Source organism: Streptacidiphilus jeojiense (genome assembly GCF_000719095.1).
Classification (GTDB): Bacteria; Actinomycetota; Actinomycetes; order Streptomycetales; family Streptomycetaceae; genus Streptacidiphilus; species Streptacidiphilus jeojiensis.
Genome location: NZ_JOEH01000003.1, coordinates 1 through 115,343 on the forward strand (window position 1 = coordinate 1; position 115,343 = coordinate 115,343).

At 72.4% G+C, this 115,343-nt stretch carries 87 protein-coding genes, 1 tRNA gene and 1 pseudogene; 47 read left to right on the plus strand and 42 right to left on the minus strand.

Translation table 11 applies throughout. The annotated features are described in order from the left end of the window. Positions 1 to 200: 200 nt before the first annotated feature. Together fsxC and fxsT (IF29_RS0103680) are read left to right on the plus strand one after the other, a co-directional pair. Positions 201 to 1,397, plus strand: a complete 1,197-nt coding sequence (gene fsxC, locus IF29_RS0103675; RefSeq protein WP_030249443.1) for an FxsC protein — start codon at positions 201 to 203, stop codon at positions 1,395 to 1,397. Next, entirely contained in the window at positions 1,394 to 5,413 is a 4,020-nt protein-coding gene (fxsT, locus tag IF29_RS0103680; RefSeq protein ID WP_037594283.1) for an FxSxx-COOH system tetratricopeptide repeat protein, read from the plus strand. The genes fsxC and fxsT (IF29_RS0103680) overlap by 4 nt, the downstream gene beginning before the upstream one ends. On the opposite strand, the gene IF29_RS0103685 is transcribed toward fxsT (IF29_RS0103680), so the two are convergent. Next, positions 5,382 to 6,335, minus strand: coding sequence for an alpha/beta fold hydrolase (locus IF29_RS0103685; RefSeq protein WP_232242010.1), 954 nt, complete (start codon positions 6,333 to 6,335; stop codon positions 5,382 to 5,384). The genes fxsT (IF29_RS0103680) and IF29_RS0103685 overlap by 32 nt on opposite strands. Before the next feature lie 458 nt (positions 6,336 to 6,793). Here IF29_RS0103685 and IF29_RS0103695 point away from each other — a divergent pair, with 458 nt between their 5' ends. The 4 genes from IF29_RS0103695 to fxsT (IF29_RS0103710) all read left to right on the plus strand — a co-directional run bounded on the left by IF29_RS0103695 (position 6,794) and on the right by fxsT (IF29_RS0103710) (position 15,477). After that, complete coding sequence (locus tag IF29_RS0103695) at positions 6,794 to 9,217, plus strand: FxsB family cyclophane-forming radical SAM/SPASM peptide maturase (RefSeq protein ID WP_232242011.1); 2,424 nt, start codon at positions 6,794 to 6,796, stop codon at positions 9,215 to 9,217. A gap of 65 nt (positions 9,218 to 9,282) precedes the next feature. Then, on the plus strand, positions 9,283 to 10,191 hold the full coding sequence (locus IF29_RS0103700) for an AAC(3) family N-acetyltransferase (protein ID WP_063757421.1): 909 nt from the start codon (positions 9,283 to 9,285) through the stop codon (positions 10,189 to 10,191). Next, entirely contained in the window at positions 10,086 to 11,489 is a 1,404-nt protein-coding gene (locus tag IF29_RS0103705) for a TIR-like protein FxsC (RefSeq protein WP_084713483.1), read from the plus strand. Before IF29_RS0103700 ends, IF29_RS0103705 begins: the two co-directional genes overlap by 106 nt. Positions 11,490 to 11,538: 49 nt before the next feature. After that, positions 11,539 to 15,477 (plus strand): FxSxx-COOH system tetratricopeptide repeat protein, encoded by a 3,939-nt coding sequence (fxsT, locus tag IF29_RS0103710; RefSeq protein WP_030249457.1) that lies wholly within the window; start codon positions 11,539 to 11,541, stop codon positions 15,475 to 15,477. Between the two features lie 29 nt (positions 15,478 to 15,506). Here the strand turns inward: fxsT (IF29_RS0103710) and IF29_RS0103715 are convergent, their stop codons facing one another. From IF29_RS0103715 to IF29_RS0103725, 3 genes are all read right to left on the minus strand, one after another. Next, complete coding sequence (locus IF29_RS0103715; protein ID WP_030249461.1) at positions 15,507 to 16,421, minus strand: DUF4231 domain-containing protein; 915 nt, start codon at positions 16,419 to 16,421, stop codon at positions 15,507 to 15,509. 70 nt (positions 16,422 to 16,491) lie between these two features. Beyond that, positions 16,492 to 17,409, minus strand: coding sequence for a DUF4231 domain-containing protein (locus tag IF29_RS0103720; RefSeq protein WP_198037274.1), 918 nt, complete (start codon positions 17,407 to 17,409; stop codon positions 16,492 to 16,494). A gap of 111 nt (positions 17,410 to 17,520) precedes the next feature. Further along, positions 17,521 to 18,309, minus strand: coding sequence for a DeoR/GlpR family DNA-binding transcription regulator (locus IF29_RS0103725; RefSeq protein WP_030249467.1), 789 nt, complete (start codon positions 18,307 to 18,309; stop codon positions 17,521 to 17,523). A 436-nt stretch (positions 18,310 to 18,745) separates the two neighbouring features. Here IF29_RS0103725 and IF29_RS0103730 point away from each other — a divergent pair, with 436 nt between their 5' ends. Continuing rightward, positions 18,746 to 20,152 (plus strand): PAS domain-containing protein, encoded by a 1,407-nt coding sequence (locus tag IF29_RS0103730; protein ID WP_030249470.1) that lies wholly within the window; start codon positions 18,746 to 18,748, stop codon positions 20,150 to 20,152. Between the two features lie 23 nt (positions 20,153 to 20,175). Here IF29_RS0103730 and IF29_RS0103735 read toward each other — a convergent pair whose 3' ends face one another. Continuing rightward, positions 20,176 to 20,925: a sugar isomerase domain-containing protein gene (locus IF29_RS0103735; RefSeq protein ID WP_030249472.1), complete on the minus strand. Its 750-nt coding sequence runs from the start codon at positions 20,923 to 20,925 to the stop codon at positions 20,176 to 20,178. Between the two features lie 162 nt (positions 20,926 to 21,087). Here IF29_RS0103735 and IF29_RS0103740 point away from each other — a divergent pair, with 162 nt between their 5' ends. Continuing rightward, positions 21,088 to 21,780: an iron-dependent transcriptional repressor DtxR gene (locus IF29_RS0103740; RefSeq protein WP_030249474.1), complete on the plus strand. Its 693-nt coding sequence runs from the start codon at positions 21,088 to 21,090 to the stop codon at positions 21,778 to 21,780. Between the two features lie 402 nt (positions 21,781 to 22,182). Here the strand turns inward: IF29_RS0103740 and IF29_RS0103745 are convergent, their stop codons facing one another. Then, complete coding sequence (locus IF29_RS0103745; RefSeq protein ID WP_051724893.1) at positions 22,183 to 22,824, minus strand: bifunctional DNA primase/polymerase; 642 nt, start codon at positions 22,822 to 22,824, stop codon at positions 22,183 to 22,185. A gap of 431 nt (positions 22,825 to 23,255) precedes the next feature. Between IF29_RS0103745 and IF29_RS0103750 the strand changes: the two genes are divergently transcribed. Continuing rightward, entirely contained in the window at positions 23,256 to 24,635 is a 1,380-nt protein-coding gene (locus tag IF29_RS0103750) for an NsdA family TPR-like regulatory protein (protein WP_030249481.1), read from the plus strand. 186 nt (positions 24,636 to 24,821) lie between these two features. Beyond that, on the plus strand, positions 24,822 to 25,949 hold the full coding sequence (locus IF29_RS43185) for a hypothetical protein (RefSeq protein ID WP_051724853.1): 1,128 nt from the start codon (positions 24,822 to 24,824) through the stop codon (positions 25,947 to 25,949). Positions 25,950 to 25,992: 43 nt separating this feature from the next. Here the strand turns inward: IF29_RS43185 and IF29_RS0103760 are convergent, their stop codons facing one another. After that, complete coding sequence (locus IF29_RS0103760) at positions 25,993 to 27,228, minus strand: ABC transporter substrate-binding protein (RefSeq protein ID WP_037594286.1); 1,236 nt, start codon at positions 27,226 to 27,228, stop codon at positions 25,993 to 25,995. A gap of 220 nt (positions 27,229 to 27,448) precedes the next feature. Between IF29_RS0103760 and IF29_RS0103765 the strand changes: the two genes are divergently transcribed. Continuing rightward, entirely contained in the window at positions 27,449 to 27,898 is a 450-nt protein-coding gene (locus IF29_RS0103765) for an SCO4402 family protein (protein ID WP_030249488.1), read from the plus strand. A 100-nt stretch (positions 27,899 to 27,998) separates the two neighbouring features. Continuing rightward, a complete protein-coding gene (gene purU, locus IF29_RS0103770) occupies positions 27,999 to 28,868 on the plus strand; it encodes a formyltetrahydrofolate deformylase (RefSeq protein ID WP_030249491.1) in 870 nt (289 codons plus the stop codon). Positions 28,869 to 28,883: 15 nt separating this feature from the next. Here the strand turns inward: purU and IF29_RS0103775 are convergent, their stop codons facing one another. Together IF29_RS0103775 and IF29_RS0103780 are read right to left on the minus strand one after the other, a co-directional pair. Further along, positions 28,884 to 30,038, minus strand: a complete 1,155-nt coding sequence (locus tag IF29_RS0103775; RefSeq protein ID WP_030249494.1) for an anti-sigma factor family protein — start codon at positions 30,036 to 30,038, stop codon at positions 28,884 to 28,886. Continuing rightward, entirely contained in the window at positions 30,035 to 30,607 is a 573-nt protein-coding gene (locus IF29_RS0103780; protein WP_030249496.1) for a sigma-70 family RNA polymerase sigma factor, read from the minus strand. The genes IF29_RS0103775 and IF29_RS0103780 overlap by 4 nt, the downstream gene beginning before the upstream one ends. A 313-nt stretch (positions 30,608 to 30,920) precedes the next feature. On the opposite strand from IF29_RS0103780, the gene IF29_RS0103785 reads away from it, so the two are divergent. Both IF29_RS0103785 and IF29_RS0103790 read left to right on the plus strand, forming a co-directional pair. After that, a complete protein-coding gene (locus IF29_RS0103785; RefSeq protein WP_051724854.1) occupies positions 30,921 to 31,352 on the plus strand; it encodes an STAS domain-containing protein in 432 nt (143 codons plus the stop codon). A 47-nt stretch (positions 31,353 to 31,399) separates the two neighbouring features. Next, positions 31,400 to 33,640 (plus strand): bifunctional glycosyltransferase/CDP-glycerol:glycerophosphate glycerophosphotransferase, encoded by a 2,241-nt coding sequence (locus tag IF29_RS0103790; RefSeq protein WP_051724855.1) that lies wholly within the window; start codon positions 31,400 to 31,402, stop codon positions 33,638 to 33,640. A gap of 19 nt (positions 33,641 to 33,659) precedes the next feature. Here IF29_RS0103790 and IF29_RS0103795 read toward each other — a convergent pair whose 3' ends face one another. The 3 genes from IF29_RS0103795 to IF29_RS0103805 all read right to left on the minus strand — a co-directional run bounded on the left by IF29_RS0103795 (position 33,660) and on the right by IF29_RS0103805 (position 37,465). Further along, complete coding sequence (locus IF29_RS0103795; protein WP_030249502.1) at positions 33,660 to 34,763, minus strand: alpha/beta hydrolase; 1,104 nt, start codon at positions 34,761 to 34,763, stop codon at positions 33,660 to 33,662. Positions 34,764 to 35,035: 272 nt separating this feature from the next. Continuing rightward, positions 35,036 to 36,673 (minus strand): class I adenylate-forming enzyme family protein, encoded by a 1,638-nt coding sequence (locus IF29_RS0103800; RefSeq protein WP_030249504.1) that lies wholly within the window; start codon positions 36,671 to 36,673, stop codon positions 35,036 to 35,038. A 99-nt stretch (positions 36,674 to 36,772) separates the two neighbouring features. Beyond that, complete coding sequence (locus IF29_RS0103805; RefSeq protein WP_051724856.1) at positions 36,773 to 37,465, minus strand: cysteine hydrolase family protein; 693 nt, start codon at positions 37,463 to 37,465, stop codon at positions 36,773 to 36,775. A gap of 179 nt (positions 37,466 to 37,644) precedes the next feature. Between IF29_RS0103805 and IF29_RS0103810 the strand changes: the two genes are divergently transcribed. The 5 genes from IF29_RS0103810 to IF29_RS0103830 all read left to right on the plus strand — a co-directional run bounded on the left by IF29_RS0103810 (position 37,645) and on the right by IF29_RS0103830 (position 43,028). Next, complete coding sequence (locus IF29_RS0103810; RefSeq protein WP_037594339.1) at positions 37,645 to 38,838, plus strand: amidohydrolase family protein; 1,194 nt, start codon at positions 37,645 to 37,647, stop codon at positions 38,836 to 38,838. Next, entirely contained in the window at positions 38,838 to 40,034 is a 1,197-nt protein-coding gene (locus IF29_RS0103815) for an acyl-CoA dehydrogenase family protein (RefSeq protein ID WP_030249510.1), read from the plus strand. Before IF29_RS0103810 ends, IF29_RS0103815 begins: the two co-directional genes overlap by 1 nt. Continuing rightward, positions 40,034 to 41,080 carry an acyl-CoA dehydrogenase family protein gene (locus IF29_RS0103820; protein WP_030249512.1) on the plus strand — a complete coding sequence of 349 codons (1,047 nt, stop codon included), beginning with the start codon at positions 40,034 to 40,036 and terminating at the stop codon, positions 41,078 to 41,080. Before IF29_RS0103815 ends, IF29_RS0103820 begins: the two co-directional genes overlap by 1 nt. Positions 41,081 to 41,403: 323 nt before the next feature. Next, entirely contained in the window at positions 41,404 to 41,880 is a 477-nt protein-coding gene (locus IF29_RS0103825; RefSeq protein WP_051724858.1) for an ATP-binding protein, read from the plus strand. A 29-nt stretch (positions 41,881 to 41,909) separates the two neighbouring features. Next, complete coding sequence (locus IF29_RS0103830; RefSeq protein ID WP_030249517.1) at positions 41,910 to 43,028, plus strand: SGNH/GDSL hydrolase family protein; 1,119 nt, start codon at positions 41,910 to 41,912, stop codon at positions 43,026 to 43,028. A 426-nt stretch (positions 43,029 to 43,454) separates the two neighbouring features. On the opposite strand, the gene IF29_RS0103835 is transcribed toward IF29_RS0103830, so the two are convergent. After that, positions 43,455 to 44,390, minus strand: a complete 936-nt coding sequence (locus IF29_RS0103835) for a cyclase family protein (RefSeq protein ID WP_030249520.1) — start codon at positions 44,388 to 44,390, stop codon at positions 43,455 to 43,457. A 125-nt stretch (positions 44,391 to 44,515) separates the two neighbouring features. Between IF29_RS0103835 and IF29_RS0103840 the strand changes: the two genes are divergently transcribed. Genes IF29_RS0103840 through IF29_RS0103855 form a run of 4 tightly spaced genes read left to right on the plus strand, consistent with a single transcriptional unit; the run spans position 44,516 to position 49,306 of the window. Beyond that, entirely contained in the window at positions 44,516 to 45,439 is a 924-nt protein-coding gene (locus tag IF29_RS0103840; RefSeq protein ID WP_030249522.1) for an SDR family oxidoreductase, read from the plus strand. Between the two features lie 17 nt (positions 45,440 to 45,456). Then, positions 45,457 to 46,692 carry an acyl-CoA dehydrogenase family protein gene (locus tag IF29_RS0103845; RefSeq protein ID WP_030249525.1) on the plus strand — a complete coding sequence of 412 codons (1,236 nt, stop codon included), beginning with the start codon at positions 45,457 to 45,459 and terminating at the stop codon, positions 46,690 to 46,692. Further along, the gene (locus IF29_RS0103850) at positions 46,689 to 48,206 is read left to right on the plus strand and encodes an aldehyde dehydrogenase family protein (protein WP_051724859.1); all 1,518 of its coding nucleotides are present in this window, start codon (positions 46,689 to 46,691) and stop codon (positions 48,204 to 48,206) included. Before IF29_RS0103845 ends, IF29_RS0103850 begins: the two co-directional genes overlap by 4 nt. 23 nt (positions 48,207 to 48,229) lie before the next feature. Next, positions 48,230 to 49,306, plus strand: coding sequence for an alcohol dehydrogenase catalytic domain-containing protein (locus IF29_RS0103855; RefSeq protein WP_030249529.1), 1,077 nt, complete (start codon positions 48,230 to 48,232; stop codon positions 49,304 to 49,306). An 88-nt stretch (positions 49,307 to 49,394) separates the two neighbouring features. Here the strand turns inward: IF29_RS0103855 and IF29_RS0103860 are convergent, their stop codons facing one another. Next, on the minus strand, positions 49,395 to 50,372 hold the full coding sequence (locus IF29_RS0103860; protein WP_030249531.1) for a GlxA family transcriptional regulator: 978 nt from the start codon (positions 50,370 to 50,372) through the stop codon (positions 49,395 to 49,397). 89 nt (positions 50,373 to 50,461) lie between these two features. On the opposite strand from IF29_RS0103860, the gene IF29_RS0103865 reads away from it, so the two are divergent. Then, positions 50,462 to 51,802, plus strand: coding sequence for an MFS transporter (locus IF29_RS0103865; RefSeq protein WP_030249534.1), 1,341 nt, complete (start codon positions 50,462 to 50,464; stop codon positions 51,800 to 51,802). On the opposite strand, the gene IF29_RS0103870 is transcribed toward IF29_RS0103865, so the two are convergent. Continuing rightward, the gene (locus IF29_RS0103870) at positions 51,792 to 52,406 is read right to left on the minus strand and encodes a flavin reductase family protein (protein ID WP_084713543.1); all 615 of its coding nucleotides are present in this window, start codon (positions 52,404 to 52,406) and stop codon (positions 51,792 to 51,794) included. The two genes, IF29_RS0103865 and IF29_RS0103870, sit on opposite strands and share 11 nt — an antisense overlap. Before the next feature lie 186 nt (positions 52,407 to 52,592). On the opposite strand from IF29_RS0103870, the gene IF29_RS0103875 reads away from it, so the two are divergent. Then, entirely contained in the window at positions 52,593 to 53,372 is a 780-nt protein-coding gene (locus IF29_RS0103875; protein ID WP_030249541.1) for a hypothetical protein, read from the plus strand. 61 nt (positions 53,373 to 53,433) lie between these two features. Here the strand turns inward: IF29_RS0103875 and IF29_RS0103880 are convergent, their stop codons facing one another. Together IF29_RS0103880 and IF29_RS0103885 are read right to left on the minus strand one after the other, a co-directional pair. After that, positions 53,434 to 54,225 (minus strand): enoyl-CoA hydratase/isomerase family protein, encoded by a 792-nt coding sequence (locus IF29_RS0103880; RefSeq protein ID WP_157623579.1) that lies wholly within the window; start codon positions 54,223 to 54,225, stop codon positions 53,434 to 53,436. Continuing rightward, the gene (locus tag IF29_RS0103885; RefSeq protein WP_030249547.1) at positions 54,222 to 56,375 is read right to left on the minus strand and encodes an acetate--CoA ligase family protein; all 2,154 of its coding nucleotides are present in this window, start codon (positions 56,373 to 56,375) and stop codon (positions 54,222 to 54,224) included. Before IF29_RS0103885 ends, IF29_RS0103880 begins: the two co-directional genes overlap by 4 nt. A gap of 154 nt (positions 56,376 to 56,529) precedes the next feature. Here IF29_RS0103885 and IF29_RS0103890 point away from each other — a divergent pair, with 154 nt between their 5' ends. The 4 genes from IF29_RS0103890 to IF29_RS0103905 all read left to right on the plus strand — a co-directional run bounded on the left by IF29_RS0103890 (position 56,530) and on the right by IF29_RS0103905 (position 60,049). Continuing rightward, a complete protein-coding gene (locus IF29_RS0103890; RefSeq protein WP_037594289.1) occupies positions 56,530 to 56,958 on the plus strand; it encodes a Zn-ribbon domain-containing OB-fold protein in 429 nt (142 codons plus the stop codon). 245 nt (positions 56,959 to 57,203) lie between these two features. After that, the gene (locus IF29_RS48900; RefSeq protein WP_198037276.1) at positions 57,204 to 58,415 is read left to right on the plus strand and encodes a hypothetical protein; all 1,212 of its coding nucleotides are present in this window, start codon (positions 57,204 to 57,206) and stop codon (positions 58,413 to 58,415) included. Between the two features lie 118 nt (positions 58,416 to 58,533). After that, on the plus strand, positions 58,534 to 59,469 hold the full coding sequence (locus tag IF29_RS0103900; protein WP_030249555.1) for a beta-ketoacyl-ACP synthase III: 936 nt from the start codon (positions 58,534 to 58,536) through the stop codon (positions 59,467 to 59,469). An 82-nt stretch (positions 59,470 to 59,551) separates the two neighbouring features. Further along, positions 59,552 to 60,049: an FBP domain-containing protein gene (locus IF29_RS0103905; protein WP_030249558.1), complete on the plus strand. Its 498-nt coding sequence runs from the start codon at positions 59,552 to 59,554 to the stop codon at positions 60,047 to 60,049. Between the two features lie 25 nt (positions 60,050 to 60,074). Here IF29_RS0103905 and IF29_RS0103910 read toward each other — a convergent pair whose 3' ends face one another. After that, positions 60,075 to 61,289: a thiolase C-terminal domain-containing protein gene (locus IF29_RS0103910; RefSeq protein ID WP_030249560.1), complete on the minus strand. Its 1,215-nt coding sequence runs from the start codon at positions 61,287 to 61,289 to the stop codon at positions 60,075 to 60,077. Between the two features lie 129 nt (positions 61,290 to 61,418). On the opposite strand from IF29_RS0103910, the gene IF29_RS0103915 reads away from it, so the two are divergent. Then, positions 61,419 to 62,705 carry an acyl-CoA dehydrogenase family protein gene (locus IF29_RS0103915; protein ID WP_051724860.1) on the plus strand — a complete coding sequence of 429 codons (1,287 nt, stop codon included), beginning with the start codon at positions 61,419 to 61,421 and terminating at the stop codon, positions 62,703 to 62,705. A 1-nt stretch (position 62,706) separates the two neighbouring features. Further along, positions 62,707 to 63,249: a nitroreductase family deazaflavin-dependent oxidoreductase gene (locus IF29_RS0103920; RefSeq protein WP_084713491.1), complete on the plus strand. Its 543-nt coding sequence runs from the start codon at positions 62,707 to 62,709 to the stop codon at positions 63,247 to 63,249. Between the two features lie 188 nt (positions 63,250 to 63,437). Here the strand turns inward: IF29_RS0103920 and IF29_RS0103925 are convergent, their stop codons facing one another. Continuing rightward, a complete protein-coding gene (locus tag IF29_RS0103925) occupies positions 63,438 to 64,085 on the minus strand; it encodes a TetR family transcriptional regulator (RefSeq protein WP_030249568.1) in 648 nt (215 codons plus the stop codon). Between the two features lie 58 nt (positions 64,086 to 64,143). Next, positions 64,144 to 65,532 carry an SAM-dependent methyltransferase gene (locus IF29_RS0103930; RefSeq protein WP_232242022.1) on the minus strand — a complete coding sequence of 463 codons (1,389 nt, stop codon included), beginning with the start codon at positions 65,530 to 65,532 and terminating at the stop codon, positions 64,144 to 64,146. Between the two features lie 389 nt (positions 65,533 to 65,921). Here IF29_RS0103930 and IF29_RS0103935 point away from each other — a divergent pair, with 389 nt between their 5' ends. After that, positions 65,922 to 68,465: an outer membrane protein assembly factor BamB family protein gene (locus tag IF29_RS0103935; RefSeq protein ID WP_030249575.1), complete on the plus strand. Its 2,544-nt coding sequence runs from the start codon at positions 65,922 to 65,924 to the stop codon at positions 68,463 to 68,465. 94 nt (positions 68,466 to 68,559) lie between these two features. On the opposite strand, the gene galE is transcribed toward IF29_RS0103935, so the two are convergent. The 3 genes from galE to IF29_RS0103950 all read right to left on the minus strand — a co-directional run bounded on the left by galE (position 68,560) and on the right by IF29_RS0103950 (position 71,254). After that, positions 68,560 to 69,528 carry a UDP-glucose 4-epimerase GalE gene (gene galE, locus IF29_RS0103940; RefSeq protein WP_030249577.1) on the minus strand — a complete coding sequence of 323 codons (969 nt, stop codon included), beginning with the start codon at positions 69,526 to 69,528 and terminating at the stop codon, positions 68,560 to 68,562. A 43-nt stretch (positions 69,529 to 69,571) separates the two neighbouring features. Then, positions 69,572 to 70,021, minus strand: coding sequence for a Zn-ribbon domain-containing OB-fold protein (locus IF29_RS0103945; RefSeq protein ID WP_051724894.1), 450 nt, complete (start codon positions 70,019 to 70,021; stop codon positions 69,572 to 69,574). A gap of 90 nt (positions 70,022 to 70,111) precedes the next feature. Further along, positions 70,112 to 71,254 (minus strand): lipid-transfer protein, encoded by a 1,143-nt coding sequence (locus IF29_RS0103950; RefSeq protein ID WP_030249583.1) that lies wholly within the window; start codon positions 71,252 to 71,254, stop codon positions 70,112 to 70,114. A gap of 176 nt (positions 71,255 to 71,430) precedes the next feature. Between IF29_RS0103950 and IF29_RS0103955 the strand changes: the two genes are divergently transcribed. The 5 genes from IF29_RS0103955 (at position 71,431) to IF29_RS0103975 (ending at position 78,324) form a co-directional block, all read left to right on the plus strand. Further along, positions 71,431 to 73,062, plus strand: coding sequence for a FadD3 family acyl-CoA ligase (locus tag IF29_RS0103955; protein ID WP_030249585.1), 1,632 nt, complete (start codon positions 71,431 to 71,433; stop codon positions 73,060 to 73,062). A gap of 85 nt (positions 73,063 to 73,147) precedes the next feature. After that, positions 73,148 to 74,422: a bifunctional glycosyltransferase family 2/GtrA family protein gene (locus tag IF29_RS0103960; protein ID WP_084713495.1), complete on the plus strand. Its 1,275-nt coding sequence runs from the start codon at positions 73,148 to 73,150 to the stop codon at positions 74,420 to 74,422. After that, positions 74,422 to 76,680, plus strand: a complete 2,259-nt coding sequence (locus IF29_RS0103965) for an ArnT family glycosyltransferase (protein WP_084713497.1) — start codon at positions 74,422 to 74,424, stop codon at positions 76,678 to 76,680. Before IF29_RS0103960 ends, IF29_RS0103965 begins: the two co-directional genes overlap by 1 nt. A gap of 428 nt (positions 76,681 to 77,108) precedes the next feature. Continuing rightward, entirely contained in the window at positions 77,109 to 78,080 is a 972-nt protein-coding gene (locus IF29_RS0103970) for a sigma-70 family RNA polymerase sigma factor (protein WP_030249595.1), read from the plus strand. A gap of 22 nt (positions 78,081 to 78,102) precedes the next feature. Then, complete coding sequence (locus IF29_RS0103975; RefSeq protein WP_037594291.1) at positions 78,103 to 78,324, plus strand: hypothetical protein; 222 nt, start codon at positions 78,103 to 78,105, stop codon at positions 78,322 to 78,324. 78 nt (positions 78,325 to 78,402) lie between these two features. On the opposite strand, the gene mscL is transcribed toward IF29_RS0103975, so the two are convergent. From mscL to IF29_RS0104050, 15 genes are all read right to left on the minus strand, one after another. Further along, positions 78,403 to 78,798, minus strand: coding sequence for a large conductance mechanosensitive channel protein MscL (gene mscL / locus IF29_RS0103980; RefSeq protein ID WP_051724896.1), 396 nt, complete (start codon positions 78,796 to 78,798; stop codon positions 78,403 to 78,405). A gap of 243 nt (positions 78,799 to 79,041) precedes the next feature. Next, positions 79,042 to 79,542, minus strand: a complete 501-nt coding sequence (locus IF29_RS43190) for a hypothetical protein (protein WP_157623581.1) — start codon at positions 79,540 to 79,542, stop codon at positions 79,042 to 79,044. 179 nt (positions 79,543 to 79,721) lie between these two features. After that, positions 79,722 to 80,576, minus strand: coding sequence for an S-methyl-5'-thioadenosine phosphorylase (locus tag IF29_RS0103990; protein WP_030249605.1), 855 nt, complete (start codon positions 80,574 to 80,576; stop codon positions 79,722 to 79,724). A gap of 71 nt (positions 80,577 to 80,647) precedes the next feature. Continuing rightward, positions 80,648 to 82,666 (minus strand): hypothetical protein, encoded by a 2,019-nt coding sequence (locus IF29_RS0103995; RefSeq protein ID WP_157623585.1) that lies wholly within the window; start codon positions 82,664 to 82,666, stop codon positions 80,648 to 80,650. A 6-nt stretch (positions 82,667 to 82,672) separates the two neighbouring features. Next, on the minus strand, positions 82,673 to 84,691 hold the full coding sequence (locus IF29_RS0104000) for a protein kinase family protein (protein ID WP_084713499.1): 2,019 nt from the start codon (positions 84,689 to 84,691) through the stop codon (positions 82,673 to 82,675). Then, positions 84,688 to 87,375 carry a hypothetical protein gene (locus IF29_RS0104005; protein WP_037594293.1) on the minus strand — a complete coding sequence of 896 codons (2,688 nt, stop codon included), beginning with the start codon at positions 87,373 to 87,375 and terminating at the stop codon, positions 84,688 to 84,690. Before IF29_RS0104005 ends, IF29_RS0104000 begins: the two co-directional genes overlap by 4 nt. Before the next feature lie 13 nt (positions 87,376 to 87,388). Then, on the minus strand, positions 87,389 to 90,823 hold the full coding sequence (locus IF29_RS0104010) for a tubulin-like doman-containing protein (RefSeq protein WP_063757422.1): 3,435 nt from the start codon (positions 90,821 to 90,823) through the stop codon (positions 87,389 to 87,391). Between the two features lie 87 nt (positions 90,824 to 90,910). Continuing rightward, entirely contained in the window at positions 90,911 to 93,187 is a 2,277-nt protein-coding gene (locus tag IF29_RS0104015; protein WP_051724862.1) for a vWA domain-containing protein, read from the minus strand. 94 nt (positions 93,188 to 93,281) lie between these two features. Then, entirely contained in the window at positions 93,282 to 93,782 is a 501-nt protein-coding gene (locus IF29_RS41570) for a Pycsar system effector family protein (RefSeq protein WP_037594295.1), read from the minus strand. Further along, positions 93,779 to 94,861, minus strand: a complete 1,083-nt coding sequence (locus IF29_RS0104025; RefSeq protein WP_037594297.1) for a hypothetical protein — start codon at positions 94,859 to 94,861, stop codon at positions 93,779 to 93,781. The genes IF29_RS41570 and IF29_RS0104025 overlap by 4 nt, the downstream gene beginning before the upstream one ends. Further along, positions 94,858 to 97,563, minus strand: a complete 2,706-nt coding sequence (locus tag IF29_RS0104030; protein ID WP_157623587.1) for a hypothetical protein — start codon at positions 97,561 to 97,563, stop codon at positions 94,858 to 94,860. Before IF29_RS0104030 ends, IF29_RS0104025 begins: the two co-directional genes overlap by 4 nt. After that, the gene (locus IF29_RS0104035) at positions 97,556 to 98,368 is read right to left on the minus strand and encodes a hypothetical protein (protein ID WP_051724864.1); all 813 of its coding nucleotides are present in this window, start codon (positions 98,366 to 98,368) and stop codon (positions 97,556 to 97,558) included. Before IF29_RS0104035 ends, IF29_RS0104030 begins: the two co-directional genes overlap by 8 nt. A 101-nt stretch (positions 98,369 to 98,469) precedes the next feature. After that, positions 98,470 to 99,228, minus strand: a complete 759-nt coding sequence (locus IF29_RS0104040; protein WP_030249629.1) for a Crp/Fnr family transcriptional regulator — start codon at positions 99,226 to 99,228, stop codon at positions 98,470 to 98,472. A gap of 132 nt (positions 99,229 to 99,360) precedes the next feature. Beyond that, on the minus strand, positions 99,361 to 99,696 hold the full coding sequence (locus IF29_RS0104045; protein WP_030249632.1) for an FmdB family zinc ribbon protein: 336 nt from the start codon (positions 99,694 to 99,696) through the stop codon (positions 99,361 to 99,363). Between the two features lie 132 nt (positions 99,697 to 99,828). Further along, on the minus strand, positions 99,829 to 101,322 hold the full coding sequence (locus tag IF29_RS0104050; RefSeq protein ID WP_030249635.1) for a potassium/proton antiporter: 1,494 nt from the start codon (positions 101,320 to 101,322) through the stop codon (positions 99,829 to 99,831). Positions 101,323 to 101,546: 224 nt separating this feature from the next. Here IF29_RS0104050 and IF29_RS0104055 point away from each other — a divergent pair, with 224 nt between their 5' ends. After that, positions 101,547 to 104,366 (plus strand): penicillin acylase family protein, encoded by a 2,820-nt coding sequence (locus IF29_RS0104055; RefSeq protein WP_030249637.1) that lies wholly within the window; start codon positions 101,547 to 101,549, stop codon positions 104,364 to 104,366. A 32-nt stretch (positions 104,367 to 104,398) separates the two neighbouring features. Here IF29_RS0104055 and IF29_RS0104060 read toward each other — a convergent pair whose 3' ends face one another. Next, complete coding sequence (locus tag IF29_RS0104060) at positions 104,399 to 104,983, minus strand: 5-formyltetrahydrofolate cyclo-ligase (protein ID WP_030249640.1); 585 nt, start codon at positions 104,981 to 104,983, stop codon at positions 104,399 to 104,401. Between the two features lie 75 nt (positions 104,984 to 105,058). On the opposite strand from IF29_RS0104060, the gene IF29_RS0104065 reads away from it, so the two are divergent. The 9 genes from IF29_RS0104065 to IF29_RS0104105 all read left to right on the plus strand — a co-directional run bounded on the left by IF29_RS0104065 (position 105,059) and on the right by IF29_RS0104105 (position 112,005). Further along, positions 105,059 to 106,015: a GGDEF domain-containing protein gene (locus IF29_RS0104065; RefSeq protein ID WP_051724865.1), complete on the plus strand. Its 957-nt coding sequence runs from the start codon at positions 105,059 to 105,061 to the stop codon at positions 106,013 to 106,015. 57 nt (positions 106,016 to 106,072) lie between these two features. Further along, on the plus strand, positions 106,073 to 107,026 hold the full coding sequence (locus IF29_RS0104070; protein WP_030249644.1) for a UTP--glucose-1-phosphate uridylyltransferase: 954 nt from the start codon (positions 106,073 to 106,075) through the stop codon (positions 107,024 to 107,026). A gap of 80 nt (positions 107,027 to 107,106) precedes the next feature. Then, entirely contained in the window at positions 107,107 to 108,489 is a 1,383-nt protein-coding gene (glp, locus tag IF29_RS0104075) for a molybdotransferase-like divisome protein Glp (protein WP_037594300.1), read from the plus strand. Between the two features lie 61 nt (positions 108,490 to 108,550). Continuing rightward, positions 108,551 to 109,057, plus strand: a complete 507-nt coding sequence (gene moaC, locus IF29_RS0104080; RefSeq protein WP_030249649.1) for a cyclic pyranopterin monophosphate synthase MoaC — start codon at positions 108,551 to 108,553, stop codon at positions 109,055 to 109,057. Continuing rightward, positions 109,054 to 109,578 (plus strand): MogA/MoaB family molybdenum cofactor biosynthesis protein, encoded by a 525-nt coding sequence (locus IF29_RS0104085; RefSeq protein WP_051724866.1) that lies wholly within the window; start codon positions 109,054 to 109,056, stop codon positions 109,576 to 109,578. Before moaC ends, IF29_RS0104085 begins: the two co-directional genes overlap by 4 nt. Beyond that, entirely contained in the window at positions 109,575 to 110,198 is a 624-nt protein-coding gene (locus IF29_RS0104090; RefSeq protein ID WP_037594360.1) for a GNAT family N-acetyltransferase, read from the plus strand. Before IF29_RS0104085 ends, IF29_RS0104090 begins: the two co-directional genes overlap by 4 nt. A 140-nt stretch (positions 110,199 to 110,338) precedes the next feature. Beyond that, a complete protein-coding gene (sepX, locus tag IF29_RS0104095) occupies positions 110,339 to 111,478 on the plus strand; it encodes a divisome protein SepX/GlpR (protein WP_030249654.1) in 1,140 nt (379 codons plus the stop codon). Between the two features lie 70 nt (positions 111,479 to 111,548). After that, positions 111,549 to 111,625 (plus strand) — tRNA-Ala (locus IF29_RS0104100). 23 nt (positions 111,626 to 111,648) lie between these two features. Further along, positions 111,649 to 112,005 carry a hypothetical protein gene (locus IF29_RS0104105; protein ID WP_157623588.1) on the plus strand — a complete coding sequence of 119 codons (357 nt, stop codon included), beginning with the start codon at positions 111,649 to 111,651 and terminating at the stop codon, positions 112,003 to 112,005. Between the two features lie 243 nt (positions 112,006 to 112,248). Here IF29_RS0104105 and IF29_RS48905 read toward each other — a convergent pair. From IF29_RS48905 to IF29_RS0104125, 3 genes and pseudogenes are all read right to left on the minus strand, one after another. After that, a pseudogene (locus IF29_RS48905) lies at positions 112,249 to 113,340 on the minus strand (recombinase family protein); the annotation flags it as partial. A gap of 124 nt (positions 113,341 to 113,464) precedes the next feature. Next, positions 113,465 to 114,190, minus strand: a complete 726-nt coding sequence (locus tag IF29_RS0104120) for a replication-relaxation family protein (RefSeq protein WP_051724867.1) — start codon at positions 114,188 to 114,190, stop codon at positions 113,465 to 113,467. A 32-nt stretch (positions 114,191 to 114,222) separates the two neighbouring features. Next, positions 114,223 to 114,957, minus strand: coding sequence for an IS5/IS1182 family transposase (locus IF29_RS0104125; RefSeq protein ID WP_030249665.1), 735 nt, complete (start codon positions 114,955 to 114,957; stop codon positions 114,223 to 114,225). Positions 114,958 to 115,343 lie beyond the last annotated feature (386 nt).

Below are 115,343 nucleotides of genomic sequence, written 5' to 3' on the forward strand. Positions count from 1 at the left end.
GGATTCGTACCACCAGGTGGTGAACCAGCTGGCGCGGCGTGTCAGCGACCTTCTGATGTACACGACGGTGGAACCCGGCAGAATGGTGGATGTGGAGACCGCCCCCAGCGCCTTCCACCAGTCCAAGCCCAACTGGGACGGTGTCACCTTCTTGCAGTCCAAAGCGGCGGGCTAGCTCTGACGGAGGGAAGGACGGTGGGATGAGCGGGTCTGCGAGGGAGTGGGAGTATCCGAAGTACTTCCTGAGTTACGCGCATCCGCGGGGCTCCTTCCAGGGCGATCCCTGGGTGGCGGAGTTCCACGCCGACCTCAACCGGGCCCTGGCCGAGCGTCCTTCCCGGCCGGCGGGCAAGGTCACCGGATACCTGGACGGACCCGGGGAGAACGACCAGCTGCGGCGGGCCCGGCGCAGCGAGGCGCTGGCCCGGAGCAAGGCCCTGGTCGTCCTCTGCTCCCCGGAGTACTTCCAGGACGCCGAGTGCCACAACGAGTGGCTCGCCTTCCACAAGCGGCTTTCCCCGGACGGGAGTTCGGACGCCGCTGTGATCACCGTGCTGTGGGAGCGGCTCTGGAGCAGTGCACCCGACGGGGTCGCCCTCGACGAGCAGGACCTGCGCTTACAGTTCGGCGAGAACGGACTGCGGCACCAGTTGGCGCAGCGTCGGGCCCAGTACCTGGTCGGAGTGCGGAGCGTGGCCGAGGCCATAGTGCACGCGGTGGAGAAGATCGACCTGGCTCCGGGCGCGGAAACGGGCCTGTCGCGCGAACCCCAGCCCTGGCCCGACCATCCGGCGGTGCGGAGCCTGCGCATCCTGGTGCTGGCCAGGACCACCGGCGAGAGCCTGCCGCCCGGCTGCGACCCCGCGGACTACAGCGAGCTCCCCGAGCTGTGGCAGCCCTACCGTGAGGAGGGCGCAAGGCCGTTGGCCGAGCTCGCCGCCGCGGTGGCCAGGGACAGCAATGTGCACGTGCGCTCGGTCGAGGACTTCGAGCGGGCCAGCCGGAGGGCCGCCGGCACCGTCGAGGACGTCGAACTCGTCCCGCAACTGCTGCTGCTGGACCGCTGGGCGCTGCAGAACGACACCATGCTGCGGCATCTGCTGGGGTACAACCAGCAGCGCCGGCGTCCGGTGGCGGTGATGGTCCCCTGGGTGCCCAGGTCCGACAGCATTCCCCGCCGGTCCAAACAGGAGATCGAGCAGCTCAGGTTGCTGACCTGGGACACCCTCAACGTCGCACTGGGGCAGCCCACGCCGGGCTACGAGCACCTGCGCGGCGGCATCCCCGACGCGGCCACGTTCGCCGCACTGGTGCCGGTCGCCCTGCGCCAGGCACGCAATGCCTTCATCCAGCTCCATGCCCTCCGTTCGTCCACATCCCAGAAGGGTCCGCAATGAACGCCGTCAGTCCGAGGAGTGCTCCGGAGGACCGCCAGGGGCGGGTCGTCACCTTCTACTCCTACAAGGGCGGCACCGGCCGGACCATGACCATGGCCAATGTCGCGTGGATCCTGGCCGCCAACGGCAAGAAGGTACTCACCGTGGACTGGGACCTGGAGGCCCCGGGCCTGTCCCGGTTCTTCCACCCGTTCCTCAACGAGGAGGCCCTCGCCACCACGGGCGGTGTCGTCAACATGGTGAACGACTACCTGGAGCGGTCCCTGGACAACCCCTCGGACGCAGCCGCCCGGTTGAGCGGCCACGCCGCGGTGCAGCAGCAGGCGATCAAGCTGAACTGGAACTTCCCCGACGGGGGCAGGATCGACTTCATCTCCGCGGGCAAGCAGAACAACGACTACGGGTCCATTCTCGACGGCCTCAACTGGGACCAGTTCTACGAGCGCTACTACGGCGGGGTGTTCCTCGACGCGCTGCGCGAGGAGATGGTCAGGAGCTACGACTACGCCTTCATCGACAGCCGTACCGGGCTCAGCGACACCTCCAGCATCTGCACCCAGCAGCTCCCGGACGACGTGGTGGTGTGCTTCACCCTCAGCGACCAGAGCATCAGGGGGGCCGCCCTGGTTGCCCGGCACATCCAGACCCGGGGCGTCATCGGCCACAGCACGGATCCCATCAGAATCCTTCCGGTGCCCATGCGCATCGACGAGGGCGAGAAGGACCGTGCCGAGCGCGGTCGGGCGGAGGCGCGCAGCAAGTTCGAAGGTCTGCCCAAGGCGCTCTACACCGTCAAGGACGACCAGTACTGGGGCTCCATCGAGATCCCCTACAAGCCCTACTACGCCTACGAGGAGATCCTGGCGGTCTTCGGCGACCAGACCGGCATCCCCAACACCGTGCTCGGCGCGTGCGAGCGGCTGACCCGCGAACTGACCAGGGGTGAGGTCTCCGCCCTGCCGCCCATGGCGGAGCCGCTGCGGCTGGCCACCGTCGCCAAGTTCGACCGCAAGCCGATCGGCGGCGGGGAGGACACCCGGTTCCACCTCTGGTACGCGGTGGAGGACCAGATGTGGCTCGACTGGACGAGCTACCTGCTGGAGGCAGCCGGCTACCGCTTCGCCGCCTCCCGCATCGACTCCGACGCGCCCGACGAGGCGAAGGGGGCGGCCAACGGCGGTTCGCCGGACCCCCTGGTGACCGTGCCGCTGCTCACGGTGCGCTTTCTCCAGGCGGCCAGGGCCAGTGAGTTCTGGGGCCCGGTCTCCAGCAGCAGCCTGGCCCTGACCCGGCCGCGGACGCTCGGCCTGCGCCTGGGTTCGGTCCCGCCGGGCGCGCCGAGCGGTCACAGCTTCCCGCTCGACCTGACCTCCCCGGCGCTGACTCCGGTCGTGGCGGCAGAACAGCTGATCAAGTACTTCGGCGGCGACGAGGCCGCCGTCCAGGCGGCCAGGACCGCCCTCGACGCGCCGGACGCCCCGCGCTACCCGGGCATCCGTCCCGAGTTCGTCGCCCTCCAGAGCCGCAACAGCGACTTCACCGGCCGTGCCAAGGAGCTGGCCGAGCTGCGGCGGACCCTCACCGGGCGGTCCGCCCAGGAGCCGACCAGTGGGACCCAGGCACTGCACGGCCTCGGCGGGGTGGGCAAGTCCCAGCTCGCCCGTGAGTACGCCTACCGCTTCATGTCGGACTACGACCTGGTCTGGTGGGTGCCGTCCGAGCAGACCTCCTCCATCACGACCGAGCTGGCGGCGATCGCCGACCGTCTCGGCATCCGCGGAACCCTCGGTGAGGCCGACGCCGCGATCCTGGTCAAGGACACCCTGGCCGCCGGAACGCGCATCGGCAGATGGCTGCTGATCTTCGACAACGCCGAGGACCCGGAGACTCTCACCGAGTTCCTGCCGGGCGGGGACGGCCATGTCATCATCACCTCCCGGAAACAGGTGTGGAGCCAGGAGGCGTCCGAGCTGGAGGTGGACGTCTTCACCCGGCAGGAGAGCGTCTCCCACCTGGAGCGCCGTGTCCCGGAGATGTCCGACACGGAGGCGGCCCAGCTGGCCGAGGAGCTGGGGGACCTGCCGCTCGCGGTCGAGCAGGCGGCAGCCTTCCTGCGGTTGAGCGGCATGCCCGTGGAGACCTACATGGACCTGCTCAAGCAGCACCCGGCGGACATCTTCGACCAGGCTCCGCTCGCGGCGGACTACCCCGTCCCGATCAGGACCACCTTCGCGGTGTCCCTGAACACCCTGGAGAAGGAGTGGCCGTCCGCCCGCCGGCTGATGCAGATGTCCGTCTTCCTGGGGCCCGAGCCGTTCTCGCAGAAGTTGCTGCACCGCAATCCGGCGATGCTGACCGCCCTCGCGGTGCAGGACCCGCGGGTACGCAAGGGCGGGGCGTCGGTGCTCGGCGGGATCAGCCGGGCGATCCGAAGCCTCTCGCTGGCCAAGGTGGACGGCAGGCGCGGCACCATCCAGGTGCACCGGGTGCTCCAGGCGCTGCTCCGGGCCCAGATGACCGAGGACGAGCGCGAGCAGATCCAGCGCGAGGTGCAGCTGGTGCTCGCCGAGTGCAGGCCACTGGACGGCGAGGTGGAGGACCCGGAGAACCGGCCGGACTTCGAACTCATCCGACCCCACCTCGCGGCCTGCGGGGCTGAGGAGTCGGAGATCTCCGAGGTGCGGCAGCTGATGATCGATCTGGTCCGGCTGCACTGGCGCAACGGCGACTACACCCTCGCCAAGAGCGAGGGGGAGCGGCTGGACGCGTTGTGGTGCTCCACCCTGGGCCCGGAGCATCCGCAGACCCTCGCCCTGCGCACCATCAGGGCCAACGTCCTGCGCGACCAGGGGCGTTACCGGGAGTCCCTGGAACTGGACCAGCGGACCTGGGAGCAGCAGTCCACCCTGCTGGGCGAGGACGACCTGAGCACCCTGGCCACCGCCCGCGGCCTGGCCGGCGGCCTGCGGGCGCTGGGCCGCTACCAGGAGGCGCTGGACCGCGACCTGCTCACCCACGCCAGCCTGGTCGAGCAGTTCCTGGAGGAGGACCGCCAGGTTCTGAACCTCACTCACAACCTGGCCATCGACTACCGGCTCCTCGGTGACGCCAAGAGCGCCCAGCAGTACGACGAGCGCACCGAGCGCCTGCGCCGGCAGGGGCTGGGACCGGACCACGCCCGGACCCTGGCATCCCAGCTCTACCTGGCCCGGGACAAGCGGGACGGCGGCGAGCTGAGGGACGCGGCAGCGGACCTGGAACGGCTCCACGAGGCGTTCCGTCGGCTCCAGGGCGACGACTCACCCGACACCCTGCGCGCCGCCAAGAGCCTCGCCGTGTCCCTGCGCGTGCTGGGTCAGTACGAGCGGGCCGCGGCCCTCACCGATGACACCCTGGCACGGTTCGTGGAGCGCTACGGCGAGGACGGCCCCGATACTCTTCAGTGCGCCCTGAACAAGGCGGCGGACGACTGGAGCCTCGGCCGTCCGGGGGACGCGCTGCGCCGGGCGCAGGACGTCTGGCAGCGCTACCGTCGCCTTCTCGGCGACGACCACCCCAATTCGCTGGCCTGCAGTGACAATGTGTCCGTCTACCTCCGGACGCCGGGAGCCAGCCGCCAGGACCGCCGACGTGCCGCCGGTCTGGGGGAGACCGCCACCACCCGGCTGACGGAGTTGCTGGGCGCGAGCCATCCCTTCACCCTGTGCGCTGAGGTGAACTGGGCCAATGCCCGGGCCGAGCTGGAGGAGCTGGCGGCGGCGGAGGCCAGCGAACGGTCCTGCCTGTCCCGGCTCGCCGTCCACCTGGGTGAGGACCACCCGGACACCCTCGCCTGCCGGTCCAACCTGGCGGTGACCCTCAAGGCCCTGGGCCGCACCGTGGAGGCACAGCGCCTGCACGACGAAGCGGTCGAGGCGTTCAACCACGACCGCAACTTCGGTGAGACCCACCCCGACACGGTCAGTGCCGAGGGGTGGGAACGGATCAATCACATCCTGGAACTCCAGGCTTGGTGAGCAGGCTCAACACGTCGGGCAGGCGCGCGATGGCGTCGAAGTGGGCCGCCCCCGGCTCCATTCCCAGTTCGGAGCCGGGGAGGTGCTCGTGCAGCCAGGAGGAGTGGCTGACCGGTGAGAAGACGTCGTCGGTGCCGTGCCACAGCAGGACCCTGGAGGTGATCTCGGAGAGCCGGAAGCCCCAGTCGTCGACGAAGGCGAGCGCGTCGTCGATCCACCCGTCGCCGTCCTGGCGCAGGGCCTCCCGGTAGCTGTCCTTGAGTATCCGGCGGATGCCGGCGTCGGCGATCACCTGGAGATCGGCTGCCCGCACCTCGGCCAGGAGTTGCGTGATCAGTTCCTCGGGAGCCTTGTGGATGGCCCTGGCGCGCTTCCGGAGGCTCTCGGTGAGGGCCTCCAGACCCTCCATCGCTCGGCCGTACTCCTCCCGGTTCCCCGGGCCCATGCCCTCGAACCAGGAGTCACGCATGCCGTCGTCGCCGATCCGGGGGGCCAGGCTGACCAGGGCCGCGGTACCGATCACCCGGTCTCCGAGCTTGGCGGCGCAGGCAAGCGCGTGCGGGCCGCCGCCGGAGCGTCCGACGACGGCGAAGCGATCCACGTCCAGTTGGTTGGCGATGGCTTCCACATCTTCGGCCGCGTCGACGACACGACGCCCCAGGTGCCGGTCGGACCAGCCGTACCCGGGCCGGTCGTAGGCGATCAGCCTGATTCCCTGGCGGTAGAGCACGCCGTCGCGGGGGGCCACGCCGATCCTGCTGCCGGGGGTGCCGTGCAGCACGAAGACGGCGGTGCCGTTCTTCTTGCCCCACTCCTTCACGCACAGCTGTCGACCGTTCTTGGCACTCACCATGCGGGCGTCAGGGGGAGGGGAGAGCGGGGTGGAGAGCGCTGCCGGCTTCTCCGCGAGATGCTGCGGCATCAGTCGCCGACCTCCCAGCCGAGCTCGCGTCCCGGGCTGTGCCTGTGGCGCATGAAGTCACCCGTCATGCCGTCAGCCTTCAGCACTAACCCACGAAACACGAGCTCACCCCTCCGTTTTCACACGATTGGATCAAGGAGGGCACTCTCGTGCGATGCGACAGCGTGTCATGCCGGCCCCCAGCCCCCTGGGTCGCACTAGCGACGTGGACGTGATAATACGTCACATGAGCCCCAGAGAAAGGGTTCTGGCACATAATTACCTACCGAGCCCTCCCTGGCGACAGTGGGGCTTTCAGTATGGCCACGGTTGACGGGGCCGCGAAACCTGCTTGGACGAGTTTCGCCTTCTTTGGCCGAAGTAGCGCCCTCTTCCGGTACACCCTCTGGCGGGTTCGGACCGGATCCCCAATCATGGGTGTGCAGACCCGATCGAACAGGTCACCGCAGACCTGACGGGTGCTCCATCTCCGCCACACCAGGGATGTCGAGTTGGTGCCCTTCCGGCAGTTCGTCCTCAAGCTCCACAGCCGATGTGACCTCGCCTGCGACCACTGTTACGTCTACGAGCACGAGGACACGCAGTGGCGGGGCCGACCCATGGCCTCGCCCAGGCGGGTACTGGAGCAGACCGCCGTGAGGATCGCCGAGCACGCTGCCGCGCACCGGCTGTCGAGCGTCCGGGTCGTGCTGCACGGCGGTGAACCATTACTCGCCGGTCCGGAGACGATCGGATTCGCGGCGGAACAGCTCAGGGCCGCGCTGCCCGATTCGTGCGGGCTCGACCTGCGCATCCACACCAACGGGGTGCTGCTCGACCGGCGCTTCTGCGACCTCTTCCTGGAACACGACATCAGGGTCGGCATCTCCCTCGACGGGGACAGGGCGGCGAACGACCTGCACCGGCGCTACGCCGACGGGCGCAGCAGCCACAGCAAGGTCCTCAGTGCTGTCGCGCTGCTGCAGGAGCCCGGGTACCGGCGCCTCTTCGCCGGCATCCTGTGCACCATCGACGTACGCAACGACCCTCTGGCGGTGTACGAGGCGCTGACGGCACTCGACCCCCCGGGGATCGACTTCCTGCTCCCCCATGCGACCTGGGTGCACCCCCCGCTGCGGCCCGACGGCCCGGAGAGCACTCCCTACGCCGCCTGGCTCGGCGCGATCTACGAGCGCTGGGAGGCCGAGGGACGGCCGGTGCCGGTGCGCACCTTCGATTCGGTCCTGAGGACCCTGCACGGACTGAGCAGCCTGACCGAGAACCTCGGGCTGGAACCCGCCGACCTCGTGGTGATCGAGACGGACGGCACCCTGGAGCAGGCGGACTCGCTGCGCACCGCCTTCGACGGGGCGGCGGGGACCGGGTTCAACGTCTTCGACCACGACCTCGACCGGGCGGCACGGCACCCGGGCATGATCGACCGTCAGCTGGGCCTGGCCGGCCTCTGCGCCACCTGCCGGTCCTGTCCGGTGGTCAGCTCCTGCGGAGGCGGCCTCTACGCGCACCGGTACCGGGAGGAGAACGGCTTCGAGAATCCCTCGGTCTTCTGCGGAGACCTCAAGGAGTTCATCACCATGGTCGCGGCACGTGGAGAGGGGACGGATCCCGCGCGGACGGAGCCGACCGCCGGCACCGGACTGACGGACCGGCAGTGGGACGAACTGGCGGCCGGGCACGGCGGCACCGAGGCCGTGCGGGTCCTGGTCGGCCAGCAGTTGGAGATCGACCGCACCCTGCTGGCCCACGTCGCGACCTCGGCCTCCGCACCCTCGGCCTCGACCTCGGCCTCGTGGCGGCTGCTGACGGAGTTCGACGTCCAGGTGCCCGACGCGTGCGACCAGGTCATGTCCCACCCCTACAACCGCACCTGGGCGACGGGGCGGTGGCAGCGCGGCGACGGCGGTGACAGCGGCGACGGGCTGGCGGAGTCGGCCGCAGCGGTCGCCCTGCGCGCCGGGTCCGAGGCGGAGGTGCGGGTCCCGCTGCGTGGCGGCGTACTGAGGCTTCCGGGCCTCGGACGGTTGCTGGTCGACGGGGACGCGGCCTTCGTATCGGTGCGGTCGTGCGAGGACGGGTTCACGGCCACGACCGACTCCGGGGCGACGGTCCGCATCGCCTGGGCACAGCAGGACCCGCGCTGGCAGCCGACGCGCACGGTGGCTGCCGACGCCGACTGGACCGTCCGTCTGGAGGACACCGACCCCTGTCGGGACGCCCACGGACATCCGGTGTCCGCGCGCCTCGGTCCGGAGGAGTTCGCCGCCTGGGAACGCGACCTGACCAGCGCCTGGGCGCTCATCAAGCGCATACTGCCGGGATACGCCGAGGGCATCGCCGCCGGCCTCTCGGTGATCACCCCGTTGCAGCGGCCCTCCGGGCGCCGTGACATCAGCTCGTCCGCGCGAAGCGCCTTCGGGGCGGTGGGCATCGCCCGGCCTGCGACTGCGGACACCCTGGCACTGCTGCTGGTCCATGAGTTCCAGCACGTGAAGCTCGGTGCGGTGCTGGACCTCGACGACCTCATCGACGGGAACGACGCCCGGGCGTTCCACGCGCCGTGGCGGGAGGACCCGCGTCCGTTGGAGGGTCTGCTCCAGGGGACGTACGCCCATGTCGCCGTGACGGAGTACTGGCGCGCCCGCTGGCAGGACCTGCGGGGCCGGCACGGTTTCGGCACGGCGGCCGACCGTGCCCAGGACGAGTTCGCACGTTGTCTGGCCGACACCGCCCAGGCACTCGGGTCCCTGTCCGCATCGGGGTCGCTGACCGGGCTCGGCGGCCGCTTCGTCGCCGGCATGGAAGCCACCCTGAGGCCTTGGCTGGACGAACTCGACAGCGATGACGGCGACAGCGCCCGGCCGGTTGCCTCCCACGTAAGGTGATAGGCCGACGGCAGCTTGTCGACGACCTGGGCCGCATCGGTGTCCGTCCGGGCGGAGTGCTTTTCGTGCAGGCCTCGCTCCGCAGCATCGGCCAGGTCCGCGGCGGTGTCCGCACCGTCGTGGACGCGCTGCTGGAGGCCGTCGGCCCGATGGGCACGCTGGTGGTCTACACAGCCACCCCGGAGAACTCGCTGAGCTCTCCGGCGTACCTGGCGGACACCGCGGGAATGGTCCTGAGAAGCCAGAAGATCGCCTATCGGCGCGCCATGGAGCCCTTCGACATCGACCGCACCCCCAGCTCGCGGAGGACGGTCGGCATCGTCTCGGAGGCCGTCCGGACCACCCCGGGCGCACTGCGCAGCGCGCACCCGCAGACCTCCTTCGCGGCCATGGGGCCCAGGGCGGCGGAGATCGTGGCCGACCACCGGTTGGACTGCCACCTCGGTGAGGACTCCCCCGTGGGCCGGCTCTACGAGATGCAGGCCCAGGGACTGCTGCTCGGGGTGACCGACCGGACGTTCACCCCGTACCACCTCGCCGAGTACTACCCGCCGAACCCGCCGGTGCGGGTGCACGCCGCACTGGTCAGCACCGAGCACCGCCTGCGCTGCTGGAAGCTCTTCAACGCCGTTGACCTGGACGACGGGCACTTCCCGGAGATGGGGGAGCGGATCCGCAGAGAGGTCCCTTTCGGGGAGGGGCAGGTCGGTGCGGCCGACAGCCTGTTGGTTCCGCTGGTCCCGGCGGTGGACGCGGCCCGCCGCTGGATCATGGAGCGCTACCTCGCCGACCGGATGACGCCCCCCGCCTACGGCATCATCCGCAGGCTCCACACCTGCTGCATGCCGCCCGAACTCTGGTCCGAATCATGCACTTTCACCACCGTGGAGCGCGACAGCGGGGAGTTGCGTACCCTTTCCCTGAAGGAGTTCATGACGACACGTCAGGCTCTGTTGAGTGGGGGTGCCCGTTGAGTGTCCGCGGCGGGTGGGGTGAGGACACGCCTCGGCCCTTCTTCTTCCTGAGCTACGCACACACCCCGGCCAGCAGCCAGGTCGGAGGAGACCCCAACCACTGGGTGCACCGCCTGTTCAATGACCTGTGCGCAGCCGTCATGGAACTGACGGACCTCCCGGAGGGCGAGCCGCCCGGCTTCATGGACCGGGGAATGAACGTCGGCGAGAGATGGGCCGAGCGGATCGGTGAAGCCCTGGCGCACTGTCGGGTGTTCGTCCCGCTCTACTCTTCCCGGTACTTCCAGAGCGTCGCCTGCGGCCAGGAGTGGCAGGCCTTCTCCTCGCGCCCGGTCTACCGGATACCCGGCACACTGGGCCCTGCCACCGGCATCGTGCCGGTGCTGTGGGTCCCCGGCCGGCAGCACGACCTGCCCCTCGCGGCAAGCCAACTGCAGTTCAACCACAGCGAGTTCGGCGAGGATTATCTGCGAGAGGGTCTCTACGCCCTGCTGAAGCTCAACTACTTCCGCGACGCGTACCAGCTCGCGGTGCACCGGCTGGCGCAGCGCATCGTGCAGATGGCCGAGCAGACGATGATCCCGGTAGGTCAGGAGCTGGACTTCCAGTCCCGGCCCAGCGCCTTCGAGAAGCCCGTTCCCGCGCGCCGGCTGCGGATAGCGGTGCTTGCCTGCGACTCGACCCGGCTGCCGGAGGGCCGCTCTTCGGCAGCGTACGGCGAGAGCCAGCTGGACTGGCAGCCCTACCGTTCGGAGTCCAGCCGCCCGCTGGTGCTGCACGCCGATCAGGCGGCCCGGCAGTTGGGCTTCCACCCGAGCATCCACGAGTTCGAGGAGGAGGCCGGTGCGGTGCTGAACGCGGAGAAGCCGACCGCTCCCGGCCTGCTGCTGCTGGACCGGTTCGCACTGCTCGATCCGGCTCGGCTGGAGTTGGTCAAGGCCTTCGACCGGTGCAGCCCGGCCTGGATCAGCCTGATGGAGCCCTGGGATCCGGATGACCCCGAGTGCCAGGCGGCGGACGAGAGCCTGCACAACGCCGCAGAGGAGGCGCTGAGGCACTGGCGGCGGGACAGCAGACCGAGCTTGCGCGGCGGATCCGACGGGCTTCCGACCCTGGACTGTTTCGAGGCGGAGGTACCCGAGGCCATCCATCGGGCCATCCTCGGCTTCGCCGGGCGCGGCGGACCCTCACCGCCACCGGGCGGCTACTTCGGCGGTTCCGGCCGCTCCACCCTGCGCGCCGGGACCTTGCCGGACCGTGACGGGGCGACGACGACCGACCGCAGGCTACTGCACTGACAGCACCGCGCCACCGACAGCAGTGAACGAGATCCGGCGGAGGGAACCCATGACCAGCGAGTACCAGGTGGAGGATCGGGGCGGCCGCATCATCACCTTCTACTCCTACAAGGGCGGGACCGGGCGCACCATGGCGCTGGCCAACACCGCCTGGATCCTGGCTGCCAACGGGTATCGGGTGCTGACGGTGGACTGGGACCTGGAGGCGCCCGGACTGGCGCACTTCTTCCGGCCCTTCCTGGACCAGGACGATCTCGCGGCCACCACGGGAGTGATCGACCTGATCATGGACTACCGGGATGAGGCCCTTCGGGAGCAATTCCACGAGGACGGCTGGCACCGGGAGTTCGCGACGGTCCGGCGGCATGCGACCTCGTTGAACTGGTCCATGTTCCAGGAGGGGGGGCGGTTGGACCTACTGCCGGCCGGTCAGGTGCGCAGCGACTACGCGGCGACCGTCGCCGCCATCAACTGGGACCACTTCTACGCCGAGTTGGACGGCAGCAAGTTCTTCCAGGCGATGCGTACCGACATGCGTGCCCACTACGACTACGTCCTGATCGACAGCCGGACCGGACTGTCGGACATCGCCGACATCTGCACCGTGGAGATGCCCGACGACCTGGTGGTCTGCTTCACCCTCAGCGACCAGAGCATCGAGGGCGCCTCGGCCATCGCCCGCACCATCAACGAGCGCTACCGCAGCAGGGGCATCCGGATCCTGCCCGTCCCGATGCGGGTGGACGACTTCGAGAAGGTCAAGGCGGACGCCGGCCGGGCGCTGGCCCGGCAGCGCTTCGGCGGACTGCCCGAGGACATGAACGAGGCCCAGCTCGCCCAGTACTGGGGCGCGGTGGAGATCCCGTACCGGCCCTTCTACGCCTACGAGGAGATCCTGGCCGGCTTCGGGGATCAGCCGGGCTCGCCGACTTCGATGCTCTCCGCCTGCGAGCGGCTGACGGCGGCGCTGACCCGGGACCAGGTGGTGGGCCTGCCGCCGATGCCGGAGGACGTACGGCTGCGCTACGCCGACTCCTTCACCCGGCGCCGTCCGGCGATAAGGGAGGACATCTTCCTGTCCTACGCGCCCGAGGACCGGATGTGGGCGGACTGGATCGAGGCGCTGCTGACCCGCGCCGGGCTGCGGGTGCTGCCCAGGGAGGTGGGCGCCGACCCCAGGGCCGAGGCCGAGCGCGGGATGGACGCCGCGGCCCGCACCCTGGTGGTGCTGTCCCCGGCGTACGTGCGCTCGCCACAGGCGCATGCGGTGTGGAACTCGGTGGCCGACTTCGACCCGGCCGGCGTCCGGCGCGAGCTGATCCCGGTGCGGGTCGGCGACGTCCGCCTCACCGCTCCGTTCAACAACCGCAACCAGGTGGACGTGCTGCGCCTGGACGAGGCCCAGGCGGCGTCGGAGCTGTTGCGTGCCCTGCGCCGAGGCGAGCAGGACGTGCACAAGCTGCTGGTCACCGGCGGGCCCAGGTTCCCCGGCACCCGTCCGGCGATCTGGAACGTCAAGCCGCGCAACCCGGCCTTCACCGGCCGGTCGGCGATCCTGGACAGGCTGCGGGACCAGCTGCGCGGCGGCAACCCCGCCGTGGTGCTGCCGACACCGACCACGCTCTACGGCCTCGGCGGCGTCGGGAAGACCCAGGTGGCGCTGGAGTACGCGCACCGCTTCATGGCCGACTACGACCTGGTCTGGTGGGTCGACGCGGAGCAGCCCGACCAGGTGATGCTGTCCCTGGCCGAACTCGCCGTCAAACTCGACCTGCGTCCCGGCGACAACGCGGCCGAGGCGGCCGAGGCGGCCAGGGAGGCACTGTGGCAGAGCAGCAAGGTGGGACGCTGGCTGCTGATCTTCGACAACGCCGACCGGCCCTCGGAGATCGCCGGATTCCTGCCGGGCGGCCCCGGACACGTCCTGATCACCTCACGCAACCAGGCCTGGACCGGCCAGGCCGAACCGCTGCCGGTGGACGTCTTCACGCGCCAGGAGAGCGTCGAGCACCTGCGCCGACGCAACACCGGGATGTCCCGGGCGGACGCCGACCGGGTCGCCGAGGCGGTCGGGGACCTCCCGCTGGCCGTGGAGATCGCCGCCGCCTGGTTGGAGACCACCGGGACGCCGGTCAGCTCGTACATCGCCGAGCTCCAGGGGGAGGCGGTCAGGGCGCTGACGACCACTCAGCAGGAGGTCCCGGACTACCCCCGGCGGTTCAGCGCCACCTGGAACGTCTCCATCGCCAGGCTCCGCGAGCAGTCCCCGGCCGCGAACCGGCTGCTCCAACTGTGCGCGTACTTCTCCGCCGAGCCCATCGCGATCAGCCTGATCTACAACGACCAGATGATGCGCTCGCTGGTCGCGCTGGATCCGGATCTGCAGGAGAGCGTGATGCTGGGCAAGGTGGTCCAGGCGATCACCCGGTACGGGCTCGCCAAGGTCGACTCCAACAGCCGGACCTTCCAGATGCACCGGATGGTGCAGGCGGTGATCCGCTCCGAGCTGACCACCGAGCAGCAGGAGACGACCATGCACGAGGTGCACCAGATCCTGGCCGGCGCCCGCCCCGGGTCGCTGGACATCGACGACTGGGCGAGCTGGCCCGACTTCGAGCGGATCTGGCCGCACCTCGGCCCCTCGCTGGCCCAGGACTGCGACGAGTCGGAGGTCCGCCAGCTGCTCATCGACCGCGTCCGCTACCTGTGGAAGCGCGGCGAGCTGGAGGTGGCCCAGGAGCTGGGCCACCGGCTGGAGGACGCCTGGACCGCCAAGCACGGCCCCGACGACCGGCAGACCCTGCTGCTGCGGTTCCAACTGGCCAACGTGGTCCGCTCGCAGGGCCGTTTCGGGGAGGCCCTGGAACTGGACCAGAGCACCTGGGACCGGCAGCGCCGGCTGCTCGGGCCGGACCACCTGCACTCGCTGATGACGGCCGGCAGCCTGGCGGGCGACCTGCGGGCGCTGGGCCGTTTCAGGGAGGCCATGGAGCTGGACATGGAGACCTACGCCAAGCTCAGGGACACCTACGGGGAGCTGAGCAACCGCACCCTGCTGACAGCCAACAACCTCGCCCTGGACTACCGCTTCACCGGTGACTACGAGGCCGCCCGCCAGTTGGACCAGGAGACCTACGACAAGCGCGACGCGGTGCTCGGTTCCACCCACCAGGACACCCTGGCCAGCAAGGCGGCGCTGGCCGAGGACCTGCGGGCGCTCGGCGACTACGAGGGCTCGGTGCAGCTGCTGGAGGAGTTCCAGGAGGCGTACCGGGAGGTGCCGGTCACCGACCTGCCCAAGCTGCGCTACGCCAAGAGCTATGCGGTGGCGCTGCGCAGGGTCGGCCGACTGGGCGAGGCCAGGCAGCTCACCAGGGACACCTACGGCCAGTACCTGGAGCGCTACGGCGCCGTCGCCCCCGACACCCTGGCCTGCGCGCTCAACCTGGCGGCGGACTACTCGGCGGCCGGGGACAAGGAGGCCGCCAGGGACTTCGCCGCCGAAGTGCACCAGGGCTACCGGGAGTCACTGGGCAGCGAGCACCCGTATACCCTGGCCTGCGCCAACAACGTGGGCATATACCTCCGTGACAGCGGTCAGCTGGCCGAGGCCACGGCGCTGGGCGAGTCCACGCTGGCCTCCATGCAGCGGGTGCTCGGCCCCGAGCACCCGTTCACCCTCTCGGTCATGGTCAACCTCGCCAACTGCTACGGCGACATCGGGGACCTGGACCGGGCCGAGGACCTGGGCCGCACCGCGCTGCGCGGGCTGGTCCACCGGTACGGGTCGCGCCACCCCGACGTGGTGGTGTGCGAGGGCAACCTGGCCGTCACCCTGCGTGACTCCGGCCGTCGGGCCGAGGCCGTGGAACTGCGTGGCCGGGTGGTCGACGAGTTGATCCGGCAGTTCGGGGAGGAGCACCCGATGACCCGCAATGCAAGGGGCTGGAAGCGCAACGGACACGACCTGGAGCTCCAGCCGGTGTAGCCGAGCCCGTTGCCGCCGGCACCGTAGGGTCACACCCGGTGCTGGCTGCGCGCCCGCCAGACGATGTGCTCGCGGGAGATGGCGTCCTCGGCCTCCCTGGCCAGGAGGGACCACTCGGCCTCGGCGCCCGGGCTGTCCGGGTCGAGGCGGCTCAGCCGGATGTCGATGCCGTCCAGCTCCCGGGCGGCGAGGCGGTAGGAGGCGCCCAGCGGGCGGTACTGCTTCAGCTGGATCCAGGCCGTCGTGGCGGCGGCGCAGGCGGAGACCATGCCCAGGGCCCGCAGTTGGGGCAGGGCGGTGGCCTCCAGGGCGGCGATGAGCATGCCGGCGGCGAAGACCGCGGCCATCCCCACGCCCCAGAGCTGGACCTTCTGGTCGCAGTCGTCGGCGCGGGCCAGGTACCAGACCCGCTGGGCCCGTACCCGCTCCGAGAGGTAGAGCTCGCGGCGCCGGCGCAGCGATTCGCCGCGGTGGAACCGCATCTCGGCGTTGATCTGCGAGTCGGGGCCCGGCGCCGGGCCGTCGCCGAAGGTGAAGGGGATGTCCCTGACCATCGCGTCGAACCGCTTGATCGCGTCCGCGTCCTCGGCGGGGCCGTCGAAGGGCTGGGCGCGGACCACGAACTTCCAGGTCAGCGCCTTGACCGACTCGGCCGCCGAACGGCCCTCGTACCACTGCTCCTGCGGGGCCCGGCGGTGCAGCCGCAGCGCGGTGCCCGCGGCGCCGGCGAAGCAGGCGATCGAGATCAGCGGCACGACGTTGATGCCGCTGATCCGGTGCTCGGGCAGCGCCCCGAAGAGGGCGGCCAGGATGGTCAGTCCCAACTGCCAGCGGTACCAGTGCAGGGCGAAGTCCTGGCCCCGGAGCGAGGCCAGGTCGGCAGCCCAGAACGGGTCCGGAAGCAGTTCCGCCTCACGGTTGCGCGGTGGGTCCTGATTCGGCATCCATGTCCCCCTAGGCTTTCCATCAGTCTGCCCAGTGGACCCGCTGCCGTACAGAACGCGAACATGTGCTTCAGACTCTCCGGTCGCGCCTGGCCCGCCAGATGGTGTGCTCCCGGGAGACCGCGTCCTCGGCGTCGCTGGAGAGCCGGGCCCAGACCGCCTCGGCGTGCTGGGCGGTGAGGTCGAGCCGGCTCAACTGGGCTTCGATGAGGTCGAGTTCACTGGCCGCCAGGCGGTAGGCGGCGGCCAGCGGGCGGAACTGCTTGAGCTGGATCCAGGCGGTGACCGCGGCGGCGATGGTGGTGCACACCCCGAGCAGGTGCAGGTCGAGGATGCCCAGGAACTGGGTCAGCGCCACCACCACGGCCAGGATGATGGTGCCGGTGGAGACCAACTGCCAGGTGGTGGTGGCGTTCTCGCAGCGTTCGGCCCGGGACAGGTACCAGACCCGCTGGGCCCTGATCCGCTCCTGGAGGTAGAGGTCGCGGCGCACGCTCAGCGGGGTCTGCCGCAGCCGGTGCATCTCGTCGGTGATCATCGGCTTGGCGCCGGGCGGGATCACCGGGCTCTTCTGGAACGCCGCGAAGACCTCGCTCATCTGCTCCAGGTAGGCGTTGTCGGAGTCCAGCGACTCGCCCTCGCCGGCGAACGGCCAGGCCCGCACCACGTACTTCCAGACCAGGGTCTTCACCGACTCGGCGGCGGCGCGGCCCTCGTACCAGAGCGACTGCGGCTTCTCGTGGCCCAGCCGCCACCAGAAGTAGCCGGCCCCGGCGAAGAACGCGGCGGAGACGGCCTGGAACCAGTTGAGGTGGTTGTGCCGGACATCGGTGATCCCGGCCAGCGCGGCCAGCACCAGCATGAGTATCTGGCCCCGGTACCAGCGGATGGAGCGTTCCTGGCCCTGCAGCGACGCCTGGTCGGCCGTCCAGAAGGGCTCGGGGAGCAGTTGCCGCTCCCGGTGGCCAGGTGGATCCTTGTGGACCATCGACATCCCCCTTGTCTCGACCGTCCTCGCCAGTGTGACGGTGCCCAGGGGTGCGGCACAGCACACGTATCCGCCGAAGTTTCGATACGCCTGGCGGGAGTTGACCGACGGTCAGGCCCGGATGACCTGCACACCGGCCTGCTGGAACGGCTTGATCTGCTCGTCGCTCGCGCCGGAGTCGGTGACCAGGACGTCCACGGCGTCGATCCCGCAGATCCGGGCGAAGGCGCGGCGGCCGACCTTGCTGCTGTCGGCGACCACCACCACCCGCCGGGCCCGCTCCACCAGCAGCTTGTTGACGCCGGCCTCGGCCTCGTTGCGGGCGCTGGCGCCGTCCTGGGCGTCGATGCCGTTGACGCCCAGGACGGTCAGGTCCAGCGTCAGTCCGGCCAGTACCGGGGTGGCCAGCGGGCCGACCAGTTCGTAGGAGCGCGCCCTGGCCACGCCGCCGGTGAGGACGACCTTCACCTCCGGCCTGATGGTCAGCTCGTGCGCGATGTTCAGGGCGTTGGTCACCAGGGTCACCGCCTCGGTGTCGGCCGGCAGCGCCAGCGGGACCAGCCGCAGCGCGATCGCCCTGGCCGTCTCGGTGGTGGTGGTGCCGCCGTTGATCCCGACCATGGTGCCGAGCTCCACCAGGGCGGCGGCAGCGACGGCGATCCGCAGCTTCTCCTCGGCGTGGCTGGCCGCCTTGTAGCGCAGCGGCAGCTCGTAGGTGATCCCGCTGACCTTGGCCCCGCCCCGGGTGCGCACCAGCAGCTGCTGCTGGTCCAGCTCGTCGAAGTCGCGGCGGATGGTCGCCGGGGAGACGTCGAGGTGCTGTGCGGCCTGCTCCACCGAGAGCTGCTCGGAGCGGCCGAGGAGCTCCAGCAGGGCGGTGCGTCGGGCGTGCTTGTCCATACCTGCCATTCAAGCCCATCGTGCGGGCATGGGAACGGCCCCTGGGCCTGCTCCTGTCCCCTCGAGGAGGTGACAGGCGCCGGAGGACGGCCGGCGGGCCCAGGGGCCGGGTGACTGCTCTGGATTGCCCCGCCGCCCTTACGCGCACAGCGGGTAAGGGCTGCTAGGAAGCAGCCACCTCACGAGTCCCGGAAGTACTCATACTTTCGGATCACCTCCTTTCAGTGTGCCGACACTGTAGGCACGCTCCCGCGGCGGCGGCAACGGCATTATTTCGGCGGTCCCTGCACCGGCGCCCCGCCGCCGGCCCCCAATAGCGCGAATCCTCCCGGTCGGGGGACATTTGGCGGAAACCTGTGTACACGGCGGGACAGGCGAGTTGAATGGCTTCGCCCAACGGATCGATCGAAGCCCGGTGGGGGAGGCGCCTCTCATCATGAACATTCCCGCCCAAGGCCCGGCGGCCCCGCCGCTGGACGCCGATGCCAGGCTGCTGTCGGCCCTGCTGGACGGCATGGAGGTCGGCCTCGCCGCGATGGACCGCGACGGCGTGCTGACGCACTGGAACCGCGAGGCCGCCAGGCTGCTCGGCTGGACCGCCCAGGAGGCCGTCGGCCGGGTCGGCCTGGAGGGCTGGGCGCTGCGCCCGGGGGACTCCGACGCCGTCCGCGCGCAGCTGCTCGGCGTGGCCGGAACGCCCCGGGTGCACGAGTTCGCGCTGCTCACCCGGGACGGCCGCCGGGTGCTGGTCCGTGCCCAGGCGCACCGGGTCACCGCCCCGGACAGCCGCCCGCTCGGCCTGTACTTCGCCTTCTCCGAGGCCGGCACCCAGGTCGAGCTGGAGCGCTCGCTGGCCCTGGCCGAGGCGATGATGGACGAGGCGCCGACCGGGGTGGTCCTGGTCGACGCCGATCTGCGCCCCGCCGCGGTGGGCGAGTCCGCGGCCCGCTGGCTGGACTGCGACCGCAACGCGCTGCTCGGCCACCCGCTCGGTGAGGTGCTGGGCGACGGCGTCCAGGAGCTGGAGGCCGCGCTGCAGCACGTCCTCGCCACCGGGAAGCCGCTCAGCGGCGTCAAGCTGTGGGCCGCGCTGCGCACCGACCCGTCCCGGCGCCGCTGCTGGCGCAGCGAGTTCGTCCGGCTCGGCTCCCCGCTCGGGGAGGAGCCGGTGCCGCTGGGCGTGGCCTGGTTCTTCGAGGACGTCACCCTGCACGAGCAGGCCGAGCAGGAGGGGACGGTGCTGCGGTTCCGGGCCACCCAGCTGCGCCGGGCCGGGCAGGCGGCGGCGGAGTGCGAGGACCCGATGGAGGGCGCCGTCGGCTACCTGGACTTCGTCCTGGCCGGGTTCGCCGACTACGCGCTGCTGGACGTGCTGGCGCCGGCGGACACCGCTGCCACCGGTGCGGGCGGCACGGCCGACTCCGCCCCCGGCGGGGACCTGGTGCGCGCCGCGGTCTCCCCGGTCGGCGCGCCGGCCCAGGCGGCCGCCCTGGAGCCGACCGGCATCCCGGCCCGCTACGGCGAGGTCCACCCGGCGGTCCGGGCGCTGGAGCGGGCCGGAACGGTGATCGTCTCCGACTCGGGCGCGCCCACCGTGCCCACCACCCCGTCCCAGGGGCCCGGTCCGGTGCTGGACTGGGCCCTGCTGCGGCGCTGGCCGGCCGGCACCGTGCACGGTTTGTGCACGGCGCTGCGCAGCCGCGGCCGCACCGTCGGCGTGATCACCTTCCTGCGCGGCTCCGGGCGCCAGCGCTTCGACCGCGCCGACACCGCCTACGCCGAGGACATCGCGGCCAGGGTCGCGGCGGCGGTGGACCTGGCCGGGACGCCGCAGAAGGTGTAGCGGGCTGAGAAGGTGTAGCCGGCTCAGAAGGTGTAGAAGACCCGGTCCCGGTGCTCCGCCATCAGCTTGGCGTTCCAGTCCATCCCGCCGTCGACGTTGCCCGAGCGGAACAGCGGCGGGGTCAGGCCCTGGGCGGCCAGCTTGCCCACCGCCACCGCCACCACGGCCTGCATCAGCGCGATGGTGGTGATGCTGGAGACCGGCCCGAAGGTGGTGTCGGCCCCTTCGGCGGTGAGCTCGCCGTCACCCACCGCGATCTTGTTGTCCAGGACGATGTCGCACTCGTCCTTGAGGTAGTGGCCCGAGGGGTGCCGCGAGGAGACCGCCTGCGGATAGGCCAGCGATGTGACTCCGATCACAGTCAGCCCGCGCTCCCGGGCGTGCGCGGCCAGCTCCACCGGCATCACCTGCCGCCCGGACAGCGAGATCACGAACAGCAGGTCGCCGGGCCGGGCCGGACCCGCGTCCAGGGTGGTGGTGGCCAGCCCGGCCACCCGCTCCAGCGAGCTGCCCAGATGCGCCGGCACCACGTTCACCCCGGTGACCCCGGGTACGTCCAGCAGGTTCATCAGCACCAGGCCACCGGCCCGGTAGACCACGTCCTGCGCCGCGAGCGAGGAGTGCCCGGCGCCGAAGGTGAAGATCCGGCCGCCGTCCCGCACCGTGTCGGCCAGCACCTGCGCGGCTCGCTCGATGCCCGCCGCCTCCTCGTCCCTGACCCGCTGCAGCAGGGAGACGGCGGCGTCGAAGTACTGCCCGGCAAGATCGCTCATCGGGTCTGTGCTCCCTTTCGTGGGGGTCATCCGCTGGCACGTTGACGCCTCCGCCGGTGCCCTGTCAACAGCCACCGGACGGACGCACAACGGGTTTGTCGGTGGGATGCGTCAGAATTGGTCTGCGACGACGCTGGACGACGAGGAACGGAGCCCGCGGCGATGAGCGGTCACCTGATCGATACGACTGAGATGTACCTGCGCACCATCTTCGAACTCGAGGAGGAGGGCGTCGTCCCCATGCGCGCCCGGATCGCGGAGCGCCTGGAGCAGAGCGGCCCCACCGTGAGCCAGACGGTGGCGCGGATGGAGCGGGACGGCCTGCTGGAGGTCGCCGACGACCGCCATCTGGAGCTGACCGAGGGCGGCCGGCAGCTGGCGACGCGGGTGATGCGCAAGCACCGCATCGCCGAGTGCCTGCTGGTGGACGTCATCGGGCTGGAGTGGGAGCAGGTCCACGCCGAGGCCTGCCGCTGGGAGCACGTGATGAGCGAGGCGGTGGAGCGCCGGGTGCTGGAGCTGCTGCGGCACCCCACCCAGTCGCCGTACGGCAACCCGATCCCGGGACTGGAGGAGCTGGGCGAGGTCCCGGCGGACGAGTCGGCACTGGAGACGCTGGTCACCCTGGACCTGCTGGCCCCGGGGTCCGAGGGCAAGAGCGTGGTGGTCCGCCGGATCGGCGAGCCGATCCAGACCGACGCGCAGCTGATGTACACCCTGCGCCGGGCCGGGGTGCAGCCGGGAGCGGTGGTCAGCGTGACCGACGCGCCCGGTGGGGTGCTGGTCAGCAGTGGCGGCGAGGCCGCGGAGCTGGACAAGGAGATCGCCGCCCACGTGTTCGTGGTCCGCGCCTGAGGCACCGGACACCGCCTGTACAGGACGGAAGGACCCGGCTCTTTCCCCGAGCGCCGGGTCCTTCCGTTCCCCCCGTCTCCCCCGCCGTTTCCCCCCGCCCGGCTTCCCCTCCGGGCTCCCCCTCGTGCCCCCGCACTCGCGGCCTCTCCTGCGGCGGCTCCTTCCGGACGGTTGATCCTTACGACCCCATTCCTCCCCTCGGCAGCAATCCGCAATCCTTGAGCGCTGTCACTCGAAAGTGGGGCTTTTTCACCCGCATGCATGGGTAGGGATGACATTCCGTCAGAAACTGTCGGGAATCCGGAGCGAACGGGCGCAGAGCTGTGCCCCCGCGGCCCGGAGGTGTCGGGGCCGGTCGGGGGCACAGGGGGATGCCGGGCTGCGGCTGACGGTCGCTCAGGATCAGGAGACCGGCGACGACAACGGCGCCTCTCGGCCGCATGCGTAGGCGATGGGGTTGATCAGCTCGGTGGCTTCGGGCAGCCAGCGGTTCAGGGTGGTGGGCTCCCTGGCCCACTGGGCGAAGCCGAAGGTGCCCACCCGGGTCGGCGGGGCCACGATCCAGTCGCCCTCGCCGTGGCCCATCAGGTCCAGCCTGCCCGGCCCCCAGCCGAGCCTGCGCAGCAGTTCCGGGAGCTTGGGCAGCGAACCGGGCAGCACCAGGAAGACCAGCCGCCGGCCGCGGCCCGCGGTCCCCGCCCCGCCGCCGGGGACGGCCAGGACCGGGCCCAGCTGCAGGCCCATCCGCTCCATCCGGGCCAGTGCCAGGCAGCCGGCGATCTCGGGCACGTCGATGGCGTCGAAGGCGCGGCCGGTCGGCAGCAGCACCGAGGCCAGCGGGTTGTCCGTCCACCAGCGCCGGACCACGCCGGGGCCGGCGCTGGCCTTGCGGGCCCAGTCGCGGGTGGTCGGGTGCGCGCCGGGGGCGGGACAGCCGGGGTCGCCGCAGGAGCAGCGCAGCGGGCCGTCGTCCTCGATCAGCCAGCTCCCGGCGGCGACCTCCCAGTGCCGCTCCTCCGCGTAGCGGACGGCTGCCTCGATCAGCGGGTCACGGCCGGTGTCCTGACGGGGGGTGCGGTCCTGATGGACGGCGGCGTCGTGACGGACGGCGTCGTGATCGATGGAGTTCGGCCGAGTGGCTCCCAGGGTGTCTTCCACGCCGTGCACAACTTGCGAGGACGGAGCGGGTTACGGGCGTTGCCACGAAAGTGGATCTGCGTCCTCCGGCGGGCGGGGGCGCGTCGGTGCACGGACGGGGCGCACAGGGGGCCCCGGGGCCGCCAACGGGTATCCCCTCGGGGAGACCTCTGGCTACCCTGGACGGAATGTCTCAATTGCCGTGCTGCGGCGAGCTTCTGACGGCGTCGTGCCGTCAATGCAGGGGATTGACGCCCGGACAGGCTTCACATGCCCCTTTGCGGGGAATGCTGATGACCTGTCGGGGTGACCATCACGCTCGAGGGGGAGGCACGTCCATGGCCGCCAGACCACTGGTCGCACGACAGCCCAACGAACGCCTCCAGGCGTTGATCCAGGAGGCGGGCTGCTCGAACGCCGGGCTGGCCCGGAGGGTGAACCTCTGCGGTGCCGAACACGCGCTCGACCTCCGCTACGACAAGACCTCGGTGGCCCGTTGGCTGCGCGGCCAGCAGCCGCGCGGGCAGGCTCCCGCGGTGATCGCCGAGGCCATCGGCCGCAAGCTCGGACGGTCCGTCACGGTCGAGGAGATCGGCATGGCGGACGGCCGCAACCTCTCCTCCAGCATCGGGCTGCACTTCTCGGCCACCCTGTCCGGAGCCGTCGAACAGGTCTGCGAGCTGTGGCGCAGCGACGTCGGCCGCCGCGACTTCCTGATCGGGACCTCGGTCGCCGCCTCGGCCCTGGTGGAGCCCAGCCGGGACTGGCTGATCACCCGCCCCGACGAGCAGGTGGCCCGCAACGGCGGCCCCCGGGTGGGCCTGGCGGACGTCGAGGCGGTGCGGGCGACCACCGAGATGCTGGTGGAACTGGACCACCGGTTCGGCAGCGGGCACGTCCGCCCGGTGGTGGTGCACTACCTCAACAGCGTGGTCTCCGGCCTGCTCTCCGGCTCCTACCGGGAGGAGACCGGGCGGGCGCTGTTCGCCGCGGTGGCCCGACTCACCGAGCTGGCCGGCTACATGGCCATCGACACCGGGCAGCCCGGCCTGGCCCAGCGGTACTACATCCAGGCGCTGCGGCTGGCCCAGGCGGCCGGGGACCGCGCCTACGGGGGCTACGTCCTGGCGGCCTCGATGAGCCATCTCGCGGCCACCCTGGGCAACCCCCGGGAGATCTCCCAACTCGCCCGCGCCGCACAGGAGGGCGCGCGCGGCGCGGCCACGCCCACCGCGATGGCGATGTTCTACGTCGCCGAGGCCCGCGGGCACGCGCTGCTCGGCGACGCCCGCTCCTGCGAGGCGGTGGCCGCGCGCGCGGCCGAGGCGATGGAGCACAGCCGCCCGGAGGAGGACCCGGCCTGGATCGGCCACTTCGACGGCGCCTACCTGGCCGACGAACTCGCGCACTGCCACCGGGACCTGGAGCAGCCTCGGCAGTCCGCCCGGAAGGCCGAGGAGGCGCTGCGCGGCCATCCGGAGACGCGGGTGCGCCGCCGCGCGGTGGACCTGGTGCTGCTGGCCACGGCGCAGTTGCAGCTGAAGGACGTGGAGCAGGCGTGCGAAACCGGCGCGCGCGCCGTGGACTTGCTCTCCGGGCTGCGTTCGGCGCGCGGCGCCGAGTACCTCGACGACTTCCGGCGCAGGCTGGAACCCTTCCGCGAGCAGCGCGTGGTACGGGAGTTCCAGGCGCGGTCGTTGGCGGAGGCCGCGGCCTGAGCGGCTGGTGCGAAGCCGGGGTGCCGTCAATACAGGAGGGTTCATAGCCACTCTTCCGGGCGAACCGGTAGCGTGGGGCTGTTCATGGCGCCGTCGTAGCAGCAGAGGTGTCCTGAGTCGGCCAGTGGTCCCGCCCCGGTGCCGGGGGCAGAGCAGCCCGCGCACCGGGCGAAGTGAGGAAGCGCGTTGAATCTCCGTCGCCCCAGCAACGACGAGCTGACCCCCGAGGACCTGTTCAGGCCCGAACCGGCCGGCGGCCCGGCGGGTGGTCGGCAGCCGGGGGCACCCATGCCGGGCGAGATCATCCGGTCCTCGCCGGACGGCCTGCCGTGGAACGCCCCGACCCAGGCACAGCCGGAGGGGCACCCGGAGTACTACGGCGAGCAGGCGTACGGGGAGCCCGGCTACGGCGAGGTCGGCTACGGGGAGCCCGGCTACGGCGGTGAGCCCGGCTACGGTCCTGCGGCCCAGCAGGCCGCTCCGGGGCAGGAGGCGTCGACGCAGTTCCTGCCGCCGTTCCCGCCGGCGCCGCAGCCGCAGCAGCCCTCCTACGGCAACGGCTACCAGCAGCCCGCCCAGCAGCAGGGCTACCCGCCGGCCCAGGGGTACGACCAGGGCGGCTACGCCACCCAGGCCCACCCGCAGGCCCAGGGCTACGGCCAGGGCGGCGGCTACGACGACCGTCCGGCCCGCCGCTTCAGCACCCGCACCATCGGCATCGCCGTGGTGGCCGGCTGCGCGGTCGTGGGCATCGTGGTGGCCGCCGCGTTGGCCGGCGGCGGCTCGCCCAAGGGTGCGACCGCGGCCGGCAGCACCGCCTCCACGGCCGCCAGTTCCGCGGCGAGCGGCAGCACCTCCGCGTCGGCGGCGATGACCCAGGCCAAGGCCATGTCCGACCTGCTGGCCACCGCCTCGCACAGCCGTGCGGCGGTGATCAGCGCGGTGAACGACATCACCCACTGCCAGAACCTGGACCAGGCCAAGGAGAACCTCACCACCGCGGCGGGGCTGCGCAAGCAGCTGGTCGACCAGCTGGGCAGCATGCAGACGGACCAGCTGAAGGACGGAGCCGCGCTGGTCGCAGCGCTGCAGCAGGGCTGGAAGGCCTCGGAGAGCGCCGACAGCCACTACGCCTCCTGGGCCGCCGAGTCCAAGGGCAGCTGCGCCAAGGACAACAAGCCCAGGAACGGCGGTCGCAACGCGGCCGACGCCGCCAGCGGCACGGCGAGCGCGGCCAAGGCGAAGGCGTCCCGACTGTGGAACGCCATCGCCGCGGACACCGGACTGCCGAAGCTGTCGGCGACCCAGCTCTGAGCCGGCCCGGAGCCCGCCCGCTCCGAGCCGGCCACCCGCCGCGCTACTGCTTCAGCAGCAGCGTCCGCACGTCCTGCAGCCCCGACGTGCTCTCGGCGAGCTGCCCCTTCTGCACGCTCAGGAAGGTCACCTTGGTGTTCACCAGCCGGGGTGCGGCGGCCAGCGGAAGCTGGTCGCCCATTCCCCAGGACAGCGGCGGGGTCTGGCCGCCGGTGTCGATCGGCCCGCTGGAGTCCAGGGCGATCCGCACCGACTTGGCGTCCACCGGCCCGGTCATCCCGGAGACCACCTTGCGCAGCACCTCGTAGGCGATCCAGGTGGTCTCCTCGCCCGGGTCGGCCGTGTTGATCCGGTTGTCGGTGAAGGCGTAGGCCTTGACCAGGGTGTGCAGCGAGTTCCAGACCGGGCTGCTGTCCGGCGGGTACCAGCCGGTGGCGAGCAGGGACTGCAGCGGGCCGCCGGCACCGCCGGTGGAGTCCACCAGGGACTGCTGGACGCTGCCGATGACCGAGGAGAGCTGGGTGTGCCGGGGGGCCTGCAGCCGGTAGTCGTCGAAGAAGGTCGCCGTGGAGGCGGGGTCCAGGGCGGTGGTGACGCAGTTGCCCGGCTGGTCGTCGCCGATGGCCTGCACCGCCGCCTTGGCGTAGCCGCTGAGCCCGGAGTCGACCGGGACGTCCACGGTGGTCACCTGGCCGGTGGAGAGTCCGGCCCTGAGGGAGCCCAGCATGGTGTCCCCGAGCTGGCTCTGCGGGCGGACCACGGCGACCCGGTGGCAGCCGGCCCTGACCAGCTGCTCGCCGTTCCCGGCCAGCAGGGTCCGGTAGCCGCCGTTGACGGGGTAGGAGTAGATCGCGCTGAACTCCTCAGCGGACAGCCCGAACCCGCCGAGGTAGGGGATGTCGGCCGCCTCCAGCAGCGGCATGAAGTCGCCGCCGAACTGGCTGTAGGAGCCGACCACCGCCACCGCCCCCTCAGCGACCGCCTGGTTGGCGCAGGCCACGGCGCCGGCGCTGGTGTTGTGCTCGTCGCAGGTCAGCACCTTGAGCTTGCGCCCGCCGATCCCGCCGGTGGCGTTGAAGTCCTTGGCTATCGCGGTGGCCAGTGCCGGCATCCCGGCCTGGCTGCCCACGGTGCCCTCCTCGGGGGCCCAGGTCATCACCGTGACCGTGTCGTGCTCGGAGGCGTCGGCGTTGCCGCCGCAGCCCGCCAGGCCACCCAGGAGCAGGGCCGTGCCCGCGACCGCTGCGACGGTGCGGCTCGATCGTGCGGTGGACCTCATGGCACGCCGTTCCCTCCCTGGGGGGCGGGCTCCGGTCGGCCCGCCACGTAGCTCGGGGGAAAGCCTCGGGGCGGCTGGGGACAGTGGTGCGGCGCTCCGGGGAACGCCGGGCCAACGCCGTGGGAACAGCCGTGGCAATGGGAACGTAGGATCGATTCTCATGCAGGGTTCGCAGCGCAGTTCCGAAAAGCCTTCTCGAACGACCCCTCGCTCGGGGAGCATGGGCGCCATGCCGCTCACTGACATCCCCTGGTGGCGCTGGCGGGCCCGGGTCCGCTCAGCCCTGCACATGCTCGGAGACCCCGCGTTCCAGCAGGAATGCTGGGCCACCGGCCGGGAGGGCTACGGCGACGTCACCGACGCCGTGTACCGCCTGGTCGAGGACACCTGGCTGGACCGCTGGTCCGCGGAGAAGTACGTCGGGACGATCGTCCGGGACTCGGCCGAGGCCGCCCTGGTCGACACCGCCGTGCTGCGGGTGCTGCGGATCATGCACCAGGTCGGCCCGGACGCCCCCTCCGCCGCGTACCTGGCGCACCACGGCTGGCCCGAGGCGGTCCGCGCGTGCCACGACGCCCACGTCCGGCTGACCCTGAACGACGGCGAGGACCCGAACCTCCCGCCCCGCTCGCTGGAGGTGCTGTCCATCCTGACCCGCGTCGTCGCCTGAGGGCCGTCGCCTGAGGGCCGTCGGGTGAGACGGGTCGTCGGGCGCCGGGCGGTCTGTGGCACGCTGTCTGCTCAGCAGTCCGCACGAAAGGCAGTCTCCGGTGTCCCAGCAGCAGCCCGGCACGGGCCAGTACGTACTGACCCTCTCCTGCCCGGACAAGCAGGGCATCGTGCACGCGGTGTCCAGCTACCTCTTCCTCACCGGCTGCAACATCGTGGACAGCCAGCAGTTCGGCGACGGCACCAGCGGGCTGTTCTTCATGCGGGTGCACTTCTCCGCCGAGGCCCCGGTGACCCTGGAGAAGCTGCGGGCCAGCTTCGCCGCCACCGGCGACGCCTTCCGGATGGACTGGCAGATCCACCCCTCCGCCGAGCGCGCCCGGGTGCTGCTGCTGGTCAGCAAGTTCGGCCACTGCCTCAACGACCTGCTGTTCCGGGCGAGCACCGGGGCGCTTCCGGTGGACGTGGTCGGGGTGGTGTCCAACCACACCGACTTTGAGGACCTGGCCGCCTCCTACGGGGTCCCGTTCCACCACATCCCGGTGACCGCCGCGACCAAGTCCGAGGCCGAGGCGGCGCTGCTGGCGCTGGTCGACGCCGAGCAGGTGGACCTGGTGGTGCTGGCCCGCTACATGCAGGTGCTCTCGGACGACCTGTGCAAGGCCCTGACCGGGCGGGCGATCAACATCCACCACTCGTTCCTGCCGAGCTTCAAGGGCGCCAAGCCCTACCACCAGGCGCACGCCCGGGGCGTGAAGCTGATCGGCGCCACCGCGCACTATGTGACGGCCGAGCTGGACGAGGGCCCGATCATCGAGCAGGAGGTGGTCCGGGTCAGCCATGACGTCACCCCCGAGCAACTGGTCGCGCTGGGCCGGGACGCCGAGTGCCAGGCGCTGGCCCGCGCGGTGAAGTGGCACGCCGAGCACCGCGTCCTGCTCAATGGCAGCCGCACCGTCGTCTTCGCCTGACGCCCGGGGCGGGCCTCAGGGCCGGGAGAGCAGCGGAGCGGCGTGCAGCAGGTCGCGCGCCGCGCTGCGGTCGCCGGTGATGCCGTGGGGTGTCCGGTCCGGGTCGCGGTGCGCCGCGCACAGGAAGCAGAACTCGACGCCGTCGATGGCGACGGTGGCCACCGGTTCGGTGTCGGCCGGCAGCGGCGGGGCGTCCGGAGCCGGGACGTCCAGCGGCACCAGCCACTCGCTCTCGCCGCGGCCCTCGATGATCAGCTTCACCGCCCGGGCACCCCGCGGATCGCCGTAGGACGAGTCCTGCCGGCCGGTCGGCGTGGCCGCCGCACCGGTCGCGCGCAGCGCGGCCAGGGCATGCGGCAGCAGCCGGGTCGCCAGCCCGACCATGGCCCGGATGTGCACCCCGCGCGGCGGTCCGTACGGCCAGCCCACCGCCTCGGCGATGTCCTCGGCGTGGACCCAGCACTCGAAGGCGCGGTCCACGAAGGCGTCCCGCAGCGGGAGCCGGAACGCGCCGTAGTCCACCAGCAGGTCCCCGGCCGGCGTGGCCCGTCCGGCCGCCTCGGCCAGCGCGGCGGTCTCCACCAGGGCCCGGGTCTGCTCGCGCCAGAAGGCCCGGACGGACTCGGGACCGCGGCGCCGCTGCAACGCGGTCAGCCGTTCGGTGCGCTCCACCAGGTCGATGCCGCCGTCGGGGGAGGGCACCGGGTCGGTCAGGCCCAGGGCCCGGGAGACCACGCCGTCCACGGCGGCGAGGTGGCAGAGCACCTCGGCCGGACGCCTCTGCTCGGTACCGCCGTGCCAGGGCAGCTCCGCGCGCTCCAGCCAGTCGAGTTCGCCGAGGTCGCGCAGCAGCGCGTCCAACCGGGCCGTCTCGGCGACGAAGGCGCCCGCGTACTCGGGGACGCCGACCTCGGCCGGGCGCCGGGCCAGCGCCCGGGACAGCACCTGGGTGCGCAGGCTGGGCGCCGGATCCAGCGGTTCGTCGGCGGAGAGCCAGCCCGCGGCGTCCCGCAGCCGTCCGGCCTCCTCGGTGCAGCTCGGGCAGCCGGCCAGGTGCTGTTGGACCTGGGCGGCCTCCTCGGCCGGGCAGGCGTCCAGCGCCCAGGCGCCGAGCAGCCCGCGCAGGGTGTCGTGGTCGGGCGGCCCGCCCGGACGTATCGGGGCGCTCATGAGGTGTGCTCCGTGGAGAGGGCGGTGGCCAGGAGTTGGAGGCCGAGCCGCATCCGGTGCTTGGCGGTGGCCGCGCTGATGCCGAGCTCGCGCGCCGCCTGCTGGTAGGTGCGGCCGCCGAAGTAGGTGAGCACCAGGGTCTCCCTGAGCGCCTGCGGGAGCGAGGTCACCACGTGCTGGACCCGGGCCGCCGTCGCCTCGGCGAGGACCTGCTCCTCCATGCTGGAGGACTCCGGCGGGGCCGCCGGGTCCTCCTTGCCGTTCCCCGAGCCGGCCGCCGGCGCCTGGTCCCGGCGCAGCCGCTCGACGGCGCGGCGGTGGGTGAAGGTACCGATCCAGGACCGCATCGAGCCCTGGGCCGGGTCGAAGTCGGCAGGATGCTCCCAGACATGGGCGAAGACGTCCCTGACCACTTGCTCGGCGGCCTCGGAGTCGTCCAGGACGCGGTTGGCCAGTCCGAGCACCAGCGGGGCGAACTGGTCGTAGAGCTCACCCAGTGCGGACTCCTCGCCCCTGGCGAGGCGCCGCTGGATCTGGCGGTCCCACCGGATGGGGGCCGATGTCGCCATGGGCACCACCCTTCCTCGGGCCCCGGGGAGTTCGGAGTGCCCCTGCTCGGAATGTCCCTGCTTCGAACCTAGCGCTGCCGACCGCGGTGGCAGGCTGCTTCGTGGAAAGTGCCGCGCCGCCGACCGTTTCGGATCGGACCGTTTCGGATCGTAACCCTGTACGGACTGTGATCCGGACTGTCGTCCGCCGTCGGCTCCCGATAGCCTGATGCTTCGTCAAGGACACTCGGTGACCGTTTTTCCCGGACTTTTGTCCCCTGTCGCCACCTCCGTCCCATCCACCGCCCCAACGACCCGAGAATCGCGGCACAGCGTGAGCACACTGACAGTGACAGCCGAGGCACTCGACAACTGGACCCTGCTGCGCGTGGCCGGAGAGATCGACCTGGCCACCGGGGCGGTGGTGCGCGACCAGGTGCACGACGCCGTCGCCGCCGGGCAGCGCCGGATCCTGCTGGACCTCAGCGAGGTCCGCTTCTGCGACTCCACCGGCGTCGGCGTGCTGATCGCCGCCCGCCGGCTGCTGCGCTCCTGCTCCGGGGAGCTGCGGCTGGTGCTGCCGGCCGCCCGGGACAACCGCGGCAGCAGTAACTCCTACAACAGTGAGGTGCACCGGGTGTTCAACGCCCTGGGGATCCGCCGGCTCTTCGACATCCACCCCGACCTGGTCTCGGCCAGCGGTCCGGCCAGTTGTCCGGTCGGGAGCGGGGGCCGGTCCGAGGTTTCTTCCAGGGTCGCCGAGTAGTCTCGGAGGGCTCGACCCCGGACCGGACCTGGAGTGAGAACCAACACGTGAACGCGCCCGCCACCGCTGTCTCCCTCTCCGTCGTGCTGCCGGTGTACCGGGTCGCCGACTACCTGCCGCGCTGCCTGGACTCCGTGCTCGCCGCCGACCTCCCCGGGCTGCAGGTCATCGCGGTCGACGACTGCTCGCCCGACCGCAGCGGCGCGATCCTGGACGAGTACGCCGCCCGCGACCCCCGGCTCACCGTGCTGCACCTGGACGCCAACCGCGGCCTCGGCGGCGCCCGCGAGGCCGGCCTGGAGCAGGCGACCGGCGACTACGTCTGGTTCGTGGACAGCGACGACTGGCTGGCCGAGGGCGCGGTGCAGGCGGTCGTCGAGCGGCTGGCCGCGGACAGCCCGGACGTCCTGGTCACCGGCTTCGCCCGGGTCTACGCCGACGGCGGCGTGGAGCCCGACACCTGGCGCGGGGCGATGGCGGACGCCCCGGCCACGCTCACCCTGGCCGAGCGCCCGGCGCTGCTGAACATGATCCTCTCGGCCTGGAACAAGGTGGTCCGCCGCGACTTCCTGCGCGGCCTGGACGTCCGCTTCGGCGACGGCTTCTACGAGGACCTCTCGGTCACCTACCCGCTGCTGCTGGCCGCCGAGCGGATCAGCCTGCTCCCGCAGGAGCTCTACTTCTACCGGCGCGAGCGCGAGGGCGCGATCACCAACACCGCCTCGCCGCGGCACGCCGAGGTGTTCGCCCAGTACGACGCGGTCTTCGCGTTCCTGGACCGCCACCCGGAGATCCCCGCCGGGCTGCGCCGGCTGGTCTTCGACCGCACCGTGAAGCAGGCGGTGACCCTGCTGGACACCCCGGGCCTGGTCCCGGACGGACTGCGGGCGGAATTCTTCCACCGCGCCTCGGCGCACTTCCGCCGGTACCGCCCCGAGGGCTACGGCTACCCCGGCGGGCTGCGCGGGGTCCAGTACCGGCTGGTCGACCGCGACGCCTGGGGCGCGTACCAGCGGCTGCGCCCGCTGCAGACGCTTCCGCGCACCGTCCGCCGGGGCGTGCGCCGCGGGGCCCGGCGGGGACTGCCGATGGCCCGCCGGGCCGTGCGCAGCACCGCCAGGCGCACCCTGGCCACGGCCTACCGCCGGCTCCCGCTGGACGAGAACCTGGCCGTCTACGCCGCCTACTGGTACCGCGGCTACGCCTGCAACCCGGCCGCGATCTACCAGAAGGCCCGCGAACTGGCCCCCGACGTACGCGGGGTGTGGGTGGTGCAGACCAGGGCGCAGGGCGCGGCGATGCCCCCGGACGTGCCCTGGGTGCTGGAGAACACCCCGGCCTACCTCAAGCTGATGGCCACCGCGAAGTACCTGGTCAACAATGTCAACTTCCCGCACACCCAGGCCAAGCGGCCCGGTTCGGTGCACATCCAGACCCAGCACGGCACCCCGCTGAAGTACCTCGGCCTGGACCTGCGGGACCGCCCCGAGGCCGCCGCCGGGATGGACTTCGACCGGCTGCTGGAGCACGTGGCCCGCTGGGACTACCTGGTCTCGCCCAACCCGCACTCCACCGACGCCTTCGGTCGCGCCTACCCGGGCGGCTACCAGGTGCTGGAGACCGGCTACCCGCGCAACGACCGGCTGGTCGGGGCCACCCCCGAGGAGGTCGCCGCGATCCGGGAGGGCCTCGGCATCCCGGCCGGCAGCACCGCGGTGCTCTACGCGCCCACCCACCGGGAGCAGCACTCGGAGTACGTCTCGGCGCTGGACCTGGAGGCGCTGGCGACCGCGCTCGGACCCGGTCACACGCTGCTGGTGCGCACCCACTACTTCTACGCCCGGCCGGACGGCGCCGACCCGGCCGGCGGCGCGGACGGGAGCGGGGCCGGGCGGGCCGGGATCCTGGACGTGTCCGGGCACTCCTCGGTGGAGGACCTCTACCTGGCCGCCGACGTCCTGGTCACCGACTACTCCTCGGTGATGTTCGACTACGCGGTGCTGGACCGCCCGATGGTGGTCTTCGCCCCGGACTGGGACGACTACCAGCGCATCCGCGGGGTGTACTTCGACCTGATGGAGCAGCCGCCCGGCCTGGTCACCACCACCCAGGAGGAACTGACCGCGGTCCTGGCCGACCGCTCGGCGAGCGGCTTCGCCGGCGCCGGTGCGGCCAAGCTGCGCGCGGCGTTCCGGGAGCGCTTCTGCCCCTGGGACGACGGCGGCGCCGCCGAACGCGTGGTCCGTGCGGTACTGCCGGTCGCCCCGGGGGCCGGGGCCCAGGACTGACGGATGGTCAGTTCTCCGGTCAGCGTCCGGTGATCTGCTTCGACATCCAGGTCAGCATCGGAGTCATCTCCTTGATGAAGGTCCTGGTGTCGTGGTCACCGCTGGAGAGGGTCAGCACCTGGCTGGTCCCCGGCTTGTGCAGGGCCCTGATCAGCGCCCTGGCGTCCTCGACGGTCGTGCCGTCGGTCCGCACCCCCTGGGCCATCAGCACGATGTCGGGCTGCTGCTTGGCCTTCTCCAGCAGCAGCAGCGGGTTGTTGGCGGCGGCCAGCGCGGGGTCCTTGAGCACCACGGCGGCGTCCGGGGCGTTGTAGCCGGACATGCTCACCCCGGCGTGGAAGACCTGCGGGTACTTCACCGTGAGGTTGGCCGCGCAGTAGCCGCCGGCCGAGTAGCCGGCGATGCCCCAGTTCTTCGGGTTCCCGGACACCCGGAAGTTGTGCTTCATCAGCGCCGGGACGTCCTTGGCCAGCCAGGTCGCGGTCTGGTAGCTCCCGGGCAGGTTGGCGCAGCCGGAGTCCCTGCTGCCGCCGAACATGTTGATCTTCGCCGAGACCAGGATCATCGGCTTGACCTTGCCCTCGCTCATCAGCGTCCGCATCGCCGAGTCCGCGTGCATGCTGCCGAACCAGGCCTTGGGTGTGCCGGGGGTGCCCGGCAGCAGTTCCAGCACCGGGAAGTCGGTGTGCGCGTACGCCGGCTCGTTGTACTGCGGGGGCAGCCACACGTAGATGTCGCCCTTGATCCGTGACTCGGGGCCGACCGCGTCCGCCGAGAGCACGTCGCTGTTGTACTTGCCGAAACTGAGCTTCTGCGCCGAGACGTCGCTCGCCCCGGACGCGCCCCTGCCGTCGCCGCTCCCGCCGGAGGCCGTCAGCTGCACGCTGGCGTCCTGGCCGAACAGCGAGCCCCAGGTGTCGTAGAACGGTCCCATCCGGTTGTTCACGAAGACCAGGACCATGAGCACGGCGGTGAACTGGCTGAAGACGATCAGGCCGACCCTCGCGGTGGTCTTCACCGGGGCCGGCCCCGGTATCCGGTTCCAGACCAGCACCAGGACCACCACGGTCAGTACGACCAGGAGGATGGTGACGACGAAGAACGGCGTACCTGTGAGACTCATCGCTGACCTTTCCGGATTCTCCCGCCGTCGTCGGCAGGGGCCGAGGGGCCCCGCTGGACGGAATCCGCAGGTGAAGACGCACGGCAAGGCCATCAGGTTGCTTGCAGGGGTCTTCTTCGCAGCCACATGGCGATTCCGGGACGCGAGCTTGCCTTGAGCCTACCTGGATGCCCGCTGTGAGCCTCATACCGTCGGATGACCTTCGTCCCGGACATCCGGCGGGGTAGCGGGGAGTACGTCCTCCGGGAAGTCCCGGATGGACAGGCGCAGGATCAGCCCTGCGGGTCCTGCCAGGGGAGGGCCGAGAACAGGTCGCGCAGTTGGTGCTTGAGCACCTTCCGCAGCGTCTCGTTGCGCGGGAGCGCGTCCACGACCTCCAGTTGTTCCGGGATCTTCTGGGCCATCAGTCCGGCCGAGCGCAGCCGTTCGGCGACCTCCGCCAGCGTCGGCGGCCGCACCCCGGGCCGGCGCTCGACCACCGCGCAGACCCGCTCGCCGCGCACCGGGTCGGGCAGTCCGATCACCGCGACGGCGCCCACCCGCGGGTCCTGGTAGAGCAGGTCCTCGATCTCCTTGGCCGAGATGTTTTCACCCTTGCGGATGATGATGTCCTTGAGCCGTCCGGTGAGCACCACATGTCCGTCGTCCCGGACACGGCCCAGGTCGCCGGTGCGGAGCCAGGGGCCGGCGGAGTCGACAACGGCGAAGCTCTCCTCGGTGAGGGCCGGATCGGTGTAGCCGCGGCAGACCATCGGCCCGCGCAGCCACACCTCCCCCTCCTCGCCGATCACGGCCTCGTCGCCGTCCCTGCGGACCACCCGCACCTCGCAGCCGGTGACCGGGTGGCCCTCGGTGTTGGCGAGCTGCTCCGGGGTGTCGGTGGGGGAGCCCATGCAGATCGCCGGCACCTCGGTCATCCCGTAGCCGTGCGCCAGCACGCAGCCCATCTCCTCCAGCACCTCCCGGTACATCTCCGGCGGGCGCGGCGCGCCGCCGCCGGAGATGATCCGCAGGTCGGCCAGCAGCCGTTCGCCGGGCGGAAGTCTGCGCTGCTCGGCGAGGAAGGCGGCGTAGAACGCGGTGCTGCCGCCGGCCATGGTGACGTGGTTGCGCCGGTAGGCGGGGAGCGCCTCGGGCAGTGCGAAGACCTCCACCAGCAGCGCGGGGAATCCGTGCACCAGCATGGTGACCAGGTAGTCGGGGCCGCCGATGTGGGCGTAGGGGAAGGCGATCGAACCGACGTCGGCGGGGCTCATGCCGAGTGCGTCGGCGAGTCCGGAGCCGCCCGCGATCAGGGTGCGGTCGGTGTGCTTGGCGCCCTTGGGGGCCGAGGTGATGCCGGAGGTGTAGTAGATCCAGCGGACCGGAGCCCGCTCGTCGGAGAGGTCGGTCCGGGGCGCGGCCGGCAGTGCGGCCGGATCGCCGAGCGGGAGGTCGGACTCGGCGTAGGCGGTGACCACGCGCGGCGGTTGCGGCAGCGCGCTGCCGGTCTTCTCGGCGAAGGCGGTGTAGTCGAAGCCGCGCCAGCTGCCGGGGGTCAGGTACAGCTCGGGGCGGGCCTCCTGGAGGATCTGCGCCACCTCGGCGCCCCGGTAGATGGCGATGATCGGCGTCTGCACGGCGCCGAGCCGGGCCAGCGCCAGCGAGACCAGCACCGTCTCGACGCGGGTGGGCAGCTGCCAGGCGACCGGTGTGCCCTCGCCGACGCCGTACTCGGCGTGCAGCCCGGCGGCGACCCGCAGCGCCCGGTCGCGGACCTCGCGGAAGCTGAGCACCCGGTCGGTCCCGGCCTGCGCGTCGACCTCCTGGATCAGCATCGGGGCGTCCGGCGTCGCGGCGACCCGCCGCTCCAGCAGGTCCCAGAGGGTCCTGGCCTCGGCGACGCTGCCGGGCGTGGCGTTGCTGGGCATGGGGACCTCCCGTGGGACTGACCGACTACCTGACGAGCGGACCACCCAACTGACTGACCGTCAGATGTGTGACGAGGCTAACCGCGGCGGCGCGGCCCCTCAAGCCCTAGGCCCAGAGAGGACCTGAGGGGCGATCGGGGAGCCGGACGACCAGCGGGCGACGACCGTGTCCGTGTCGGTCAGGCTCGCCACCAGTGCCAGGGTGTGCGTCAGCACCGCCTCGGCGTACTCGGGAGGGGTGCCCGCCACCGCGTCGCGGACCAGCACCACCTGGAAGCCCGCGTCCACCGCGCCGAACGCCAGCTCCAGCAGTGCGACATTGACCGAGACCCCGACGCAGACCAGGGTCCGCGCGCCCAGGTTGCGCAGCACCGAGGCCAGTCCGGTGTCCTGGAACGGGCCGAGGCCGTGCAGCCGGGGGAGCACCAGGTCCCGCTCCGGGTCGGCGCCGATACCGGGGTGCAGTCCGGCGGCCTCGCTGCCGGGGGTGAGCGCCGCGCCCGGCTGCGCCGTGGCCACCCGCGCCGCAGCCGCGAACAGCCGCGCATTGGCGTTGGCGCCCAGCCCGTCCGGCCGGCGCACCGCCGTGCAGTGCAGCACCGGGACCCCGGCCGCGTGCGCGGCCCCGACCAGTGACCGGACCTGCCCGACCAGCCCGCCCTTCTCGGCGGCCGCCGCGAGCTCGGGGAAGACGGCGTGGTCCCCCAGTACCCCGTTCTGGCATTCGCAGGTCACCAGCGCGGTGCGGGCCGGGTCCAGCAGACGTTCCAAGCGCTCCCTGGCATCCGCCATGCCCGGCCCCGCCTCTCACTCCGTCGGGCGCTTGCCGCCCGAACCCTGGCTCACTAGTCTGAATCTGACGGAGCGTCAGGTAAAGGGTCCGGGCAGCCGGACCTCGGAGGGAGACCCCCATGGACCACCCCGAGTCGCAGCCGGGCCTTGACGTGGTGACGACCGTGGCCGACGTGCCGATGGTGGTCAGCGTCGACGACCATGTGATCGAACCCGCGCACCTCTTCGAGACCTGGCTGCCCGCCAAGTACCGCGACCGCGGCCCCAAACCGCTGCGGGCCGGAATCGGCGAACTCGCCTACGTGGGCGGCAAGTACCGGATCAGCATGGACCCGGACGGCCCGCCCACCGACTGGTGGATCTACGAGGACCTGCAGTTCCCGTACAAGCGGAACATCGCCGCCGTCGGCTTCGACCGCGACGAGATGACCCTGGAGGGCATCACCCGCGAGGAGATGCGCCGGGGCTGCTGGGACCCCAAGGCCCGGATCGACGACATGGAGAACAACCATGTCGAGGCCTCGCTCTGCTTCCCCACCTTCCCCCGCTTCTGCGGCCAGACCTTCGCCGAGGCCCACGACAAGGAGGTGGCGCTGGCCTGCGTCCGCGCCTACAACGACTGGATGGTGGACGAGTGGTGCGGTGACAGCGGCGGCCGGCTGATCCCGCTCTGCCTGATCCCGCTCTGGGACGTGCAGCTGGCCGTCGCCGAGATCCGCCGCAACGCCGCGCGCGGCGTACGGGCCGTCTGCTTCAGCGAGATCCCCACCTACCTGGGCCTGCCCTCGATCCACTCCGGCTACTGGGACCCCTTCTTCGCCGAGTGCGAGGCGACCGGGACGGTCGTCTGCATGCACATCGGCTCCTCCTCGCAGATGCCCGCAGCCTCCCCGGACGCCCCGCCGGCCGTCCAGGCCACGCTGAGCTTCAACAACGCCATGGCCTCGATGACGGACTACCTCTTCTCCGGCGTCCTGGTCCGCTTCCCGGCGCTGAAGCTCGCCTACAGCGAGGGCCAGATGGGCTGGATCCCCTACGCCCTGGAGCGCGCCGACGACGTCTGGCGCGAGCACCGGGCCTGGGGCGGCGTGCGCGACCTGATCCCGGAGCCGCCGTCGACGTACTACTACCGCCAGATCTACGCCTGCTTCTTCCGCGACAAGCACGGGATCGCCTCGCTGGACACGGTGGGCGTCGACAACGTGACCTTCGAGACCGACTACCCCCACGTCGACTCGACCTGGCCCGACACCGCGGCGGTCGCCCTGGACCATGTGCGCGGACTGCCGAAGGACGTGGTCTACAAGATCATGCGGGGGAACGCGATCCGGATGCTGGGGCTGGGGCTGGACGGGGCGGGCGGGGTGGCCTGATGGACCTCCAGGACACCCCCGCCGAGGCGGAGTTCCGCCGCGGGCTCCGGGACTGGCTCGGGAAGGTGCTGCCTGACGTCCCGTCACCGCCCGATCCGCTGGACTGGCCGGCCCGGCGGGTCCACGACACGGCCTGGCAGCGGCGGTTGTACGACGCCGGGTACGCGGGGGTGCACTGGCCCCGGGAGGCGGGGGGCCAGGGTGCGACCCCGGCCGAGTACCTGATCTTCCTGGAGGAGACCGAGCGGGCCGGGGCCCCGTACGTGGGGGCGAACTTCGTCGGGCTGCTGCACGCCGGGCCGACCATCGCCGCCGAGGGGACGCCCGAGCAGCGCCGTCGCTGGCTGCCGGGGATCCTCAGCGGTGCCGAGGTGTGGTGCCAGGGCTTCAGCGAGCCGGGCGCGGGCTCGGACCTGGCGGCCCTGCGGACCAGGGCGGTCCGCGACGGCGACGACTACGTGGTGACCGGCAGCAAGCTGTGGACCTCGCACGCCGAAGTGGCGGACTGGTGCGAACTGCTGGTCCGTACGGACGCCACCGCGCCCAGGCACCGGGGCATCAGCTGGCTGGTGCTGCCGATGGACGCCCCGGGGGTGACCGTCCGTCCGCTGCGGACCCTGATCGGGACCACGGAGTTCGCCGAGCTGTTCCTGGACGAGGTGCGGGTGCCGGTGGCGAACCGGGTCGGCGCGGAGAACGACGGCTGGCGGGTGACCATGGTGACGCTGTCGTTCGAACGGGGCACCGCCTTCGCCGGCGAGGTGGTGGCCTGCCGCAGGGCGCTGGCGGAACTGGCCGGGCTGGCCCGGCGGAACGGCGCCTGGGAGGACTCCGGCCTGCGGCGCTCGCTCGGCGTCCTGTCGGCGCGGTTCGGCGCGCTGTGGCGGCTGGTGCAGTGGAACGTGTCCGAGGCGCAGGGCGGCGGGGTGCCCGGGCCCGGGGCGTCCGTCTTCAAGCTGTGCTTCTCGGAGGCGCGGCAGGAGTTGTACGACCTCGCGGCTGCGGTTCTCGGCTCCGGAGCGCTGGTGCTGGCGGACGGAGCGGACGGAGCGGACGGAGCGGACGGAGCGGGCGACGACTGGACGGCGCAGCGGCTGCAGGGCCTCTCCTACACCATCGCCGCGGGCACCTCGCAGATCCAGCGGAACATCGTGGCCCAACGGGTGCTCGGGCTGCCCAAACCCGGGAGGGCCTGATGGACTTTCGGCTGACGGACGACCAGATCGCCCTGCAGACCGGGCTCCGCGAGCTGCTGGAGGGCAGGTTCGGGCCCGAGCGGCTGCGTGCCGCCGTTGCCGGGGCGGGGAGCGGGGCGGATGACGACGGGCTCCCGCTGTGGTCCGAGCTCTCCGACGCCGGGCTGTTCTCGCTGCGGAAGCCGGAGCGATCGGGACAGCGGGAAGGCGGCCTCGGTCTGGGCCTCGCCGAGGCGGTGCTGGCGTTCGAGGAGGTCGGACGGGCCCTGGTGCCCGGCCCGTTGGTGGCGACCGAGCTCGCCACCGTGCACGCCTCGCTCCCGCCGCACCGGGCCGCGGGCCTGTGCCGGAGGCAGCCCGCCGGGCGCGGCCCGCTGCTGGTGGAGCGGCTGCCCGCGCTCGCCGTGCTGCTGCTGCCGGACACCCTCACCGGCGAGGTGCGTTCGCTGAGCCCCTCCGCTCTCCGGGCCCGTGGCAGGCGCGGGGTGGATCCGTTGACGCCGCTGTGGGAGGTCCAAGGGCCGGTGCCGGACGGGGAACCGCTGCCGGGCGTCGACGCCGGACGGCTCTGGGCGGAGGGGACGTTGCTGACCGCGGCACTCCAGGTGGGTCTGGCGGGCCGGGCGGTCGCCACGGCCGTCGGCTACGCGAAGCAGCGTGAGCAGTTCGGCCAACCGATCGGAGCGTTCCAGGCGGTCCAGCACCTCTGCGCGGACATGCTGGCGCGGACTGAGCCGGCCCGGGCGGCGGTGCGGGCGGCCGCCGTGGGCGCGGACGCCGGGGTGCCGACGGCGGAGTTGTCCGTCGAGATCGCGGGGGCGAAGCTGCTCGCGGACCAGGCGGCGGTGCGCGGCGCCCGTGACTGCCTGCAAGTGCACGGAGGCATGGGTTTCACCTGGGAGGCGGACGTCCATCTGCTGCTGAAGCGGGCCTGGGTGTACGAGGGATCCTTCGCCAGGACGCCGGAGAGCGCGGAAGTGCTGGCCGAGGGCCTGTCCGTGGCAGGTCTCGGTCATGGTGCCGGCCACGGCGTCGGACACTTGTAGGAAGGGTGGTATCTCCGGGAACGTCCGCCGGTCTCCCAGGAATTCGGCGCGTTTCGGTTACGCTCCGGAGTGTGCGGACGGATCGATGTGCTGGGCCTGCTGAGCGGCCATGCCGCGTCCAGAACGTCCTGAACATCCAGGGTTGGGGACCAGCAGGGGCAGTATGCACCGCTGGACGGTCCCAATGTTGGAATATGCCCGAAGCGCTTGCTGGAATCGGTGCAGGCAAATCATCCTGGATCAGATGCGCATCGGTGCGCCGCCCGGGGAGCCGGACGGTTCCAGGGGCGCGACTGATCCCGCTAGTACGGGTGGTGTGAGCGGTGCAGGTGCTTCAGGTGCAGATCGCCGTCGAGGCGGATCCGGCCGAGGTCGGACGGGCTCGCAGGTGGACCAGATCACGGCTGACCGGATGCGGCTTCGACCCGGACGCAGCGCTGGCGGAGGCGCTGGTACTGGTGGTGTCCGAGCTGGTCACCAACGCCGTGGTGCACACCGGGAATCCGGCCGTGCTGTGCCTCCAGTTCCCGGTCGGCGGGGACGAGGCCGACCGGCGCCCGGTCCGGGTCGAGGTCGCCGACGCCAGCGAGCGTCCGCCCCGTCCCCGGCACGCCCCGGGTGAGGCGACCAACGGCCGCGGCCTGGAACTGGTGGAGAACCTCTGCGACCGTTGGGGTTGGTTCCCGGACGGCGGGGGCAAGCGGGTGTGGTGCGAGATCGAGCGCGAGCCCCGGGAGTGCGGGCCGCCGGCGCTGGACGCCGAGACCCTGCTGACGCTGCAACAACTGCTGGTCGGCTGACCGACCTGAGGATCGGGGGACAGTCGGCGGTGGGATCCGACACGGCGGGGGCGACCCGGTCCTTCTGGGCGGCACCTAGGGTGGCCGCGGCCCTGGAGGGCGTCATCGACCTGGAGCACGGTCCTGACGGATCGTGGTTCATGCCGTGGCGGCTGCCGGTGGCGGACCTGGAACTGCACCACCCCGCGCTGGTGCTGCCCGCGATGAGCGCCTGCGGGGGCAGGATCAGGGTGCGCACGGAGGCCCGCGCACTTCGGCTGGACGCCGAGACGGTGCGGCTGGACGGTGGCCCGGACCTGCCAGGCGTCTGCGACCTGCTGATCGGGACCTCCCTCGGTGCCGACGCCGCCCCGGCCCCCGGCGGCGACCGGTGGCGGCGGGCCGATCTCGGCGAGCACGGCGCGGTGTTCGCGGACCTGCCGCCGGGGGACAAACTGCTGGAGCTCTGGCTGCCGAGTCTGGCCCCGGTCCGGGTACGCGGGCTGCGGACCCTCGACGGCCTGCCGCTGCTCCCGGCCGGGCCGGACCGCAGGCCCCGGTGGACGGTCTACGGCAGCAGCATCACCCACGGCTTCGCCCTTCCGCCCGCCTCGCCGGCGAGCACCTGGCCCGCCGTCGCCGGACGGCTGCTGGGGCGGAACGTCACCAATCTGGGCTTCGGCGGGGCCTGCCTGCTCGATCCGCTGGTGGCCCGGATGATCGGCGAGCGGACAACTGAGCACATCACCCTGGAAATCGGGATAAACATCCACAACACCGCCGGTCTGCGCGAGCGCACCCTGGCTCCGTCGCTCCATGGATTCCTGGCCACAATCCGGTCGCACCAGCCCCGGGTTCCGGTCACCGTCCTCGGCCCGGTGCACGGTGGGGAGCGTGAGGACTCGGTGGTCGCCTGCCGCCGGAACGCGGACGGAAGCGGCATGGAGGTGGCGGGGGATCTGACACTGCGTCAGATGAGGCGGATTTTCGAAGACACCGTGGAGGTCCTGAAAAGGCGCGGTGACAGGGCTCTGACCTGGATGGATGGCCGAGAACTGTTCAGCGGGGAGGACGCCGCGGCGGGCGGTCTTTCGGACGGACTCCATCCGGATGTGCGCTCCCAGGGGCTGATGGGGGAGCGCTATGCGGCGCTCGAAGGCGCCCGCTGAGGCATGCGGACGCGGGTGTGCGGGTCGCGCGCCGGGGGCGTGCAGGGGGAGTGAAGTGCCGAAACGGCCAGTCGATCAGTCGTCCGAAAGCGTACGCAACCAATCCGAATTGCGGACAACCCATTGACGTGACGTATTCACCTGATCACTCTTGGGTTGAGCAATTCGTTGCGAGGGGACGTCGAGGGCACCGGTGACAGCAGTCGCATCCGGCTGTCCTTGGCGAGTGCGAATTGTGTCGGCGCTGGTCAGGGCCAATGCGTCGAGGCTGGGTGGCGAGACTCCGTATCGTGCTCGAGGCGAGTACGGCGTCTCGCCACCCATTCGTTCGCCCGGCGCTCCGCGGATCCGGCAGCGGTCTGGACCGCCCGGCTCCGGGTGTCACCCGAGCCGCTTGTCGGTTGAACCGATGAGCTGCCAACCGAGTTACCGAATGGCCACCGGCGCGACCGGCGCTCCCACCGCGCCCGTGAACGGCTCCGGCGGTGCCGCCAGCAGGAACTCGTGCCTCCCGTCGTCGGCGCACTCCTGCGCCAACTGCTCCAGGTTCCAGTTCTGACCCTGCATCATCCCCATCTCCACCAGGTCCAGCGCGTGCACCGGGAGGTAGAGGCCGTCCACCTCGGGCGGGAAGATCTCGAAGGTCAGGGTGTCGTTGGCGACCGCGGCGACGTCCCTGGCGTGGAACCACTCGGGGGTGCGCAGCGAGAGGCCGGGGGAGGGGAAGGCGTAGGAGTCGCGGTCGCCGCCCAGGTAGAGCTGGATCTGCCCGGTGCGGACCAGGACGATGTCCCCCGCCCGCACAGTGGTCCTGGCCAGTGCCTCGGCGGCCTCCAGGTCCTCGGGGGTGACCGCGTGGCCGCCGGCCAGCCGGTCCACGCCCCGGGCGCGGGCGACGTCCAGCAGCACGCCGCGGCCGACCACCGGCGGGGCCTTCTCCACGCCGCTGTACTCGGCGCCCTCCTGGGCCGTGATGGTGCTCGCGGCGCGGTTGTTGTAGATCCGGCCGCCGTGGCTGACATGGCCCAGGCCGTCCCAGTGGGTGCCGGCCTGCAGGCCCATGGTCACCACGTCGTCGCTGGTGGCGATGGCGCCCGGCTCGAACATCTCCCAGTTGAGCGCGACCATGGTGTGCAGCGGGTTGACCCGGCCCTGGATCATGCCGGTCTGCACGCCGTACTGCTGCAACGGCAGGGCGAGCGGGACCCGGTGTCCGCTGCGCACCGTGGCCGCGGCCGCCCGGACCGTCTCCGGGGTGATCAGGTTGAGCGTGCCGATCTCGTCGGCGGCGCCCCAGCGGCCCCAGTTGTTGACGCGCTTGGCGATGTCGCGGAACTCGTCGAAGTCGGTGAGTGCGGGCATGTGCGGCCTCCCCTTGCCGTGTGATTCTGCTGCTACCAATTCTGACGACCTGTCAGGACTGTTGCGCGGCGCGATCCGGTACCTAGAATCTAACGGTCCGTCAGATTCTTGAGGAGGGCTGCGACGTGGGCGAGTTCCTGCACGGCAAGGTGGTGGCGGTGACCGGCGCCGGGCGCGGCATCGGACGTGCGGTCGCCCTGGCCTGCGCGGCGGAGGGCGCCAGGGTCGTGGTGAACGACTACGGGGTCGGCATCGAGGGCGGCGACCCGACCAGCGAGGTCGCCGACGGAGTGGTGAAGGAGATCCAGGTGGCCGGGGGCGAGGCGGTCGCGGTCGCCGACGACGTGTCCACCATGGCCGGCGGCGAGCGGGTGGTCCGGGTCGCCGTGGACACCTGGGGCCGGCTGGACGGGGCGGTGTGCGTCGCCGGGATCTTGCGCGAACGGATGCTCTTCAACATGTCCGAGGAGGAGTGGGACCCGGTGCTGGCCACCCACCTCAAGGGCACCTTCACCGTGTTCCGGGCCGCCTCCGCACTGATGCGACGTCAGGGCGGCGGCAGGCTCGTCGGGTTCACCAGCGGCAACCACACCGGCAGCGTCAGCCAGGCCAACTACAGCGCCGCCAAGGGCGGCATCATCTCGCTGGTCCGCAGCGCCGCGCTCGGCCTGCACAAGTACGGGGTCACCGCCAACTGCGTGGCGCCGGTGGCCAGGACCCGGATGTCCGCCAACGTCCCGATGGAGCTCAAGGAGATCGGGGAGCCCGAGGACGTCGCCGCGCTGGTCGTCTACCTGCTCTCCGACCAGGCCGCCGACATCACCGGGCAGGTCTACACCGTCGCCGGACCCAAGATCGCGGTCTGGGCGCAGCCGCGCGAACTGCGCTCCGTGCACGCGGGGGGAGCCGGGGCCGACGGGATCTCCTGGACCCCGCAGCGCATCGCCGATGTGCTCCCCGGCGCGGTCGGCACCGACCCGATGCCGATGCTGGCCCAGCTGGAGGCCATGGCCAGGGCCGCGGCCGCGAACCAGCGCCCCAACGCCTGAGAGGCGCGCAGCCACCCATGGACTTCTCCTTCAGCGCCGCCGACGAGGCCTTCCGGGCCCGGGCCCGCGGCTGGCTCGCCGAACGCCTCGACGACGCCGGCCCCTTCGCCGATCTGCGCACCGCCCAGGGCTTCGACCCGGACCGCCGCCGCGCCTGGGAGCGGGAACTCGGCAGCGGGGGCTGGATCGGCCTCGGCTGGCCCGCCGAACCCGCGTCGGCCGGGTCCGAGTCCGAGGCCGAGGCCGCGTCGGAGCCCGGGTCCGAGCCCGAGGTGACCCCGCTCTCCCGGCAGGTCGTCTGGTCCGAGGAGTACGCCCGCGCCGCAGGACCGGCCCCGCTGGGCATCGTCGGCGAGCAACTGCTCGCCCCCACCCTGATCCGGCACGGCACCGACGACCAGCGCAGACGCTTCCTGCCGCCGATCGCGAGCGGCGAGGAGATCTGGTGCCAGGGCTACAGCGAACCCGGCGCCGGCTCCGACCTGGCCGCCGTCCGCACCACCGGAACCCGTTCCCCGGACGGGAGTTGGCGGGTCACCGGCCAGAAGACCTGGACCTCGCTGTCCCAGTGGGCCGACTGGTGCTTCGTGCTGGCCCGCACCGAGCCCGGGTCGCTCCGGCACCACGGTCTCAGCCTGCTGCTGCTCCCCATGGACCAGCCCGGACGGATCGAGGTGCGCCCGATCCGGCAGCTCGACGGCGACTCCGAGTTCAGCGAGGTCTTCTTCGACGGGGCCGAGGCCGCGGCCGAACACGTCCTCGGCGAGGTCGGCGACGGCTGGCGGGTCGCCATGGACCTGCTGTCCTTCGAGCGCGGCGTCGGCATGCTGGCCCGGCAGATCGGCTACGCCCGGGAACTGGACGGGGTGATCGCGCTGGCCCGGGCCTCGGGCGCGGTCCACGACCCGGTGCTCCGGGAGCGGCTCACCCGTCAGTGGGCCGAGCTGCACGTCATGCGCTGCAACGCGCTGCGCACCCTGGGCACCGCCGAGCCGGGCACCGCCGCCGTGGCCAAGCTGGTCTGGGGCGGCTGGCACCAGCGGCTCGGCGAACTGTCGCTGCAGGTACAGGGAGCGGCCGCGGCCCTGGGCCGCGGACCGCACGACGCCGGGACCCTCAGGTTGACGCAGAGTCAGCACCGGATGCTCTTCTCCCGCGCCGACACCATCTACGGCGGCAGCGACCAGATCCAGCGCAACCTCATCGCCGAGCGCGTCCTCGGCCTGCCCCGAGAAAGCAGGAGCCCGTCATGACCGCCACCTCCGAAGCACCGACCGCCGTGGCCGAAGTGCCGACCGCCCGACTGTTCGTCAACGGGGCCTGGCGCGAGGGCGGCGACGGCAGCTACCCGGTCGTCGACCCCTCCACCGAGCAGCCGGTCGGCCGGGCCCCGGAGGCCTCGGCCGACGATGTGGCGGACGCCGTGGCGGCCGCCAGGGAGGCGTTCGAGAGCTGGTCCAGGACCAGCCCCGCCCAGCGCGCCGCGGTGCTGGACCGGATCGCCGACCTGCTGCTGGCCCGCAACGACGACTTCGTCCCGCTGCTGCAGGCCGAGACCGGGGCCACCATCAGGGTCGCCTCGGCGATGCAGGTCCCGGTGGCCGCCGAGCGCTTCCGCCGCTACGCCCGCGGCGCGCTGGAACCGGCCGTCAGCGCGCTGGCCCCGCAGCCGGTCGCCGCCACCCCGCTGGCCGCCGGCGGGCTGACCAGTGCGGTCGCGGCGCGGCGTCCGGTGGGCGTGGTCGGCTGCATCACCTCCTACAACTTCCCCATCGTCAACCTGGCCGGCAAGCTCGCCCCGGCGCTGGCGGCCGGCAACACCGTGGTGGCCAAGCCGGCCCCGCAGGACCCGCTGGGCTGCCTCAAGCTGGGCGAGGTCTTCGAGGAGGCCGGAGCCCCGCCCGGGATCTTCAACGTGGTCACCGGCTCCGGTGCGGCCACCGGCGCGGTGCTGGTCGCCTCGCCCGACGTCGACATGATCAGCTTCACCGGCTCGACCGCGGTCGGCCGCAGGATCGCCGCCGACGGCGGGCTCACCATGAAGCGGCTGCTGCTGGAACTCGGCGGCAAGGGCGCGGGGATCGTCCTGGAGGACGCCGACCTGCGCGCCGCCGTCTCCGCCGTCGGCTCGGCCTGGTCCTTCCACTCCGGGCAGATCTGCACCGCGCCCACCCGGGTGCTGGTGCACGAGTCCCGGCACGACGAGGTCGTGGCCGCCCTGGCCGCCTACGCCGCCGCGCTCACCGTCGGCGACCCGCTGTCGCCGGACACGGTCGTCGGTCCGGTCATCACCGCACAGCACCGCGACCGGGTCGAGGGCTACATCGCCGGGGCGCTGGCCGAAGGCGCCCGGCTGGTCTGCGGCGGCACCCGCAAGGAGCACGCCGACGGCTTCCCGGTCCTCCCTGACACCGGCTTCTACGTCGCCCCGACGCTGCTGGCCGACGTCACCCCGACCATGACCATCGCCCGCGAGGAGGTCTTCGGCCCGGTCGTGGTGGTGATCCCGTTCCGGGACGAGGAGGAGGCCGTCGCCATCGCCAACTCCACCGAGTTCGGCCTGTACGACTACGTCTTCACCGCCGACACCGCCCGCGCCTACGCCCTCGCGGCCCGGCTGCGGACCGGCCATGTCGGCATCAACACCGCCCAGCGCAACATGGAGGCCCCCTTCGGCGGCTTCAAGCAGAGCGGTGTCGGCCGCGACGGCGGCTCCTACGGGCTGCAGGCCTACAGCGAGGTCCAGGCCGTCATCTGGCAATCCTGAGACATGATCTGAGGGGTATTCACATGAAGGGCGTCATCTTCGACGGCAAGGCGGCCCAGGTGGTGGACGACCTGGAGGTCCGCGACCCCGGCATCGGCGAGGTGCTGGTGCGGATCGCCGCCGCCGGGCTCTGCCACAGCGACCTGTCCGTGATCGACGGCACCATCCCGTTCCCGGTCCCGGTGGTGCTCGGCCACGAGGGCGCCGGGACGGTGGAGGCGGTGGGCCCCGGCGTCACCCACGTCCAGCCGGGCGACCATGTCGCCCTGTCCACCCTCGCCAACTGCGGCACCTGCGTGGAGTGCGGCCGGGGACGGCCGACGATGTGCCGCAAGGCCATCGGCTTCCCCGGCAAGCCCTTCACCCGCCGCTCCGAACCCGGCACCCCGCTCTACAACTTCGCCTCCACCTCGGTGTTCGCCGAACGCACCGTGGTGAAGGCGGTCCAGGCGGTGCGGATCGACCCGGCCATCCCGTTCACCTCCGCGGCGCTGATCGGCTGCGGGGTGCTGACCGGGGTGGGCGCGGTGCTCAACCGGGCCAGGGTCGGCATCGGCGACACCGTCGCGGTCATCGGCTGCGGCGGGATCGGCCTCAACGTCATCCAGGGGGCGAGGCTGGCCGGCGCCTCCCGGATCGTCGCGGTGGACGCGGTCGCCGCGAAGGAGGCGGCGGCCCGCACCTTCGGGGCGACGGACTTCGTGGACGCGCGGGCGGTCACCGACTCGGTGGAGGCGGTCAAGGCGCTGCTCCCGGAGGGGGTGGACCATGCCTTCGAGTGCGTCGGAGCGGTGGCTCTGGTCCGCCAGGCCGTGGACCTGCTGAACCGTCACGGCCAGGCGGTGCTGCTGGGGATGACCCGTCCGGACGCGGAGGCGGCCTTCCGGCCGGCCGAGATGTTCCTGGACAAGTCCATCCTGGGCTGCCGCTACGGGTCGTCCCGACCCCAGGTGGACATCGCGCTCTACGCTGCGCTGTACGCCGAGGGGCGGCTGCTGCTGGACGAACTCGTCACCTCTGTCTATCCGGTGGAGGAGTTCGAGGCCGCCGCAGAGGCCACGCACGGCGGGCGGGTGGCCCGGGCGGTACTCGCGTTCTGACCCTCAGCGGGGGTTGCTGTTCGCGCAGTTCCCCGCGCCCCATAGGGGCGCGGGGAACTGCGCGAACAACCATGCACGTGCTGTACCGTCACTCCGCGCCCACCGTCCGGAACGTACGCCGGTACGCACTCGGCGCCACCCCCAGTGACTCCCGAACGTGCGTCCGCATGCTCGCTGCTGTGCCGAACCCGACCTCCCGCGCGATCCGGTCCACCGTCATCTCGCTTCCTTCGAGCAACTCCCTTGCTCGATGCGCCCGCTGACGGATCAGCCACTGCCCCGGGCTGACCCCGGTCTCCTCCCGGAAGCGGCGGGTGAAGGTCCGTACGCTCATCCCCGACTTCGCGGCCAGGTCCCGCAGGGCCAGCGGTTCGCCCAGCCGCTCCAGCGCCCACGCCCGGGCCGCCGCCGTCCCCTCGCTGCCCTCGTCCGGGACCGGCAGGTCCACGTACTGGGCCTGGCCGCCCTCCCGCCACGGCGGAACGATGCAGCGCCGGGCCACCCGGTTGGCGACGGCCGACCCGTGGTCGCGGCGTACCAGGTGCAAGCACAGGTCGACCCCGGCGGCGACCCCGCCGGAGGTGAGCACGTCGCCGTCGTCCACGAACAGCACGTCCGGGTTGAGCTGCACCTTGGGGAACAGCCGGCGGAAGTTGTCGGTGTGCATCCAGTGGGTCGTGGCCGGGCGGCCGTCCAGCAGTCCGGCCGCCGCCAGGACGAAGGCGCCGGTGCAGATGGAGACCAGTCGGGTGCCGGGGCGGATCAGTGCCAGCGCGTCGGCGACCTCCTGCGGCAGCCGTCCCTCGGTCTCGGCCAGGTTCGACCCGTGGGTGGCCGGGATGACCACGGTGTCGGCGGTGGCCAGCAGTTCCGGTCCGTGCTCGACGGTGATGCCGAAGTCGGTGCTGGTCCGGACCGGCTTCCCGTCCACCGTGCAGGTGGCCACCCGGTACAGCGGCGGGTCACCGACCGCATGTGCGCACTCCAGGATGCGGGAGGGTGTCGCCAGCTCGAAGGCGATCACCCCGGGGAGGGCGAGGACGGCTACGCGGTGCGGTCGGGTCATGCGTCCATCCTGCGCCGTGGCCCGATCCTTGCGCAAGCTGTCCTTCCGGCCACTCGCAGCCGCGACGGGGCACTGGCGAGAATCCTGGTGTGACCGATCAGCAGACAGTCCCCGCCGCCACCCGGCCCGCGCCCGCGCCCCGCACTCCGCGCCTGCACTACGCCTGGATCGTCGCGGGCGTCTGCCTCCTCGTCCTGCTCGGCGCGGCCGGCTTCCGGTCCACGCCGGCGCTGCTGATGGAGCCGCTGAACACCGAGTTCGGCTGGTCGCACGGCGTCATCTCGGCCGCGGTCTCGGTCAACATGGTGCTCAACGGCCTGACCGCGCCCTTCGCCGCCGCACTGATGGACCGTTTCGGCATCCGCAGGGTCGCCGCCGTGGCGCTGACCATGATGGCCGTCGGGGCCGGAGCCACCGTCTACATGGACGCGCCCTGGCAGATGATGCTGTGCTGGGGCGTCCTGGTCGGCATCGGCAGCGGGTCCATGGCGCTGGCCTTCACCGCGACCATCACCGGCCGCTGGTTCCTGGCCCGGCGCGGACTGGTCACCGGTGTGCTGACCGCCGCCAGCGCCGCCGGGAACCTGGTCTTCCTGCCCATCCTGGCCTGGCTGATCAGCGCCTACGGCTGGCGCAGCGCCTCGCTCACCGTCGGCATCTGCTCGCTGGCGGTGGTCCCGATCGTGCTGATGCTGCTCCGCGAGCGCCCCGCCGACCTGGGCCTGCTGCCGTACGGGCAGACCGAGCCCGATCCGGAGCAGCCCGCCGACCCGGCGGCGGAGGCGGCGGCCGAGCCCAAGGGCCTGCGGGCGCTGCGGCTGCTCCGTCAGGCCGCCGGGACCAGGCCGTTCTGGCTGCTGGCCGGATCCTTCGCGATCTGCGGGGCGACCACCAACGGCCTGGTCGGCACGCACTTCATCCCGGCGGCCGGCGACCACGGCATGGTGGAGACCACGGCCGCGAGCCTGCTCGCGCTGGTCGGGGTGTTCGACGTGGTCGGCACGGTCTTCTCGGGCTGGCTGACGGACCGGTGGGACTCCCGCAAGCTGCTCGGCGTCTACTACCTGCTGCGCGGCGCCTCGCTGCTGTTCCTGCCGGCGCTGTTCGCCCGGACCGTGCACCCCAGCATGGTGATCTTCATCGTCTTCTACGGCCTGGACTGGGTCGCCACGGTTCCGCCGACCATCGCGCTGTGCCGGGAGTGGTTCGGCGAGGACGCGCCGATCGTCTTCGGCTGGGTGTTCTGCGGCCACCAGGTCGGTGCCGCCCTGGTCGCCTTCGGCGCCGGTATGGTCCGCGACCAGCTGGGCAGCTACGACGCCGCCTGGTACGGCGCCGGCGCGCTGTGCGTGATCGCGGCGAGCTGCGCCCTGCTGCTCCGGGCCAAGCCGACCGTCCCCCCGGTGGCAACCGTCCCGCTCACGGCGTGAGTTCGCCGAAGCCGCCGCGGTAGAAGAGCAGCGGCCCGGCGTCGGTCCGTCCCACTGACAGCTCGCAGACCCGGCCGAGCACGATCAGGTGGTCGCCGCCGACGTGCACCGCGTGGATGGTGCAGTCGATCCAGGCCAGCGCGTCGGCGAGGCGCGGCGAACCGGTGCCGGGGGAGGGGCTCCAGCCCACGCCGGCGAACTTGTCCGCGCCGGAGGCGCTGCTCACCGCGAAGGTCCGGCAGAGGTCGCCCTGGTCGGCGGCGAGGACGCTGACGCAGAACCGGCCGGCGTGGGCGATCCTGGGCCAGGAGGCCGACGTCCGGGCGACGTTGAAGCTCACCAGCGGCGGGTCCAGGGACAGCGAGGAGAAGGACTGGCAGGCGAAGCCGGCCGGCGTCCCGTCCTGGTCCAGGGCGCTGATGACGGTGACGCCGGTGCAGAAGTGGCCCAGCACGGAGCGCATCAGCAGCGGGTCGGTGACCGCCCCGGGCAGGCGCTCGTCGGGCCCCACGGCGCGCAGCGGCGACACCACCGGCGCGTCCGGCTCAGCCTCCTGGGGCGGCGCGGCGGACGCGCGGAGGTACCGGATGGCGGCGACCGCCATGCCCTCGTGGCCCATTGCTGCCTCGCAGAGGTCTCGTCCCTGAAGGGTCCCGGAAGGGGTTCCGGACACCATTGAACCTGACGGAGCGTCAGATGAGAAGGGCGACTCTGCCCCTTGACGCCGATGATCAGGCGCTGCGTAGGGTGGACGTGCGGTTCTGGGGAGAACCGGGCGAGGGGGACGGCGATGGACCGGCGGGCCAAGCGGTGGATACAGGCGCTGGGCGCGGTGCTCGGGGTGCAGCTGCTCCTCGGCGCCGAGAACCTCTACGCCAGCGGCGCCTTCTCCCAGCCGGCGTTCAGCCCGGACGGGTCGTCCCAGGTGGTGCTCTGGAACCTGGTGGCGGACCAGGCGGTCCGCACCGCCGTGGAGACGGTCGTGCTGCTGGGCCTGCTCGCGCTGGCACGGCTGGTGAGCCGCTGGCTGCTGCACGGGCGCTTCGCGACGGCGGTGACGGCCCTGCTGCTCCTGCTGGGCTCGTACATCGACGTCTTCGTCGAGTTCAAGGGCATGGCGCTGGGCGGCCCGGCGCTGGTCTGGGGCCTGACCAACGATCTGCAGAGCGCCGCGGTGCCGGTGATCGCCGGGGCCTGGGTGCTCTGGGGCCGGCGGCCGGAGCCGAGGACCGGCCTGGTCGCGGCCGCGGTGCCCGGGGTCTGGGACGGCGGCGGCAGTGTGCTCCAGTTCGAGCCGGACGGGGTGTTCACCGTCACCAGCGGGGGCCTGGTGTCCGTCGCCGGGCTGTGGGAGCCGGGCCCGGACGGGCGGTCGCAGGTGGTGCTGAAGGTCGACTCGCCCACCGACCTGGGCCACGGCTGGCAGGCGACGCTGCTCGACCTGGAGCTGACCGGGCACGCGGCGCGGCTGCACTCCGGCGCGGCGGTGTCCTATCTGCGCCGCGAGCCCGAACTGGTACTGCAGGAGACCGGCGGCTACATCGGCGCCGTCGAGGTGCTGGAGGCCTGACCGGTCCCGCCGCTCGTGGCCGGCCTGCTTGTCACGGGTCCGCTCGTCGCCGGCCCCCGCATCAGCGCCCCTGGAACCGCGGCGGCCGCCGCTCGACGAAGGCGCGCACCCCCTCCGGGGCGTCCTCCGTCGTCATATTGACCTCCTGGGCGATCGCCTCCGCGGCGAAGGCCGCGGCCCGGTCCGACTCCAGCGACGCGTTGACCAGCCGCTTGGTCATGGCCAGGGCCCGGGTCGGCCCGGCCGCCAGCCGCTCGGTCCACTCCCGCGCCGTCTTCTCCAACTCCTCGGCCGGGACCACCAGGTTGACCAGCCCCATCCGCTCCGCGTCCGCGGCCGACAGCTTGTCACCGAAGAACAGCAGCTCCTTGGCCCGCTGCGGACCGACCAGCCGCGGCAGCAGATACGCCCCGCCGCCGTCCGGGACCAGCCCGCGTCGTACGAACGCCGCCACGAAGCTGGCCTGATCGCTCGCCAGCACCAGGTCGCAGGCCAGCGCCAGGTGCACGCCGACCCCGGCGGCGGTGCCGTTCACCGCGGCCAGCACCGGCTTCTCGCAGTCCAGCACCGCGGCGACCATGCGCTGCACCCCGGTCCGCAGCATCCGCTCGACATCGCCGGGGACCGGCGGCCCGGCGGCGGGGGCGCCGGACCGCAGGTCCGCGCCGGAGCAGAAGCCGCGGCCCGAGCCGGTCAGCAGCACCGCGCGGACGGACGGGTCAGCCGAGGCGCCGGCCAGTTCGGTGATCAGCAGTTCGCGCAGCTCGGCGGTGATCGCGTTCAGGGTCTCCGGCCGGTGCAGCGTCAGCCGCAGCACCCCGCCGTCCCTGGCCACCAGCAGCGGCCCGGTCACCGGCACACCGCCAGCGCGTCCAGGGCGACCACGCCCTTGCCGCGCTCCAGCACCATCAGCGGGTTGATGTCCAGCTCGGCCAGCTCGCCGTCCAGTTCGACCGCCATCCGCTGCACTCGCAGCACGGCCTCCACCAGGGCGTCCAGATCCATCGGCGGGCCGCCGCGCACCCCGTCCAGCAGCGGCCGGCAGCGCAGCCGGTCCAGTGCGGCCCTGACGTCCAGGCAGTCGAACGGCGGCACCATCACGGCGGTGTCGGCCAGCACCTCCACCAGCACCCCGCCCATGCCCACGGTGACCGTCGGCCCGAAGCTGGGGTCCTGGGTGACGCCGATGACCATCTCCACCCCGGCCTCCACCATCTGGCACACCAGCACCCCCTCCAGCCGGGGGATTCCGGCGGCCCGGGCGTTGTCGGTGAGCTCGCGGAACGCCTCCCGCACCTGGCTGGCCGAGGTCAACCCGACGTGCACCAGACCGAGTTCGGTCTTGTGGGCGACCTCGGGCGCGGAGCCCTTCAGCACCACCGGGTAGCCCACCACCCCGGCCGCCCGCACCGCCCCGGCGGCGCTGGTGACCAGTTGCTCGCGCGGCACCCGCAGGCCGTAGGAGCGCAGCAGCTGCTTGGCGGCGACCTCGCTGAGCTGCTGCCCGGGCCGCAGCACCCGCTGCGCCTTGACCTTGCCCGCGCAGGGCGTCCGCGGCGCGTGCTCGAACGGGCTGCGGTAGCCGGCCACGAAGCGGTGGTGCTCCAGATAGGCGGCGACCGCCCGCACGCAGTTGCCGAAGGTGCGGAAGGTGGCGACCCGGGAGGAGCCGAGCAGGGTCTGCCGGTACGCGTCCTCGGTGCCGTCCGGCGAGCCCCAGACCACGCAGACCAGCTTGTCGGTGGTCTCGGCGACCTCGACCAGGTCCTGCGCCAGCTTGTCGCTCATCGGTGGGAACGGCCCGGTGATCGGGCAGATCAGCACGCCCACCGAGGGGTCGGCCAGGATCGCGTCCAGGATCCTCCGGCCGCGCCAGTCGCCGACCGGGTGGCCGCCGTTGTCGATCGGGTTGGCGACGCTGAGGTACTCGGGGATCCACTGGTGCAGCTCATCCTGCTTCTGCTCGGAGAGCCGGGGCATGGTCAGCCCGGCCATCGAGGCCAGGTCGGCCAGGTGCGCGCCGGTCCCGCCGGAGATGGAGTAGACGGCGACCCCGTCGGCCTGCGGCGGCCTGGCCCGGGCCAGCAGCGCGGCGGTGTCCTGGAGTTCGTCCAGGCCGTCCACCCGGATCACCCCGAACTGCCGGAAGGCCGCGTCCACCACGTCGTCCGCGCCGGTGAGCTTGCCGGTGTGGGAGGCGGCCATCCGTGCGCCCTCCCGGGTCCGGCCGACCTTGACGGCCACCACCGGGACGCCGCGCCGGGCGGCGTGGTCGGCGGCGAGCAGGAAGGCCCGGCCGTCCTTGAGCCCCTCGATGTAGGCGGCGATGGCGCCGACCTCGGGCTGGTCGGCGAACCAGCGGACGAAGTCGGCGACCTCCAGGTCGGCCTCGTTGCCGGTGGGGGCCCAGTGGCTGAGCCGGATGCCGAGGGACTGGAGAGAGAACAGCGGTCGGCCCTGGTGGCCGCTCTGGGTGATCAGCGCGATGGCCGGCCCGGTCAGGTCCTCGCGGAACCGCTCGAAGGCGTTGAGGTTGGTGTTGGGGCCGAGCAGCCGCAGCCCGGTCGGCGCCTCGGCGATCAGCCGGGCCAGCCGCCGCTGGGCCTCGGCGCCCTCGGCGCCGGTCTCGGCGAAGCCGGAGGCGAAGGCCACCGCGAACTTCACCTTGGCCTCGATCAGCTGGGGCACCACCGGCTCGGGGTCGGCGAGCAGGATCACGGCCAGGTCGACCGGCTCCCCGCCGGCGACCGGGACCGAGGCCAGGTCCGGGTAGCAGGGCCGGCCGTCCACCTCGGTCCGGCCCGGGTTGACCGGGTACATCCGGGCCCCGACCCGTTCGGCCCAGGCGGCCAGCTGCCGGGTGATGCCGGTATTGGGCCGCCCCGGGGTGTCCGAGGCGCCGATCACCGCCACGCTCGACGGGCGGAAGAAGGCGTCGAGGTCGACCGGGCGCGAGCGCACCGGGCGGCCGCCGACATCGGTCTCGTCGTCCGGGTCCAGCATGGCGTTGCCTCCGTTCCCTATATCTGACGTTCCATCAGATTACTGGCAGGAAACGCTTGCTGGAAGGGGTCGGCAGGCACCGCGGCTCTTGCGCCCAGCTCACCGCATGCGTTGAACTGACGGCACGTCAGAAATCAAGGAGAGGGATGAGGCCGTGACCCCGGCAGACCGCCCCGAGCCCGACGCCTTCACCCGCCCCTACTGGGAGGCGGCCGCGCAGGGCCGGCTGCTGCTGCGCCGCTGCGCCTCCTGCGGGCGGGCGCACCACTACCCCCGCGAGTTCTGCCCGTACTGCTGGAGCGAGGAGGTGGTCTGGGAGCAGGCCTCGGGTGACGCCGTCCTCTACACCTGGTCACTGGTTCAGGTGAACGACCTCCCGCCGTTCCGGGACCGGCTGCCCTATGTCGCCGCCGTGGTGGACCTCGCCGAGGGGCCCCGGATGATGACTGCGGTGGTCGGCTGCGACCCGGCCGAGCTGAGCGTCGGCATGGCGCTGCATGTGAGCTTGCCCACAGCTGAGCCCGGGGACGCGGTCGATCCGGCGCCGCTCGCCGCCCCCGTTTTCGGCCCGCTCCGGGATTGATGATTCAACGTCAGCGGGACGTAAGGCAGGGGGTGGGACTGCCGGTGAACGTGTGAGGGCCTCGTGACAACGACGCTGTGGCTCCTGTGTCACGTCACACGATGGGGGTACCGTGACGCTGGAGACGGCTGCGCAGACCGGTGCGGCCGACGACATCACCAGGAGTGACCGGAAGCCACCCGCCGAGGCCGCCCCTCAGGGCCCCCACCCGTATGCGCCCCCGATCCCGCGAGGAACAAACGTCCATGTCGAGTTACGCCCGCCCTGCCTCCGACCCGAACCGGCGCGGTTCCGGCGGAACCGCGCCAGGCACGGACAGTGACGGCGGATACGGCGTCAGCTACGACGGCTACTACGGGCAGCAGGACGGCTACGCACAGGGCGGGTACGCGCAGAACGGCTACGCGGACCCCGGCTACAGCGAACCGGCCTACCGGACGGACCCCTACTACGCCGAACGTGCGTACCCCGGTCCCGGCCACAGCGACGCGGGCTACCAGGGCTCCGGCTACTCCGACCACACCGACCCGCGGTTCGTCGACTCCGGCTACGGCGACTACGCGGCCCCGGCCGCCCCCCGCGCCGAGGCCCCCCGCTCCACCGGACCCCGCTCCGGCAGCCGGGTCGCGGCCCGCGCCGCCGCCCGGGCCCGGGCCCGCCGCAGGCGCAGGGTCCGCAACGGCTTCCTCGGCGTCGGCTCCGTCGCCGCCGTGGCGGTCATCGCCATGGCCGGGCTGGTGCACCCGAACACCGGCAAGACCGCGACCACCGCCACCGCCCGCACCAGCGCACCGGTGGCCACCGGCCAGCGCACCACCCCGGCCGACACCTCGCGCTCGACCGACCGGGCCACCCCGGCGGCCGCGCTCACCCAGCTCCCCGGCCTCGGCGCGGACTTCCGCAAGCAGATCCCCGCCAACACCCAGCAGGTCCTGCTGGTCTCCGGAACCGGCAAGAACGCCAACACCGGCACCGCCACCCTCTACACCCGCACCGCCGACGGCAGCTGGCTGGCCGGGACGGCCTGGCCCTCGCACAACGCCCTGGACGGCTGGACCACCCACCACATGGAGGGTGACCTGCACAGCCCGATCGGCGTCTACTCGCTGACCGACGCCGGCGGCCTGGACGCCAACCCGGGCACCAAGCTCCCGTACACCCACTCCTCCGCCTTCAAGGCGCTGGGCACCGGCTTCGAGGGCGAGTCGCTGGCCGACGCCTTCGACTACGTGGTCGCCATCAACTACAACCACGTCGCCGGGACCAGCCCGCTCTCCGCCGAGCGCCCGCTCGGCGCCAACCGCGGCGGCGGCATCTGGGTCCACGTGGACCACGGCGGCCCGACGCACGGCTGCGTCAGCCTGGCCAAGGCGGACATGGCGATACTGCTCAAGGACCTCGACCCGTCGAAGCACCCGGTGATCGTGATGGGCGACGCGGCCTCGCTCGCCGCGTGACCCCGCCGGGGCGAGGCCAGTCGCCGTACGGAAGTTGTCCGGCCCCTACAGCATCCCCCCTCGGATACTGTCCCAGGCAGTGCCCGATGACCCGCCGGTAACCGGCTTGAGTGGACACATGACTGGTTCCCGCATCGTCGCGCTCGGCCACTACCAGCCGCCGAAGGTCCTCACCAACGACGACCTCGCCAAGCTGGTGGACACCGACGACGAGTGGATCCGCAGCCGCGTCGGCATCCGCACCCGGCACATCGCCGAGGGTGAGAGCGTCGCCGACCTGGCCTTCCGTGCCGCCGAGAAGGCGCTGGCGACCAGCGGCTTCGACGCCTCCACGATCGACCTGGTCACCGTCGCCACCTGTACCGCCATCGACCGCAGCCCCAACACGGCCGCGCAGGTCGCCGCCCGCCTGGGCATCGCCGCCCCGGCGGCCTACGACATCAACACCGTCTGCTCCGGCTTCTCCTACGCCCTGGCCACCGCCGACCACGCGATCCGGGCCGGCGCCGCCACCCGCGCGCTGGTCATCGGCGCGGAGAAGATGACCGACGTCCTGGACTGGACCGACCGCAGCACCTGCGTGATCTTCGGTGACGGCGCCGGCGCCGCGGTGGTGGAGGCCTCCGAGGAGGCCGGCATCGGCCCGGTGGTCTGGGGCTCCGACCCGTCCAAGGGCGACGCGGTCCGCATCGACGGCTGGGACCCGACCATCAGCCAGCAGGGCCAGGCCGTGTTCCGCTGGGCCACCACCCAGATCGCCCCGCTGGCGCTGCAGGCCTGCGAGAAGGCCGGGATCGCCCCGGCCGACCTGGAGGGCTTCGTCCCGCACCAGGCCAACCTGCGCATCATCGACGCCATCGCCGCGAAGATCGGCGCCCCCGACGCGGTGGTCGCCCGCGACGTGGTCGACTCCGGCAACACCTCGGCCGCCTCCATCCCGCTGGCGCTCTCCAAGCTGGTCGAACGCGGCGAGCTGCGCTCCGGCGCCCCGGTCCTGCTGATCGGCTTCGGCGGCGGCCTCGCCTACGCCGGCCAGGTGGTCCGCTGCCCCTGAGCCGCCGCTGCGCTCCCGAGGTCGGTGCGGCCCCGGGTTTTTCGGTTGCCCGCCTGCTCAGGGCGTTGTTAGCGTCGGCGGAATGAAGGCAGCAAGTGAGCAGGACATCCGCGCGTCGTTCGTCAACTGCACCAAGGGCGAGGCCAAGCGCCTTCCGGTCCCCCGGGACCTGGCCGACCGTCCCTGGGGCGACCTGGACTTCCTCGGCTGGACCGACCTCTCCGCCCCCGACCGCAGCTACCTGGTCACCGAGCGGGACGGCGCGCTGGTCGGCCTGACCCTCCGTTACCCCTCCCAGCGGCGCGGCCTGGTCCGCCGCAGCATGTGCTCGCTCTGCCTCACCACGCACTCCGGCGACGGCGTCTCGCTGATGGTGGCCCGCAAGGCCGGCCCGGCCGGCCGCGAGGGCAACTCGGTCGGCATCTACCTCTGCACCGACCTGGCCTGCTCCCTCTACCTCCGCGGCCTCAAGAGCGCGACGGGCGTGGGCGCCCGCCTGCACGAGTCGCTGACGCTGGAGCAGCAGGTCGAACGGACCCGGGGCAAGCTCCACGACTTCCTGGACGCGGTGGCGGCGTAGCCGCCGGAGCCGTTGCAGGCCGCCTTCAGCCCCGGCCCAGCACCATCGTCGCCGAGGAGCAGAACCAGCCGCCGGTCCCGCTGACCAGGGCCAGTTCCGGCAGACCGCCGCGCTTCAGCACCTGGCGTCCGGTTCCCGCGTAGTCGCCGCGGAGCTGTCGGACCGCCTCCACGATCAGGAACAGCCCGCGCATCCCCGGGTGGCAGGCGGAGAGCCCGCCGCCGTCGGTGTTGACCGGCAGCTCGCCGTCGCGGAGCAGGCGGCCGGCCTTGGCGTCGACGAAGGGGCCGCCCTCGCCCTTGGCGCAGAAGCCCAGGTCCTCCAGGGCGACCAGGGGCATGTAGGTGAAGGCGTCGTAGATCTCCGCCAGGTCGATGTCGTCCGCTGTGACGCCCGCCCGCTGGTAGGCAAGCCGGCCGGAGACGGCGGCGGGGGAGACGGTGAAGTCCTCCCACTCGGACATCAGGTTGTGGCTGAGATGCTCTCCGGTGCCGAGGATCCACACCGGGTCGTGCGGCGTGTCGGGTACGTAGTCCTCGGCGGCGAGCAGCACCGCGCAGCCGCCGTCCGAGCGGATGCAGCAGTGCAGCTTGGTGAAGGGGGAGGCGATCTCCGGCCCGGCCAGCACCTGGTCCACCGTCAGCGGGGACCGGTACATCGCGTCGGGGTTGTCGGCGGCGTTCGCCCTGGCCTGGACGGCGACGCCGGCGAGCTGTTCCAGGGTGGTCCCGTACTCGTGCATGTGGCGGCGGGCCGCCATCGCGTACTTGGAGATCAGGGTGTGTCCGTACGGGGCCTCGAACTGCTGGGGGCCGCGGGCGCCGAGGGCGATCCCGGCGGTGCGGCGGCCGGCCTTGAGGTCGGCGCGGGCGGTGGAGCCGTAGACCAGCAGGACCGCTTCGGCGTGGCCGGCGGCTATCGCGTCGGCGGCGTGGGCGGCCATCACCTCCCAGGTGGAGCCGCCGACGGAGGTCGAGTCGGTCCAGGTCGGACGCAGTCCCAGGTACTCGGAGACCTCCACCGGGGCGAGGATGCCCAGCCCGGCCGAGGCGACGCCGTCGACCAGTCCGCGCGGCAGCCCGGAGTCGGCGAGGGCCCGCCGCGCGGCCTGGGCGTGCAGCTGGAACGGGGTGGCCCGGTCCACCCGGCCGCAGTCGGCCAGCGCCGCGCCGACCACGGCGACCCGGCGACGGCGCGGCGAGCTGTCCGGGACGGGGGAGTGCAGTGACGGCTCGGGCACGGGCGATCAGCTCCCTCGGGCTTGGGCACAGGATCTGACGGTACATCAGATTCATGCCGCCGCGCCCCTGTGCCCTGTGCATCCGCGCTTCTAGTATGACGGATCGTCAGATCGGAAAGAGGAGGCGGCATGGACCCCGCGCTGACCCCGGAACAGGAAGCCGTCCGCCGCACCCTCAGGGAGCTGCTGGCCAAGCACTGCGGCCCCGACGAGGTGCGGGCGGCGGCCGCAGGACCGCTGGGCTACGACGCCGAGCTGTGGCACCGGCTCGCCGACCAGCTCGGCCTGCCCGGGCTCGCCCTCCCGGCGGAGTACGGCGGGGTCGGCCTGGGGCCGGTCGAGCTGGCCCTGGCCTGCGAGGAGAGCGGCCGGGCGCTGCTGCCGTCGCCGCTGCTGGCCTCCTCGGTGCTGGCGGCCACCGCCGTCCGCACCGTCGGTACCGAGCAGCAGCGCACCGACCTGCTGCCCGCGCTGGCCGACGGCGCCCGCACCAGCGCCCTGGTCACCGCCGCGGCGCCGGCGCTCGCGCTCGGGCTGGTCCCGGCCGGCGCCGGCGACGGCCTGCCGGACGGTACGACGGCCGGTGGCGGCCGGGCCGGGGGCGTCCAGGCGCGGCCCGCCCCCGAGGGCGACGGCTGGCTGCTCTACGGCGAGGCCGGCCAGGTGCTGGACGGCGCCCGCGCCGACCTTCTGGTGGTCGCCGCCCACACCGGCGGCTTCCCGCGCAGTCGGACCGTGCTGTTCCTGGTGGAGGCCGGCTCACCCGGCCTCACCCGCACCCGGCTGGCCGCGATGGACGACACCCGGACCCTGGCCCGGGTCGAGCTGCGGGACACCCCGGCCGTTCCGCTCGGCGACCCGGAGCGCGACGCGGGGCCCGCACTCGCCCGCACCGGGCGGTACGCCGCCCTCGCGGTGGCGGCGGAGGCGGTCGGCGCGGCCGAGCAGTGCCTGACCAGGACGGTGGAGTACGTGCAGGTCAGGAAGCAGTTCGGCCGCGCGGTCGGCTCCTTCCAGGCGGTGCAGCACCGCCTCGCCGATGTGTACGTCGCCGTGCAGACGGCCCGCTCGGCGGTCCACTACGCGGCCTGGACGCTGGAGCGGGACGAGAGCGAGAACGAAGGGGACGGCGAGGGCGAGGCTGGGGCCTCCGCCACCGCCGTACCACTCGCGCTTGCGCACGCACTGGAGTCGCTGCGCACGGCTGCGGCCGACGCCGTCCAGCTGCACGGCGGGATCGCCATCACCTGGGAGCACGACGCCCAGCTCTACTTCAAGCGGGCCGCCGCCGACGAACTGCTGTTCGGGCCGCCGCACCTGCTGCGCGCCCGCGCCGCCGAGCGCGCGAACCTGTTCGGCCCGACGCCCGTTCCTGCCCGCATCCCCGTCCGCACCCCTGTCCGCCAGGAGGCCTGACATGGCGACACCCCCATCGACACCCGCCCCCGCGCCGGCACCGGAGCTGCGTCCGCCGAGCTCGCGGCTGGAGGCGGTGGTCCAGAAGGTCTCCTCCAGCCCGGTCTTCGCCAGGATCGCCCCCCGGGTGCTGCCGCCGATGGACAAGATGGTGCACCGGGTCACCGGCGGCAAGGTGATGATCAGCCAGTACATGCTGCCGTCGCTGTTCCTGACGACGACCGGCCGCCGCACCGGGCAGCCGAGGGTGGCCCCGATGGCCTGCCTGCCGGAGTCCGGCGGCACCTTCCTGGTGATCGGCAGCAACTTCGGCCGCCCGGCCCACCCGGCGTGGACCGGCAACCTGATCGCGGACGGCAGGGCGCTGGTCGAGCACCGGGGCCGGACCGTGGAGGCGACCGCCGAACTGCTGGAGGGCGAGGCACGGGCCGAGGCCTGGGCCGCGCTGCTGCGGATGTGGCCGCCGTACGCGACCTACCAGGCGCGGATCGAACGGCAGATCCGGATCTTCCGGCTCACGCCGGTCGAGAAGAAGCAGGACTGAGGCACCTGCCGCCGAACATGGACAAGCGAAGGGCGGTCGTCCCCTTTCGGGGACGACCGCCCTTGATGGACATGGGTGCGGGGCTCGAACCGGAGTACCTCCCCCGAGGCACGCCCGGCAGCTCGGCCCGACCGGACAGGCGGCCGGGGCCCGCGACCCAGGACGGTGCTGCTACTGCACTGCTTCGGCTACTTCGGCGGCTTCTTGCCGGTCATGCCGAGGTAGACCAGGAGCGCCAGGTTCGGCTTGAGCTCCTTGGCCTTGACGCCCCAGGAGTCGAAGCCCTTCTGGTGCTCGGCGACGGCGGCCAGCATGGCCACCAGGGAGCCGGCGACAGCCGGTGCGCTGATCGACTTGTCCGCCTTCCCGGTGTCCTGCATGGCCTTGAGGGAGTCCGTGAGCGAGTTGGTCACGGCGTTGAGGATCTTCATGCGGATCTTGAAGAACCGCTTGTCCCCTTCCGCCGATCCCAGCGTCACCACGCGGAGAATGGCCTCGTTGTCGCGCCAGAAGTTGAGGAAGCCTTCCACCAGCTCCTCAGCCGTCTGGTAGCCGGACTTGCCGGCCCACGACTTCTCGGCGACCAGGTCCTTCAGGGCGGCGCCTTCCCGGGCCATTCCATCCGCGATCTCGAGGACAGCGCCCTCGACGTCGGGGAAGTACTGGTAGAACGTTGCGGGGGAGGTACCGGCCATCCGGGCGACGTCGATGACCTTGACGTCCCGGTAGGGCGATGTGCTGAGCATCTCGCTAAGGCATTCGAGCAGCTTCTGCCGCGTCGCCTGCCCGCGTCGCCCGGCGACACGCCCGTCGACGGTGCGAACTTGTCCTGTCATGCCGTCAGTTTACCGTGGCAAGATCCCCGCGCTATTCGGCAGTGGCCCGAATGGTCCGTCAGGCTGACGGACCGCCGGACGGAGCGCCGGCTCCGGGGTCTGAGGAGCCGTCCGTTTCCCGGGTCACGACCCGGTCGAGCCACTCCTCCCGGCTGGGCGGCAGGCCGCTGTCCCCGTCGGCCCCGGTGCGCACCGCGAGGATCTGGTTGACCCCGATCCGGTTCTCCTCGAACGCCAGCGCCGAGGCCGCCATGTACAGCCGCCAGACCCGGGCCCGGCCCAGGGTGGACAGCTTGACCGCCCGGTCCCAGTCGGCCTCCAGATTGGTCACCCAGGCCCGCAGCGTCAGCGCGTAGTGCTCCCGCAGCGACTCCACGTCGCGGATCTCGAAGCCGGACTCCTCCAGCAGGCTGACGGTCTGCCCGACCGGGGCGAGGTCGCCGTCGGGGAAGACGTAGGCCGCGATGAAGGGGCTGATCCGGTAGCGCTCGCCGGGCAGGTTGGGGCGCCGGGCGATCTGGTGGTTCAACAGCCGCCCGCCGGGGCGCAGCAGCCCGTACAGCTGGGTGCCGTAGCGGCGGAACTGCTCGGAGCCGACGTGCTCGGCCATCCCGACGCTGGAGATGGCGTCGTAGGGCCCGTCGTCCACCTCGCGGTAGTCCTGCAGGCGGACCGTCAGCCGGTCGGAGAGGCCGGCTTCCTCGATCCGTTCCCGGGCGCCGCGGGCCTGCTCGGTGGAGAGGGTCACCCCGACGCCCTCGACGCCGTAGTGCTCGGCGGCGTGCAGCAGCAGCGAGCCCCAGCCGCAGCCGACGTCCAGCAGCCGCATCCCGGGGCGCAGGCCCAGCTTGCGGCAGATCAGGTCGAGCTTGGCCTCCTGGGCGGCCTCCAGGGTGTGCGTCCCGGTCGGCCAGTAGGCGCAGCTGTAGACCATGGACGGGCCCAGGACCAGCCGGTAGAAGTCGTTGCCGACGTCGTAGTGGTGGCTGATGGCCTTGCGGTCGCGCATCAGCGAGTGCCGGGTGCCGGCGACCTTGACCCGGGTCGCCTCCTCCGGCGGCAGCGGCGGGCGCAGGCCGACCGCCCCGGCGCCGATCGCGGTGCGGAGCAGCCGGCGGCCCTCTGGACCGAAGATCTCGCGGGCGCTGGGGCGCAGGCTGGCCGCGTTGGTCTGCTCGACCAGGCGCACCACCGCGTCGAGCACGTCGTAGAGGTCGCTGTCCTCGGCGATCTCCAGATCGCCGGACACATAGGCGCGGGCCAGCCCCAGCTCGTCCGGACGCCAGATCAGGTGCCGCAGCGCCCGCCGGTTCCGCAGTTCCAGGGCGGGGGCGCCGGCCGGGCCGGCCTCGCCGCCGTCCCAGGTGCGCAGCCGGACGGGCAGTTCCGCGCCCAGCAGGTCCTCCAGCACCGGGACCAGCTGGCCGGCCGTTCCCTGGCCCGGCAGCGCTTTCCGCAGCAGTTTCGCCGGAGCCTGCTGTCGCCGGGCCTTCCGCTGGGTTTCTTGTTGTGTCTTTGTCACCTTGCCACCCATCCCGCGCCTCCCGTGCGCCTGCGCCTTCGTCCATCTAACGACGGCGTCCCGAATTCCCGATCGAGTCGTAGGACACACCCGAATGTGTCCACACGCATGGCCTACTGCCCCTCCTGGACCCCTGCCCATGCATGGCGCGGTGGCACCTCGTCAGGTCCGCGCGCAAAACCCGGCCGGAACGATTTTTCGGGGCTGGTTGGCTACAGCGGCGGTCGACGTTGGACAATCAGGCACAGCAACGACGGCACGGTGCGGCGACACCACGGTGCCGGCGTGGAACTAACGGGGAGGTGGCTGAGGACGTGGACCAGCTGACGGCGCACGATCCCAGGCGGATCGGCCCCTTCGAGGTGCTCGGGCGCCTCGGCGCGGGCGGAATGGGGCTGGTCTACCTGGCCAGGTCGTCCGCGGGCCGACGGGTGGCGATCAAGACCGTGCGCGCCGAGCTGGCCGAGGACCAGCTGTTCCGGGTGCGTTTCGCCCGCGAGATCGCGGCGGCCCGCACCGTCTCCGGCTTCTACACCGCGCCCGTGGTCGAGGCCGACGCCGACGCCCCGGTGCCCTGGCTGGCCACCGCCTACATCCCGGCGCCCTCGCTGGAGGACCTGGTCGCCGAGTGCGGTCCGATGCCGGTCGGCGCGGTGCGCTGGCTGGTCGCCGGGATCGCCGAGGCGCTGCAGTCGATCCACGCGGCCGGGCTGGTGCACCGCGACCTCAAGCCCTCGAACGTGCTGGTCACCGAGGACGGACCGCGGGTGATCGACTTCGGCATCGCGGCCGGGGTCTCGCACACCCGGCTGACCATGACCAACGTCGCGGTCGGCACCCCCGCCTACATGTCGCCCGAGCAGGCCAGGGACAGCCGCAGCGTGACCGGGGCCAGCGACGTGTTCTCGCTGGGCTCGATGCTGGTCTACGCGGCCACCGGGCACGCCCCGTACCACGGGGCCAACCCGGTGGAGACGGTGTTCATGCTGCTCCGGGAGTCCCCGGACCTGTCCGGCCTCGCCCCCGACCTGGCCCCGCTGGTGAAGGCCTGCATGCGCCCGGCGCCGGAGCGGCGGCTGACCCCGGCCCAGATCCAGTCCGAGCTGGCCCCGCACCTGTACTCCAACGGCGACGGGGACGACGACTCCCGCGACTGGCTGCCGCCGGCCGCCCTGGAGCTGATCGACCGCAAGCGGGGACGGCGCAACACGCCTCCGCCGCCCGTCCCGGTGCCTGTTCCCGCGCCGGTCCCCGCCCCGGTGCCGCTGGCGGCCCCGGTGGCCGCCCCGGTCGCGGCCCCGTCGGCCGGCTACGACCCCAGGACCGCGCACCCGGCGCCGGTGGCCCAGCCGTCGGCCCTGGACGAGCACGCGCCGACCAAGAAGGTCCAACCGGCCGCGGGCGGCGGCCGCAGGCACGCCGGCGCGCCCGATCCGGAGCCGGCACCGGCCGCCCAGGCCCAGGCAGCCGCTCAGGCGCCGGTGGCGGCTCCGGTACCGTCCACCACGCCCACCCCGGTGGTGCAGCTGCTCGGCGGCTCCGTGGCGATCGGCCCCGGGGTCAGGGCCGGCGAGACCGGCGGCCCCGGGCCGGACGACTCGCTGCCGCCCGCCGCCACCGGCTGGGTGCGACGCGTCCCTGGACAGGGCCCCGGAGGACAGGGCCCCGGTTCGAACCGGGAGAACGCCACCCACCAGAACCACGGACGGCAGGCCGCGGCGACGTCGGAGCCCGCCGCCGCGGTGCCGGCGCCGCCCACCTCGGGCTCGCGCTGGCGGCCCTGGCGGTTCCGGATGTCCAACGACGTCTGGGGGGTGCCGCAGGTCAGCGACGGCGTCCTCTATGTGACCAGCTTCGAGGTGCACGCCCTGGACATCGCCACCGGGCGCCGCCGCTTCAAGACCCGCGACGTCGCCTGGGCGATGTCCGTGGCCGACGGCCAGGTCCACGCCGCGGACGGCCCGAGCCTGTTCACCCTCGCCGCGGCGGACGGCGAGGAGCGCTGGCGGGTCACCCTGGACGGCTGGACCTACTCCCTGGACGCGGGCGGCGGCGCGCTGGTGGCCGGCACCAGGGGCGGCGGCGTCCAGGTCCGCTCGGCGATCGACGGCAGCCAGATGTGGCAGGTGGGCGACGCGCAGCAGGAGTACGAGAGCCCGCAGTCGGGCCCCTGCGTGGTGGGCGACTCGGTCTACTACTACGGCGGCGGGATGCTCCGCGCCCTGGACCTGACGACGGGTCGGCCGCGCTGGGCGGTCCAGGTCGGCGAGGACGTCCCCTCGCGGCCGGTGCTGCGCCAGGGCGTGCTCTACCTGACCTCAGGGGCCCGGGTGCTGGCCCTGGACGAGGAGTCCGGGGAGGAGCGCTGGCGCTTCAAGGCCCCGGTGGTGCTGTTCACCCCGCCGACCCTGGACGACCAGGGCAGCCTCTTCGCGGCCGACTACCTCGGCGCGGTGTTCGCGCTGGACACCGGCACGGGTGCGCTGCGCTGGCAGGCCCGTACCGGCGGCCGGCAGGGGATCGACCCGGTGGTCCACGAGGACGGGACCGTCCTGGTGGGCAGCGGCGACACGGTCTACGCCTTCGCCGCGCGGGACGGGGAGGAGCGCTGGCGGCACACCGCGCGCGGCGAGCTCACCGGGGCGCCTGCGGCGTTCGGCGGGTTGGTGCACTTCGGCAGCAGGGACCACTCGCTCTACACCCTGGACCTGACCACCGGGCGGCTGCGCTGGAAGCTGGACACCGGCGGGGAGATCACCGGTTCCCCGGTGGCGGTCGACGGCCGTGTCTTCGCCTGCAGCAAGGACCGCTGCGTCTACGCCCTGGACGCAGCCCGCGGCACCGCGACGCGGGACTGAGCCCCTTCAGGGGCGCGGGGAACTGCGCTGCCAACCATGCACCTTCGTAGGGGGCTGGTCGCGCAGTTCCCCGCGCCCCTGAAAAACGAGGCCGTCAGGGGTTGCGCAGTTGCCAGCCGGACCAGGCGGAGGCGACCATCGCCTCCAGGTCGAACTGTGCGGACCAGTTGAGCTCGCAGGTGATCCGGTCCGCGGAGGCCACCACCCGGGCCGGGTCGCCCGGTCGGCGGGAGACCACTTCGCCGGTGGTGTCCAGCCCGGTGACCGTGCCGATCGTGTCCAGCATCTCGCGGACCGAGACCCCTTCGCCGCGGCCGATGTTGAGGACCAGTTCGGTTCCGTCCGGGTCGTCCTCCAGCCGCCGCACCGCGGCCACATGCGCGGTGGCCACGTCCGCCACGTGGATGTAGTCACGGATGCAGGTGCCGTCGGGGGTGGGGTAGTCGTCGCCGAAGACCAGCGGCGGCTTGCCCGCCGTGATCCGCTCGAAGACCATCGGCACCAGGTTGGTGGCCCCCGGGTCGCCCAGCTCGGCCGTGGCCGCCCCGGCGACGTTGAAGTAGCGCAGCGCGACCGTCCCGATGCCGTGGGCCCGGCCCACCGCGCGGACCAGCCACTCGCCGACCAGCTTGGTCTCGCCGTAGGGGCTCATCGGTGCGCACGGGGTGTCCTCGGTGACGACGTCCACGTCCGGCATGCCGTAGACGGCTGCCGAGGAGGACAGCAGGAACCGGCGCACCCCCGCGTCGGCCGCGGCCTCCAGCACCAGCCGCAGGCCCTCGACGTTCTCGTGGTAGTACCGCAGTGGCTGCTCGACCGACTCGCCGACCTGCTTCTTCGCGGCGATGTGGAGCACCCCGGTGACCTGGTGCTGCTTCATCACCCGGTCGAGCAGCGGGCGGTCCAGGGTGGAGCCCTCGACCAGCGGGACACCGGCCGGCAGCCGAGCCGGGTCGCCGCTGCTCAGGTCGTCCAGGACGACGACCCCCAGCTCCGCCTCGACCATGGCCCGCACCACATGTGCACCGATGTAGCCCGCCCCACCCGTGATCAACCAAGTCATGGGACCGCATTCTATTTGCCCCGCCGGCGGCCCCGGCCGAGGATCAGGGAGTGGTCAGCGCCCATCGCGGAACTGCCACGCCGGGGGCGAGGATCTGGTAAACGGCCTGGACCGGGGCGCCGATCCGCAGCCGGGAGACCGGGACGGCGTTCCAGGGGGCGTCGGGGCGGCGCACCGAGGGGGTGAGCGTGCCGACCAGTCGGATCGTCGGGTCGTCGTCCAGTTCGACCACCGCGACGGGGTAGGGGGCCTGTTCCGCGTAGGCGGGCAGCAGCGGCGGGTGGGCGACGACGAACGACCAGATCCGTCCGCGTCCGGAGGTCGGCCGCCACTCGTCGGCGAAGCTGTGGCAGCGCGGGCAGGCGGGCCGGGGCGGGAAGCGCCGCAACCCGCAGTCGGCGCAGGCCTGCACCCGCAGCTCGCCGCGCAGCGCGTACTGCCAGAAGGGTTCGCCGTCGGTGTCCGGCCAGGGCAGCAGCAGGCCGCCGGCCATGCCCCCGGCCGCGTGGACCGCTTCGGTGACCGATGTTCCGGTGACGGGTACTCCGGTGGCGGGTGTTCCGGTGACAGACATGGGACTCCCTCAGTTGCGCAGCAGCAGGGCCGAGGTGGGGACGCCCTCGCCGGCCGTGACCAGGCAGGTCGCGGCGTCGGGGACCTGGGAGGTGGAGCTGCCGCGCAGCTGCCTGACGCCCTCGTTGATCAGGTTGAAGCCGTGCACATAGCCCTCGGAGAGGCCGCCGCCCGCGGTGTTGATCGGCAGCCGCCCGCCCAGTTCCAGGGCGCCGCCCTCGGTGTAGGCCGCGCCCTCGCCGCGGCCGCAGAAGCCGTAGCCCTCCAGCGAGAGCGGGATCAGCGGGGTGAAGGCGTCGTAGATCTGGGCGGTGTCCACATCCTGTGGACCGAGGTCGGCGGTCTTCCACAGGTGGCGCGCGGCGGTCCAGGCCGGTCCGGTCAGCGGGTCGTCGTTCCAGTAGTTGACCATCCCGTGGTGCTGGGCCGGCAGGCCCTGTGCGGCGGAGTGGATGTACACCGCCCGCTGCCGGCAGTCGCGGGCCCGCTCGGCGCTGACCACCACGCAGGCGAGCGCGCCGTCGGTCTCCAGGCAGTTGTCGTAGAGGCAGAGCGGTTCCGAGATCCAGCGGGCGTCCATGTACATCTCCCGGGTCAGCGGCCGGTCGTACATCACCGCCGCCGGGTTCTGGTTGGCGCGGTTGCGGCAGGCCAGGGCGACGTTGAAGAGGTGGTCCCGGGTGGCGCCGTACTCGTGCATGTAGCGGCGGGCCAGCATGGCGATCTCGTCGGCGGGGCGCAGCAGGCCGAAGGGGCGGGTCCACTGGGCCGGGGTGGGCAGCTGCACGCTGGTGTTGGTCCAGGGCCGGACGCCGGAGCCGCGCTTGCGGGAGCGCCAGGCCACACCGACGCTGGCCTGCCCGGTGGCGACGGCCATGGCGAGGTGGGCGACGGTGGCGCAGGAGCCGCCGCCGCCGAAGCCGGTGCGGCTGAAGAAGGTGATGTCCCCGGCGCCGATGGACTTGGCCAGCTCGACCTCGTCGGTCTCCTCCATGGTGTAGGAGGCGAGGGCGTCGACCTCCGCGGGGTCGATCCCGGCGTCGTCCAGGGCGGCCAGCACGGCCCGGCAGGCGAGGGTCTTCTCGGGCTCGTCGAGGGTCTTGGCGAAGCGGGTCTGGCCGATGCCGACGATCGCCGTACGGTCCTTGAGCATGGCTTCCCCCGTTGGCTCGGGCACGGGTCAGGTGCTGACCCGACATCGTCTCGGGATCTGACGTGGCGTCAGAATAGGTGTCCGGGGGTCTGGCCGGAAGGCCGTTGCCGATCTAATCTGACGTGGCGTCATGAGTGCTGTGCTGCTGGGATGCTCGGGTCGATACGGAGGGTGCCGTGCGAGGAGATCTGGAGTGGGGCACCGTTCCCCGGCTGGTCAGGGCCGCCGCCGAGACCCACGGTGAGCGCGAGGCCGTGGTCGGTCCGCGGACCCGGCTCAGCTACCGCGACCTCGGAGCACGGGTCGAGCGGGCCGCGGCCGCGGTGATGGCCGCGGGGGTGGGACCGGGCGAGCGGGTCGCGATCTGGGCCCCGAACACCCCGGACTACGTGGTCGCGGCGCTCGGCGCGGTCAGCGCGGGCGCGGTGCTGGTCCCGCTGGGCACCAGGCTCAAGGGCGCCGAGGCGGTGGAACTGCTCCGGCGGACCCGGGCCCGGCTGCTGCTGGTCACCGACACCTTCCTCGGCGTCGGCTACGTCTCCGCGCTGCGCGCCGCCGCCGGGGGAGCGGCGCCGGCCGGCGCCCGCAACCGCGGCCCGCTGCGCGACCTGCCCGAACTGCGCACCGTGGTGGTGCTCGGCGACCGGGCCGAGGCGGGCGAGGGGTTCCAGCACTGGCGCGGCTTCCTCGCCGACGCGGCCGAGGTGCCCGCGCGGGCGGTCCGCGAGCGGGCCGACGCGGTGCAGCCGGACGACCCCGCCGACATCATGTTCACCTCCGGCACCACCGGACGCGCCAAGGGCGCCGTCACCACCCACGCCCAGTCCCTGCGGGCCTTCGCCACCTGGGCCGACATCGCCGGTCTGGTCGAGGGCGACCGCTACCTGGTGGTCAACCCGTTCACCCACACTTTCGGCTGGAAGGCCGGCGTGCTGGCCGCGCTGATGCGCGGGGCGACCGTGCTGCCGCAGCCGGTGTTCGACGCCGAGGCGGTGCTCGCCAAGGTCTCCAGCGAGCGGGTCACCGTGCTTCCGGGCGCGCCCACCGTCTACCAGTCGCTGCTGGACCACCCGGCCCGCGGCTCCTACGACCTGCGCACCCTGCGGCTGGCGGTGACCGGGGCCGCCGTGGTCCCGCTGGAACTGGTCACCCGGATCCGCGACGAGTTGGGCTTCCGCACCGTGCTCACCGCCTACGGGCTCACCGAGTCCTGCGGCCTGGTCACCATGGGCCGCCGCGGCGACGACCCCGGCCTGATCGCGGCCACCTCGGGACGCGCGGTCCCCGGCGTCACCGTCCGGGTCGCCGACGAGGAGTCCAAGGAGCAGCCCGCCGGCACCCCCGGCGAGGTGCAGGTGCGCGGCTACACGGTGATGCGCGAGTACTTCGAGGACCCGGAGGAGACCGAGTCGGCCTTCACCCGCGACGGCTGGCTGCGCACCGGCGACATCGGCGTGCTGGACGACGAGGGTAATCTGCGGATCACCGACCGGCTCAAGGACATGTACACCGTCGGCGGGTTCAACGCCTACCCCGCGGAGATCGAACAGGTGCTGGCCCGGCATCCGCTGGTCGCCGACGTCGCGGTGGTCGGCGTCCCCGATCCCCGGCTCGGCGAGGTCGGCAAGGCCTTCGTCGTCCCGCGCGGAGAGCTGGCGCCGGACGCCGCCGCGGAGGCCGGAGCCGAGCTCATCGCCTGGTCCCGCCGGGAGATGGCCAACTACAAGGTGCCCCGGCAGGTCGAATTCATTTCCGAACTTCCCAGGAACGCCTCGGGCAAAATACTGAAGGGCCAGCTCAGGGGATGAATGACGGCTAACTGGTGCGGAACTCTCACCACCGCCCTATCCCAGCCACAGCTTCCGCACAGACCGGTGCCGAAGTCTGAAGTACATGAGCCAACCGACAGTGCTGGCGGCCCAGCCCGCCGCGGACCCGGAGCCGGCCCCGCAGTCCGGAGGCCGGGCCAGACTGGTTGAGATCGTCGTCCCCGTCTACAACGAGGAGCACGTCCTCGAGCACAGCGTCCGGCGTCTGTACGCCTACCTGGCGGAGAACTTCCCGTACCGCTTCACCATCACCGTCGCCGACAACGCCAGCACCGACGCCACCTGGCAGGTCGCGACCCGGCTGGCCGCCGAGATCCCCGAGGTGCGCGCCGTGCACCTGGACCAGAAGGGCCGGGGCCGGGCCCTGCGCCAGGTCTGGAGCAGCAGCGACGCCGACGTCGTCAGCTACATGGACGTGGACCTCTCCACCGGCCTCGACGCCTTCCTGCCCCTGGTCGCGCCACTGCTGTCGGGCCACAGCGACCTCGCCATCGGCAGCCGCCTGCACCGCGGCTCGGCCGTGGTCCGAGGTCCCAAGCGCGAGTTCATCTCCCGTACGTACAACCTGATGCTGCGCACCACCATGGCGGCCAAGTTCTCCGACGCCCAGTGCGGCTTCAAGGCCGCGCGGACCGACGTGGTCAAGGCGCTGCTCGACTCGGTCGAGGACCAGACCTGGTTCTTCGACACCGAACTGCTGCTGCTCGCCGAGCGCAGCGGTCTGCGCATCCACGAGGTCCCGGTGGACTGGGTCGACGACCCGGACAGCCGCGTCGACATCGTCCGCACGGTCAAGGACGACCTCAAGGGGATGTGGCGGGTGGCCAGGAAGACGCTCTCCGGAGCCACCAGGCTGCCGGTGCCGCCCCGGGTCCAGCAGGCCCAGCTGCCGCCCGCGATGCGCTGGCAGCTGTCCAGCTTCGCGGTGATCGGCGTCATCAGCACCGTCGCCTACCTGGCGCTCTACCTGATCCTGCGTCAACTCGCCCCGGCCGTCCTGGCCAACGCGGTCGCCCTGTTCGCCACCGCGATCGCCAACACCGCCGCCAACCGGCGCTTCACCTTCGGCGTCACCGGTACGGCCGACGCCCTCAAGCACCAGGTCGAGGGCGGTATCGCCTTCGTCATCGGGCTGGTGCTGAGCACCGCCACCCTCGCGGTCGTCAGGGTCGCCGCCCCGGGGGCCTCCCATGTCGTCGAACTCGCCGCACTGGTGGGGGCGAACGCACTGTCCACGGTCGTCCGCTTCCTGCTGATGCGGGTCTGGGTGTTCAACCCCAAGCGGCAGGCCCGCCGCCACGCGGCCTCCTCCTCGCACAACCAGGAGCTGAACCACTGATGAGCGCGCACGTAACCGCCCCTCCGGCGGCCGGCAGCGACACTGCCCGCAACCAGGGACGATCACTGCTGCAACGGATCTTCCTGGGCCGGGAGACCGCACCCCGCTGGGCCCGCCCCGCGCTGTGGGGGGTGCTGCTGCTCTCCGCCGCGGTGTACGTCTACGGCCTCGGCGAGAACGGCGACGCCAACTCGTACTACGCCGCGGCGGTGCTCAGCGGCACCAAGAGCTGGTCCTCGATGTTCTTCGGCTCGCTGGACACCGGGAACTTCATCACCGTCGACAAGCCGCCGTTCGCGCTCTGGGTGATGGAGGCCTCCTGCCGGATCTTCGGCTTCGGCACCTGGCAGATGCTGCTGCCCATCGCGGCCTGCGGGATCGCCGCGGTCGGCGTGCTCTACAGCGCGGTGCGCCGGGTCTTCGGCCACACCGCGGCGACCGTCGCCGGACTGGTGCTGGCGCTCACCCCGATCACCGTGGCGATCACCCGGGACAACAACCCCGACCCGGTGCTGGTGCTGCTCACCGTCTCCGCCGCCTGGTGCTGCCTGGAGTCGATCCGCAGCGGCAAGCTGCAGCCGCTGGTCTGGTCCGCGGTGCTGGTCGGCTTCGCCTTCAACACCAAGATGCTGCAGGCCTACATGGTGCTGCCGGCCTTCTTCCTGGCCTACGTCTGGGCAGCGAAGGGGAGCGTGCTCAAGCGGGTGCGCAACCTGCTGATCGCCGGAGTGGCGCTGGTGGTGTCCAGCGGCTGGTGGATGGTCATCGTCGACTCCATCCCCAAGAGCGACCGGCCCTTCGTCGGCTCCAGCACCAAGGACACCGTCTGGGACCTGGTCACCGGCTACAACGGCCTGGCGCGCATCACCGGTGACAGCGGCGGTTCCGGCGCCGGCGGCGCCTTCGGCGGCGGTGCCAACTTCGGTGGCACGGCCGGGATCGGACGCCTCTTCAACAGCATCCTCGGCGGCCAGATCTCCTGGCTGATCCCGTTCGCGGGGATCGCCCTGGTCGGCGCCCTGGTGCTGCGCGGCCGCAGGCGCCGCACCGACCTGCAGCGCGCCTCCTACCTGCTGTGGGGCGGCTGGCTGCTGACGCACTACGTGACCTTCAGCTTCGCCTCGGGGACCTTCCACCCGTACTACACGACCATGCTGGCCCCCGCGATCGCCGCCCTCACCGGGGCCGGCGGGACCGCGATCTTCCGGGCCTTCCGGGTCCGTTCGGCGGCCTGGGCCTGGGTGCTCCCGCTGGGCATCGTGGTGTCGGCGGTGTGGGCGATCGCGCTGCTGCGCCGCTCCACCAGCTTCGACAGCTGGCTGTGGCCGACGATCGCGGTGCTGGCGCTCGCGGCGGTGGTCTTCCTGCTGGTCGCCCGCTTCGGGCGGGTGGCCGGACCGCTCTTCACGGTGGGGGCGGCGGCTGCGCTGATCGCCCTGCTGGCCGGGCCCGCCGCCTACGCGGCCGACACGGCGACCGCCGGTGCGATCAACGGCACCAACCCGAGCAGCGGCCCCTCCTCGGGCGGTGGCTTCGGCGGCGGCGGTGCGCCCGGCGGTGGCGGCGGCTTCGGCGGTGGTGCGGGCGGAGGCCTGCGCGGCGAGCGTCCGACCGGCACCACCGGCGGCCAGGGCTTCCCCGGCGGCGGCCAGGCCGGCGAGATGCCGGGCGGCGGCCAGGGTGCCCCGGGCGGCCAGACGGGTCAGACCGGCACCGGTACGGGCACCGGCACCGGTCAGACCGGTGACCTGCCCACCGGCGGCTTCCCGGGCGGCACCGACGGCGGTGCGCCGACCGGCGGCACCGGCGGAGCAGCCGGTGGTGGCTTCGGCGGCGGTGGCGGCGGTATGGGCGGCGGTGTCGACAGCAAGATGCTCAGCTACCTGGAGGCCCACCAGGACGGCGCCACCTGGCTGGTGGCCACGTCCAGCGCCCAGACCGCCGACGAGATCATCCTGCAGACCGGCGGCAAGGCCGCCATCGCCATGGGCGGCTTCACCGGTGACGACCCGGCGATGAGCCTGGCCCAGATCAAGGAGTACATCTCCTCGGGCAAGCTGCACTACGTCCTGGCGGGCGGCAGCGGTGGTCCCGGCGGCGGCCAGGCCAACTCCGCGGCGACCTCCTACGTCACCTCCACCTGCACCGTGGTCAGCGCCTCCGAGTACGGCGGCACCAGCTCCACGAGTTCCTCGTCCACGTCCACGTCGACCGCGGCCTCCAGTTCCACGGAGAAGCTGTACTACTGCAAGTCCTGACCACCGCGAGGTACCCGACGGCCCGCCGTCCCCTTCAAGGGACGGCGGGCCGTCCTGTCGTGGGCCCGGGGCGTTCCGACGGTTCTGACGGGCGGCGCGTTCCGACGGGCAGGGAACCGGGGCCCGGCGGACAATCGTGTGAGTCAGTACAGGACGCCCCGCACAGGCCGGGGCATACGGGGTAGGCGCGCAGTGTTCCAAAGGCGGACACCCCCAGCGGCCGCAGCCCTTGACCGCCGCCACCGTCGGCGGGTGAGCGACCGGATACGCTCCGCATGCGAACGCGGCAAAATTGGCCAGCATACTGCAACTGCGGAGAAAAATCCTCACCTTGGGAATGATGTCCGGATTCTGATCGTTGCATCGTTATGAAAGGCAGCCACGAACGGGTCAGCCAGGCCCGTCACGTCCTCCGAGAGGGAGTAAGCATGGCCACCCGTGCCGTCGTCCGCGACAAGGCCGACCGGACCCGCAATGCGCGTCCGACCAGCGGTGAGGCCGACCGCGACCTCGTCGGCATGTATCTCGACGAGATCGCCCGGACCCCGCTGCTCGACGCCGCCCAGGAAGTCGAGCTCTCCACCCGCATCGAAGCGGGCGTCTTCGCCGAGCACCTGCTCGCGACCGGTGACACCGCCGGCGGCGCGAGCGAGGACGAGCTGCGTGCGATAGCCGCCGATGGTGCCCGCGCCAAGGATGTGTTCATCCGTTCCAACCTCCGGCTGGTCGTGGCGGTCGCCCGCCGCTACCCGCGCAGCGGACTTCCGCTGCTCGACCTCATCCAGGAGGGCAACGCCGGGCTGGTCCGCGCCGTCGAGAAGTTCGACTTCGGCAAGGGCTTCAAGTTCTCCACCTATGCCACCTGGTGGATCCGCCAGGCGATCACCCGTTCCATCGCCGACCAGTCCCGCACCATCCGCCTCCCGGTCCACCTGGTCGAGGAGCTCGGCCGGATCCGCCGGGTCCAGCGCGAGAAGTCCAAGGAACTGGGCCGCGACGCCGAGCACGCCGAGGTGGCCGCCGAGCTGGACACCACGGTCGAGCGGATCAAGGACGTGCTGGACTGGGCCCGTGACCCGGTCAGCCTCAACATGACCGTGGACGACGACGGGGAGACCCAGTTCGGCGACCTGGTCGAGGACACCGGGGCGACCTCGCCCGAGGACGCGGTCCTGGTGATGCTGCGCCGCGAGGAGCTGGAGGGCCTGATCGGCCGTCTGGACAACCGCACGGCGTCGATCATCCGCTCCCGCTACGGCATGGAGGACGGCCGCGAGCGGACCCTCACCGAGGTCGGCAAGCAGCACGGCCTCACCCGCGAGCGGATCCGGCAGATCGAGAAGCACGCGCTGGCCGAACTCCGCAAGATCGCGGACCACTCGGGCTTCGAAGCGGCCTGAGCATCCGACCTATCCTGAAGCCATGACAGACGACAGCGCTGCGACAGCAGCCGCGGAGCCGCCGGAGTCCCACCCTCAGCCGCAGGCGGAGCCGCCGCGGACCGGGCGGGCCCGGCTGGTCTTCGAGGATCCGCTGAGCCGGCCGAGCCGTGACGACACGGACACCGGCTGGGGCGGCGAGGAGTCCGGCGGCCGGGACGAGGCCTGGTACCGGCGGGAGACCCCGCCGCACCACGGCGACTGAGCACATTGCAGAGCGAAGGGCCGGGGCCGTGCGCCCCGGCCTTCTGCGTGTCTGCGTGTCTGCGTGTCCGGACGCGCTTCAGCGCTGGCGCACGAGCAGGTCGCGGATCTCGCCGAGCAGCTTCACCTCAGTGAGCTCGGCGGCCTTCAGCGCCTCCTCCTCGGCCTTCTTCTTGGCGATGTACTTGGCCATGAAGTGGTTGGCCGGCAGCACGATGCAGAAGTAGACCACCGCCGCGGTGATCACGAACTGCAGCACGGCCGCCAGCACCGAGCCCCACATGATGTAGATGCCGCCGCTGCTGCCCGGGGCGCTGGGGCAGTCCTTGATGCAGGACTTGTAGGCGTTCAGGGACGAGGTGCCGAACAGGCCGACGACCGGGTTGATGACGCCGTTGACGATCGAGTTGATGACGGCGGTGAAAGCTGCGCCGATGACGACCGCGACCGCGAGGTCGAGGACGTTTCCGCGCATCAGGAATGCCTTGAAGCCCTTCAAGGGATCTCTTCCTTCGCAAAGCTGTGATGGCCGATGGGTGCTCGGAACCTATGGCAGTCGGCGCGTGCCGCCGCGCGCGCCGGGTTCACCCGTACGGCCGACCGGGGGCCTCGGAGCGGCCTGGGGACCTCGGTTCCCACCTGCGGAAACGTCACGCCTCCGGAGGTCCGCCGGTGAGGGCTCGCGGATGGCGCGGTGCTCCGATTTCACCCGGGCACATCACTCCTGCGGGGGATCGTCGACCACCTCGATGTGCAGCGGCGCCCCGGCGGCGGCCGGGTGGCCGGCCGGCGGGACCGGGATGCCGCGCAGGGAGCCGGCGGCCAGGGTGGTCGCCGCGACCATCAGCCCGGCGGCGATCGGCCCGGGCCTTCGCCGCACCGCGGCCGGCAGCCGGTGCCGCCCGCCGCCGGCCCGGATCGGCGGGAACGGTCCGACGGTCCGCCGCGGCGGTACCGCTGGGGCCTCGCACGGCAGCGCGGCGGGACGGGGCGCGAGCGCGGGGGTGCGGGCCGTCATCGGGGTGGGTTCGGGGACGCTGCCCGCGGCGGAGGCGACGGTGCCCTCGTCGTCCCAGCCGGGATCGTCCCAGGCCTCCGGCTCCTGGAGCGCCTCGTGGACGGGCTGCGGGTGGTCGCGGCCGGGGCCCGGGCGCAGCGAGTGCGCGCGGTGCCGGTTCGCGCGGCGCACCGGGCCGCCGCCCAGCAGGGACTCGGTCATCAGGGACATAGGACACCGCCTGGATTGGTTGGCAGGACGGTCGGGCTGCTCCCGACCGGCTGCCTCCACAATGTCCCTTCGCCCGTCGTTCCGTGGCGGCCCGGACGTCTCCTGTGGACAACTCGGGGGGTGTGGAAAACGTCCTCACCCGCAGGGGTGAGGACAGGGGTGAGGGAGCGTCAGAAACCCAGGCCGGTCTCCAGTCCGTCCAGCGCGTGCGAGCAGACGCAGTCCCGGTCCTCGGTGGCCGGCAGCCCGGCGACGGCGCCGGTCAGCACCCCGCGCAGGCGGTCGATGCTGCCGGCGAAGACCCGCAGCACCTCGGTGTGGGTCACCCCCTCACCGGCCTCGACGCCCGCGTCCAGATCGGTGACCACCGCCACGGAGGTGTAGCAGAGCCCCAGTTCACGGGCCAGCACCGCCTCGGGGTGCCCGGTCATGCCGACCACCGACCAGCCCTGCGCCCCGTACCAGCGGGACTCGGCCCGGGTGGAGAAGCGCGGCCCCTCGATCACCACCAGCGTCCCGCCGTCCACCGGCTCCCAGCCGGCCGCGCCGGCGGCCTTCAGGGCGGCGAGCCGTCCGGTCGGGCAGTAGGGGTCGGCTGCGGAGACGTGCACCACCTCGGGCAGCAGCCCGTCGCTGCGGCGTTCACCGTCGTAGAAGGTCTGCTTCCGCCCGGAGGTGCGGTCCACGAACTGGTCCGGGACCAGCAGCGTCCCCGGGCCGTACTCGGGCCGCAGGCCGCCGGTGGCGCACGGTCCCAGCACCTGCCGCACGCCCAGCGAGCGCAGCGCCCACAGATTGGCCCGGTAGTCGATGCGGTGCGGGGGGATCCGGTGCTCGCGGCCGTGCCTGGGCAGGAACGCCACCCGGCGACCGCCGAAGGCTCCGACGAACAGCGAGTCGCTGGGCGGCCCGTAGGGGGTGTCGACGGAGACCTCGGCGAGGTCGTCCACCAGGGCGTAGAGACCGGTTCCGCCGATGATCCCGATATCGGCTGCGGATGCGTCGTGCTGCTGAGCGATGGCCATGGACGGCAGCATACGAAGAGCGGAGGGCATGCCGTAGCCCCGAGCCCTTACGTTCTGCGGACGTCGGGTCCTCAGCCCATCAGCTTGATGACGACGACCAGCACGAGGATCACGCCGAGGACCCCGAACACCGCGAAGACGATGGTGCGGTCGTCCTTGCCGTCGTCGGACGCCCGGTGGGTACCCGACGGGGTCGGGAACACCGTCGACGGGGCCGCCGACGGGGCCGCCGGCAGGGCCGCCGACGGTGCCGAGGGCGGGGACGGAGGTGGTTCGCCGGTCGGCTCCTGCTGCGGAAGCGGAAGCGGAAGCGGCTGCGACCGGGCCGGGGCCTGCGGCTGAGGCCGGGGTTCCGGCCGGTTCCCAGCCAGCCCCTTGAGCAGCTCCTGCCACACCTGCGGGGGAAGGTCCGGCGGTTGGCCGCGCCGTGGGGAGATCACCGTCAGCTCCAGGAAGTACTGCTGTGGGACCGTTGGTTGACGTGCCGTCAGAGTCAGGAGCTCGGCGATCCCGCGGCTGTGTCGCGGGTTTCGGGCGAAGGGCGCGACGGCCCAGACGAACAGGTCCGCAGCCCGCGCGGTCGCGGCGTCGTCCGTGCCGCCCTTCGGTACATGGCACAGGCCCAGCTCCAGTACCGTCTCGCACAGCCTGGAGGCGAGCTCCGGATCCCGCCCGTTGGTCCGCTGCTGCTCGCCGAGCTCCTGGAGCAACAGCTCCAGGGCCCGCTCGTGGTCGCGCAACGACCGGACCGCGCCGACCAGTTGCTCGTCCGAGCACTGCGCCAGATCCTGGACCAGCCGCAGGTCCTGGGCGGACGGCGGCTCCTCGTCCAGCCGCCGCAGGGCAGGGAAGACGCGCTCCGTCCAGCGGAGCGCGGAATCGTCCTGGGCGGACGGCCGGGCAGGGGCCGGAGCAGGCGCCGGAGCAGGTGCAGGGGCGGGGTTCGACGCCGGGTCCGGCCCGGGGTCCGAGGGCGGGCGGATGTCCCCGTACAGGCCCTCCGCCGACTGCGACGGGTACGGCTGCTGCGGCTGCTGCGGGGGAATCGGCGGCCGTGACGCGGTCGCCGCCGCCGGGCTGCCGGCGCTGTCCTGTTCGACCAGCGCCAGCAGTGCCCGGAGCCGCTGTTCGGGGGGCATCCTGACGCCGTCGGGTAGGCGCTTCAGCAGGTTGTCGCCGGCCTGCTGGGGCCAGCCCGCGGCGGCCTGACGTCTGATCAGGTGCGCGGCGACGGACTGTTCCGGTCCGAGGGTGGTCCGGCCGGGGTCGAGCCGCGCGAGCGGACCGGACTCGCCGGAGTCGAGCTGCCACTCGGGGACGAAGGTGATCCGGAGCGGATGCGCGTCGGTGGTGTCGAAGGTGGCGAAGGTCCAGGCGGTGCCGAGCCAGCGCCGGAAGATCAGGTACAGCCCGGTGAGCAGCACCGGCGACAGGTTGTCCTCAGGCCACCGGGGCAGCGCCGCGGCACGGATCGAGATCCGGTCCCCGGGGCTGGCGAGCCAGTGCGCGACCGCCACCGACAGCGGCCCGAGCACGCTCGGGTCGCCGAGTTCCTTCCTGGCCCGGTCCAGGGCGAGGTCCCAGTACGGCGCCAGCCGTTCGCCCCGGTGGACCCGCTCCAACTCGCCCTCCGCCTGCATGGCGAACTCAGGGCCGCACCAGTTCCAGCCGTGCGACAGGACGGAGCCCAGCGGGCTCAGCGTCGCCTCCTCCCCGAGCAGGACATGGCACGCCGTGTTGGGGCGTCCCTGCCGGTCGCGCACCGGCCAGCGCTGGATCAGCGCCGCCTCGCCCAGCCTGGTGCGCACCCGCACCAGGCTGGGCCGGGTGTTCCGCCCCTCGACCCGCAGCAGCGGGCCGAGCTCCTCGGCCAACTCCTCGGCCCGGGCCGGACCGCAGGAGTGGGCGACCGCCGCCATGCCGGTGCCCTGCCGGCCCCGGTTGCCGGACCAGCGGAACACCAACTGGTCGACCCACTGCTCCTTCGGCTCCCGCTGCCCGCCCCTGGCGGGGGCCCGGTGCACCCCGTGCGGCTCGGCGCCGGGCCGGTCGTTCTCGTACATTCCGTACCCGCCCTCGGTAGTGGTCACGGCCCGTCACCGGCCCAGGTCGTAGCGGTCGTCGCCGGACTGCGCCGGCGCCTGCACCAGCCCGTGCATGGCCAGCAGCGACACCAGCGGTGCCAGCACCCGCTGCGGCTGAACCCCGCGCGGGTACCGGCCCCGGTCCTCGCGTCCGCCGGTCGCCGAGGCCACGTGCAGGGTGCACTGGCGGACCGCGTCGAAGGGGCGCAGCCAGGCGCGTCCGGCATGGCGGTGCAGCAGCGCGTAGACGTCCCTGCTCTCGGCCTGCACGGCGGCGCGCGACAGCGGCGCCTCGACGGCACGGCCGAGCCAGCGGTCCACCGGCGGTTCGAACCGCAGCAGGTCCGCCTTGCCGAGCACGATCGCGGCCGGGACGTCCAGGTAGGGGCCCTGCCGGGGCAGCCGGTCCAGCACCGTGTCGAACGCCGGGTCGCCGTCCCGCTTCACCTCCAGGTCGCTGGCGGCGCCGCGGAGCACGTCCAGCACGGGCAGCGGCAGCGACAGCACCGGGTCGACGACGAACAGCAGCGCGTCCACGCCCAGCAGGAACTGCAGCAGTGCGTCGGTGCGCAGCAGGTCCTCCCCGGCCAGGTCGAAGAAGGCCAGCGGGCGGGTGTGCCCGGTGGCGTCCTTGAGCAGCAGTGCCTCGACGAAGCGGACCTGGCCGGTCTCGCCGAGCCCGGCGGTGTGCTGGAGCACCTCGCCGCTGCGCAGCGGCGCCACCCGCTCGCGGACGAACAGCGCGTGCTCCTGCGGATTGACGGACTGCCAGCTCATCCCGTACGGCTCCAGCCCGCCGTCGGTGATCTCGGCGATCATCTGGGTGAGCAGATGGCTCTTGCCGGTGGCGGACTGCCCGACCATGGCGACGGTGAGCGGACGGCCGTTGGTGAGGTAGGGGACCGGGACGTGGTGCCGGGCGATCCCGGCACCGCCGCGGCAGAGCTGGTAGGCGGCGCGGCGCCGGTCCTCCCGCAGCACCGGACTGCTGACCCTGGACAGGTCCAGCTCGGTGAACTGCCGGGTGGCGTTGGCGGTGTACAGGGCCTTGGGGTCGTAGCTGATCCGCTCCAGGCAGTACGGGCAGAGCACCTTGCCCTGGTCGGCCGGGTCGGTGTGGCGCGGCTCGGCGGCCGGGCCGCGCAGGGTCGGGTCGGCCCGGCGCTTGAGCTCCAGCGCCTCGTCGAAGGCGGTCCGGTGCGGCTCCAACTCGTCCCCGGCCGCGGCCAGCCGGGCCCGGGCACTGCTGCCCGGTGAGAGCACGTCCAGCAGCGTTCCCGGGCCCGGGCGGTGGCCGGCCTGCGGGGCGAAGGCTCCGGCCAGCGTCTCGGCCAGCAGCCGGTGCAGGCCGAGGTCGGCGGGGGCGCGGTCGGCCGGGCCGTCCTGCCCGGTGACCATCCGGTACAGCACCTGGGCGCTGCTCCAGACCGCGTCCCTGGGGTCGGCGGTCCCGGTGCCGAGACGCTGCTCGGGCGAGGCGTAGGGGGCCGTGCCCCAGGGGATGCGCGGCGTTCCGGTGCGCTGCACCGCGTTCAGCCCCCACAGCTGCACCGCCCTGCCGTCCCAGCGCACGGTCGCCGGGGTGACCCCGCGGTGCACCAGGCCCTGCTGCTCCAGCAGGGTCAGCGCCAGCATCAGCCCGCTGAGGACGGCCCACTGGTCGTTGGTCGAGGCCGCCCGGTAGGAGGCGGCCGGAGTGCCGCGCGGCGGCCGGTAGAGCACGAAGGGCTCCGCGCAGTCCAGGTCGTAGCCGAGCACGTCGGGGAAGAGCTCGGTGTAACCGATGTCGGTGAAGGCCCGGTTGATCCGCAGTGCGGCCGAGACCTCGGCGTCCAGCCGCTGCTGCGCCTCGGGCACGGCCGCGTCCACCACGGACAGCCGGAACTGGACGCACTGGGTGGAGGTCCCGAGCAGGGCCCGGCGCACCCGCAGTGGTGACTGCCCGTCACGGCGGTCCTCGGCGCCGAAGCGGACCGGGACGTCGATCCGCTTGCCCGCCGGGGTGGTGAAGGAGAGGTCGGGCGGGCTCACCACTCGTCCCCCTCGTCGGGGCGGCCGCCGCTGGGGCCGTCGGCGGGGCCGTCGGTGTCCAGGTCGCCGGGACCGCGTTCCAGGGTCCGGACGCTGCGCACCGCGCCGCCGCGCAGCGGGACCAGTCCCAGCAGGCCGGCGTATCGGCCCGAGGAGAGCCAGACCGCGGTGCCGGTGCCGCCGGTGGCCCGGTCGGCCTGTTCGATCTGCGGTTGCACGGCCGCCGGTGCGAAGCGCAGCCACACCGTCATCTCCGGATCGCGGTTGAGCAGCACCTCCTGCTCCGCCGACACCAGGGGCACCGCCGTCGCCGGATCGGCGTCCGGGCCCGCCGCCTGGACCAGGCGCTGCAGGCTCAGTCCCTGCAGTTCGGACGTACCGGGCCGGACCCGCTGCGGTCCGGCGGAGGGAGGCGCGGCGACGTCGTTCTCGCGCAGATGGGCACGGGCCCGCGCCAGCATCGCCCGTACCTGCGCGCCGACCCGTTGCTGGGCCGCGGCGGCCGACTCGCCGCGCTCCACCGTGCCCCAGTACGAGGCGAGTTCGGTGATCACGGCGTCCGTCAGATCCCCGGCCAGGGTGCTGACCAGGGCCGGACCGCCGAGGCCGGAGTCCCGGTCGAGCCAGGGCGGGGGCGGTGCGTCCGGGTCGGTCGGGGCCGCGGCCGCGGCCGCCGGGGTCGGTGCGGCCGCTGCTGCCGCTCCCGGGGCGGACGGGTCCGAGCCGTTCCCCCAGGCGAACTGCTGGGCCCAGTCGTCCACCGGGCTGCCCGGGGCGGCCGGCTGCCCGGGGCCGGGCTGCGGACCGGATGCCGGACCGATGGGGTCCGTTCCGGCCCAGCTCTCGTCCGGGTCGTAGTCGTAGTCGAAGTCGTCCGAGGTGCTCTCGCCGAACTCCCCGGGCGCGGAGGGCTGCGACAGCCAGGCCTCGTCGGCGTCCGGATCGGCGGCGGCGCCGGCCGTGCCGAACGCCTCGGCCGTGCCGAACAGGTCCTCGGCGCCGACGGCCTGCTGGTACGCCTCGTCGGCGGCCGCGCGCAGCACCCCGGCAACGGCGCCGGCCGCGTCCGCGCAGTCGCTGCGGGCCCGGGCGGCCCAGTGCTCCCGGACCGCCCGGGCCAGCACCTGGTCCAGGCCGTCCAGGGCCTCCTGGACGGCGGCCGTGCCGCTGCGCCCGCCCCAGGCGTGGACCGCGTCGCGCCAGCCGGTGACCACCGCGGTCAGCGCCAGCACCAGGCCGAGCAGCACGCCGATCGCTCCGACCCAGAGCGGTGGGTGCAGCACCGCACCGCCCGCGCCGCCGAGGACCGCCCCCACCAGGGCGCCGCCGCCGAGCAGCCGGGCGCCGTCGCCGGTGGCCCCGGCCAGCCGCCGTCGGGCGAGGACCGCGCTGCCCAGCACCAGGGCGGGGACCAGCAGCGCCAGCAGGGTGAGCGGCCAGGCCCAGAGCCCGCCCAGCAGCCCGGCCGCCAGGCAGGCCGGGGCGCGCCAGCCACCCGGCTCCAGCGCGGCCCGCGGGCCGCCCCGGCGCGGCCCGAGGCCGGCCACCTTGTCCTTGCCGTACCTGGCCAGGGCGGGCAGCAGGGTCGAGCCCGGAACCGGCGCGATCCGTCCGGACAGGGCGGTGAAGCGCTGGGCGGTGCCGCGCACCGAGAGCCCGTCGCCGAGCAGCCGTTCGGCCAGCCGCCTGAGCCCATCGCCGATGCCCTCGCCGGCGCCCTCCGAGGGAGCCACCTGCAGCCCCCTGTGCCGGAAGAGCTCCAGGGTGGCGGCCGAACCCGGTCCGGTGGGACTGGTGTCCACCGATAGCACCCCGGTCACCAGCTCCCGGTAGCCGTCCAGGGCCCGGCGGGCGCCGGTCACCTCGGCCTCGAAGGCGAGCAGCGCCCCGGTGCCCACCAGCCCGGTGATCCTGGCCAGGTCCAGCAGCGCGGTGGCGGTGCCGTCCAGGGCGTCGGTGCAGTCGCGGTAGGCCCGGTCGGCCTCCCCGCCCGGCACGCGGTGGCCGCGGCCGCCCGCGGTCTGACCCAGGACCAGGTCGGCCAGCGGCTTGGGGAGCTGCTCGGCCGGGACCTCGGCCCATCCGCCGCCGGCGCCCTCGGCCGGGCCGCCGGCGAACTGGGTCAGCGCCCCGCGCCAGGCGCGGTCCCTGGCCTGCGGGTCCAGTTGCTGCTCCAGCAGCCGGACGGCGGGGGCCGCGACGGACTCGTTCAGCGGGGTCAGCTGCTCCAGCACCGCGTCGAACAGGTCCGGGACCCGGAGCAGGTCGCGCAGCGGGGCCAGCGCGGACGGGTCGTCAGGAGCGGCGCCGTCGAGGAGCCCGTGCGCCGCGTGCAGGTCCCCGGCCCAGAGCAGCCCGCAGGTGCCGGCCGCCGAACGCAGCGTGTCGGGCTTCAGCAGGACCCGCTCGCCCTGCTCCGGGGCGTCCCCGACCAGCAGGCACACCAGGTGCACCGAACTGCCGCCGGGGAAGCGGCGGATGCGCTCGTAGGCCCGCCGGTTCCCGGCGAGCCCGGCCGGCGTGTCGACCACCAGGAAGCGAAGCCGGTCGGAACGGGAGGGGCCGCGCCCGCCCCGCTGCCGGAGCACCTCGGCGCGCAGTTCGGGACCGCTGTCGTAGCGCCCGTCGCTGTCCCGCAGGTCGATGCTGATCACCGGTTCGGAGACCGGCTGGTACGTCGTCACCGGAGTCCTCCCCTCACAGCTCGTCGTCGAAGTCGTCGAACAGGTCGGGGCCGTCGTCGAAGCCGGCGCCATGGTCCTCCGGTTCCGGCTGCGGACCCTTGCGGTACGGGTCGTACCCCGCCCCGGGAGCTCTGGAGGGGCCGGCGGTCCGGTAGTCCGAGGCGTCGTCGTCGGCGCCGGCCCGGTCCGGGCGGCCGCGGTCGTCGAGCGGTCCGTCGGTGCTCCACTCGTCCTCGACGTCCACCCGCGGGGCCCGGCGACGGCCGGGTCCCGCCGCGGGCTCGGCGCGGTGCGGGTCCAGGTCGCCGGAGCGGATCGCCGCCAGCAGGCTGCGCAGGTTCGGCTGGACCGCGCGCTGGTCGGCGAACTCCAGGTCCAGGGCGGCCGGCAGGGTCCTGGCCCAGAACTGCCAGAGCGGCCTGACCCAGCCCTCGGCCCTGGCCCCGCCGCGTTCGGCCCGCTCGCGCAGCAGCGCGAGCTGACGCGGCGCCACCTCCTCCACCAGCTGCACGAACAGCGGGTCGGGTTCGCTGCCGGAGCGGTTCAGACCGACCGGCTGGGCCCGCATCAGCCTGCGGCAGTACTCCTCGACGATCCGCTCGTCGTCCATCACGGTCCAGCGCTCGTAGGTGCGCAGCAGCTCGGCCCAGGAGGAGACGTCGTCGTCGAACTCGGGCAGCCGCAGCCGCACGCCGGGCTGGTCCGAGCCCCGCTCCGGGTAGAGCCGCAGCTTGACCTGGCGCGGCGAGTCGGGCTTGCCGGCCAGCACCTCCACCTGGCCGTTCCACAGGCAGCACAGCAGCCGGTGCAGGATCGTCCTGCGGTCCTCCTCGCCGCTGACCAGCCAGTCGTCCCGGTGGCCGAGCCGCTGGCGCCAGCGCAGCACGTCCTCGGCCTGCTCGTCGTCCTTGGCCTGGGCCCACTGCCGCAGCACCTTGCGGGCCTCCGGCACCTGGGTCAGGCTCATCTCGCTGCGGAACTGGACCACGGTGATGGCGTTGGTGTCCACCCCGCGGTACTCCACCGTCAGCCTGGTGTCGTTGGGCAGCCGCAGCGCCCGGGCCAGGTAGTCCTCGACGTCGTCCGAGTTGGCCACCCTGGGGTAGACCACCAGGGCCTTCAGCCGGCCGGTGCCGTCCGGGGTGAACCCGGCCGGGAGCAGCCCGGCCAGCTTGGTGCGGAACTTGTTCTGGGCCTCCTGGCTGACCTGGGCGGCCGCCTCGGCGTTCCCGGCGGCGGCGGAGAGCAGGGTGCCCATGGACGGCAGCAGCGGGGTCTCCTCCACCTGGTCGCCGGCTTCGGCGAACAGCCGGGTGATCCGGCCCACCAGCAGGGACTTGATGTCCGCCACGGCCTTGGCGGGAGCACGGCGGCTGTCCCTGAAGGCGGCGCTCCAGGCGTTGCCGTCGATCAGGCGCAGCGCCAGGGCCGCCTCCCGGTCCGACTTCAGCAGCCCCTCACGGACCGCCAGCCTGGCCCGCAGGTCCTCGTAGAAGTGGTTGATCTCGCCCTGCGGCGGCAGCAGGTAGGAGATCCCCCTGCGGTCCTCGTAGAGCTCGGAGGCGCGTACCTCGGAGCTCCTGGGCTCCTGCTCGGCCTGCTGGCGGAAGGCGTTGAGCAGCCGGTTCAGATCGGCGGCCAGCCCCTCGGCGGCCGGCTGCCAGCGCCGCTGCTGGTCCCGCCAGGCCTCGTGCCAGACGGCCTTGCTGCGCCAGGAGTACCAGGCGTCCTGGGCGCGCAGAGCGGCCTGCACGTCCTCGTCGCCCCAGCGCGCCTTGATGCCGGGGACCCGGCCCTTGATCCGCGGGATCCGCGGCGGCTGGTCCTTGACCGCAGCGGAACGCACCGGCACCCGGGAGCGGCTGTCGAGCATGCCCAGGAAGCCCAGCTGGGCGATGGGGTCGTCGGCGCCGGGCAGTCCCTTGACGACCTGCTCCAGCAGGAACGGGTCCACGGTCTGCAGCAGCTTGTCGGCGGCCTCGCCGGCGCCGGCGAGGAACCGGTCGGCCATCCGGGCGGCGGCGTCGGCGGACCGCGGACGCAGGTCGTCGAGCAGCACCTGCATGTCGCGCAGCCGCATGCTGAGCGCGCGTTCGATGGCCGGACCGCCCTTGGGCAGCGGGTCCACCTCGCCCACGTCCAGCTGCTTGCGCTCCCAGAGCTCCTCCAGCCCGGAGTCGGCGAACATCCGCTTGATCAGGGCGACCGGGTCCTGGCTGCCGGGACGGCGGTTGGGGTCGCCGAGCTGGTTGACCGCGGAGCGCAGCAGGCGTCCTGCGATCAGCTCGGCCAGGTCGTCCAGCGGGGCGGTCATCGAGGCCACCAGGGCGGTGGAGACGCCCTGCCGCCCGATGCCCGAGTCCGCGGGCGCGGCCCGGTGCAGGCCGCGGTTGATGAAGCTGGCGGCGAAGGTCTGGTAGTCGTCGTCGGCCCGGGCGGCGACGCCGGGCCTGCCGTCGCCCAGCTCGGTCCCGATCAGCGAGAGGATCAGCGAGACGATCGAGCGGCGCAGGTCGTCCTGGCGGATCCCGGCTGTGCCGCTGAACAGGAAGGCGGTCGGCAGGATGCCGGTGCGCAGCCGCATCGGCTGCGGGTTGTTGGGGTAGGTGATCCGCAGCGCCCGGTCCTGTCCGGTCTCGCCGATGTCATGGCCGGCCCTGGGCGCGTTCTGCTCGTCGACCACCCGGAACAGGTCCACCAGGGCGCGGGCCGAGTTCAGTTCGGCCTCCCGTCCGCCGCCGGCAGCGGCCGGGAACGTCGACGGCATCACCACCAGCGGGTAGATCTTGACGCCGTGCAGCCCCTTCTCCTGGAACGCCTGGTTGATCAGGTAGAGGTAGTCGAGGAAGATCCCGGCGCCGGTGCCCCCGGCCACCGAGAAGGCCACGAACACGTCGTAGCCGTTGATCCCGCCGCCGCCGAGCTGGTCCAGCTGCCCGTTGGAACCGGCGATCATGTCGATGGCCTGGGTCAGCGGCTCCAGTACCGGGGCCAGGCTGTGCCGCAGCGTGCCGAACAGCGCGGCCCTTCCCACGGTGGGCAGTTGACCGGCGCCGTTGCGCAGCGGGGTGACCCGGGGCTCGTTGTCGTGCGGCGGCAGCCAGCCGCGGGTCTCCTCGCGCATGGCGGCCCGCAGCATCTGGGTCACCTCGGGCGAGCTGTCGTACTGGGGGAGCAGGTGGTAGGTGGAGCGCGAGGTGCGGTTGTACGCGGGCCGCAGCCTGGGGTCCACGGTGCGGTGCGGCAGCCGCTCCAGGTCGGAGTCGCTGAAGTCCGCGTAGACGAACTGCAGGCAGTCCGGCAGCTGGTGCGGCTGCCCGGTGATGTGGGTGATCAGGTTGCCGTCGGGACCGCACAGGTCGGCCCTGATCCGACGTTCGAGCTCGGCGCCGATCAGGCCGCCGGTGCCGCCCAGGCCGACGAAGAGCATCGGCTGAAAGATCTTCATCTGTTCCGTCCCCCCAACCGGCCGCGGGTTGCGGCCGGGTCGTCTGCTTCGTTGTGCGGGTCTGGCTGCCGGGTCATGAACACCGGGTCACAGATAGCTGTTCGGCTCGCTCCCGTCCGGCTCGGGCACCGAACCGGACGGCTCGCCCAGTCGCAGGCTGAGCCCGTGCTCCAGCGGTTCCGGCACCCCGACGGACAGCTTGATCCGGACGTTGTTCCCGATCCGCAGGACGCCGGCGCCGTCCACGCTGCCGCGCACCGCGTAGGCCCCGCCGGCCCTGGCCCGGATCCGCGGGAAGGGCCGGGTGGGCTCCTCGATGTCGAACTCGAACCAGCCCTTGGGGCCGGAGCGGGCCGTGTAGGTGCCCAGCTCCTTTCCCTCGCCGCTGATCAGGGTGATCCTCAGGCCGTCCGCGGCGATCCGCCGCCTGCGGTAGCGTTGCTGCGCCACCAGCAGCGCGCCGGCCAGCAGCACCAGCACGGCCGCCCCGACGAAGGCCCACCACAGCTGCTGCCAGAGGCCCGGGCGCGGGGTGAGCGTCAGCGAGACGGTGGGACTGGCCAGTACCCGGCCGTGGTCGCTGCTGTCGATGACCGTCGGGGTGGCGCCGAGGGGCAGCGGGGAGCCGCCCAGCCGGTTGCCGAAGGCGCCGCGCGGGCCGACCACCAGGGTGACCGTGCGGGTGCCGGTCGCGCCCGGGGCGAGCACCAGCCGGTCCGGCCCGAAGGTGAGCAGACCGCCGTCCACGTCGGGCACGCTGAGCAGCAGGGTGTGCGCGCTGGAGTCGCCGTTGTGGACGGCCAGGCTGCCGTTGATCCGGTCCCCGGGGTGGTGCGCCCCGCCGGCGATCGTCAGGTCCGCGCTCACCAGTGCGGTGGGCGCCCCGATCCAGCCGGGGGCGGTGATGCCGCTCTCCGCGGTGAGCCCGACGGCGGTCAGTGTCCCGGTCATCTTCAGTGCCCCGGAAGCACTCCGGGGGATCGTCACATAGCCGGAGAAGGAGGCGTCGCCGGCCTTGGCGTCGGGCACCGCGCCGTTGTCGGCGAGCGGGACCGGGACCGGGGTGAAGCCGTCGCCGGTCAGCTCGGCCGACACCTGCAGCCCGGCGTAGTCCCCGGGGTCGGTGATGCTGTAGCCGAGCCGGGTCTCCAGTCGCAGCGTGGCCACCGCCCGCTGGCCCGGCAGCGGCGAGGGCGGGTCGAGGGTGACCGAGCCGCGCAGCTCACCGCGCCAGAGCACACCCGCGGTGGCCAGCTTGCCCCGGTGCCCGGACGGCGCGTCCAGGTGGATCCGCCAGGGACCCGGCATCGGGTCGGTGATCCGCAGCGACTCGACCAGCTGGCCGCTGCCGGCCAGCTCGTAACTGGAGCCGTTGGCGTCGGTGCCCGGGTGGATCTGGTTCCCGTCCGGGTCGAAGTAGCTGACCGTCACCGCCGGGTCGCCCTTGGAGACCACGATGCTGCCGGTGGTGGCCAGCGCGGAGATCTGCACCGTCAGGTCGGTCGGGGGATAGCCGTGCACGTCCGAACCGCGGCGCAGGCAGTGCGCGGCGGCGAAGGCGGTCTCCAGGGCGGAGCCGACCGCGGTGGAGTCGGACACCTCGGTGGCCCTGGGCCTGGCGTCCGGGAGGTCCACGCAGCCGTTCTGGTAGCCGCCGGCGGCCATCTGCGTCAGCGTGGCCCGGTCCAGGTCCTGCGCGGGGCCGAAGCCCAGCGACCAGACCTGGATGTGGTCGGCGGCGGCCTGCGCCAGCACCTGGATGAGCTGCTGCTGTCCGGCGGCCTGCCGGTGCGCTGCGGTGTCCCCGTACTCCGGGCTGGTGGAGACGTCCAGCTTCCCGTCGGTGAGCACGAACAGCACCCGTGGGGTGCTCGGGTCGGTGCCCTGGGTCAGGTAGGAGATCCCCTGGCGGATGGCGTTGGGGAAGTCGGTGCCCTGGCCCTGGGCGGCGCTGCGGCTCTGCAGTTTGGCGCTGCAGGATCCGATCCGGTCCCGTCCGGCGGCGTCCAGCTGGGTCGGCGTGCAGTCCGTGTCGACCGGGCGCTCGGAGGCGTTGTCGGCGCTGGCGAAGCCGAACACGCTCACCTGCGAGGTGGACGAGATGTCGCCGAGGGCGATCCGGGTCGCGGCGTCACGTTCGGCGGCCATGTCGGCCGCCGAGATGCTGCCGGACTCGTCCACGGCGATCGAGTAGTTGATGGGTCCGATGGTCTGGTCGGCGGCGGTGGCAGTGGCGGTGCCGGCAGTGGCAGTGGCGGCCGGGCTCGCGCCGGCGGCCAGCGGCCGGCCCTGGGCCTGGGCCGACAGCGGGACTGTCCCCAGCAGCAACGCGGTGAGCACGGCCGCGACCCGGTAGCGCGTCATCCTTGGTCCCCCCAAAAAATGTGCGACAATTGCTGTTATAGCGTCAGATATGGTTCTGTATAAGTTGTTTGACGATCCGTTATGAAATTCACAGCTATCGGCGCAGCAGCAGCCCGGCGACGGCCAGCAGCGCTCCCGGCACCATGCAGGCCACCCCCCGCCGGATCCAGCGGTACTTGGCCGCGAGGATGGTGCTCACGTCCACCGACTGCACCAGCAGCCAGCGGACCGGGTCACGGCCGGCCGAGGCGACCCGCGCCACCAGCAGGTCCGGGTTCTCGGCGGCCAGCAGGTCGCCGAAGTAGGTCAGATCGCCGACGGCCCGTCCGGTTCCGGTGCGCGGCAGGATCGTCCGGACCAGCGCGGCCGCGCCGAGGAGCCAGAGCAGCGCGCCGGCGGAGAGCAGCGCCGTCGCCGCTGTCCCGCCGCCGGCCGCCGGCCAGTGGCCGCCGATCAGCAGCGCGGGCGCCGCCACCGCGCCGGAGAGCAGGATGGACGCCTTGGTGTCGGCGCGGCCGACATCCTCCCTGACCGTCGCCAGCAGCCGTTCGGCGACGAAGCGGTCGGCCGGCTCCACGGCGGGTCCGGCCGTCATGACGTCCCCCCGTCGGCCCAGGACCAGCCGTCCTCCGGGTCGTCCACGGCCTGCGACTCACGGCCGCCGGACGGGCCCCCGGACTGGCTGCCTGACGGGCTGTCGGACTCCACCCACCAGGGGGTGTCCACCGGCTCCGGGTCCGTCCCGCGGCCCTGCTCCAGCGCCGGCTGCGGACGGTTGTCGCGGCGCACCGTGTGCGGGCCGAGCGGTCCGTCGATCGAGTACGGCGAGTGGGCCGCCAGCGTGCTGCGCATCTGCTGCTCGAGGTCGGCCGAGTGCAGCCGGCCGCTGTCGATCATGTCCAGTACATGGCCCTGCAGCCTGAGGTGGTCCTCGCGGCTCTCCAGCCGCAGCTTCTCCAGGAACTCGGCGGCCTCGCCGGGGCTGTCCGCCAGCACATAGCTGAGCTGGTCCAGTTGGCCGCCCTCCAGCATCCCCCGGAAGCGCTGCATCCGGAGCCCAAGCCGCTCCGCCTCCAGCCGCTCCTGCTCCGACTTGTGCAGGTGCTCCTCCTGGGCGGCCCGCAGCAGCGCGGCCGACTCCACCGCCTGCTGGTCCACGTTCAGCCGGACGTACAGCCGGGTCCACAGGCCGATGGAGTCGCCCAGGTCGTTCCAGCGTCCGCTGGCGCACTCGGCGGTGACCGCGTCGTTGGCCCTCTTGGCCGCCTGCACCGGGTAGTTCTGGGTGATCTCCCGCAGCCGCTCCAGGATCGGCGCCTCCAGTTCCAGCACCACGTCCCTGACCACGGCCTTCGCCACCAGGTAGGGGTCGTCCACGCGCCAGTGGATGTCCACCACGGCGTCGAAGAAGGTGGCGCCGCCGGCGGCGGGGAGCGGCAGCTCCAGCGTGGACTGGAACTTGCCCAGGGCGATCTCGCAGACGGTGTCGCTCTTGCCCAGCAGCGGCCGCCGCCCGTGCGTCTCGGACCCGTGCGCGCTCTTCACGGTGTAGCTCCCGTTGCCGTGCAGCACGACGGAGACGGTCCGCGCGCCGGCATGCCGAAAGCCCCGTTCGGCCGGGTAGTCACGGAGGAACGGGCCGAGGGGCGGTGCGGCGTCGGTGCTGTCGGTCATGGGCGTCTTCCTCCTGGGTGGTCGGCGTGGACCCGCGGGCGCGGCGGCCCGCTCCGCGGCGGAGCGGGTTCCTCGGTGGCTGTGGTGGTGGCAGTGGCGGGCCCGGCGGCCGGGCGGGCGAGCCGCCACAGTTCACTGGCCCGGGCCCTGCTGATCGGGTCGTCCTCGTCCCGGAGCATGCGTTCGACGACCTGGCGGACCGGCCTGCGGTCCCCCTCCCGGGTGACCAGCGCGGGGAGCAGCGCGGTCAGCCCGGGCAGCGCCTTGGGTCGGTCGCCGGCCCAGGCGGCCCGGAACCAGTGCTCCAGCGCGTCGAGGGCGGCGTCCCTGGACCGGGGCGTGTGCAGCGCGGTCCACATCAGGTCGGCCAGCGGCTCGGCCAGGGCGGGCCGGGCGTCGGCGAGCGCGAGCGGCAGCGGCCAGTCCAGCCGGTCGGCGAGGTCGGCGGCGGTCTCGTCGTCCCAGACCTCCGCCACCTCGGTGAGCGCCAGCCGGACGATGGCGACCAGCCCGAGGTTCTGGTGGGACGGGCGCCGATCGCTGGTCCAGGCGTGCAGCCGGCGCAGCACGGCCAGGCTGCTGTCGGCGTCGACCGCGAGCCTGATCACATTGAAGGAGGCCACCGGCAGTTGCGCGCCCTCGCCCCGGACCGCGATGCCGGCCAGCCGGTCGAGGGCCGCCGAGGTGCGCCGCGCGCCGCGCGGATAGCCGAGGCCCATGGCGGCGGTCCAGCGCAGCGCCGCGGACTCCGTGCCGGACCAGTCCTCGATCAGGGCGCGGACCGGCTCGCGGTAGCGGTCGTGCCGGGCCGCCTGGTCCAGTGCGGTCGCGGCGAACAGCCTGCGGCGCAGCGAGGCGGCGCCGGCGAGCGGCCGCAGCAGTTCCTCGTGGCCGTGGTCGAAGTCCCGGGCGCACAGCTCCCCGACCGCGACCGCGGCGCGGACCCACACCTGCGGCCGCGGATCGTCGGCCAACTGCCGCAGCCAGCGCACGATCGGGGCCCTGGCGGCGTGGTGCCGGTCCCAGACCTCGGCCAGCACGGCGCCGGGAAGGGCGCCGCCCCGGTAGCCGACCAGCCGGGCCGGCACCTCGATGCCGGCGGTCTCGGTCACCCCCTCCCGGACCTCGGCGCGGGACAGCAGCAGGTCGGACTCCGGGTCGTCGGAGAACAGCGGCCGGGAAGGGGTCCGTTCCGGATCCGTCTCCATGGAGAGCTCCCAGGTCAGCGTGTGCGCAGCCAGGGAGACGGTGCTGTAGGTGAGGCCGCCGAGGACGGCCAGGGCGACCCGGAAGGCGGCCGGGTGCAGCACGTCGGCGGTGCGGTGGTGCGGGAGCCGGTCCGGACCCGGCGCGGAGTCGGCTGCGCGGCCCGGGGCGGTGGCGTCCCGGTCCAGTCCGGCGAACCACTCCTGGGCCTGACGCAACGACAGGGTCCGGCACTCGTCCAGGAGTTGTCGACGGGTCAGGCTGCCGCGCAGGTGACCGGCGAGCAGTCCGGCGAGCAGCCCCACCTCGGCCGGGCGCAGCTCGTCCAGGCCCACCGCGGCCAGCACCTCCGGGTCCTCGGCCAATGCCGCCGCCTCGCGCAGCAGTTCGGGCGGAACGGGTTCCTCTGGAGCCGGGCCCGCAGCCATCCCCACGTGTGGCTGCGGACCCGCTCCGGTCGGGGGCACCGCCGGGGGCTGCCGCAGCTGCTCCCGCAGCCGGGACTCCAGCAGTGCGCTTGCGGGCGGGGGCGGGCAGGTCGTCCCGTAGCGCCCGCCCAGCAGCGGTACCACCGCCGCGCCGACGGTGACGACCAGCACCGCGTAGCAGTCGCGCCGGGCCAGGGCCGCCGCGAACACGTCCAGGTGCACCTCGTTCGGCAGGGCGGAGGACGGCAGACCGGCGGGCAGTTCCAGGAGGAAGCCGACCCCGCGGTGATCGCCGTCGAGCACCGTCCGGTCCAGCGCGGTCAGGTCGGCGCCGGGTTCCACCCGGCGGACGCGGGCGGTGCTCCCCTCCCCGTCCGGGAGCGGGCCCCCGGACGCACCGCCCGCGTCGTCCGTGGCGACGGCGCCCGCCGGCTCGCCCGACGCGTCGGGTCGAGGGCCGGGGGCTGCCGTCCGGTGCGGCGTCAGATCGTCCAGCAGGGCCAGCGCGGTACTGGTGCGGCCGGTCCCCGGTGCGGCTCCCAGCAGCAGCAGCCGGTTGGCGTGCAGCATCCGGCGCAGCGTCAGGTATCCCTGCGGCTCCTCGTAGTACCGCCGCAGCCGCCGCAGCTCCTCCGCGGGCACCGGCCCGCTGCGCGCCGCGGCGCTCGGCCGGCCGGCGCCCAGGTTGAGATTGAACACATCGCCGATCTGGGCGCGGTGGAACACCGAGCTGACGAAGCTGTTGAGGTCGCCGCCGGCCCGGAAGCTGGCACGGGTGGAGCTGCGGGCCCGGGACGCCGCGGCCATGTCGGCGGCCTGCTCGTCCGCCTCGCCGTCCTGGCCCTCGCCCAGCGGCTTCCTGGCGAGCTCCCGGAACCGGTCGGCCTCGCGTTCGGCCTCGGCCTGCTCGACCTTCCCGTCCCGGCCCTCGTCCCGGCCCTGGCCCTCGCCCTGGTCCGCGCCCCTGCCCTCGCCCTGCTCCCGGGCGCCCTCGGCACCCTCGACGTGCTCCCCGCCCCGACGGGGCCGCTGCGCTTCGACGGCACCGCCGTCCGGGTCGTCAGGCACGGTCGCCCCCACCGACGTTGTTGGTGCGGCCGATGTGGGTCGGGCCCTCGTAGCGGTTGTGCGAGTTGAACGAGACGTCGCCGTTGTCGACCCGGACCCGCGCCAGCGGGTCCGGGCCCTCCCGCCCCGCCTCCCCTGCCTGCTCCTCCACGAAGCCCGCAGCCCCCGCGGACCCGGCAGCCTCCGGCGTCGCCGTCTCGTCCGCCAGTACCGGCGCGGGACGCCCCGGCAGCATGAACCAGGCGGTCGCGGGCCCCTCCTTCAGCTGGACCCGGGCCGGGACGTACTGGTCCGGGTCGATGTAGCGGCCGCCCGGCAGCACCACCTCGGTGTGCAGCCGGTCCGAGGTGACCAGGACCAGGTCGGCACGGGCCTGCTCCAGCGCCAGCCGCGCAGTGCGGCAGTCGGCGAGCCGGCAGGCCAGGTCCACCGCCTGCCCGCTGATCCCCTCCTCGTCGTGCCGGACCGGCCCGACGTGCATGCCGACCCGCAGCCCCAGCGGCCGCTCCTGCCCCGCGTTCTCCTCCTTGAGCAGTTCGTTCACCTCGACCACCCACAGCCCCAGCATCCTGCTGGGCGGCATCCCGGCCAGGGCGGCGAGCACCCCGTCCCCCCGGTCCTCCAGGTGCAGTGCGCCCTCGTTGATCCGGGCGTACTCGAAGGCCCCGTGCACCACGCGGTAGAGCTGCCTGCGCATCCGGGTCTTGGCGGCGTCGTCGTACTGCCCCGAGCCGCGGGCGTCCACGCTCACCACCAGTTCGTAGACGCCTTCGCTCCCGCTGCTGCCGTTGGTCGCTTCGAGCACGATCCCCCCTGGTGGTGTGCCGGCGGTGCTGCTTCTGCTGTTGCTGTGTTCTGTGCTCGAATCCCAGTCTTGGCCGCTGTGGTCGCGGTGTCTGTGACCGTTTACAGGTTCCGGTCCGCCGCTCGGCGTTCGCCGGTGCCGCCGTCCGCCCCGTCGGCCAGCAGCTTCAGCAGGGCGGGTTCGAGGATCTCCACCCTGCGGTTGCCGGTGCGCACCACCTGCTGGTCGCGGAGCAGGCGCAGCGCCTTGGCCACGGCTTCCCTGGTCGCGCCCACGGTCGCGGCGAGTTCGTCCTGGGGCAGGTGCACGACGGCGGTCGGCGGTTTTCGGCCCCGGCGGTCGGAGGGGCCGGCCGGGGTGTAGGGGCCGGTGCCGTTCACGGTGCTCAGCTCGACCAGTCGGGCGGCGAGCCTGCGGAGCACGGTCATGGAGGCGAGCGCCGAGCGCTCGCTGTCGGCGCTGCGCAGGCGGGAGGCCAGCTGGCGCATCACCAGGGCGCCGATGCGGGGATTGACCGCGAGGAAGCGACGGAAGCTGTCGCCCGGAACCACCACTGCCTCGACCGGTCCGAGCGCTCGTACGGTGGCGCTTCGAGGACGGTTGTCGAGGGCTGCGAGCTCCCCGAGTAACTCGCCGGGGCCGCGGATCCCGAGGATCAGCCGGGTGGCGCCGCGGTCGGTGCTCACCGAGACGGTGGCCCAGCCGTCGAGGAGCAGCAGCACATGGGTGCTGCGGTCACCCTCGACCATGAGACCGGTGTCGGCGGGGAGACTTCGGCGTGGGCCCAGCGCCAGGAAGGCTTCGTACTCCTGGCGGGTGAGCGCACGGGCAAAGGCCTGGTCGTCGCCGAGTAACCCCATGAACACCCCCCCGGGTGAGCCTTGGCTGGATACCGATGGTGACAGAGCCGGGCGCACAGGGGGATGACTTTAGGTCACGCTGGGATCACTATTGTTTCCAACGTGCGGTGGAAATAAGGAATTTCGGTGCGGTCAGGCGGCCGGGGAGCTGCTTCCCGAGCTGGAACCGGTGCTGCTCCCGGTGGACGGCGCGGGGCTGGGGCTGCCGCCCGAGCTCGACGACGAGTCGCCGGACGAGGACGTCGAGGAGGCCGCGGCCGGCTTGGCCGCCCCCACCGTGCTGCTCGAGGACGAGCGGCTGTCGGTGCGGTAGAAGCCGCTGCCCTTGAAGACCACGCCGACTGCGGAGTAGATCTTGCGGAGCCTGCCGTTGCACGTCGGGCAGACGGTCAGGGCGTCGTCCGTGAACTTCTGGACCGCCTCGAGGCCGTTGCCGCACTCGGTGCACTGGTACTGGTACGTCGGCACTGTCTTTTCCTCCTGGCTGGCACTCTCGCCTGATGAGTGCTAACGACGGTCAATGATGCGGTATTCCGCGGCGATAGTCCACCGTGACCACTGTGAGCTGTGGCAATGCGAGCCGTGACGCCTCCGCGACGGTCAGTAGCTGTCCCGCTGTTCGAGCCAGCCGGCGAGCTTGCCGCCCCGGTCGACGGCGCGCAGCCGGCGCTCGGCGCGGTCCCGCACCTGGTCGGTGGTGACCACCAGCAGGTCGTCCCCGGCCCGCAGCACGGTGGTGGGTCCCGGGACGAAGCTGGCGCCGTCCCTGACCACCAGGGTGACCGCGGCGCCCTTGGGCAGCCGCAGCTCGCTGACCTCGACGCCGGCGATCCTCGACCCGGGGGCCAGGGTCAGCGACAGCAGGTGCCCGCGCAGCCGTTCGACCGGCGCGGACTCCACGTCGAGCCGGTCCGCGTGGCCCGGGTCGCCGATCCGCAGCCGTCGCGCCACCCAGGGCAGCGTCGGGCCCTGGACCAGGGTGAACACCACGACCAGCAGGAACACGATATTGAAGAGCTGGTGTGCGCCCGGCACCTGTCCGACCACCGGGATGGTGGCCAGCACGATGGGCACCGCCCCGCGCAGCCCGGCCCAGGAGAGCAGGGTCTGCTCGCGCAGCGTGATGCCGAACGGGGTCATCGTCAGCAGCACCGACAGCGGCCGGGCCAGGAACACCAGCACCAGGCCGACGACCAGCGCCGGGACGATCGCGTCGCCCATGGTGTGCGGCGTCACCAGCAGCCCGAGCAGGACGAACATGCTGATCTGGGCGATCCAGGCGAGCCCCTCGGCGAAGCCGCGGGTGGCCGGTCCGTGCGGCAGCCGGGAGTTCCCCAGCACCAGGGTGGCGATGTAGACGGCGAGGAAGCCGGAACCGTGCAGCAGGGCGCCGCCGGCGTAGGCGAGCAGGGCCAGCGCGGTCACCGCGATGGGGTAGAGGCCGGAGGAGGGCAGCGCGACCCGGCGCAGCGCCAGCGAGCCCAGCCGGCCCACGGCGAGCCCGATGACCAGGCCGATGGCCAGCTGCATGGCGATCGAGCCGACCAGCACGTACCAGCTGTCGATCGGACCGGTGGTGGCGAAGGCGACGACCAGGATGACCACCGGGGCGTCGTTGAAGCCGGACTCGGCCTCCAGCAGCCCGCTGAGCCGGGACGGCAGTGGGACCCGGCGCAGCACCGAGAAGACCGCGGCGGCGTCGGTGGACGAGACCACCGCGCCGAGCAGCAGCGACAGCCGCCAGTCGGTGCCGACCAGCAGGTGCGCGCCCAGGGCGGTGACCCCGACGCTGACGCCGGTGCCGAGGGTCGCCAGCACCGCGGCGGCCGGGGCCGCCGGTCTGATGCTGGTCCAGTTGGTGCTCAGGCCGCCCTCGGCGAGGATGACCACCAGCGCGGCGTAGCCGAGCACCTGGGTGAGTGACGCGTTGTCGTATCCGACGCCCAGTCCGTCCTGGCCCAGCCCGACGCCGATGCCGAGGTAGAGCAGCAGGCTGGGCAGGCCGCTGCGGGAGGCGAGCCGCACGGCGGCCACGGCGACGAGGAGGACCAGGGAGAAGGCGAGGAGCAGGGTGTCGAGATGGTGGACTGTCACTCAGGGGCACCTCACAACGGCAGGCGTCAGACGGGCAGTCAGATAATTACTCTGTCTAACATTTTACCTTGCCTTGGTGATCTCTTGTCCAGGGTGAAGAATCTGGGCGAATGCGGAGGCCGATACCAGTCATCGGGCCGTTCGGTTCAAGTGTTAGCGTCGGCTCCGCCGCACAGCACCGCGCCCTCAGGCGGCGGACGAGCCCCTGCCCCACAAGGACCCTGATGCCCCGCACCAAGAAGTTCCGCCGGCTCCGACTGCTGGTGATCCTTGTCGTCCTGCTGCTGGTCGCCGGCGCAGGACTCGGCGGCTGGCTGGGGGTGAGGACCGTCAAGTCCTCGTTCCCGCAGACCACCGGCACGCTGCGGCTCGCCGGGCTCTCGGCGCCGGTCAGCGTGGACCGCGACAGCAAGGGCATCCCGCAGATCTACGCGAACACCCCGGCGGACCTGTTCAAGGCCCAGGGATACGTGCAGGCTCAGGACCGCTTCTGGCAGATGGACGTCGACCGGCACATCACCGCGGGCACCCTGGCCTCGATGTTCGGCAAGGGACAGGTGGAGACCGACGCCTTCATCCGCACCATGGGATGGCGCGACGTGGCACAGCAGGAGTACGACACCAAGCTCGACGCCACCACCAAGCAGTACCTCCAGGACTACGCGGACGGCGTCAACGCCTGGCTCGCCGAACACCCCGGCGGGGCCGGCGCCTCGCTGGAGTACGCCCTGCTCGGCACGGCCTACAGCGGCTACAAGCCGGCGCCGTGGACCCCGGTGGACTCGGTGTCCTGGCTGAAGGCGATGGCCTGGGACCTCAGCGGCAACATGCAGCAGGAGATCGACCGCTCGCTGCTCTCGCAGAAGCTCAGCAAGGAGCAGATCGCGGAGCTGTACCCGTCCTACCCGTACAGCACCAACAGCACCATCCTGAAGACCGGAACGGTCACCGACGCCGGCACCGCCAAGGCCACCTACCACCCGGCGGCCGGTGACGGGTCGTCGGGCTCCTCGGGCTCGTCGGGCGGCTCGTCCGGCAGCGGCGGAAGCAGTTCCGGCACGACGACCCAGGCCTCCTCGACCACCGGCAGCAGCGGTGCCGTCTCCAGTGCGGTGCAGGCCTCCCAGTCGGCGACCACCCAGCTCGCCGCCAACCTGGACAGCATTCCCGCGCTGCTCGGCGACCCCGGTCAGGGCATCGGCTCCAACTCCTGGGTGGTCTCCGGCAGTCACACCACCACCGGCGAACCGCTGCTGGCCAACGACCCGCACCTGGGCCCGGGGCTGCCGTCCATCTGGTACCAGATGGGCCTGCACTGCAACGTCGTCAACGCGGCGTGCCCGTACGACACCACCGGCTTCACCTTCGCCGGGATGCCGGGCGTGGTGATCGGCCACAACCAGTCGATCTCCTGGGGCTTCACCAACCTCGGCGCCGACGTCCAGGACCTCTACCTGGAGCAGGTCACCGGCGACGACACCTACCTGTACGACGGCAAGAACAAGAAGTTCACCACCCGCCAGGAGGTGATCAAGGTCGCCGGGGGCGCCGACCAGACCATCACCGTGCGCAGCACCGCCGACGGCATGCCGATCATCTCCGACCACAACACCGAGCAGCAGTCGGTCGGCCAGGACGCCCCGGTCGACGGCACCGCGCCACCGCGCAACGGCGGCTACGCCATCGCGCTGCGCTGGACCGCGCTGGACCCCGGCAACACCATGGACGCCGTCTTCGAGCTGGACCGGGCCACCGACTTCACCCAGTTCAAGGCCGCCGCGCGGGACTTCGCCGTGCCGGCGCAGAACCTGATCTACGCCGACACCGCCGGGAACATCGGCTACCAGGCCCCCGGCCAGATCCCGATCCGCGCCAAGGGCGACGACGGCACCTACCCGATGCCGGGCTGGACCGACCAGTACCAGTGGAAGGGCTTCATCCCGCAGGCGGCGCTGCCGTACGTGGAGAACCCCGCCTCCGGGTACATCGTCACCGCCAACCAGGCCGTGGTGGACACCTCCTACCCGTACGAGCTGACCGACGACTGGGGCTACGGCACCCGGTCCCAGCAGATCACCGACCTGATCAAGTCCAAGCTGGCGAACGGCGGCAAGATCTCGCCGGACGACATGCAGAGCATGCAGACCGACGACACCAGCGTGATGGCGCAGACCCTGGTGCCCTACCTGCTCAAGGTTCCGCTGAGCGACCCCTACTACAAGGACGCGCAGCAGCTGCTGAAGGACTGGAACTACAAGCAGGACGCCGGATCGGCGGCCGCCGCGTACTACAACGCGGTCTGGAGCAACCTGCTGCACCTGGCCTTCGACGAGCAGTTCCCGGCGCAGGTCCGGGCCACCACCGACTGCGTGCTGCAACTGCCGGCCGGCACCGCGCAGGTGCCGGTGGACGGGGTGAACGCGGCGCCCAAGCGGGTCTCGGTCTGCGGCACCCGCAGCCCGGACCAGGCCCAGCCGGACGGCGGCGACCAGTGGACCACCGTGGTCACCGCGCTGCTGAAGCAGCCCAACAGCGACTGGTGGACCTACACCGACGCCCAGGGCGCGCAGGTCCAGGGCCTGGACAACATGCTGCTCAAGGCCATGGTCGACGCCCGCAAGCAGCTGACCTCGCTGATGGGCAAGGACATCAGCACCTGGAGCTGGGGCCGGATCCACACGCTGACCCTCAAGGAGCAGACCCTCGGCACGGACAACTCCTCGATCTTCTCCGGCCTGGTGCACAAGCTGCTCGACCGCGGCCCGTACCAGCTGGACGGCAGCAGCGCGGCGGTGGACGCCACCGGATGGGACGCCGCGGCGGGCTACCAGGTGGACTGGGCGCCCTCGATGCGGATGGTGGTGGACCTGTCCGACCTGGACGCCTCACGCTGGATCAACGTCGGCGGCGCCTCCGGCCACGCCTACAGCGCCCACTACAACGACCAGACCCAGCTCTGGGCCGAGGGCCAGCTGCTGACCTGGCCGTTCGCCAAGAGCGCGGTGCAGGCGGCGACCGTCGACAAACTGACACTGACGCCGTAGCCGGGCGGCCCGAACCCGCGGGGCCAGGGCGGTCACGCCCCGAAGCGCCACAGCTTCGAGGGCGTGACCGCCGCGTCCACCGGGCGGTCGTGCGCCTCGGCCGGGACCTCCGGCAGCACCTCGTGGTCGTAGAGCAGGGTCACCAGCGGCGCCCGCGAGTCCGCCGCGGCAAGCCGGGCCAGCACCCGGTCGTAGCTGCCGCCGCCGCGGCCCAGTCTGACGCCCCGTCGGTCCACCGCCAGGCCCGGCATCAGCACCAGGTCCGCCCGGCACACCGCCTCGGTGCCGAGCGGCGCACCCGCCGGTTCGCGCAGCCCGCGGCGCGCCCCGACCAGGCTCTCCGCGCCCTGGTAGGCACCCCAGTCCAGATCGTTGTCCGGGCGCAGCAGCGGCAGCAGCACCTGCACCCCCCGCGCCCGCAGCTCGTCCAGCAGCGCCAGGGTGCCGGGCTCCGCCCCCACCGAGACATAGCCGGCCACCACCGCGGGCAGGCGGGCCGGCAGGAGCTCCAGCGCCCGGTGGCCCAGCGCCAGCCCCGCCTGCTGCCGCTGCTCGGGTGACATCGCGGCGCGGGCGGCCAACAGGCGTGACCTCAGGGCGGTCTTGTCGTTCAACATGGGATGAGCGGGCCTTTCGTGCGCGAGCCGGGCGGGGCACGCCCAGTCTGCACGCGCCGACGGAGGGGCACGCCGATGGACCTGCCGACCGTACTGTCAGCGGCCCTCGCCGCGCTGCTGCTGACCGCCTCGGCCGTCGCCGCCGTGGCGCTGGTACGGCTGCGCCGGGTCCGCGGCAGCGCCGCCGCGAGCGAGCTGAGCCTGCGGCAGGAGCTGCAGCGGCTCCAGCAGGGCCGGGCCGAACTGGAACGCACCTCCTACACCGACGCCCTCACCGGGGTCTGGAACTACCGCTACCTGCAACTGGCCCTGGACCGGGAGATCGCCCGCTGCGCCCGCCGGCCGGTGCAGCCGGAGGGCGCCGACCGGCTCTCGGTACTGCTGCTGGAGATCGAGGGCTTCGACGAGATCCGCCGCGAGCACGGCCACCAGCGCGGCGGCGCGGTGCTGCGCGACCTGGCCCAGCGGCTGGCCATGGAGGTCCGCGAGACCGACGTCTTCGGCCGCTACGGCGGGGAGGAGTTCCTGGTGCTGCTGCCGGACACGGACGCCGCCGGGGCCGAGCACGTCGCCGAACGGCTCCGCTGGACGGTCCGCAGGCACCCGCTGGCGCTGCCGTCCGTCCCGGTGCCGGCGGACGGCCCGGGGGCGGCCCCGGTCAACGGGCTCGGCGCCGTGGTCGGCACCGCCGTGCTGCCCAGGGACGGCGCGCACGCTGCGCTGCTGCTGCGCGCGGCCGACCGGGCACTGGCCGCGGCCCGCGCCGCCGCGGCGGACGCCTCGGCGCCGCCACCATCGGGCGGTTCCGGGTCCACGACCGCACCGGAGTCGACGTTCGAACCGATGTCCGAATCGGTGTCCGGGGCCGTGCAGGCGCCGCCGGACGCTCCCACCAGCGGTCCGGCGGAGGCCGCCGACCCCGGCTCCGACCAGGACACCTGCCGGACCGGCGATCAATCCCTGCCGTCAACTGCCGTGTCGCAGCCCGTTTACCGGCTGCTGGCACAGGGATGTGACCTGTCTGTGACCTGACAGTGAATGCCCGGGGTCAGGCCTGACCTGCGACGGTGGGCAAGTACAGTCATCGGTATGACGAAAGCACGTGCGCGCCAGATCACCAAGGCTGTGATCCCTGCCGCGGGTCTGGGTACCCGGTTCCTTCCGGCGACCAAGGCGACTCCCAAGGAGATGCTGCCGGTCGTGGACAAGCCCGCGATCCAGTACGTGGTGGAGGAAGCCGCGTCCGCCGGCCTGACCGACGTGCTGATGATCACCGGGCGCAACAAGCGTCCGCTGGAGGACCACTTCGACCGCGCGTACGAGCTGGAGGAGCTGCTGGTCCGCAAGGGCGACGAGGCCAAGCTGGCCCGGGTCCGGGAGTCCAGCGACCTCGCCACCATGCACTACGTCCGCCAGGGCGACCCCAAGGGGCTCGGCCACGCGGTGCTCTGCGCCGAGCCGCACGTCGCCGACCAGCCGTTCGCGGTGCTCCTCGGCGACGACCTGATCGACCCGCGCGACCCGCTGCTGGCCAAGATGATCGACGTCCAGCGCGAGCTCGGCGGCAGCGTCGTGGCGCTGATCGAGGTCGCCCCCGAGCAGGCGCACCTCTACGGCTGCGCCGCGGTGAAGCCGGCCGAGTGGCACGGCACCCTCGGCGGCGACGACGAGATCGTCCGGATCACCGACCTGGTGGAGAAGCCCGCCGAGGGCGAGGCCCCCAGCAACTACGCGGTGATCGGCCGCTACGTCCTCGACCCCACCGTGTTCGACGTGCTGCGGGAGACCCCGCCCGGCAAGAACGACGAGATCCAGCTCACCGACGCGCTCCGGGTGCTCGCCCAGCGCACCCCGGGCCGGGGCGGCCCGGTCCACGGCGTCCTCTTCAAGGGCCGCCGCTACGACACGGGCGACCGCGGCGACTACCTCCGCGCGATCGTCCGCCTGGCGTGCGAGCGTGATGACCTGGGCCCGGACTTCCGGACCTGGCTCAAGGAGCTCGTCGGCAGCGGCGAGCTGGACACCCTCACCGGGGCCGAGTAACCGCCGGCAGGACATCTTCGGGTCCTGGAGGGGGTAGGCAGCCGGAGGACGAACGCAGCACGGCAAGCAGGGGGAGAACAGTGAGCGACCACCAGCACGAGCACACCGCCGAGGGAGACCCCTGCGCCGCCGACAGCGGAGCCGAGCGGTACTGGACGGTCGACGAGCACCTCGCCGACATCCTCGGCACGGTCGGCCCGCTGCCCCCGCTCGACCTGCAACTGCTGGAGGCCCAGGGCTGCCTGACGGTGGAACGGATCACCGCCGGGGTCGACCTGCCGCCGTTCGACAACAGCTCCATGGACGGCTACGCGGTCCGGATCGCCGACATCGAGGGGGCCACCGAGGAGTACCCCTCGGTGCTCACCGTCGTCGGCGACATCGCCGCCGGCGCCGCCGACCTGCCGGTGGTCGGCCCCGGGCAGTGCGCCCGGATCATGACCGGGGCGCCGCTGCCACCCGGCGCCGAGGCCGTGGTCCCGGTCGAGTGGACCGACGGCGGCAGCGGCGGCAAGGACGCCGCGGTGGGCATGGCCCCGCACAGCAGTTCGCCGGAGGGGGCCGGCGGCGAGGTCCGGGTGTTCCAGCCGGCCGAGAACGGCGCCTTCGTCCGGCGCCGGGGCGACGACATCACGGCCGGTCAGGTGGTGCTGCCCGAGGGCACCCTGCTGGGCCCGGCCCAGATCGGACTGCTCGCGGCGATCGGCCAGGACAGCGTGCGGGTGCGGCCCCGTCCGCGGGTGGTGGTGCTCTCCACCGGCAGCGAGCTGGTGCAGCCCGGCACCGCGGTCGGTCCCGGGCAGATCAGCGACTCCAACAGCTTCGCCCTGACCGCGGCGGCCAGGGACGCCGGCGCCATCGCCTACCGGGTCGGCGGGGTCCCCGACGACGCCGCGCGGCTGCGCGAGGTCGTCGAGGACCAGCTGATCCGCGCCGACCTGGTGGTCACCAGCGGCGGTGTCAGCGTGGGGGCCTACGACGTGGTCAAGGAGGCGCTGGCGCCGGAGGGCGGCGAGCAGCCGCCGCTGGGCGCGATCTCCTTCCGCAAGCTGCGGATGCAGCCGGGCAAGCCGCAGGGCTTCGGCCTGCTGGACGGCACCGTCCCGCTGTTCGCGCTGCCGGGCAACCCGGTCAGCGCCTACCTCTCCTTCGAGCTCTTCGTCCGCCCGGCGATCCGGGCCATGCTGGGCGCCGAGGAAGTGCACCGCCCCGTGGTGCGAGCGGTGCTCTCGCAGGGGCTGCGGTCCCCGTCCGGGCGCCGGCAGTTCGCCAGGGCGCGGTACGTGGCCGGCGGGCCCGGCGAGCCGGGGAGCGTCGCCCCGGTCGGCGGAGCCGGCTCGCACCTGGTGGGACCGCTGGCGCAGGCCAACTCCGTGATCGTGGTCCCCGAGGACACCACCTCGGTCGAGGCGGGTGAGCAGGTGGAGGTCGTCCTGCTGGAAGCCGCGGACCGCCCGATCTGACGGAGCCGCCAGGCAGCGATAGCCTGTGCCCGCACGGCATCGGCCCCCAGGAGACGACACCTTGAGTAGCTCGCACAGCGACCGGCTGACCCACGTCGACGCGACGGGGGCGGCGCGCATGGTCGACGTCTCCGAGAAGGCCGCCACGGTGCGCACCGCGCGCGCCACCGGCCGGGTGCTGGTCGCGCCCCGGGTGGTGGAGCTGCTGCGCGGCGAGGGCGTGCCCAAGGGCGACGCCCTGTCGGTGGCCCGGATCGCCGGGATCATGGGCGCCAAGCGCACGCCCGACCTGATCCCGCTCTGCCACCCCATCGCCATCTCCGGGGTGACCGTCGAGCTGACCGTCACCGACGAGGCGGTGGAGGTGTCGGCCACGGTCCGCACCGCCGACCGCACCGGGGTGGAGATGGAGGCGCTGACCGCCGTGGCCGTGGCCGGACTGACCGTCATCGACATGGTCAAGGCCGTGGACAAGGGCGCCAGGATCGACGCGGTGCAGGTGGAGTCCAAGACCGGTGGCAAGAGCGGTGACTGGCACCGCGGGGCGGCCGGGGGTGAGCTTCGGTGAGGCGCGCGCTCGCGGTCACCGTCTCCAACCGCGCCTCGGCCGGCGTCTACGCCGACAAGGGCGGCCCACTGCTGGTCGAGGGCCTGACCGCGATGGGCTTCCGGGTGGAGGGCCCGCAGGTGGTGCCGGACGGCGAGCCGGTGCTGGCGGCGCTGCGCGCGGCCGTCGCCGACGGCTACGACGTGGTGCTGACCACCGGCGGGACCGGGCTCACCCCGATGGACCTCACCCCGGAGATGACCGCGCAGGTGATCGACCGCCCGGCGCCCGGGATCGCCGAGGCGATCCGGGCCGAGGGCCGCGCCGCCGGAGTGCCCACCGCGGCCCTGTCCCGCGGGCTCTCCGGACTGGCCGGGAACACACTGATCGTCAACCTCCCGGGTTCCACCGGCGGGGTCAGGGACGGCCTGGCGGTGCTGGCGCCGCTGCTGGCCCATGCGGTCGACCAGGTGCACGGCGGGGACCACCGGCGTCCCGACGACACCGAGAGACCCGACCTCCCGTCAGGAGAACTGCACTGAACGCCTTCTGGCCGGTCGAGCTGCACGAGGGCCCGGTCGGACTGCGACCGATCCGGGTGCGCGACCGCAGGACCTGGCAGGAGGTCAGCGGCCGCAACCGGCACTGGCTGCGCCGCTGGGAGGCCACCGTTCCCCCGGCCCAGCCGGGCAACCCGTCGACGCCGCGGCCGACCTACCGTCAGATGGTGCACTTCCTGCGGTCCGAGGCGCATTCCGGGCGGATGCTGCCGTTCGTGGTGACCTACGAGGGGCAGCTGGTCGGACAGCTCACCGTCGGCGGCATCACCTGGGGGTCGATGTGCTCGGCCAACATCGGCTACTGGGTCGACGAGTCGGTGGCCGGGCGGGGGATCATCCCGACGGCGGTGGCGATGGTGGTGGACCACTGCTTCCGCACCATGGGCCTGCACCGGATCGAGGTGTGCATCCGTCCGGAGAACGGACCCAGCCGGCGGGTGGTGGAGAAGCTCGGCTTCCGCGAGGAGGGAATCCGCCCGCGCTACCTGCACATCGACGGCGGCTGGCGGGACCACCTGGTCTTCGCGCTGACGGCGGACGAGGTCCCGGAGGGGCTGCTGCGTCGTTGGCGCGGGAACAGTACGTCGGCAGCCAATTCCTAGCGCTGCATTCACAAACATGTTCGAATGTGTCTGGAATCTGTGATTCAAAGCGACAAAAATAGGGTGGGATGAGCATGAGCGTGCGACACACCGGCCGAAATTGCCACGGGGCACTACTCCACGCCCGTACGGTGTGAAGCGTGAGCAGTAGCGGCCTCATCTACGCGGTGATCGTGGGGGCCTGGGCTGCCTATCTGGTGCCGATGTGGCTCCGCCGGCAGGACGAACTGAACGAGGCCCGGCCCACCGAGCGCTTCAGCACCGCGATCCGACTGCTGTCCGGACGGGCGGCGATGGAGCGCAAGGTCTCCCGCCACCGGGAGGGCGAAGCCCAGGACCCGACCGGAGCACCGCCTCCGCGGTCCGGCGCGGCGTCGGCGATCAAGCCTGCCGCCGGCTCCGCGACTCCGCCCCGACCGGCGCAACCGGAACCGCAGCGCCCTGCCCCGCAGACGGCCCAGCCGGCCGGAGCCGCCGCCGTTGCCCCGGACCGTCGCGCCGACGCCCAGCGGTCCGAAGCTCAGCGGTCCGAAGCTCAGCGGTCCGAAGCTCAGCGGTCCGAGGCCCAGCAGCGGCGCGCCTCCCTGCTGGCCCGCCGCCGGCGCATGGTGATCCTGCTGTTCGCCGCCTTCACCCTCGGCATGGTCGCCGCGGCGGTGGGCGGCGTCGCCCTGCTCTGGCTCCCGGCCGTTCCGGCCGTCCTCTTCTCCGTCTACATCGCGCACCTGCGCCGCCAGGAGCGCCGCCGTTTCGAGGTCAAGATCGACCGTCGGCGCGCGGCCGAGGCGGCCCAGCGGGTCCGCGAGCGCGAGCGGGACCGCCGCCGCGCCGCGGCCGTCCCGGAGACCCAGGCCGTCCCGGCGCCGGCGCCCACCGCGCCCGGTCCGGCTGCGGAGACCGCGCAGCCCGCAGGCCGTACCGCGAGCGGCTCCGGACTCCACCGCACCAGGGCCCTGGTCGAGGCGGCGGCCGCCGCCGAGGAGTCGGAGGACTGGCACGACGGCCCGCGCGACCAGTCCGGCGACGCCGAGGGCTGGGACCCGGTCCCGGTCCCGCTCCCCACCTATGTGACCGCCCCGGTCGCCCCCCGCCGCACCGGCGGCCTCGACCTCGGCGCCCCCGACACCTGGAGCGCCGGCCGCGCCGTCGTCCCGCCGCCCCAGCCGCACCCCCAGCCCCAGCAGGCGCCCGCACCCAGGCAGCAGCGCCCCCCGTCCACCCCCCTCTTCGACCAGTACGCGGACGAACCCGCCTCCCACCCCCGCGCCGCCAACGAATGACACCCGGCCCCACCAGCACCAAAACCGGTGCAGGAGCACCCGCCCGGACCTGATAGAGTTTCTTCTCGTTGGGGCTGTGGCGCAGTCCGGTAGCGCACCTCGTTCGCATCGAGGGGGCCAGGGGTTCGAATCCCCTCAGCTCCACCAACCAATGCAGGTCTACTTGAACCGTGACCCCCCAGGGTCACGGCAAGCAGATCGGCACAGGTCAGTTTCAACCACGCAGCTCCATCCTCCGGGATGGAGCTGCTGGCGTTTTGGCTGCTTGTTGCCGCCCGCGCACCGCCGTCGCGCACCGCGACACGCTGCGCCTCCAGTACATCGCAGACCGCTTCGCCCAGCTCGTGCCCGGAGATCTCCTCGCCGTCCACGTACAGCTTGGGGAAGATGATTTTGTTCATCGCCCGCTTCAGGCTCGTGCCGCCCTGCTCGTAGAAGGCTTGGGGATCGCGCAGCAGCTGCATAGCGGACAAGAAGAGCTGCCGACCCACCTCCAACTTGGAAGCCGTGTCCGCGAGCTGCCCTGACACTTCGTCCCGCTCCGCCTGGATGCTGTCGAGCTTGCGCCGGAGCTTCTCCTTGGGCCATCCCGGCGTCCCAATCAGCTCCAAGTACTGATCTTCCTTTGCGTCCAGCTCTGCCAGCCGGGCCGTCAACCGTTTCTTCAGCCCGCTCATGCCCGCCAAATCGTCGAGCATCACGGTGTCGAGGCTGCTCCGGATACGCTCCGAGAGCTCACGGCCCAGTGCCACCGCCGCGTAGTGCCGCACCACCGCCGCTTCCATGGCCTCGACGCGCATGTATGGCTGCGTACAGCCCTCGTCGTCTTGGCGGCCCCGGCACAGGTAGTAGAAGTACGTCCCGCCGTTGCCTTTCCCCGGCATGATGACCAACCGACTGCCACACCGCCCGCACCACACCGTGCCCTTGAGGTAGTGGTTGTGCCGCCGCTGCCTGGTCCCGCCGCCTCCGTGGAGCGCGAGCACCTGCTGCACTCGGTCGAACAGCTCCGGCGTCACCAAAGCCTCGTGCCGCCCGGGGTACTCCCGACCCTCGTGCTCTACGACCCCGAGGTAGTAGCGGTCAACCAGGATGTCGTAGAGCTGCTGCACTGACAGCGGCTTCGGTGCCGTCCGCCGGTTGCCGCGCGTCTTCAGCCCCGCCGCCGCCAGCTGGTCGACTACCTCCCGGGCCGAGTACAACGCCGTGGCGTACAACTCGAAGCCCTGCCGGATGAAGGGTGCACGCTCGGCGTCGGTCTCCACCGTCCGCACCTCTCGGCCGTCGATGTTAATGCGCACATTGAGATACCCCAGCTTGGCCCGGGATATCGTGCCGCCGTTCTTGGCCTTCTGGCCCATCTTGTATTTAATGTCAGCTGCATCCGCCTGGACCCGGTACTCATCCACCGCTCCGACGATCGTTTCCACCATGTTGCTCTCGGGGGTATCGCCCAGGTCCATCACCGTCGAGACAATCCGCACCCCCAGCTTGCGCAGCTCACGCTTCGCTAGCGCGGCGTCAATCGTGTTTCGGAAGATGCGGTTGAAGTGGTAAACGATGATGTAGTCCACGTCGCGCTCGGTCTTAATCCGCGCCATCATCTCCTGGAACTTCGGTCGCCGCTCTATGCTCGTGGCCGTTCGCCCTGGCTCCACGTACTCATCTACGACCGTAGCCCGCAGCTCAGCCGCCTTGCCCGTGCTGGCCGCCCGCTGAGCTGGGATGGAGATGCCCTCCGGGTTGTAGTCGTTGTTGACCTGGCCGGTGGTGGAGACCCGCAGGTAGAGCACGGCTCGCTTGGTGTCGCCCGTTCCGGGCCCTGCCTCCGCTGTGCGCCCATTGAGTGTTTTCGTGTCCATTACTACAGCCTTCCTCTTTCGGCTCCGTGCCCGGGATTTCCACCACCGCCAATTTCAATATCATTGTACCGTTTTCTTGCAATTTCCGAGGATCATTCAATTCGACACTCGTCTATATATTCACTCATTCCAGCAGTATTTCTTCCATATGCTCCGCTGCCCGCTGGCTCTCAACTACCGCAAATATCTTCTCTGCCTCCGGCCCGCGCGGCAGCGTGGCGTTAATCGCCTTGGCGCGAGCTGCCGTCACCGCCGACACCAACACTCGGGGCATCACCCCGCCCGGCCCTAGCTGCCCCCGGTTCCAGAAACTCAGATACGCCTCCAACTTCCGCCGCACCGTCGGCAGGCTCTCCGTCGCCTCGTCGTGCTCAATCCACCAGTGGTCCTCTACCTGGTCGCGCACCAGCCGCACGTAGGCGTCCGGCTTCACCAGTCCGCCGACCCCGTTCGGCCAGTAGCACCCCGGCTCGGACTTAAACTCCCGCAGCCCAAACCCGTCCCTGCGCGCCGTCTCCACCAGCCGCACGTACAGCTCGCTCACCGCCAGCATGTGGCGCATCGTCCGCTCGACCGGCGTTCCCGGCCGTCGCACCCGTACGCGCTCGCCGTCCGCCAACTGGCTGCGTGCCAGCAGTCGCGCTCCGGCCGTATCCAGCGCGTACACCCCCGCACTGGAGCCCCGCTCCGCCCCGCCAATCCGACGCTCCAGCGGCATCAGCACCCGCCAGCTCACCAGCCGGGCCACCACCCGGCTGCGGCTCACGACCCGGCTGCGACCTTCTCCGAGGTCGGCGAAGCACACCCGCTGGATCTGCTCGCCGCTGGCGATCCGGAGCCGGTTGACCATGGCTAGTACCTGCCAGTGAGCCTTTTCCAACCTCAGGCCGAGGCCGCGAGGTGGAGGGCGAGGACGGCCTGGACGATGCCGGTGATTCGGGTCGTGCTGCAGCGGAGTTTGCGTAGGAGCCGCCAGGTCTTGAGGGTGGCCATGGCCTGCTCGCCGAGCGCTCGGATCTTGGCGTGGGAGACGTTGACAGCGCGCTGGCCTGCGGAGAGCTTGTCCCAGCGGCCTCGGTAGGGGACGCGGATGGTGCCGCAGCGGATGCCTGCCTCGGCCAGGGCGGCCGGGATGTCGTGGGTGCGGGCGGCCTTGATGTCGTGGACCGCACCCGGCAGCGCGGGCGAAGCCCAGAGCAGGCGACCGAACGGGTCGGTAATGACCTGCACATTCATGCCGTGCTTCTTGTGCTTGCCGGAGTAGAAGGGTCTGTCCGCGGCGATGCGGTCGATCGGTAGCAGGGTGCCGTCCAGGATCACGAACGCTTTCGCTGCCGCTGTCCTGACGGCCTGTTCGAGGCTGGGTGCCAGGGCGGACAGGACCTCGACGGCCTCGCGGACGTACCGGTAGACGGTGGCGATGCCGATGTCGAACGCCGCAGCGAGCTGACTGTAGGTGTCACCGCAGCGCAGGTGCGCCAGAGCGAGCAGGGCCTGACGCCTCGCTGACAGGCGCCGCCACCGGCTTCCGATCTCCCGCCGGCGTTGACGCAGATGACGGGCGAGGAACTGCAGGGTCGAACTGGACAGGGAGATCCCGGACGGGTAAACAAGCACAGAAGCTCCTGGCGGTACGGGCGATCTTGGTCGTGAACCCGTCTACCAGGAGCTTCACTGCGTTGTACAGCCTTCCGCAACCAACCCACCACCCTTGCAACCAGGTTGGAAAAGGCTCACTGATCGGTAATCCGGTCGGCTTCCTCGATGACTCGGGGATGACGGTGGGCAAGCTCTACGTTCGCGGCTGGGCCATCGACCCGGACACGACGAGTGCCATCACGGTGCACACGTATATCGACGGTAACCTGATGGGGGCCACTACGGCCAACACCTACCGTCCGGATGTCGGAACCGCTTACCCCGGCTACGGCGACAACCACGGCTACTACGCGGAATACACGGTGGGCGTCGGAACCCATCAGGTCTGCACCTACGCCATCAAC

Coding starts and splice junctions, on each gene's coding strand:
- fsxC (WP_030249443.1), top strand. CDS start 201: ATGAGCGGGTCTGCGAGGGAGTGGGAGTATCCGAAGTACTTCCTGAGT.
- fxsT (WP_037594283.1), top strand. CDS start 1,394: ATGAACGCCGTCAGTCCGAGGAGTGCTCCGGAGGACCGCCAGGGGCGG.
- IF29_RS0103685 (WP_232242010.1), bottom strand. CDS start 6,335: ATGCCGCAGCATCTCGCGGAGAAGCCGGCAGCGCTCTCCACCCCGCTC.
- IF29_RS0103705 (WP_084713483.1), top strand. CDS start 10,086: ATGCACTTTCACCACCGTGGAGCGCGACAGCGGGGAGTTGCGTACCCT.
- fxsT (WP_030249457.1), top strand. CDS start 11,539: ATGACCAGCGAGTACCAGGTGGAGGATCGGGGCGGCCGCATCATCACC.
- IF29_RS0103715 (WP_030249461.1), bottom strand. CDS start 16,421: ATGCCGAATCAGGACCCACCGCGCAACCGTGAGGCGGAACTGCTTCCG.
- IF29_RS0103720 (WP_198037274.1), bottom strand. CDS start 17,409: ATGGTCCACAAGGATCCACCTGGCCACCGGGAGCGGCAACTGCTCCCC.
- IF29_RS0103725 (WP_030249467.1), bottom strand. CDS start 18,309: ATGGACAAGCACGCCCGACGCACCGCCCTGCTGGAGCTCCTCGGCCGC.
- IF29_RS0103730 (WP_030249470.1), top strand. CDS start 18,746: ATGAACATTCCCGCCCAAGGCCCGGCGGCCCCGCCGCTGGACGCCGAT.
- IF29_RS0103735 (WP_030249472.1), bottom strand. CDS start 20,925: ATGAGCGATCTTGCCGGGCAGTACTTCGACGCCGCCGTCTCCCTGCTG.
- IF29_RS0103740 (WP_030249474.1), top strand. CDS start 21,088: ATGAGCGGTCACCTGATCGATACGACTGAGATGTACCTGCGCACCATC.
- IF29_RS0103750 (WP_030249481.1), top strand. CDS start 23,256: ATGGCCGCCAGACCACTGGTCGCACGACAGCCCAACGAACGCCTCCAG.
- IF29_RS0103760 (WP_037594286.1), bottom strand. CDS start 27,228: ATGAGGTCCACCGCACGATCGAGCCGCACCGTCGCAGCGGTCGCGGGC.
- IF29_RS0103765 (WP_030249488.1), top strand. CDS start 27,449: ATGGGCGCCATGCCGCTCACTGACATCCCCTGGTGGCGCTGGCGGGCC.
- IF29_RS0103775 (WP_030249494.1), bottom strand. CDS start 30,038: ATGAGCGCCCCGATACGTCCGGGCGGGCCGCCCGACCACGACACCCTG.
- IF29_RS0103780 (WP_030249496.1), bottom strand. CDS start 30,607: ATGGCGACATCGGCCCCCATCCGGTGGGACCGCCAGATCCAGCGGCGC.
- IF29_RS0103795 (WP_030249502.1), bottom strand. CDS start 34,763: ATGAGTCTCACAGGTACGCCGTTCTTCGTCGTCACCATCCTCCTGGTC.
- IF29_RS0103800 (WP_030249504.1), bottom strand. CDS start 36,673: ATGCCCAGCAACGCCACGCCCGGCAGCGTCGCCGAGGCCAGGACCCTC.
- IF29_RS0103805 (WP_051724856.1), bottom strand. CDS start 37,465: ATGGCGGATGCCAGGGAGCGCTTGGAACGTCTGCTGGACCCGGCCCGC.
- IF29_RS0103810 (WP_037594339.1), top strand. CDS start 37,645: ATGGTGGTCAGCGTCGACGACCATGTGATCGAACCCGCGCACCTCTTC.
- IF29_RS0103815 (WP_030249510.1), top strand. CDS start 38,838: ATGGACCTCCAGGACACCCCCGCCGAGGCGGAGTTCCGCCGCGGGCTC.
- IF29_RS0103820 (WP_030249512.1), top strand. CDS start 40,034: ATGGACTTTCGGCTGACGGACGACCAGATCGCCCTGCAGACCGGGCTC.
- IF29_RS0103835 (WP_030249520.1), bottom strand. CDS start 44,390: ATGCCCGCACTCACCGACTTCGACGAGTTCCGCGACATCGCCAAGCGC.
- IF29_RS0103845 (WP_030249525.1), top strand. CDS start 45,457: ATGGACTTCTCCTTCAGCGCCGCCGACGAGGCCTTCCGGGCCCGGGCC.
- IF29_RS0103850 (WP_051724859.1), top strand. CDS start 46,689: ATGACCGCCACCTCCGAAGCACCGACCGCCGTGGCCGAAGTGCCGACC.
- IF29_RS0103855 (WP_030249529.1), top strand. CDS start 48,230: ATGAAGGGCGTCATCTTCGACGGCAAGGCGGCCCAGGTGGTGGACGAC.
- IF29_RS0103860 (WP_030249531.1), bottom strand. CDS start 50,372: ATGACCCGACCGCACCGCGTAGCCGTCCTCGCCCTCCCCGGGGTGATC.
- IF29_RS0103870 (WP_084713543.1), bottom strand. CDS start 52,406: ATGGCGGTCGCCGCCATCCGGTACCTCCGCGCGTCCGCCGCGCCGCCC.
- IF29_RS0103875 (WP_030249541.1), top strand. CDS start 52,593: ATGGACCGGCGGGCCAAGCGGTGGATACAGGCGCTGGGCGCGGTGCTC.
- IF29_RS0103885 (WP_030249547.1), bottom strand. CDS start 56,375: ATGCTGGACCCGGACGACGAGACCGATGTCGGCGGCCGCCCGGTGCGC.
- IF29_RS48900 (WP_198037276.1), top strand. CDS start 57,204: ATGTCGAGTTACGCCCGCCCTGCCTCCGACCCGAACCGGCGCGGTTCC.
- IF29_RS0103900 (WP_030249555.1), top strand. CDS start 58,534: ATGACTGGTTCCCGCATCGTCGCGCTCGGCCACTACCAGCCGCCGAAG.
- IF29_RS0103905 (WP_030249558.1), top strand. CDS start 59,552: ATGAAGGCAGCAAGTGAGCAGGACATCCGCGCGTCGTTCGTCAACTGC.
- IF29_RS0103915 (WP_051724860.1), top strand. CDS start 61,419: ATGGACCCCGCGCTGACCCCGGAACAGGAAGCCGTCCGCCGCACCCTC.
- IF29_RS0103920 (WP_084713491.1), top strand. CDS start 62,707: ATGGCGACACCCCCATCGACACCCGCCCCCGCGCCGGCACCGGAGCTG.
- IF29_RS0103925 (WP_030249568.1), bottom strand. CDS start 64,085: ATGACAGGACAAGTTCGCACCGTCGACGGGCGTGTCGCCGGGCGACGC.
- galE (WP_030249577.1), bottom strand. CDS start 69,528: ATGACTTGGTTGATCACGGGTGGGGCGGGCTACATCGGTGCACATGTG.
- IF29_RS0103945 (WP_051724894.1), bottom strand. CDS start 70,021: ATGGCCGGCGGCCTGCTGCTGCCCTGGCCGGACACCGACGGCGAACCC.
- IF29_RS0103950 (WP_030249583.1), bottom strand. CDS start 71,254: ATGCTCAAGGACCGTACGGCGATCGTCGGCATCGGCCAGACCCGCTTC.
- IF29_RS0103960 (WP_084713495.1), top strand. CDS start 73,148: ATGAGCCAACCGACAGTGCTGGCGGCCCAGCCCGCCGCGGACCCGGAG.
- IF29_RS0103965 (WP_084713497.1), top strand. CDS start 74,422: ATGAGCGCGCACGTAACCGCCCCTCCGGCGGCCGGCAGCGACACTGCC.
- IF29_RS0103970 (WP_030249595.1), top strand. CDS start 77,109: ATGGCCACCCGTGCCGTCGTCCGCGACAAGGCCGACCGGACCCGCAAT.
- IF29_RS0103975 (WP_037594291.1), top strand. CDS start 78,103: ATGACAGACGACAGCGCTGCGACAGCAGCCGCGGAGCCGCCGGAGTCC.
- mscL (WP_051724896.1), bottom strand. CDS start 78,798: ATGCGCGGAAACGTCCTCGACCTCGCGGTCGCGGTCGTCATCGGCGCA.
- IF29_RS43190 (WP_157623581.1), bottom strand. CDS start 79,542: ATGACCGAGTCCCTGCTGGGCGGCGGCCCGGTGCGCCGCGCGAACCGG.
- IF29_RS0103990 (WP_030249605.1), bottom strand. CDS start 80,576: ATGGCCATCGCTCAGCAGCACGACGCATCCGCAGCCGATATCGGGATC.
- IF29_RS0104010 (WP_063757422.1), bottom strand. CDS start 90,823: ATGAAGATCTTTCAGCCGATGCTCTTCGTCGGCCTGGGCGGCACCGGC.
- IF29_RS0104015 (WP_051724862.1), bottom strand. CDS start 93,187: ATGACGCGCTACCGGGTCGCGGCCGTGCTCACCGCGTTGCTGCTGGGG.
- IF29_RS41570 (WP_037594295.1), bottom strand. CDS start 93,782: ATGACGGCCGGACCCGCCGTGGAGCCGGCCGACCGCTTCGTCGCCGAA.
- IF29_RS0104025 (WP_037594297.1), bottom strand. CDS start 94,861: ATGACCGACAGCACCGACGCCGCACCGCCCCTCGGCCCGTTCCTCCGT.
- IF29_RS0104040 (WP_030249629.1), bottom strand. CDS start 99,228: ATGGGGTTACTCGGCGACGACCAGGCCTTTGCCCGTGCGCTCACCCGC.
- IF29_RS0104055 (WP_030249637.1), top strand. CDS start 101,547: ATGCCCCGCACCAAGAAGTTCCGCCGGCTCCGACTGCTGGTGATCCTT.
- IF29_RS0104060 (WP_030249640.1), bottom strand. CDS start 104,983: ATGTTGAACGACAAGACCGCCCTGAGGTCACGCCTGTTGGCCGCCCGC.
- IF29_RS0104065 (WP_051724865.1), top strand. CDS start 105,059: ATGGACCTGCCGACCGTACTGTCAGCGGCCCTCGCCGCGCTGCTGCTG.
- IF29_RS0104070 (WP_030249644.1), top strand. CDS start 106,073: ATGACGAAAGCACGTGCGCGCCAGATCACCAAGGCTGTGATCCCTGCC.
- IF29_RS0104120 (WP_051724867.1), bottom strand. CDS start 114,190: ATGGTCAACCGGCTCCGGATCGCCAGCGGCGAGCAGATCCAGCGGGTG.